We start from the raw sequence: 113,489 nt of genomic DNA on the forward strand, positions 1-113,489 counted from the left end.
AAATGTCCACTCCGATGACCGGATGCCGCTGAATGACGGCCCGCTCCTCCGGGGTCAGTTTTCCCGGCTTTTGCAGAATGGAATCGGGGATGCCGATCTTTCCAATATCGTGGAACACCGCCCCTGTCTGAAGCTGCCGGATCGCCTTGGAGGAGAGCCCCATGCGCCCGGCGATCTGCACGGCAAAGCGGGAGACTCGGGAGGAGTGACCCTCTGTATAGGTGTCCTTGGCGTCCAGAGCGGCGGTCAGCGCCTTCAGGATGCTGTACTGCTGCTGCACACTGCTCAGATAGAGCTTAAAGGAATAGCGGGCCAGCAGCAGCGGCAGCATGAAGAGGAAGGCCAGCCAGGCTCCTGCGGGCATCTGGAGCAGCATCGCCAGGAAATAGGCCATGGGAGCGGAACACAGGATACTGGGCAGCAGCCCCAGAAACATCTGAAGGATGGTAGGATAAAAGGAGACCTTGCCCTCCAGCAGGAAGAGGAAGAGCAGAATAAAGCTGTTGAGCACAATGGAACAGAACACGAAGAGCAGGGAGGGGAGCAGCACGCCGGGGAGAGACAGATCTCCCGGCACGCCATTCGCGGCGTGATAGAGGAACCCCGACAGAGTAAAGGACAAGTTGAGATTGCTGGTATTGAAGAGGGTTTTGACAGGGGCGGTATTGAAGATGTGGCAGTATCCGCCGCCGCTTTCCCGGGGATAGATCTCCAGCGGTTTGGTCAGAAAGACGATGGCAGTGGCGGTCTCAGGCCCCAGGAGCAAAACGGTGGCCAGAATGCTGATAAAGGACATATCAATGGTGCAGTCCGGACGGATATACAGCGGAAGACACCGGCAGAGCACACACAGAATCACCAGTGCCCCCAGCACATAGGGATCCTGCCAGGGGGCGTCCTGGAGACTGCGGCAGACAGAATAGATTCCGCTGCCCATTCCCAGCAGGATGACCAGGCCAATATACCAGGTAGAGGGTTGGTGTTTCTGCATGAGTGTCAAAACCTCCGAATAGACCCGTATGGACCGTCAGAATATGCGGGAACAGGCAAAAGCGGCCAGAAATTCCAGCCGCTTCTGCCTCACGAAGAATCGCTCAGCGCCAGTTAAAGTAAGCGCCGCCAGCGACCAGCAGGGAAACCAGGGAAGTCAGAGCAACCATGATTTTCGCCTTATTCATCGAATACAGCTCCTTTACCGGATACTCTGCCGTGTCGCTATAGGCAGGCTGTATTCGCTTCGCTCTATATGAAAAAGGGAAAAATTACAGGAGAGAGTCCGAAGAGGGGGGGAGGGTCAAAAGACGGCGGTTGACCGCATCCAGCGTGGCCAGGATCACGGAGAAATTGACGTCATCTCCCACATAGCAGGCGCCCAGCAGGGACTCGGTCTTTCCATCCAGTTTCAGGAAGAGACCGACCATCACCACCGGATGCTCTGCCAGAGCGGTGGTGCGCACGGCCTCCACCGAGAACCGGCAGTTGGGAGCCAAAAGACAGTTGATGGCCTCTACCGTGGCGGCAGCAATGGCGCGGGTCCGTGTGCCCGAGGAAGGGGCGCAGCGGGACTCCCCCTCATAGAGCCGGTCGCCCAGACGGAGATGGACTTTGACCGAGACGCCGTCCCGGCTGCTGGCCATATCCAGACGCTCAAAGACCAGACGGCGGGGACCCTCCTTCAGCGGGGCGGGGATCTGAGCCACGCTGATGATCCGGTGGTCCAGCTCCAGCTGAAACTTGGCCAGCAGGGCGGACTGAACGTCCCGGACCACCTGTTTGGGACTGCGGGACTGATCGGAGAGAATATGGACCTCGCGCACGGTCTCTTCCTCCACATGAAATGCGGCGCCCAGCACACCTGGGAGCTGATTGACGAGCGCCTTCCAGGCCTCGGTATCCAAAACCATCGTCTGAGGTCCTCCTTTTGGTGGGACAAAAAAGTTACAACAACTGTTGCTATTATACAGAATCCGACGAAAAGGTGCAAGTATGTAACCGTATATTTTAGACAGAAAAAAGAGAAATTTTTTCCTTTTTCCCAAAACCTTCTCAACAGGGGCGGAAAGGCGGTCTGGGTGTGACAGCGCATGGTCTGACCGGCCGTCACATAGGAATAATAGGAGGGATGAGATTGCAGGAGAAATGAGGTGGAAGCGCGTGGAGATGCAGTTCGCACTGGCCGGTGGGCGGGGTTTTTTAAGGGTACAGGAAGAGGGGGGCAAGATCCACCTGTATGGGGAACTGCCGGAGGATGGACAGGGAATCTATAAAGGGAGGATACAGGGCGCCGGGGGAGGAAACTACCTGGCAGGTACTTTTCTCCCGGAGGGGAGGAAGCTGTGTCTCCGGCGCGTGGTGTCCCGGGAGACGCTGAACGAGCTGGGGGTCTGGCCGGTGACGGGTGCGGAGGCGGTACTGGCCTTTTCCCGGGGCAAACCGGGCGGGGGAGAGCCCGTCCCGACCGGGTGGACACGCCTCTCTGATTTGCCCGCCCGTCTGGGAGACCCCCTTCTCCGCCGGGCGGCGGAGGGGGTGGCAGGGGCGCTCATCCGCCCGGTGGGAGAAGGCGTGGAAATCGCCGTGCCCTTCACGGCGGGAGGCCGATTTCACTTAACGCCGCTGTTCTGTCTGATGTGGGTGTGGGAGTGGGGTGGAGCCAGGTATGCCAGTGTCCGGCTGGACAAAAGGGGATGGCCGATTGCGCCAAAAGACCGCCCCAGGAGAGAGCCGGAGCGGTCGAAAGGGAGGACAGATTAGCGGGAGGCGAGGAGGCGCATGCGGTGCAGGTGCAGGGCCATGTCGCCGCCCAGCTCCACCGAGCGGGAGCGGATCTTCTCGGGCACCGAGGGATAGTCCCGGTTCATCCGAATGAGGGAGGCGCGGGGCCACAGGGCGGTCATGCGCTGAAACGGGTGGCGGATGAGCCCGGGGGAGTTGAAGCCCACCCCCAACTCCAGAAAGACAGTATCGTCCTGGGCGGCCTCCGCCCAGAAGCGCTCAAAGGGGGCACGGTTGGCCATGACCTTCCAGGGGACAAAGACGTCCCTTCCGCGCATGTTCCGCACGGCGGGCGCGCCGCAGTGGGGACAGCGGGGGAGATCCTCCTCCCGGCAGGCATAGGTGACCGGGTCCATATGGGCCACGATGGTGCGGTAGATGGCCTCACCATCCCACAGGGCGTCACAGCAGGGGATGGAGCACTGAAAATCCGCAATGCTGTTTTGAGGACAGAAGATCCGGTCCGGATCAAATCCGGCCTTCTGGAACTGATCGTCGATGTTGCTGCTCAGGACGAAATAATTGCGCCCCTCCACCAGAGCCAGCAGGTCCCGATAGGCCTGGATGACCGGAAAATCGTACCGCGCCCAGAGAGCCTCGGCGGCGATCATGCCCTGCTTTTGCAGATAGGTGCGCGACGGGTCCCACAGGGCCTCCCAGAGGGTGTGGTAGCCCAGGGCGTGCAGAGCGGGAAAGTCCCGGCGCAGGACCTCCTCGGACTGGTAGTCCAGTCCGCCGGCGGCCGAGAGACCGGCCGCACCGCCGATGATGATATGTCCGGCCCCTTCCAGCAGGGAGACCGCCCGCTCCAGGGCGGGTGTGGGGTCCTGGGCCGCCAGCTCGGCTGCCCGGGCGGCATAGGCTGCCATCCGCTCGGCGTATGTCATGGAGTTCTCCTCCGTTTCATTTGAAACTGGTGCCTTTCTCCCGAAGGACGGCACACCCACATTATAAAAAGGAGCAAAGAAAAAGGCAAGGTTAAGGATAAAAACAGATTTTCGGAAAATAATACTTGCATCTTGGGAAAAGCTATTATATAATACCAGAGCATGATTACACACATCTGCTGATTCTGTGTCCGGTGCCCGCAAGGGTGGGCAGGGAAGATGAGGCGGATGGCGGTAACAACAAAAAGGAGGAAATAATCATGGCAGTCGTTTCTATGAAGCAGCTTCTGGAGGCCGGTGTCCACTTCGGTCACCAGACCCGTCGGTGGAACCCCAAGATGGCCACCTACATCTACACTGAGCGCAACGGTATCTACATCATCGACCTGCAGAAGACCGTGAAGAAGCTGGAGGAGGCCTACAACTTCGTCCGTTCTCTGGGTGAGTCCGGCCAGACCCTGCTCTTCGTCGGCACCAAGAAGCAGGCCCAGGAGGCCATCAAGGAAGAGGCCACCCGTTGCGGCGGTTACTATGTGAACGCCCGCTGGCTGGGCGGCATGCTCACCAACTTCAAGACCATGCGCGGCCGCGTGGAGCGCCTGAACCAGCTGAAGAAGATGCAGGAGGACGGCACCTTCGACATGCTGCCCAAGAAGGAAGTCATGAAGCACCTGGGCGAGATCGCCAAGCTGGAGAAGTACCTGGGCGGCGTCGTTGAGATGAAGAAGCTCCCCGGCGCTCTGTTCGTCGTGGATCCCCGCAAGGAGCGCAACGCCATCAACGAGGCCCGCAAGCTGCACATCCCCATCGTGGCCATCGTCGACACCAACTGCGATCCCGACGAGATCGACTACGTGATCCCCGGCAACGATGACGCCATCCGCGCCATCAAGCTGATCTCCGGTGTGATGGCCAACGCCATCCAGGAGGGCAAGCAGGGCCAGGACGCTCCCGCTGAGGAGACCGCCGAGGCTGCCGAGTAATTTTACAGAGATACAAACACATTGGGAGCGCCCGCCCGCGCGGGCGGGCGCTCCTTTTATACAAAAAATGGAGGTATGTGATCATGGCAATCACTGCTAAGGACGTACAGAAGCTGCGCGAAATGACCGGCGTGGGCATGATGGACTGCAAGAAGGCTCTGACTGAGGCCGAGGGCAATATGGACAAGGCCATTGAGATCCTGCGCGAGAAGGGCCTGGCCGCTTCCCAGAAGAAGGCTGGCCGCATCGCTGCCGAGGGTATGGCTTACGCCGCCGTCATCGACGGCATGGGCGTTGTGGTCGAGGTCAACGCCGAGACCGACTTCGTGGCCAAGAACGAGAAGTTCGTGGACTTCGTCAAGGGTGTGGCCGCCACTGTGGCCGCCAACAAGCCCGCCGACATGGACGCTCTGATGGAGTGCAAGTATGTTGGCACCGACCTGACCGTCACCCAGCAGCAGCAGGAGATGGTCCTGGTCATCGGCGAGAACATCAAGGTCCGCCGCTTCTCCTTCTTCACCGACGGCGTGTCCGTGCCCTACATCCACGCGGGCGGCAAGATCGGCGTGCTGGTGAACCTGGAGACCAGCCTCTCCGCCGAGCAGGTGGAGACCGTGGGTAAGGACGTGGCCATGCAGATCGCCGCTCTGAACCCCCGTTTCTGGGACAAGAGCCAGGTGACCCAGGACGTCCTGGACGAGGAAAAGAAGATCATGATGGTCCAGATGTCCAACGATCCCAAGATGGCCTCCAAGCCCGAGCAGGTCCGTGAGAAGATCGTCATGGGCAAGCTGAACAAGTTCTATGCCGAGAACTGCCTGCTGCAGCAGGAGTTCGTGAAGGACGGCTCCATGACCGTGGAGCAGTATATCGCTTCCAGCGCCAAGGCTCTGGGCGGCACCATCACCTTCAAGAACGCCGTCCGCTTCGAGAAGGGCGAGGGCATCGAGAAGAAGCAGGAGAACTTCGCCGAGGAGATCGCCAAGCAGCTGGGCAAGTAATTTCCCCTGCCGGCCAGATTTGAAGCAAGTGTCCCCGCTCTTTGCGACCGGGGAGCGAGAGGGACCAGGTACGTTTTGTACTTGGTCCCTTTTTTGCGCCGGCAGAACCGTATGCCGGTTGCGAACAAATTGTAAAAACTTTGCTTCAAGGCCTATGCAAACAGGGGAAAATAAGTTAAAATAACAAAAGACTGAAACTGGCGGTTTATCGGCATCCGCCCGGTGCCGCCTTACCATAGATATAAAAGGGGTTGACAGTATGAGTGAGCCGCAATACAAACGCGTTCTTCTGAAGATCAGCGGAGAGGCTCTGGCAGGTGACGCCGGCCGCGGACTGGATTTCGGTGTGATCGGCAGCGTATGCCAGGCGGTCAAACAGGCCATTTCCATGGGTGTCCAGGTGGGCATCGTGGTGGGCGGCGGCAATTTCTGGCGGGGCGTCAAGGACGGCGGCGGCCGGATGGAGCGCACCCGGGCCGACCACATGGGGATGCTGGCCACCACCCTGAACTGTCTGGCACTGGCCGATGTGCTGGAGCAGATGGGGGTGGAGGTCCGCGTGCAGACCGCCATTGAGATGCGGGCCTTTGCCGAGCCCTATATCCGCTCCAAGGCTATCCGCCATCTGGAGAAGGGAAGAGTGGTCATCTTCGGCTGCGGTACCGGCAATCCCTTCTTCTCCACGGATACTGCCGCAGTGCTCCGCGCCGCGGAGATCGATGCGGATGTGATCCTGCTGGCCAAGAACATCGACGGCGTGTACAGCGCTGATCCCAACAAGGACCCCACCGCGGTGAAGTATGACTCCATTACCTATGACGATGTGCTGGCGCAGCACCTCCAGGTGATGGATTCCACTGCCACCAGCCTGTCCATGGACAATAAGATTCCCGTCATCCTCTTTGCCCTGAAGGACCCCCAGAACATCATCCGGGTCCTGGAAGGCGAGAAGATCGGCACCATTGTGAAGGAGGAAAAGTGAGATGAACGCAGTCCACAAGCCCTATGACGAGAAGATGCAGAAGACCATTGACGTGGTCATCAGTGATTTCGCCAGCGTCCGTGCCGGCCGCGCCAACGCCGCCGTGCTGGATAAGGTGACGGTAGACTACTACGGCAGCCCCACCCCCATCAACCAGGTGGCCGCCATTTCCTCTCCCGATCCCCGCACCCTGACCATCCAGCCCTGGGATGCTACCATCCTGAAGGCCATTGAGAAGGCCATTCAGACCTCCGACCTGGGCATCAATCCCCAGAATGACGGCCGTCTTATCCGCCTGGCCTTCCCCCAGCTGACTGAGGAGCGCCGCAAGGAGCTCTCCAAGCAGGTGAAGAAGTACGCCGAGGCCGGCAAGGTGGCCATCCGCAACATCCGCCGGGACGCGGTGGACGCCTACAAGGCCATGAAGAAGAAGGCTGAGATCACCGAGGACGACCTGAAGGAGTACGAGAAGGAGATGCAGGACCTGACGGAGAAGCGCTGCAAGCAGATCGACGAGCTCTCCGCCAAGAAGGAAGCCGAGCTCATGGCGGTGTAAGCCCCGCTTGTTTGACAGTCTGAGTGCGGGACGCGGCGCGCCCCGCACTCAAATTCTGATTTGGTAGGAAGTAACACTATGCCCATCTTTAAACCGAAGCAAGCGCCGGGAGTCCAGGTGGACTTTACCCGGCTGCCCCGCCATGTGGCGATCATCATGGATGGAAATGGCCGCTGGGCCAAGCGGAGGGGCCTGCCCCGCACCGCAGGTCACGCGGCGGGGGCGGAGACCTTCCGAACCATCGCCACCTACTGCAAGGAGATCGGCCTGGAATATCTGACGGTCTATGCCTTTTCCACCGAGAACTGGAAGCGGCCGGAGGAGGAAGTCTCGGCCATCATGGGACTGCTCAGAAAGTATCTGCAAGAGGCCATCGGCAAGATGGAGAAGGACCGGGTCAAGATGAAGTTCCTGGGCGATCTCTCACCGCTGAGCGAGGAGCTCCAGGCGTTGTGCCGCCGGACAGAGGAGATCTCCACCCACTACGATGGCTGTCAGGTCAATATCTGCCTCAACTACGGCGGCCGGGATGAGATCGTCCGGGCGGCCCGGGCCTTTGCGGCGGACTGCGCCGCCGGGCGGCAGGACCCCCAGGCGCTGGACGAGGCACAGTTTGCCTCCTATCTCTACACCGGCGGTATCCCGGACCCGGATCTGGTCATCCGCCCCAGCGGGGAGCTGCGCCTGTCCAATTTCCTGCCCTGGCAGTCGGCCTATGCGGAGTTCTATTTCACCGACGTGCTGTGGCCGGACTTTTCGAAAGAGGAGCTCCACCGGGCGCTTCACGCCTATCAGACCCGCTCCCGCCGGTTCGGAGGTGTCTGATGGGGAAGCGTATTCTGGTGGCCGTGGTCTTTATCCCGGTCATTTTTCTGGTGCTCTTTGGCCTGGCGCCTCAGTTTCCCGTGGTATTGCCGGCGGCGGTGGCCATTTTGTCCATGATCGCCGTCCATGAGGTGCTCTGGTCCACGGGTTTTTTGAAGGATGCCGCCCTTACCTGGGGCTCCATCGTGCTGGCGGGTCTCATCCCTTTCTGGGTCTATCTGGGGGGCGATGAGGCCTGGGCCATGACGGGCCTCTTTGTGTATGTGCTGCTCCTGTTCCTGCGGGCCATCCGCAGCCACAAGACGATCACCACGGAGAAAATGGGAGGGGCCTTCTTCTTTACGGTCTTTATTCCCTTTTTTCTCTCCTCCTTTGTGCGCATCCGTGGGATGGAGCACTGGCAGGTGCTGATCCTGCTGCCCTTCCTAGCGGCCTTCCTCAGCGACGCCTTTGCCCTGTTCGCCGGGATGCTCTTTGGAAAGCATAAGCTGGCCCCTGAGCTCTCCCCCAAGAAAACGGTGGAGGGGGCCGTGGGCGGCTTTGTGGGAAGCATTCTGACGCTGCTGCTCTATGGAGCGGTGCTCCAGTTTGGCTTCCAGTTCCAGGTGAGCTATCCGCTCCTGGCCCTGTACGGTGCGGTGGGCAGCGCGGTCTCCCAGATCGGGGACCTGTCCTTCTCCTACATCAAGCGGGAGTATGGCATCAAAGACTATGGCAAGATCTTCCCCGGACACGGCGGTGTGCTGGACCGGTTTGACAGCGTGATTTTCTGTGCCCCCCTGATGGAGGCGCTGGTCCGGTGTCTGCCCGCCATCCGGGTCTGACGGAGGGAGGAGAGCGCATGCAGAAGATGATCTCGATCCTGGGCTCTACCGGCTCCATCGGCCGGCAGACATTGGACGTGGCCCGGGCCTGTCAGATCGGCGTGGCCGCCCTGACGGCCAACCGGGACGTGGTGCGCCTGGAGGCCCAGTGCCGGGAGTTCCGGCCCCAGCTGGCTGTTCTGATGGACCCGGCGGCAGCTGACGACCTGCGGGTCCGGCTGGCCGACACGGGCATTCGGGTGGCCTCCGGCATGGAGGGCCTTCTGGAGGCGGCCACGCTGCCCCAGGCGGACACCGTGATCACCGCTGTGGTGGGGAGTGTGGGCCTGCGCCCCACTTTGGCCGCCATCCGGGCGGGCAAGCGGATCGGCCTTGCGAATAAGGAGACCCTGGTCTGTGCCGGAGAACTGGTGATGGACGAGGCTGACCGCTGGGGCGCTGAGATCGTCCCGGTGGATTCGGAGCACTCGGCTATTTTTCAGTGTCTCCAGGGCTGCCGGGACCGGGGAGAGGTCAAGCGCCTCATCCTCACCGCCTCGGGCGGTCCCTTCTGGGGAAAAACCCGGGAGGAGCTGGAGCATGTGACCTTGGCAGATGCCCTGCGCCATCCCAACTGGTCCATGGGTGCCAAGATCACGGTGGATTCGGCCACGCTGATGAACAAGGGCCTGGAATTTATCGAGGCCATGCGGCTTTACCGCCTTCCGCCGGAAAAAATCGCGGTGGTGGTCCACCGGGAGAGTATAGTTCACTCCCTGGTGGAATACACTGATAACGCGGTGCTCGCCCAGCTGGGGGTGCCCGATATGCGCCTGCCCATCGAATACGCCCTCACCTGGCCCAACCGGGGAAGTGCGGTGACCGAGCCGCTGGACTTGGTCAAGTGCGGGGCCCTCACTTTTGCTGAGCCGGACGAGGAGACCTTCCGGTCCCTGCCGCTGGCCAAGGAGGCCGCCCGCCGGGGCGGAACGGCGACGGCCATCCTCAACGGAGCCAATGAGGCGGCCGTGGCCCGGTTCCTGGCCGGAGAGATCGGGTTCCTGGATATCCCTCGCCTGGTGGAACGGGCGCTGGAGCGGGTCCCCGCCGGACCGGCAGACACATTGGACGATGTTTTCGCAGCGGATGAGGCCGCCCGCGCCTGCGTCCGCTGAGAGTTCCCATCGGGGCGGCGCGGTCACGCGCCGCCCCTGCTTTTTCATTTGATTGGAGGTCCCATGCTGTATATTTTGATCGCGATCCTGATGTTTGGCCTGCTCATTGCCGTCCACGAATTCGGCCACTTCTTTACCGCCAAGCTCCTTGGAGTAAAGGTGAACGAGTTCTCCATCGGCATGGGGCCGGAGCTGTTCTCCCGCAAGAAGGGAGAGACCCAGTATTCCCTCCGCCTGCTGCCCATCGGCGGATTCTGTGCCATGGAAGGGGAGGAGGGGGACTCCTCCGATCCCCGCTCCTTTGAGAACAAGGCGGCCTGGCGCAAGGTCATCATCCTGGTGGCGGGATCCTTCATGAATTTCCTGACCGGTGTGGTCATCCTCCTGTTGCTGTCCATCCCGGCCCGGGCCTATCTGCTGCCGGTGGTGTCCAGCTTCTCGGAGGGGTACGGGCTGGAGGACAGCGGCCTCCAGATCGGGGACCGGTTTTTGGAGATCGACGGTCATCCGGTCTGGATCTTCGGGGACGCCAAACTCCTGCTGGACCGGGCGGGGGACACGGTGGACGTGGTGGTGGAGCGGGACGGCGCCCGGGTGGTGCTGGACGATCTCCACATCCCCTATCAGGAGCGGCAGACCGAGCAGGGTATGACCCGACTGCGGGGGATCAACCTGGGCGCGGTGGAGCGTCCGGCCACGCTCCTGGTGAAGGTGGAGATGTCGGTCAAGCAGTCCCTGGACTATGTGCGTATGGTCTGGTTCAGCCTGGGCGATCTGATCCGGGGCGCGGTGGGCTTCCAGGATCTCTCCGGCCCCATCGGCATTGTCAATACCATCGGTGAGGTGGGGAGCCAGTCGGCCACGCCTATGCAGGCCGTGCAGAATGTGATGAGCCTGGTGGCCTTCATCGCCATCAACCTGGCGGTGATGAACCTCTTGCCCATCCCGGCGCTGGACGGCGGACGGATCTTCTTCCTGCTGATCAACACGGTGGTGACCCTCTTTACCCATAAGAAGCTGGACCCGAAGTATGAAAACGCGGTCAACGTGGCGGGCTTTTTCTGCCTGCTGGCCCTGATGGCGGTGGTAGCCGTCAACGACGTGTACAAACTCATCCAATAAGAAGGGAGCGGCAGGTATGAGCAGACAGATTCACGTGGGAAATGTCCCTGTGGGAGGCGGAGCCCCGGTAACCATCCAGTCCATGACCAATACCCGCACCGATGACGTAGCGGCCACGGTGGAGCAGATCCTCCGTCTGGAGGCCGCCGGGTGTGAGATCATCCGGTGCGCTGTCCCGGACCTGGCCGCCGCAAAAGCGGTGGGGGCCATCCGGGAGCGCATTCACATCCCGCTGGTGGTGGACATCCATTTCGACTACAAGCTGGCCCTGGAGGCCGCGGCGGCTGGGGCCGACGCGGTGCGCATCAATCCGGGCAACATTGGCGGAGAGGACCGGGTCAAGGCGGTGGCCGCCGCCTGCCGGGCGCGGAACATCCCCATCCGCATCGGGGTCAACGGCGGCTCTCTGGAAAAGGAGCTGCTGGCCAAATACGGCGGCCCCACGCCCGAGGCCCTGGTGGAGTCGGCCTTCGGGCATATCCGGCTGCTCAACCGGTATGATTTTGACGACATCTGCGTCTCCCTCAAGACCTCCAGCGTGCCCAACACCATCGCGGCTTACCGCCAGATGGCCGCCCAGAGCGACTATCCCCTCCATGTGGGCCTCACCGAGGCGGGGACGCCCCGCATGGGCGTGCTGAAATCCGCGGTGGGGATCGGGGGACTCCTGGCCCTGGGGATCGGAGATACCATCCGGGTCTCTCTCTCGGCGGACCCGGTAGAGGAGGTCTATGCGGCCCGGGATATCCTCAAGGTGGTGGGCCTGCGGCGGGAGGGGGCTGAGCTGGTCTCCTGTCCCACCTGCGGGCGGACCAAAATCGACCTCATCGGCCTGGCCGAAGAGGTGGAGGAGCGCCTCAAGACGGTGGACAAGCCCATCACCGTGGCCGTTATGGGCTGTGTGGTCAACGGTCCCGGCGAGGCCCGCTCTGCCGATGTGGGCATTGCCGGAGGGGACGGCGAGGGCCTCCTCTTCCGGCGGGGCGAGATCGTCAAGAAGGTCCCCCAGAGCCAGCTGGTGGACGAGCTGTTCCGGCTCATCGACCAGATTTGAGCCGCATACCGATACATAGCTAGGAGCGTAGGTCCATGTCTGAGCAGAAGATACCCTTTTTACAACTTTTTTCCGCCTGGCGATCCGAGCCCGAAGTGATGGATGGGCTCCGGGGCCTTCTGGTGAAGCGGGCGGTGATTGACCCGGCGGAGCGCACGCTGCAGGCGGAATTGGAGGAGCCTCCCCACCTGGAGAGGGCGCTCCTCGCCCGTCTGGAGGGGGAGCTGCGGGAGGCATACCGTCTCCAGCGGGTGGAGCTGCTCCAGAGCGCGCCCGCGGCGGCGCCTCCTGAGACGCACCCGCCCATTCCAGCTCCGGAGCCGGTACCGGCTCCCGCACCGGCCCCAGCCCCCGTGGAAGCGCCCATCCCCAGCGGCGTGGATGCCGATGCGGCCGAGGCCTTTGCCCGCACCGAGGCCATCCGGCAGGAGGCCCTGCGCAAGCTCAAGACGGCCCGGCCCAAGGCAAAGCCCAAGGCCGCCGCCAAGAGCAGCCGCCTTCTCTTCGGCAAGCGGGAGGTGAAGGGGGAGGCGGTGCCCATGAACACCCTGGAGCTGGACATGGGGACCGTCATTGTGGAGGGCGACGTGTTCGCCGTTGACCACAAGGAGCTCAAGAAGCGGGGCGCCTGGGTGGTCTCCTTCGATATGACCGACTATACCGGATCGGTGCGGATCAACAAGTTCTTCCCCGGCGAGGAGGGCAAGCCCATCGTGGACGGGGTGAAGAAGGGACAGCACCTGGTGGTGCAGGGCCGCCTGAACATTGACCGCTTCACCAACGACATGGTGCTGGAGCCCTATGCCATCATGGAGGGGAGCAAGACCGTCAAGATGGATGACGCCCCGGAGAAGCGGGTGGAGCTCCACCTGCATACCACCATGTCCTCCATGGATGCCCTGACCCAGGTGGGCCCCAAGCTGGGACCGGACAAAAACGTGGTCAAGCGGGCCGAGTCGTGGGGACATCGGGCCATCGCCATCACCGATCACGGCGTGGCCCAGTCCTTCCCGGACGCCTGGCACTCGGCCAAGAAGATCAAGATCCTCTACGGGGTGGAGGCCTATTTTGTCAACGACGTGGACGACCGGGTGGTGGTCCATGGGGAAACCGAGCAGGACTTTTCAGGGGAGATCGTCTGCTTTGATATTGAGACCACCGGCCTCAATAAAAAGCGGGACCTCATCACCGAGATCGGCGCCGTGGTGCTGCGGAACGGGGAAGTGGCCGAGACCTTCAACACCTTTGCCGACCCGGGTCGCCCTCTGGACCGGAACATCGTGGAGCTCACCGGCATCACTGACGAGATGCTCCAGGGCGCGCCCTCCCAGGAGGAGGCCATCAACGCCTTCCTGGACTTTGCCGCCGGTCGGCCTCTGGCTGCCCACAATGCGGAGTTTGATATGGGCTTTATCGCCGAGGGATGCCGCCGGATGGGCCGGCCCTTTGAGAATACCTCTCTGGACAGCCTGATCCTGGCCCAGAACCTGCTGCCCCAGCTCTCCAAGCACAAACTGGACATCGTGGCCGAGCACCTGAATCTCCCGGCTTTCAACCACCACCGGGCCAGCGACGACGCGGCCACGGTGGCCTATATGCTGGTGCCCTTCTTCCGGATGCTGGAGGACCGGGGGGTCCACACCCTCCAGGCCATCAACCCGGCCATGACCAAGCTCCGGGGCGCGGGTAAGGCCAAGCGCCAGCCCAAACACCTCATCGTCCTGGCGAAAAACCAGCTGGGTCTGCGCAATCTCTATCAGTTGGTGTCCAAGGCCCATCTGGAGCACTACAAGCGCTATCCCATCATGCCTAAGAGCCTCATCAACCAGCACCGGGAGGGCTTGATCCTGGGATCGGCCTGCGAGGCGGGCGAGCTCTATGACGCGGTGGTCAAGCACAAGGACTTCCAGGAGCTCAAGCGCATTGCCTCCTGGTATGACTATCTGGAGATCCAACCGGTGTGCAACAACGCCTTTATGCTCCGCAAGGGCATCGTGCAGAGCGCAGAGGAGATCCGGGACTTCAACCGCACCATCGTGGAGCTGGGCCGGGTGCTGGACAAGCCGGTCTGCGCTACGGGGGACGTCCACTTCCTGGACCCGGAGGACGAGGTCTACCGGCACATCCTGCTGGCCACCAAGGGCTTTGAGGACGCCGACTCTCCGCTTCCCATCTACTTCAAGACCACCACGGAGATGCTGGAGGAGTTCTCCTACCTGGGAGAGGAGGAGGCCTACAACGTGGTGGTGCGCAACACCAATCTGGTGGCCGACTGGTGCGAGGATGTGGTCCCCCTGCCCAAGGGACTCTTCGCCCCCAATCTGGAGGACTCGGAGGGCGAGCTCAAGCGCCTGGTGTGGGGCAAGGCCAAGGCACTCTATGGGGAAGAGCCGCCCCAGCTGGTGGTGGACCGCATCAACATCGAGCTGGATGCCATCCTGGGCCGCCACTACGACGTGATCTACATGTCGGCCCAGAAGCTGGTGCAGGACTCGCTGGACCACGGCTATCTGGTAGGCTCCCGAGGATCGGTGGGCTCCTCCCTGGTGGCCTTTATGTCGGGCATCACGGAGGTAAACTCCCTGCCGCCCCACTACCGCTGTCCCAACTGCAAGCACTCCGACTTTGAGACCGGCGTGCGGGAGGGATACGGCTGCGGCGCGGATATGCCCGACGCGGTGTGTCCCGTGTGCGGGACGCCCTATGTGAAGGACGGCTTCAACATCCCCTTCGAGACCTTCCTGGGCTTCGGCGGCGACAAGGTGCCCGATATCGACCTGAACTTCTCGGGAGAATATCAGGCCAAGGCCCACCGTCACACCTTTGAGCTCTTTGGAGAGAGCCACGTGTTCCGGGCGGGCACCATCGGCACCGTGGCCGAAAAGACCGCCTTCGGCTATGTGAAGAAATACCTGGACGAGCGGGCGGCCCATGTGACCCGGGCCGAGGAAAACCGCCTGGCCCTGGGCTGTACCGGGGTCAAGCGGACCACGGGCCAGCACCCCGGCGGCATGGTGGTTATTCCCCAGGACCGGGAGATCTATGATTTCTGCCCGGTCCAGCACCCGGCGGACGACACGGGGACCGACATCATCACTACCCACTTCGAATATCACTCCATGGAGTCCAACATCCTCAAGCTGGACATGCTGGGACACGATGACCCGTCCATGATCCGCATGCTGGAGGACCTGACGGGGATGGACGCCAAGACCATTCCCCTGGACGACCCGGACACCATGTCCATCTTCACCTCCTCCGAGGTGCTGGGCTATGCCAACGACAAGGTGCTGGGCCCCACCGGGGCGGTGGCCATCCCGGAGTTCGGCACCTCCTTTGTCCGGGGGATGCTGGTGGATACCCAGCCCACTCAGTTTGACATTCTGGTGCGTCTGTCCGGCTTTTCCCACGGAACCGACGTGTGGCTGGGCAACGCCAAGGATCTGATCGTCAACCAGGGCATCCCGGTCGGACAGGCCATTGGGTGCCGCGATGACATCATGATCTTCCTCATCTCCTGCGGTATGCCGGAAAAGCGCTCCTTCAAGATCATGGAGTCGGTGCGAAAGGGGAGAGGGCTGCCCGAGGGGGCGGAGGAGGAGATGCAGGCCGCGGGGGTCCCCGACTGGTACATCGGCTCCTGCAAGAAGATCAAGTATCTCTTCCCCAAGGCCCACGCGGTGGCCTATGTGATGATGGCCTACCGCATCGCCTGGTTCAAGGTGCATGAGCCGCTGGCCTTCTATGCCGCCTATTTCTCCATCCGGGCCAAGGCCTTCGACGCCACCTGTATGTGCTGGGGCATGGAGACCGCCCAGGCCAAGATGAAGGAGATCGCGGCCAAGGAGAAGGCGGCCACCGCCGTGGAGCAGGATATGATGACCACGCTGGAAGTGGTCTATGAGTTCTATCTCCGGGGCTTCACCTTCCGGCATGTGGACCTCTACGAGTCCCACGCCACCCTCTTCCGGGTGGACCGGGAGAAGCGGGCCCTCATCCCGCCCTTTACCGCCATTCCCGGTCTGGGTGAGACCGCGGCCTGGTCCATTTTGGAGCAGCGGGAGGGGAAGCACTTCATCTCCATCGAGGAGTTCTCCGCCGCCTGTCCCAAGGTGTCCAAGACCCATATCGAGCAGCTCAAGGCGGCCGGAGCCCTGGACGGGATGCCGGAGACCAGCCAGATCACCCTCTTCTAAGGGGACGCGGGCTTGCGTTTTCCGACCGAGGGTGATACCATGAAATCAGATTATTTTTATAGATAAGGAGTGTTTCACAATGCTGGATGCAAAGGTAGCCGAGCTTTTGAACAATCAGGTGAACAAGGAATTTTATTCCGCTTATCTCTATCTGGATTTCTCCGTCTATTTTGACGACATTGGTCTGGACGGGTTTGCTAACTGGTATCAGATCCAGGCTCAGGAGGAGCGGGACCATGCCATGCTCTTCCTGAAATATCTCCAGAACAACGGATGCAAGGTCACGCTGGATGCCATTGCCAAGCCGGACAAGGTGCTGAAGGACAAGCTGGAAGTGCTGGAGTTTGGCCTGGAGCACGAGCGCTATGTCACCAGCCTGATCCACGAGATCTATGAGGCGGCCCATGAAGTCAGAGATTTCCGCACCACCCAGTTCCTGGACTGGTTTGTCAAGGAGCAGGGCGAGGAGGAGAAGAACGCCGAGGACCTCATCAAAAAGATGAAGCTCTTTGGAGACGATGCCAAGAGCCTGTATATGCTCAACAGCGAAATGGCGGGACGGGTTTATTCCGCCCCTTCGCTGGTGCTGTAAGAGGAACGGCCCCTGTCCGCACTGCGGACAGGGGCCGTTTTGTCAGATCTCCCGTTCTCCCAGAGCAAAAGAACTTGACAAAGTGCTCTTGTTATAGTATATTAGCGTGGTAAAGTGATGAAGAAGGAGGGCGGCGCGTTATGGCCTATACGATTCACACCCCGGAGGGGACCCGGGACCGACTCTTTGCGGAATGCCGGGACCGGCGGGATACGCAGACCGCACTGACCGATCTGTTCCGTCGGCGGAGCTATTCTGAGGTGAGTACGCCGGAGGTGGAGTTCTACGACCTGTTTCTCCGCTCGGGGAACCCGATCCCCCAGGAGGCCATGCTCAAGATCATCGACCGCAGCGGGAAGATCATGGTCATGCGGCCCGACTGCACCGCCCCCATCGCCCGGGTAGCAGCCACCAAGCTCAAGCATCTGCCGCTTCCCCAGCGGCTCTACTATGCCGAGACGGTGTTCCGCTCCGGCGACCAGCACCGGGGAGGCAGCAGCGAGATCGCCCAGTGCGGGGTGGAACTCATCGGCGCGGCGGGCCGGAAGGCGGACCTGGAGATGATCGCCATGGCGGTGGACGCCCTGCGCGCCTGCGGGCTGGCCCGGTTCCACATTGAGCTGGGACACGCCGGATTCTTCCGCTCTCTGGCCGAGCGCATGGAGCTGGAGGAGGATCAGGTGGAGGAGCTCCGCACCCTGATCGAGGGCAAGAATTTCGCCGCGCTGGGGGATTTCCTGGCCCCCTATCAGGGGCAGAGCGCCACAGCCGCCCTGGGAAAGCTCTCCCGTCTCTTCGGCGGGGCAGAGGTGCTGGAGGAGGCCGAGGCCCTGGCCGGGGAGAACGAGGCCCTCTCCTATCTGCGGGAGCTCTATGAGGCCCTGTGCGGCGCGGGTTATGGAAAGTATCTGCGCTTTGACCTGGGACTGGTCCACCAGATCGACTACTATACCGGCGTGGTCTTTCGGGGCTATGTGGAGGGGGCGGGGGACGCCGTCCTCTCCGGCGGGCGCTATGACCGTCTGGTGGGTGATTTCGGCCGTCCCGCCCCGGCCACCGGCTTTGCGGTGGATGTGGACGCGGTGGCCGCCTGCCGGCCGGGGACAGAGCTCCCCAGGGTGGGCACGCTGGTCCACTTTGCCGCAGGGGAGCTGGACCGGGCGCTGACCGCGGTGGACGGCCGGGCGGCCGGGACCTGTGAGCTCTCCCCCTGTGAGACACTGGAGGAGACGCTGGCCCTGGCACGCTCCAAGGGCGCGCTCCATGTGCTGGTACTGGATGCCGACGGAGAGAGGATGGTAGAGGTATGAGACAGAATCTCCGCATTGCCCTGACCAAGGGGCGCTTGCAGGACAAGAGCGTGGAGCTCTTCGAGGCCATCGGGCTGGACTGTTCGCCCATCCGCAGCCCCGGGCGGCGGCTCATCCACGCTCTGCCCAACTATCCCCTGGAGGCGGTGCTGGCCAAGGCCCCTGACGTCATCACCTATGTGGAGCACGGGGTCTGCGACCTGGGGATCGTGGGCAAGGATACCATCCTGGAGCAGGGAAAGTCCTTCTACGAGGTGCTGGACCTGGGCTTTGGCCGCTGCCGCTTTGCCCTGGCCGTCCGGGAGGGAAGCGATTTCTACGGCACCTACCGCACCCGGCGGGTGGCCTCCAAATACCCCAATGTGACCAAGCAGTTCTTTGCCCGGAAGGGAATGGACGTGGACATCATCAAGATCGAGGGCTCGGTGGAGCTGGCGCCCATCCTGGACCTGGCCGACGGCATCGTGGACATCGTGGAGACCGGAGCCACCCTGCGGGAGAACGGGCTGGTCCCCATCGAGGACGTGGCCCAGGTGAGCGCGCGGCTCATTGTGAATACGGCCAGCATGAAGCTCCACAAGGCCCAGATCGAGGACCTGATCGGCCGCTGTGAGGCGGAATTGAAACGGCGGAGGGAAGAGACATGATCGAGATCATTCAGGCCGACGGCACGCGGGAGCAGGCGGTGATCGCCGCCATGCGCCAGCGGGCGGCCGAACAGAATAGCGAGATCGAGCGTGCGGTGCGCGCCGTGATGGAGGATGTGCGTGCCCGCGGGCTGGAGGCGGTGCGGGAGTGCTCCCTCCGCTTTGACGGGCGGGAGCCCTATGAGATCACCCGGGAGCAGATGGAGGCAGCCTATGCCGCCTGTCCGCCCGAGCTCATCCGGGCCATGGAGCACGCCGCGGCCAATATCCGGGATTACAATGAAAAGCTCCTCCACCGGAGCGTGGAGTGGGCATCCCCGGACGGCGGCCGGGTGGGCCGGGTGGTCCGGGGACTGACCCGGGTGGGGATCTATGTCCCCGGCGGCACGGCGGCCTATCCCAGCAGTGTGCTCATGAACGCGGTGCCCGCCCGTGTGGCGGGGGTGGAGGAGATCGTCATGGTGACGCCCCCCACGGAAAACCTGAGCAATGCCGTTCTGGCCGCCGCCAAAATCGCCGGCGTGGACCGCTGCATCGCGGTGGGCGGGGCCCAGGCGGTGGCCGCCCTGACCTGGGGCGCGGGCTTCATTCCCCGGGTGGATAAGCTGGTGGGTCCGGGCAACGCCTATGTGGCCACCGCCAAGCGCCTGGCCTACGGTACGCTGGACATCGATATGGTGGCCGGTCCCTCCGAGGTGCTGGTCATTGCCGACGGTTCGGCCGATCCCCGGTTTGTGGCCGCAGACCTCCTCAGCCAGGCGGAGCACGACAAGCTGGCCTCCGCGGTGCTCCTCACCACCAGCGGCGCGCTGGCCGAAGCTGTCCGGGCGGAGATCGTGCGGCAGACCGGCTACCTGAGCCGCTCGGAGATCATGGAGTGCTCTCTGCGGGATTTCGGCTGCGCCATCGTATGCCGGGACCTGGAGGAGGCCGCCGCCCTTGCCAATGAGATCGCGCCCGAGCATCTGGAGATCATGACGGAGGAGCCCCGGGCCCTGCTGCCCGCCATCCGAAACGCCGGGGCGGTATTCCTGGGGGCATGGTCTCCCGAGCCGCTGGGCGATTACCTGGCCGGTCCGGACCATGTGCTCCCCACCAGCGGGACGGCGCGGTTTTTCTCTCCGCTGAGCGTGGAGAGCTTTTTGAAGAGTATGAGCGTCATCGAGTACAGCCGGGAGAGCCTGTTCCCCATTCGGGAGGAGATCATCGCCCTGGCCGAGACCGAGAAGCTCACCGCCCATGCCAATTCCATCCGCGTGCGCTTTGAAGCTGCCGGAGCGAGAGGGGAGGGGAAGTGATGGAGGCTTCCATCTACAACGAGAAAGACGGACCCATCCGGGCCTATGTTCTGGAGCGGAAAACCAAGGAGACCTGCATCCGCGCAGACCTCTGCCTGAGCGGCGGAGAGATCCAGGTGTCCACCGGCATCGGCTTTTTCGACCACATGCTCACCGCCTTTGCCTTCTATGGCGGGTTGGGGCTGAAGCTGGAGGCTGAGGGAGACCTCCAGGTGGACGGCCACCACACGGTGGAGGATGTGGGTATCGTTCTGGGGCAGGCCCTGAGCCGGGCCCTGGGGGACCGAAAGGGTATCCGCCGCTTTGCCTCCGCTTACATCCCCATGGATGAGGCCTTGTGCCTCACGGTCCTGGACTTCTCTAACCGTCCCTTCCTGGTCTTTGATGCGGAGATGCCCCAGCCCATGATCGGGAGCTATGACGCCTGCCTTACCGAGGAGTTCATGCGGGCCTTTGCCATGAACAGCGGGCTCACCCTGCATATGAAATGCCTCTACGGCAAAAACGCCCACCACATCACCGAGGCCCTCTTTAAGTCTCTGGGGGTGGCCGTGCGGGAGGCCGTGGAGATCACCGGTACCGGCGTTACCTCCACCAAGGGGGTGCTGTAATGGGATATACGGCCATCGTGGATTACGGCGTGGGCAACCTGAAGAGCGTGACCAACGCCCTGCGCTATGTGGGGGTTTCAACTCAGATCACCGGGGAGGCCACCGTGCTGGAGCGGGCGGACGCCATCCTTCTGCCCGGAGTGGGGGCCTTTCCCGACGCGGCGGAGCGACTGCGGGAGAGCGGTCTGGACCGGGTGCTGCTGGAGCAGGCCGGACGCAAGCCGCTGCTTGGCATCTGCCTGGGCATGCAGCTCCTCTTTGAGCGGGGAGAAGAGGTCAGAGACTGTGAAGGATTAGGGCTTGTCAGTGGCTGTATCCGTAGGATAGAGACGGCAGAGAAGCTGCCTCACATCGGCTGGAACCAGCTCGCCTTTCCCAATGACTCCCCGCTCTTTGCCGGGGTAGAGGAGGGGAGCTGTGTCTACTTTGTCCACTCTTTCTGCGGGGTGGAGACCCGCCCTGAGCAGGTCATCGCCACCACCGACTACGGCGCCACGGTGGTGGCGGCGGTCCAGAACGGAAACGTCTACGGCTGCCAGTTCCACCCGGAAAAGAGCGGCGAGACAGGGCTTCAGATTCTAAAGAATTTCGGAGGGCTGAACCGATGATCTTATTTCCGGCCATTGACCTGAAAGACCGAAAAGTAGTTCGGCTTTACAAAGGAGATTTTACAACGGTTCACCAGGTGGCAGAGGACCCGCTGGAGACTGCCCGGGCCTTTTGGCAGGCGGGTGCGAGATATGTCCACATGGTGGACCTGGACGGAGCCCGGGACGGGGTGCGCCAGAACGGCGCGCTGGTCCGGGCGGTGGCAGAGCAGTCCGGCCTGCGGGTGGAGCTGGGCGGCGGCATCCGCAGCATGGAGGATCTGGAAGAGGTCTTTGGGCTGGGGGTGTGGCGGGCTGTCCTGGGCTCTGCCGCGGTGGAGGACCCGGCCTTTGTCCGGGAGGCGGTATCCCGGTACGGGGAGCGGATCGCCGTGGGCGTGGACACCAAGGACGGAAAGGTGCGTACGGCCGGATGGGTCCAGGACTCCGGCCTGGATTATCTGGATTTTGTCAAAGAGATGGAGTCCATTGGTGTAAAGACGATTATCTTTACAGATATTGATACCGATGGAGCTCTGAGCGGCCCGTCCTTTGCCCGGCTGGAGGCCCTCCGCCAGAATTATTCCGGCCAGATTGTGGCGTCGGGCGGCGTCTCCTCCAATGAGGATCTGCGTGCCCTCAGCCGTCAGGGCCTGTATGGGGCCATCATCGGGAAGGCATGGTACACCGGGGCGGTGGATCTGGCACAGGCCGTCCGGGAGGAGGGAGCGCAGTGTTAGCCAAGCGGATCATACCCTGTCTGGATGTCCGGGACGGAAGGGTTGTAAAGGGAGTTAACTTTATCGATATCCGAGATGCGGGCGACCCGGTGGAGCTGGCAAAGTACTACTCGGACCAAGGGGCGGATGAGATCGTCTTTCTGGACATCACCGCTACCGTGGAGGCCCGCAAGACAGTAGCCGATGTGGTGGAGCGGACGGCGCAGAAGGTCTTTGTTCCCCTCACCGTAGGGGGCGGCATCCGCACGGTGGAGGATGTGCAGACCCTCCTCCGCTCGGGCGCGGACAAGATCTCCATGAACTCGGCCGCCGTGGCCAATCCGGAATTGATCGCCCGGGCGGCGGAGCGCTTCGGCTCCCAGTGCGTGGTCCTGGCGGTGGATGCCCGGGCCAGAGGAGACGGCGGCTGGGAGGTCGTGGTGGCCGGGGGGCGAAAGCCCACTGGACTGGACCTCATCGAGTGGGTGCGCCGGGGAGAGGCCCTGGGCGCCGGAGAGATTCTGCTCACCTCCATGGACGCCGACGGAACGAAAGCCGGCTTCGACATCCCCATGACCCGGGCGGTGACCCAGGCAGTGGGGATTCCGGTCATCGCCTCGGGCGGCTGCGGCAAGCTGGAGCACTTCGAGGAGGTGTTCCGGGAGACCGGCTGTGACGCGGCGCTGGCCGCCTCACTGTTTCACTTCCGGGAGTTGAGCATCCCACAGGTCAAGGAGTATCTGCGGGGCCGGGGTATCCCGGTGCGCTGATCCGGGAGAGAAGGAAAAGGGAGCCGCAGCTCCCGGAAAGGGGAAAGGGATATGTTTGATCTGGACCGCCTGTTCACCAAGTCGGATCTGATCCCTGTGATCATTCAGGAGGCCGACACCAAGGAAGTGCTGATGCTGGGCTTTACCAACCGGGAGGCGGTGGAGCGCACCCTTCAGACCAGGACGGCCTGGTTTTGGAGCCGGAGCCGGAAGAAGCTCTGGAACAAGGGGGAGAGCTCCGGCCATTTCCTCCGGGTGCAGCGGATGATCACCGACTGTGACACCGACACGCTGCTCTACCTCTGCAAGCCGGTGGGGCCCACCTGCCACACCGGGCGGGAGAGCTGCTTTTTCAATGAGATACCAATGGAACCACAGGAGGGATAAACCATGTGCGAGAAAAACGTACTGGAGAGATTATACGAGGTAGTGCTGGAGCGCAAACGCAATCCGCAGGAGGGCTCCTATACCTGCTATCTCTTTGACAAGGGGCTGGACAAGATCCTGAAAAAGGTGGGCGAGGAGTCCGCCGAGACCATCATCGCCGCCAAGAACGGGGTGGCCCCCGAGACGGTGGGAGAGATCTCCGACCTCATCTATCATCTGATGGTGCTCCTGGCGGCCCAGGAGATCCCGCTGAGCGCCGTGATGGAGGAGCTGGACCGGCGCAGTCAGAAAATCGGCAACCTGAAGCAGTTCCACACCGTAGACCGGGAGACTTAAGACAAAGAGAAGCAAACAGCGGGGGACGGCTTGCCGTCCCCCGCTTTGGTATGTTTTAAATGGATGCTCCATAACAGCCGGAACAGCGGCGGGCGGAGCGGTGGAGTGCGGCAAGGACGGAGAGCAGGGTGTCGTCCATCACTCCGGTCTGTGCCAGCCCCAGGGAGCGCTGGAGCCACATGACATTGCGGACAGAGGCGCCGGTGTGCAGACCGGTGGCGGGGCAGCGTTCGATTCCGGAGAGAGCGGTGGAGAGCTCCAGAAAGAGCCGCTGGGCATGGGCGCACTCCGGGCAGCGTGTCCCGGGGGGAATCGCATGGTACACAAGATCACCTCCTATCGGTAAGGTCAGGGGCTGTTTGTACCGGGCTGGCCCTGCTCCCCGACAAATGAGGCCAGGGGGAAGAGGTTTCCGTCAATGATGACGGTATCGCGGATACCCTCATAGGCGCGGTAAAGGGCGGTCCAGGTGGCGGAATCCACCGCCCCGGTGGCCGGCAGACCTACGTGCCGCTGAAAGGCCATCACGGAGCGCCGGGTGCTGTCACCATAGATGCCGTCCTGTTCCACCGCGGGGACATCGGGGTAAAATTCCGAGAGCACGGTGAGCATGTATTGCAGTACCTTGACGCCGTCGCCCTGGCTGCCCAGGGTGAGGAGCCCGTCGTTGAGATTTTGCAGCTGGAAGCTGTAAAAGGTCTGTCCCTCGCTGACCAGTTCGGACAGGTCACGGATTCCCACATAGAGATAGACCAGACGATACCAGGTGGCATTCCCCACGACACCGTCCGGGGTGAGTCCGAAAATCTCCTGAAAGCGGATGACGGACTGTTCCGTGGAGGGGCCGAAGATCCCGTCCACCGGCTGGATACGGGGAATGGCGGGATAATCTCTGGCCACTTGGTTGAGCATGGTCTGGAGCTGGACCACGTCGGGGCCCTGGGCCCCCTGCCGGAGCGGAGCGCCGGGGTAGGAATACTGGATGCCCAGAATGGGCGCGTTGCTGACCAGCTCGATGTTGTCGCCGTAATAATAGCGGAGAATGTCCATGGTGTCATAGCCCTGTTTGGCCAGATCCTGGCTACCCCATTGGGAAAGGCCATCGCAGGTGGTGGTGGTGCCGTTGCAGAATTTTGCGGCCAGAGGTTCCACATAGCCGATCCGGCGGATGTAGGTATTGAAAATCTCGTCCACGATCTGGTCGATATTCTCATAGGTGTTGCGTCCATGGATGTATTTTTGGTCGTACGCGGTGGAAGAGGTGATGTTAAACGGATAGCCCTGGCTGGGGTAGTACTCAGTATAGACCCGGTTGAGGGCGTAAGAGATGATGGCCAGGATGTTGGCCCGGAGCGCTGCGGGCTCCCAGGTAGGGTAGATCTCACTAGAGGCCACATTTTTTACATAGTCCGGAAAGGAGACCGTGACATTTTCGGCGTCTGACCCGGGAGGGCCCAGATGCACGGTAATATATTGCGGGATGTACGGGAGTACGGTGGACGGCATGGCGTTCACTCCAATCGAATCAAAGCTCTTGGGGGGTAATCTGGGTGGTATCGGTATTTTGGTGGTTGGGCAGCGTGAGGGGGAGAGGGGTGAGTTCGATCTCCTGGATGGTCTCCGTACCGGGAAAGACCTGTACCCCCTGTATGACATGGTATTCGTATCCGGGGGCCTCCGCCCAGATATTGCACAGGGCATAGGGGGTTTCTCCGCCGGGACTGGTACCCTGGGACTGGCTGGGTGTCGTAAGGCGGACGGGGGCGGTCTGACCGTTTGCGTCGGAGACCCGGACGGCCAGCAGAGTCTGCCGCTCATTGGCGGCGCCCTGGGTAAAGGCCACGGTGGCACCCTGGATCGGGAGACGGGCCTGGGAGGCGTAAATACGGGTGATGATGGTTCCGATGGAAGCCAAAGCGCATTCCTCCTTTTTCTTTTTCAGTGTATGGAAAGGCCGCTTCCGATGTGTCAAAAATTTTTTGAAAAAAGGGCTTGCCAAAGGAGGAAAGATATGCTATATTATATAAGCCGTCTGGTGAGGCGGCAAAATCCGGGTGTGGCGAAGTTTGGTATCGCGCTTGAATGGGGTTCAAGAGGCCGCTGGTTCGAATCCAGTCACTCGGACCATCGGAGTATCCTTCGGGGTACTCCGATTTTTTATTTTCCAAATTGTTCTGTGATAGTTGTACGGAAACGTGCAACTTTTTGCTTATTTCCTCCTATGTATTCGGGATGTCTCCTTTCTAACTGGATGAACAGTGTATCCAAATGGACAAATATGGCTAAATACACCATATGGAGGGGAATACGATGAAATATATGGACTGTGTTGAAGTGATTGTTGAGAAGAACCGGTATGCCAGCGAGGGTGTTCATAAAGGTATGCAGGGGTGGATTTGCGATGAGGACAATATCAAGAATTGCTGGCTTGTCAATTTTCCGCAATATGGGGAAAAGGATGATATCGCAACGATAGATATTCAAGAAGAAGACCTACGCCTGCTCCCAGATGGAATGAATGCTGTTGTAAATGAGGAGATCAAGGCACAGTTTGACGCACTAGAAAAAGGGAAAAAGGCGGAGAATGTTTCCAAGCCTATGATTTGATGGGATCAAGCGCGTTGCTTGTTGTTTGAAACCGCGGATATTACTAGATTTCCACAGATCTTTTTATGACACTCCAACCATCTGGGAGTACTTTATAGGACTCGTGGATCTTTATAAAGCTTGCTTTATTATATTGCAAGTAATATAATTAAAACCAGAGGTGGTGATATTATGTCTCTTAATTCGAGCACATCAAACAAACAGATTATTGAATATCAAGTAGATGACACATATAGCGCACTTATATCAGCACTGAAAAAAGACTCTCATTTTTCTATAAAAACCTCAGACCCAACTTCACGAACTATTGCAATTAAGACGGGGATCAGTTGGAAATCATGGGGTGAAAATCTATTAATTACACTTAGTCCTACCGCGGATAATATGACAGAACTCTCTATAGCTTCGGCTTCGAAGTTTGGCACGGTAGATTGGGGAAAAAATCAAGATAATCTCAACAATATGTTGCAAATTCTTTTTGAAGAATTAAAGAATTACAAGAAAGTTGTATCGAATAATACTGACTCGACAGAAAATATTCCTGCGAAAATAAAGGAGCTATCTGAGCTTAGAGACGCAGGAATTTTGACAGATGAAGAATTTCAGCAAAAAAAAGAAGAGCTATTGGCTAGATTGTAAACACGTTTCTAAGTAAGTTCTATAATATACTAAAGCCAAAAGAGTAAGTCCCATAAGGACTTGCTCTTTTGGCTTTATAAATTCTTGCGGCGAGCATCTCGTTCATTTCTGCTTTGCTGGAAAACGATGTTCTGTCTGCGGTGTGGAGACATGCCGTTTTTTCATAGATATGTTGGATGGTTTCCCGGGAAAATCATTTGCAGAAGTGTGAGTGACATGGTATACTAATCAATTGGAATGGAGTGACCTGACCGGCACTTGTGGTGCGGTTCAGGCAGGGAAACAAACATAAGCGAGCGTGATATGGATGCGGAAGCAAAATGTGTCGGGAGCGGTGATCCGGAGATTGCCGCGGTATTACCGGCATTTGAATGAACTGAACCAGGCCGGCGTGGTGCGGATCTCCTCCAGCGCCCTGGGAAAGTCCATGGGACTGACAGCCTCCCAGATCCGGCAGGACCTCTCCTGTTTCGGGGAGTTCGGACAGCAGGGCTACGGCTATAATGTGGACAATCTGCTCAATGAGATCGTGGATATTTTGGGCATGAACCGGGGCCATACGGCGGTGATCCTCGGCGTGGGAAACCTGGGGCGTGCTCTGATCGAGAATTTCAACTTTGGCTGGAGCGGATTCCATCTCAATGCGGCATTTGACGTGCGTCCGGAGGTCGTGGGACAGATCATGGCCGGGACGCCGATTTTTCATATAGACCAGCTGGAGAACTATTTGCGGGAGCATCCCGCCAGCGTGGGCGTGCTCACCGTTCCCCGCAGCATTGCGGAGGAGATGGCGGATCGCTTGGTCAAATCCGGTGTGAAAGGAATCTGGAATTTTACGAATACAGAGCTGAATATCCGGGAAGAGGGCATCTTCATTGAGAATGTACATTTCTCTGACAGCCTTCAGACCCTGAGTTATCTGATTTCGGAGGATGCATGAAGCGAGCGTGGGCGTTTTTACTGATTGCGGTGGTCCTGATCGGCAGCGGCCTGGCCTATGCGGCGGGCGGCTCGGCGGAGGACCCGCTGGTCTCACTGAGTTTTTTGAACGGGACGTATCTGCCTGACGTACTCTCGCAGGCGGAGAAACGGATCGAAACCCGCACGCAGACCACCTATGACCAGGTCTTCCAGGAGCTGAATCAGGCCTACCAGGAGGATCTGGCCGAGGCAGGCGGAAGCAGCGGACTGCGGGATGACCGCTATAAGGAAGGAGATGTGCTCTCCGTTTCCACGGGATCGGGGCTGCTCTTCCTGGCCGGGGAGGCAGCCGTGACCTACTCCGCCGGTGCGGTAGTGGATGTGACGGCGGGGAATGTGGTGCCCTCCGGGCAGCGGCTCACCCCGATGCACCGCTATCTGGCTGCGGAAGGGACCTCTGCCGTGGTCTCCATCGTGAGTGAGACGGCTGTGGTCAGTACCGAGGGGGTAGTCACCCTCTCGCCCAGCGCGGCTACCGACTACAATGCCCTGGCGGAGGCGCTTCAGCAGATGGGGATGTTTGCGGGGACCGGGACGGGATATGGCTCCGGGTATGACCTGGAGAAGATCCCCACCCGTATTGAGGGCCTTATCATGTTCCTCCGCATGATCGGCGAGGAGAAGCAGGCCCAGGCCTATACCGGTGCGTGCCCCTTTGTGGATGTGCCCGACTGGTGCCGCAGCTATGTGGCCTACGCCTATGAAAAGGGGTATGCCGCTGGCGTGGGGCCCACCGCGGAGGGAAAGCCCGCTTTTGGACCGGAGCGGACCATCGGCGCGGGGGAGTATCTCACCTTCCTGCTCCGCGCCCTGGGATATCGGGACAGCGGGAGCAACCCGGACTTTACCTGGCAGACGGTTCTGCCCAGAGCGCGGGAGCTGGGTGTGATCACACCGGGCGAGTACACACTGCTGAGCAGCAGTACGTTTCTGCGGGCCCATGTGGCATACCTCTCCTACTTCGGGCTGGATGCCACCTGTAAGGAGGGCGGAACCCTGCTGGAGTCCCTGAGCGCCTCCGGCGCACTGGACGGGGAACAGGTCAAAGCGATCCGCAGTCAGGTCACGGTAAGCCGGATCGCCTAATACGCAAGCCACTGGCGTGGAGTGCTCACAGGAGCGCTCCACGCCTTTTTCTGTCTCTGCACCATCTGCCCCCGCCGGCATAGTATGGACTGTGGCCGACAGAGTCCCGAGGGCATCGGACCACCACAATTTTTCAGGAGGTACTCATTATGGGTTGTAACAATGACCGCTTTGGGGAACGAACTGCACCGCAGGGGAGAGAGGGAGCGGTCAGTCCGGCGGCGAAGCGGGAGCGTAACGGCTTTCCCAGGCGGTGAGCGCGTCTACCAGCTGCCGCTGTTTGTCGGGGTAGAGGTGGGCATAGGTGCCGAGCGTGGTCTCAATCTTCTCATGCCCCAGCCGCTGGGCCACCAGAATGGGAGGGAAACCCTGCTCAATGAGAAAGGAGGCGTGGGAATGCCGCAGATCGTGGATGCGGATGCGCTTCACGCCGGAGCGGGCGCAGCCTCTGGCCATCCGGCCCCGGATCAGGTGTTCCGTAAAGGGGAAGAGCCGCTCCTGGGGGAGACAGCCGGTCTGCGCGATGTACTCCTCCACCTGCCGGGAGAGGGCGGGGGTGATGTAGATGGTCCGACGGCTGTTGGGGGTCTTGGGCGGGGAGAAGAAATCTTGTCTGTGGCGGCGCTGATAGGTCCGGCGGATGGAGATACTGTGCGCGGAGAAATCAAAGTCCGCCGGGGTGAGGGCCAGAAGCTCTCCCACCCGCATCCCGGTCCAGAACAGCAGGGAGAACAGGACCCGGGAGAGGGGGTCCTCCGCCACAGCGGAGAGAAAACGGTGAAACTCCTCCACCGTCCAGAAGGACATATTTCCCCGGCTGCGCCGTCCCAGGGAGCCGGCCAGCCGGCAGGGATTTTCCGGCAGGCCGTAATAGCGCACCGCATAGCCGAACAGGGCGGAGGCCTGGCTGCTGATGGAGCGCAGGTAACCGGGGGAGAGCGCCTGCCGGAGCAGCTCACCCTGCCAGGTGCGCAGAACGGTGGGAGTGACCTCCCGCACCGGCAGAGCCCCCAGAGCAGGGAGCACGTATCGCTCCAGCAAAAATTCCTTGGTCTCTGCGGTGGATGGCCGGAGCCGAAGCCGGAAATCAGCCCGGTAGTGCTGGTAGAGAGTCTCCACCGTCATGGCGGGGCCGGTATTCTGGCGGTCCAGAAAGGCCCGCTCATAGGCTTTGGCGTCGCACTGACGGAGAAAGCCCTCTTTCTTATGCTGACGGACCGCGCCGGTCCAGTCCCGATAGCGGACCGAGACATACCAGCGCCTGCCGTCTTTCATTTTGGCCACAGACATGGCGGAAACCTCCTCTTGACGGGTATGGGGCATAGGAAGCGCATGGGCGGCATTCAATGGCTGTGAGGTGAATGAGATGAGAATGCTGGGTGCGGAGGACGTGATGGTCCTCCTGAGCGTGAAAAAGAGCAGCGCCTATGGGGTGATCCGGCAGCTCAACGAGGAGCTGCGGGAAAAGGGGTATCTGATCGTCCGGGGCAAGGTGCCGGAGAAATATCTGCGGGAGCGCTTTTACGATCTCTGACAGGGGAGCGGTTGCGCGAAACGGTCCTGATATGCTATACTGCCGGTATCAAAAAAATATGCCGCCAGGGCGGAGATGGAAGAGGGAGCGAGTGGATATGACAAGAGAGGAACAGCTCATTTCATTTTGCAGAGAGGCCATCCGGATTCCCAGCTTTTCCGGACGGGAGGAGGGCGTGGCCCACCTGATGAAGCAGCGGATGGAGGAGTACGGCTTTGACGAGGTGATCATAGACCGGTACGGAAGCGTCCTGGGCTGCATCCGAGGCAAGCGTCCGGGACGGACCATTCTGATGGACGGACACATCGACCATGTGGATGTGATCGACACGGAGGAGTGGGAGCACGACCCCTTCGGGGCGGAGATCGTGGACGGGCGGATCTACGGCCGGGGCGCCTCGGATATGAAGGGAAGCGTCACTGCCATGATCTCCGCCGCGGCCCATTTTGCCCAGGACAGCGGCCGGGATTTTGCCGGAGAGGTGTGGGTCTCCTGTACGGTGCATGAGGAGTGCTTCGAGGGAGTCTCCTCCCGGGAGATCACCCGCCTGTGCCACCCGGACTTTGTCATCATCGGAGAAGCCACTTCCACCACGGTGAAGATCGGCCAGCGGGGCCGGGCCGAGGTGGTGGTGGAGACCGAGGGCGTGAGCTGCCACTCCTCCAACCCGGAGAAGGGAGTCAACGCGGTCTATCACATGATGGCTGTCCTGGAGGAGATCCGGGCCATCGTGCCCCGGGAGCACCCCATTCTGGGGAAGGGCATCCTGGAGCTGACCGACATCGTCTCCGCCCCCTATCCGGGCGCATCGGTGGTACCTGCCCGGTGCCGGGCCACCTTTGACCGCCGGACCCTGGTGGGGGAGGACGAGAGCGTCATTCTGGGCCAGGTGGAGGAGGCCATCCGCCGGGCTGCCGCACGAGTGCCCGGCCTGCGCGCCCATGCCTACCTGGCGGAGGGGAGAGAGCAGGCCTGGACCGGGGAGACCATCGCCGCCAAGCGCTATTTCCCCGCCTGGCTGATGGATGAGAAGGACGCGGACGTCCAGAAGGTGCTGGCCGGCCTGCGCAAGGCAGGGATCGAGGCGCCCATCTCCCACTTCTCCTTCTGCACGAACGGGAGCCATTTCTGTGGAGAGGCCGGGATCCCGGGCATCGGATACGGCCCCTCGCTGGAATCTCTGGCCCACGTCCGGGACGAGTACATCGAGATCGCGCAGCTCACCAAGGCGTGCAAGGGGTTTGCCTGCATCCTGGAACAGCTGACCCGCTGAGTTGCAAAACGCCCCCGCCTGCCGGAAGCAGGCGGGGGCGTTGTCATAGTAGATCAGGCCTCAGAAAGAGAGAGCCGTACTGGACTGATATCCCATGTCCGAGAGTTTTTGACGGATCTGGGGCTGCTGAATGCCCGAGGCATCGTACTGTACCGCCACCTGCTGCCGGCGTATGCTGACCTGAACGGACAGAACGCCCGGAGTGGTGTTGAGCTGCTGCATAATCTGTGCAGCGCCCCGAGTCCCATTCAGATTGGCGATGGAAAAATAGGCGTGTTGAGAATCCATAAAAAGCACCTCCGGATACAGTTTGTCCCAAAGATTCCGGTGTCATGCCCTGAGAGTGCAGCGTAACGGCTGCGTAACAGGAGAAGGTGCAGCGGGTACAGGGAGATGGAATGGATGGAAGGAGCGGCATGATTTGGACATCACGGAAAGAGCGGCAGACGACGCCTTGGAGGGCGTCATTGGGTTGTAACAATGGTTTTGGCGGCGGCTGCCTGTGGATCGTGCTCATCATCATCGTTCTGTGCTGCTGCTGCGGCTGTGGCTCCGGCTCCGGTAATAGCTGTGGCTGCGGTAACTGCGGCTGCAACAACAATAACGGCTGCTGCTGAGCGGCAAAAAGAGACTCACTTCTGTACGATAGCCGGTAACGGCAGCCCCACGGCGGAGACCTCCGCCGTGGGGCTTTTTCAAAAAAATCAATTTTTTTGAAAAAAGGGCTTGCAATCTGTCGGAGAGTGTGCTATTATAACTAAGCTGTCAGCGACGAGTGATCGCGAAACGGTATGCGGCTGTAGCTCAGCTGGATAGAGTGTTTGGCTACGAACCAAAAGGTCGGGGGTTCGAATCCCTTCAGCCGTACCAAAAAGGCTCTGGAACGCAAGTTCCAGAGCCTTTTTGTCATATGCGGTTGAGCCACCAGACCCCCAGATTGAGGTATGCGGCAAAGATCAGCCAGAGCAGATAGGGGATCTGGAGGAGTGCGGCCGTGTGGTCCAGCGGGTAGAAGAGCGCGATCATCCAGGCCACCAGGCCGATGAGAAGCAGGATCCAGAAAAAAGCGGGCAGCAGCCATCCCCAGCGGAAGAAGAGCAGGGGCCACAGGAAGTTTACCAGCAGCTGAAGCGCATACAGGACCAGGGCCCGTTCCCGCCCCGGGAGCTTGCTTCGCCAGATGCGATAGGCCGAGTATCCCATCAGAAGGAAGAGGATGGTCCATACAATGGGAAAAACGGTACCGGGCGGGGAGAGGGGCGGGCGCTGCCAGACCTCATAATGTTCCATGCTGTTCCGGGTCAGGAGAGCGGACAGACCGCCCACCAAAAGCGGGATGGCCAGGTGTGCAAGAAGAGCTTTCCAGGATGCTTTCATGGCGATACCTCCGATCAAGATGGGGCATTCATGCAAAATTTATGTCAGTGATAAGAGAAACAGAACGTGGTATGCTGATTTAGGATAGCCCAACGGGATACGCCCTATGTATCCGGGCAGCAAATGGGCAGATGTTTACAAAATGTCCCTTGATTTCGCATGGGAGGTTCTTTATCATCGTAACAGCGCAGTGTGCGCAGACGAAAACAGAGGAGGATGGGCATGGAGCGACCGCTGGTCAGCATTATTGTGCCGGTTTATCGGGTAGAACGGGAGATTGCGCGGTGTCTGGAGAGTATCCGGACACAGAGCTGGGAAAAAATAGAGGTATTGCTGGCCAATGACGGAAGCCCGGATCACAGTCTGGAGATCTGCCGGCAGTTTGCCGAGCAGGACAGCCGTTTTCAGGTGCTGGATCTGCCCCATCGGGGCGTTTCTGCCACCCGAAATACCGCTATTTCCAGAGCGAGCGGGAAATACATTCAGTTTGTGGATGGGGACGACTATTTGCCTTCTGACGCCACGGAGTGCCTGGTGCGGGCAGCGGAATCCACCGGTGCAGATCTGACAGTGGGCCACTTTTACCGTGTCTCGGGGGAGCATATGGCCGTCAGAGGGCATATTAAGAAGCGCTGTGTTCTGACACTGGGCGAATACGCCACGGAGATGCGAAAGGCGCCGGCCAACTATTACTATGGCGTGCTCTGGAACAAGCTATACCGGCGCAGCATCATCCAGCGGGAAGAGCTGAAGTGCCCGGAAGGACTGAGTTGGTGCGAGGACTTTTTGTTTAACCTGGAGTATCTGCGACATGTGCGCCTGGTGGCGGCAGTACCCCATCCGGTCTACTATTATGTGAAGCGCCCGGAGAGCCTGGTTGTGACACAGGCCACGGTACGCAATGCCATTGAGATGAAGCGGGTCACATTTTCCTACTATAAAAAGCTCTATCAGGCGCTGGATCTGTACGAAAAACAGAAGATGCAGGTCTATGGCTACCTGATTTCTGGGGCGGTAGACGGGATCACGCTTCCGGATTTCCCGGCCCGCCTGAGAGAAGTGTTTCCCGCGAAAAAGCCGCGTGGCAAGACACGGCGGGGACGCACCCGGACCAGGACGAAAATGCGGCTATGGGAGTAGGGGAGCGGTACGGAGAACAGGATTCCTCCTGGATTCCGCGGGAGAAGCATAAAGCCGGAGCATCCATATTATAGATGCTCCGGCTTTCGTAATAGAGGAGGGGAGCCGATGATTAACCGCCCAGAGTCACATCCTGTTTTTGATACCATTGCAGCGCCTGAGCGAAGTCCTCTGCTTGAAAATCAGGCCATAGCCGATCCACAACAAAGAAATCCGCATAAACGGACTGCACTGGCAAAAAGCCGGATAATCGGCGCATTCCGCCCCAACGGATCACCAGATCAACCCGTGAAATATCATGGGAATGAAGTTCACTGCAAATGTTCCGGCGATTCCTGCCGGGATGATCTAACCCGGCGAGATCCCATTCCCACCCATAGTTCACCAGAAAATTGACACGAGTGCCGCCGCCATTTAAGTCGGTTCGCGTGGTATATGGCAAGAGTTCGTTCGGAAATGTAGAGGCATCTTTGTCGCCCACGACAAGGAGTGAAACAGGTTCCGATGCGATCAGATTTACTGCGTCAACACAGGCCTTGGAAAAAGCCTTGACTTGTTCCGGAGGTCGTCCGCAGTTATCGGTTGTAAAACCATAGTAAGTGATTTCCTGGATCCCTGCATCCTTTGCCAGTCTCAACAGATCCAAGCCAGGCTTCAAACCGTGGGTATAGCCGTCCTTCTTTTGTAGTCCTGCACATTTGGCCCAACGCCTGTTTCCATCTGGAATAATTCCGATGTGCTTTGGAATTCGCATATCATCACCTTCTTTCCTTTAGTATTTGCTTTTTCTTCCATTATGATACATGGAATAAAAAGTGGCTTTTGCAGAGTATGCAGGGGATCCAGGTTTTGAAGGAGAAAAAGACCGCCGGTACATACCGACGGTCTTTCTGTTTTGGTCCGAGTATCGTGATAGGGATTACTTGGAATTTTATCATGGTTTGATGGGCCCTTGAAGATGCGGGGGAGGAGTTAGTCTCCAAAGTACCGGTAGAGGAAGGTGACCACCTGGCTGCGGGTGCAGACCATGTTGGGGGAGAAGGTGTCCTTCCCGGTGCCGCTGGTGATTCCCTCCTTCACGGCCCAGCTCACCGGCAGAAAGTAATAGGAGGTGCTGCTGACATCCCGGAAGTCTGTTCCGTCCATGACCACCTCAGTGGGGAAGTGGCTGCGCCACAGGAAGGTGACCACCTCGGCCCGGGTGCAGGTCTTGTCAGGGGAGAAGTGGCTCTTGTCGGTACCGGAAGTGATGCCATATTCCGCCGCCCAGAGGACGGCGTCCCGGAAGTAGTCGTCGTTCTCCACATCCACAAAGGGATTGCTCTGAGCGCGGGCGCTGGACTCATCCAGGGAGAGCGCCCTCCACAGAAGGGTGACCACCTCAGCCCGGGTGCAGGGGCGGTAGGGGGAGAAGGTGTTGGCCCCGGTCCCGGTGGTAATGCCGTTCTCCACCGCCCAAACCACCGCGTCGTAGAAGTAGTCGTCAGAGGAGATGTCGTCGAAGAAGCGGACGCTGTCGGGCTTCTGGGAAACGGTACCGTTGGTGGATGACTCGTTCTTGTCGCCGGTAGATGGCTCGTTCTTGCCGCCAGTGGATGGCTCATTCTTGCCATCAGCAGTGACGCTCAGGTCCTTGCCCGGCTCCACCTGCTCTGTCCAGGTCTTGCCGTTTTCATAGGTCACGGTGACTGTGCCCTTTTCTCCACCAGAGAAGTGGACGGTGTCGCCGGTTCGGCTCACGGACATATCCTTTCCGCTATCATCAGAATCGCCGTTAAAGGAAACTTCTACTTGGTTTCCGTCCTCTGTGTAATATGTGCAGGAGAGTGTGATGCTCTGTCCCTGCGTGGACAGCTCCGTTACAGTACCCTTGGACAGCTCAGAGGACCATCCTTCCGCTCCTTTTACGCTATACGCCGCAACTCCATCTGCCAGCGTGGCTTCACCTGTGGCGTCAGAGAGGGTCAAGGTGCCCTTTCCGGTGAGCCAGGCCATCCCTCCGCGGAAGGGGGAGGCATCTGCTGTCAGATAGGAACTGGCAAGATGGGAAATCGTTGTGAGCTCCAGTCCGCCAGTAACTTCCACTTGCTTCAGCGTATTCTGATCAGAAACAGACAGCAGGATGGCGGAGCTTGACTGCTCTGCATAAATGAAGATATCACTGTCCTTTTCAGGCGTATAGTAGGTGAAGTAGTTATCGCTGTTGCCCTGTTGTGAACCCTGCCAGCCCAGGGTCTCAAAGGACCATGCGGCGCTGCCCGCATCCTTATAGTTGGAGAGCTTCAGCTCTTTGCGCCCCCCTGGCAAATTGCAGTCATAGCACAGGATGTAAGCATCCCCGCCGTCAAGACGGTAATCATAAGCCCCCAACGCATGGCTGGATTTATCCTTGGTTTTGCTATCCGTGGAAGAGATCCAGGCAATGGGCATGGGACACTCTCCTGCCTTGTACTGGTCGATCTCCCGGAGCAAGCCGGAGCAATTCCACCTATTTTCGTCCAGCGCATTCTGGATAGGCCAGAGGTACTGGGCGATATGGCACAGCTGGATAAATTCCACTGCATTAATACCGCTAAATTCCCCCTCCATGTCCACCTGAGAGAGCTTCTGGACGGTATTGCCCGTCTCGTCCAGAATGTCATACGCGCCAAAATCATAGGTACCAAGCCAGTTGACCAGCGAGACGGCCAGAGCCATCCCGAAGCAGAACCCGCCTTTGCCGATCTCGACCCCTCTGCCCACCAACTGGTCGGCCCGGGTCTCGTACGCCCATCCATCGCTGTTTTCGCCCCACAGCATCAAATAGATCAGGCGTTCGGGGACAGCCGCATCCTGAGAACTGAAGTTTGCAACCGCCCACTGCTGGAAGTAGGTCTTACAGGGTGCGCGGCCGATCACATGCCCCTCCGCATTCAATACCTGGATTTCCGCCGCGGTATTGGGCGGGAAGTGTCCTCCCTCCCCCGGGGAGAAGGTGGCATACAGGTCCATATACTCCGGTTCATAGGCTACCTCCGTCCCGTTGGCCAGCAGGCGTTCTCCGGCCATGAGGCGGATAGAACCCGTAAACTTTCCATCCTCCAGGTAGCGCTCGGGAAGGGATTCCTTCAGGGTCAGCAGCACTTCCGAGTCTCCCTGTAAGGGCAGCAAAGGATAGCCGCCCGAAATATTCACCTCGGAAATGGACAGCGGACTGCTCTCCCACGTGATGGTCTTTCCGTTCTGGTCGTAGTCCCCGGTCTGGTCTTTATAATAGGCCTGAACGGTGTAGGTGTAGGTCTGGCCCTCCTGGACCGACGTGTCCGTATACAGAGAGTTGTATTCTCCCGCCTGGGCGACGCGCTGGTAGTTGCCGCCGGTGGTCTTGCGCAGGATATAGAAGCCATCCACCGTGTGGATCTCTCCCGGCACCACCAGGGGCAGAGTCCAGGAGAGGGATACCCCTTCCTTGGTACAGGTTGGATCGTTCAGGATGGGGGTGGGGATGATGTCCGAGGAGGACGGAGGTGTGGCCGAACCCACATCCGTGCCGCACGCATTGCGCAGGACGGGATAAGGGTAGCTGCCGCTGCCCATGGTCCAGACGCTGTCAAAGTCAAAGCCGCCGAAGTTGCCGCTCTTTTTCATCTGGTCCGCAGCCAGGGAGCGGATGGTGTTGAGGGTAGGGGTACCGTTGACCTTTTCATAGGCGGGTAAGTCGCAGGCCAGATAGTAGCAGTTGGAGGAAGTGCCCACAGTGGACCCAAACAGCGCGCCGCAGCCGTAATAGCCTGGGTCAACATTGCTGGAGCCCGGATTTACCGAACAAATTGTACCAACATTGTAGCTGTTGTCCGCATGGCCGTTCTCGCCGGTAATCCCTCCCACATAGGAGGCACCGTCGGTGTTGATATCGCCGCAGTTGAAGCAGTTGCTGATGTCGGTGCCAAGGGCGGAGATACCGCCGACACGTGTGTTAGAAAAGGTGTTTGAACGTCTGACTACCTGAATATCTGCGGCATTCATACAGGACTGGATCACAGGATCACAGAGTCCACTGTCAATGCCGCCGATATTGGCATAACTGTGGTAATGGGTGATCGTGCCGTAATTCTGGCAGTTAGAGATGGAGCCCTCCAGCAGTCCGGAGATGCCGCCGGCATACATTGCATAGCCCTCGGTCTCAATGGAGCCGCTGTGGATACAGCCATTGACGGTCAGGTCGCCGCTGCTCCCGGACTCGGCCAGAATGCCGCCCACCTGGGGCGAATTGAAGCTGTCGCCCCCATTAGTGGAGCGGATGTCGCCCGCCATCCAGCAGTACTCCACCGGATCGGCACTGCGGAACAATCCCGCGATGCCGCCGATCGTATTGGCGTTGCTGTCGATATCCCCCTGAAAATAGCAGTTGGAGATGGTGGTGTCCTCTTTGGCATAGGCTACGATACCGCCGATGATACCGTTCCATTGATCATCATATTGGGCAGCAATGGAGGCGTTTTCAATGCCCACATTGCGAATCTCTGCACTGCTGCTGACGGAGGACGTATAGGCAAAGAGGCCGTTGACGCCATTCAGGCTGGAGATCACGTGGCCGTTGCCCTCAAAAACACCGGTAAAGGGCGCTTCGGAATCGTTGCATAAGGGAGTCCAGTCATAGCCGGACAGATCAATGTCGGCCATCAGAATGTAGTTGCCGTTGGGGGCGTCTGAGATGGCCAGTAGATCGGTGGCGGTGTACACGCCGGTGTACCCGGTGGGGACCTTCGTGACTTGGGAAACCGGCACCAAAAAGTCGTCCAGCACCGGTGCGGCGAGTTTGGGGGAGCTTGCCGCCTCCGCTTTCGGCACCAGCCCGCCCAATGGCGTACACAGCCCCAGAGCCAGGGCCAGTGCGGTCAGAATGCTTAGGATTCGTTTTTTTCTGTCTCTCATGTTCCTCTCTCCTTCTCTCATGTTCTGCAGGTCCTCCCCAGTGTCTCCAGCGTCTCCGCCGTTTCCTCTGCCCCCAGAGCCTGGGCGCTGGCGGGCAGATGGGTGAGCCAGCCGTGGAAGGCCCGGCACAGGTCGGGCTCCTTCACCTGGACGGAGCAGAAGCCATCCTGGAGCGGGAAGCGCTCCGTGGTAAAGAAGCCCACGCCCGAGCGCTGGGAGGTGGTCATGCTCAGGTAGTCGGGGAAGGTCCCCGGCGACAGGATGCGGCCGGTGATGTCCCCGCTGCGGATGTGTCCGGCCAGGGCGTTCAGAAGCTGTCGCCGTACCTCCGGCGGGAAGGGGGCCACAAAGGCCACCGGGAAGTCGTCCAGGGAGCCGGTTTGGCAGAACCGCTCCACGGTTCGCAGCTTTCCAAATCGCTTCCGTGCTACACCCTCCAGCCGGTCGTGGAAAGGCAGTTCGGCGCGCAGATACTGGCCAATGGTGGCCTCATCATAAAACCGTCCGAAGCAGGGTTGATCCATGATCATGTAGAAACCATCCATATCGGTGCAGCCGTCATAGGACTCCAGGATCTCTACCGGATCGGAGGTGTATTGGATCAGGGGATGGCACCGCTCCAGCAGGGTCTGAAAGTGCCGATGATAACCCTCTACCTGATCTGCGCCCCGTAGGAGCATAGCCTGTCCGCCATCCTCGGAGAGGCAGACCACGCAGCTGTGGGTGACCAGAAAATAGGGGTAGGGATCGGTGTACCGGGCGGTCAGGGTATTATCGTAGTAATAGTAGGGGTGGTAGTGCCGCTTGGACAACAGGCAGATGGGGAAGATACTGCAAAAGCACTTTAAATTATGGAGATTGATGTCCTCCAGAGAGCCGGAGGCATCAAATGCGATGATCTGACGCACATCTGCTCCCATACGGCCGTCCAGATACCGGCGCAGCAGCTCCCCGGCCAGGAAGGCGTCGGTAGGGGGGACCGTGAGTTCTACCCGGGCGTCCGGTCGGGTGAGCTCTTGAGAGAGCACCATGCGCAGTAAAGGCTGCACATTGGTGGTGCCGGTAAAGATGGACCGCTGCCCGGCATAGCCATCCAGGTCCAGCAACAGCCGGCTCTCCTCGAAGGCCGGTGGAGTGAAGTCCAGTTCGGTCAGGTCAGAAAACATCCGGCCCACCATCTCCCGAGAACGGCGGATGCCTTCTTTTTCAAACTGGGCGTCGTAATAACCGCGCAGCCGGCTCTCCTCTCTCGGGGTTAGGCGCAAGTGGTAAATGAGACTGTCCAGAGCGGCATAGGGCAGTACCCGCTGACCGGCCAGAGTTTTGGAGAGAGCCGTTCGCTCTACACCGGAAAGCCGGGACAAGGCAGAGATTGACATCTGCTTTATTTCCAGCAGTTCTCGGAGATATTGACTGAATAAGAGCATGCCTGTCCCCCCTAAAAGATTAGAATTGAGATTAAATTCAGTATAGCACAGGGCCTTTTGAAATGGTGTGCACGATGCTTGTTTTTTCTTTGCACAGTTTGAAGCTCAGTTTCTTCTTCTGAGAGATCTGGCGCTTGCTGCAGCCCTCGGTAAGGTGACTGCCGGAACCAGTACTGTGTGCTGCAAGGGGCTGACCAATATGAGAAAAGGCGTAGCATTCATGCTACGCCTTCACACAGAGTGCCATATAGATTTGAATATAAAAATGCGAAGTATCATCCAAAGAACATTTCGGATCCTTTCATGATACTCCGCATGCGTGAATGGTTTGTCCACCGGAGATATCGGGGCACATACATTCACTTGGCAACCTGTTCGATGTGGGACAGATGTTCCTGCATCAGTTTGCCGGCCCGCTCAGAGTCGTTTACCCGCAGAGACTCAATTAATGCCCTGTGGTCCTGTAAGGAAGTGTTCAGCAGGTTTTTGCCGAACTGCTCCTTTACAAACCGCTCATAGACAATGCGGATGGTATTAAAGGAGATCATCAGCAACTCATTGCCGGTAATCCGGGCCAGAGTAGAGTGAAACTGAAAATCCAGCTGGGTCAGAGTCTCCGGATCATCCCCATGTTTCTCCATCTCGGCCACAATGGACTCCAGCTCTACGATATCCTCCCGGGCAGCTTTCTGCGCAGCTAACTGGGCCACTCCTACCTCTACAATCCGCCGGTACTCTATCATATTTTGGGGCTGGGTATATTGAGCAATGGCATCAAAGTTCATAGCATTGCGCCGATCTGACTCTTTGCTGACACAAGTGCCTGTCTTAGTGCGGGTAATCAAGTGCAGCGTTTCCAAGGGCGCATAGGCTTCCCGCAAAGTGCTGCGTCCGATATTGAGCTTCTTGCACAGTTCGTTCTCGTTGGGAAAAGGGTAACCTTCGGGCAGTGCCCCGGAGAGAATAGCTTCCCGCAGTTTCTCAAACAGCTCCTCTGAAATAGCCCTCCGACTGGTGACGGTGAGATGGGAGAACACCTCGGAGGGAGAAAGGGGAGAGGTCTGCGGCTGCTGTACCTGGTTCATACAAACACTTCCTCATTTAAACACGGCCGCCCGCACCAGAAACAGGGGCGGGCACGCAGAAAAACAGTTTCATTTATTTTTTATTATACCTGTTTGTATGACATCATGCAATTTGAAAATAGCCGTCGATTTACACAATTTTCACAGATGCTATTGGCAATATGACTAAAATTATAGAGCCGTTAAATTAATGTTTGACATTTATGATAGATGTGATAATATTATTGCATGAAGTCAGACAACATATGTCAGAGGAGCTGAGGGATGTGACGTTGAGAAGCAGCACCAATTTGACCGGGACGGACAATGGGCTGTGCCGCTCCCTGTACAAGGCCATGGGGTATTCCGAGGAAGAACTTACGAACCGGCCTGTCATCGGAATTGCAAACTCTTGGAGTACCTTGGTTCCAGGCCATTACAACCTGCGGGAGCTGGCCGACTTTGTGCGCAAGGGGATCTACCGCGCAGGGGGAACGGCGGTGGAGTTCGGAGTTATCTCCTGTTGTGACGGGATTGCCAACGGCCACGAGGGGATGAAATATATTCTGCCTGCTCGTGAGGTGGTATGCAATTCGGTAGAGATCGAGGCCCAAGCGCACCGACTGGATGCCCTGGTGCTGCTGGCCTCCTGTGATAAGATCCTGCCTGGGATGCTTATGGCCGCTGCCCGATTGGATATTCCGACCATTGTGGTCACCGGAGGGGTAATGCAGGGAGGCGGGATGTTTGACGGGCGCAAATCAGATGCCACCTCCAATGATGAGGCCGCCGGCATGTACCATGCCGGACGCATTACCGCCGCTCAGCTGCGGGCCCTGGAGGATGTAAGCTGTCCAGGCTGTGGGTCCTGTTCCTTTTTGGGCACGGCCAACACCATGGCCTGTGTCAGTGAAGCTCTGGGAATGAGCCTTCCGGGCAGTGCCCTTATCCCGGCCGTCTGGGCTGACCGGCAGCGCAGCGCCTTATGAGGCGGGCATCCGGATCTGTCAGCTGGTGGAGGCGGGGATTACCCCTCGAAAAATCCTGGATGAAAGGGCCCTGCGCAATGCGGTGCGGGTCGTGTAGGCCATCAGCGGCAGCACAAACGCAGTGCTTCATCTCAGCGCGGTGGCCTATGAGGCGGGATGGAGCGGAAGTGTCATGGATCTTTTTGACCAGATGTACCACACTACGTCCCACCTGGTAAAGGTGAATCCTGCGGCGGCCTATGATATGGAGGAGTTCCACCGTGCGGGTGGGATTCCACGGCTGATGGAACGGCTGGGTGATCTTATCGACTCCACCGCCCTCACCTGTACCGGACAGACGGTGGGAGAGAACCTGAAGGGGTACCACTACCTCTTCCCGGATAACCCGGAGCTCATCCGCACACGGGAGACTGCCTATGGCCTCCACAGGGGTGTGGCGGTGCTCCGAGGGAATCTGGCCCCCCACACAGCGGTTACCAAGCCGGGGGCATATGGACCTCATTTACAGCGATTCCGCGGAAAGGCCCGTGTGTTTAACCGGGAGGAAGCAGCGAACGAGGCTATCCTGGCCGGGACTGTTCAGCCAGGCGATGTGGTGGTCATCCGCTATGAGGGGCCCAAGGGGGGACCCGGTATGCGGGAGATGTACAAGGCGATGAAATTCCTCTATGGCCGAGGGTTAGCCGAGCAGACGGCCTTAGTCACCGACGGACGGTTTTCAGGCACCAACAATGGCTGCTTTGTGGGGCATATCTCCCCCGAGGCCGCCGAAGGGGGGCCTATCGCTCTGGTAGAGGACGGGGATGAGATTGTCATCGATGTGCCCGCCGGACGGTTGGACTTGCTGGTAGAGGAAGGTGAGCTGGCCCGCCGCCGGGCCAAGTGGACACCCCCGCCGGTGCAGGCCCCCAGAGGATATTTACAGTGTTATGCCCGGTGGGCCTCCTCGGCGGCCCAGGGCGCGGTCATCCATTGTGGAGAAGAGGAGGTAGAACGATGAAACAGGCAGCAGACATCCGGCATGTCGTATTGGCGGGATCCGGAGTGATGGGGGCATCCTTTGCCCAGATTTTTGCGGCCCATGGCTATTCCGTCACTCTTTACGACATTGCCAAGGAGGCATTGGATAAGGCAGCCTCCCTCATCGCCATCAACCAGAAGGCTATGGTGGACCAGGGGGCCCTTACCCAGGAGGAGTCCAGGGACTTGGTGCAGCAGATCTGCTACACGACCGAGAAAGAGGTATTTACCCGTGCAGACTTCGTGCTGGAGGCCATTGTAGAGAAGATGGCGGTGAAGCATAGCTTCTGGTCTGAGGTATCCGAGCTGGTGGGAGAGGATGTCGTGCTGGCCACCAATACCTCCGGCCTCTCCATCTCTCAGATTGCCCAGGCCGTGAAGCATCCGGAGCGCTTTGCCGGGATGCACTGGGTCAATCCACCCCATCTCATCCCCCTGGTGGAGGTCATCGCCGGGGAGAAGAGCAGCCCGGACTGTCTGGAGACGATTCGTTCTCTGGCCCTCCGCTTGGAGCAGCACCCGGTGATGGTCCACAAGGATCCGCCCGGCTTTGTGCTCAATCGACTCCAGTATGCACTGCTGCGGGAGGCCTGCCACATTGTGGAGGAGGGGTATGCCAGCCTGGAGGACGTAGACAGCGTGATGAAATACGGCCTGGGGATGCGCTATGCCTGCTTGGGCCCCTTCGAGACCGTGGATTTTGGCGGGATCGATGTCTTTTACAATGTGGGCAGCTATCTCTTCGGCCAACTGTGTAACGACACCTGTGTGCCTCGAATCATCCAGGAAAACTTTGAAGCGGGCCGACTGGGAGTCAAGAGCGGTGCTGGTTTCCACGACTACAGCGGAGATAAGGCAGCCAAGGCCATCGCCAAACGGGATGCGGAATTTCTCAAGCTGTCTCAGTGTCTGTTCGGAAAGAGAGAGGATGTATGAACCAGTATACCTACAAGGCGGCCATGGATGGGAACACAGCCGCTGCCCACGTGTCATACTTCTTCACCGAGGTGGCGAGTATTTTTCCCATCACCCCTTCGTCCCCCATGGCCGAGCAGGTGGACGAGTGGGCAGCGTCCGGACGTAAGAACCTATTTGGACAACCTGTTCGAGTGGTGGAGATGCAGAGTGAGGGAGGCGCTGCCGGTACCGTCCACGGCAGCCTGGGGGCGGGTGCCCTGACCACCACCTACACCGCATCTCAGGGGCTGCTGCTGATGATCCCCAACATGTACAAGATTGCCGGTGAGCTGCTCCCGGGCGTGTTCCATGTATCTGCCCGGACCTTGTCCGCTCATGCCCTGTCCATCTTCGGAGATCATTCCGATGTGATGGCCTGCCGCCAGACCGGCTTTGCCCTGCTGGCTTCTGCCAGTCCCCAAGAGGCGATGGATCTGGGAGCGGTGGCCCATCTGTCAGCAATCAAGGGACGAGTACCGTTCCTCCACTTCTTTGACGGATTTCGCACCAGCCATGAGATCCAGAAGATTGATGTGATCAAAGATGAGGCATTGGCGCCTCTGGTGGATTGGGATGCCATCCGGGCCTTCCGGGCCAGGGCCCTTAACCCAGACCATCCCTGCACCCGGGGCACTACGCAGAACCCAGACATCTTCTTCCAGCAGCGGGAGGCATCCAATCCCTTCCATAATGCGGTGCCCGGTATCGTTCAGGGCTATATGGACCAGATTTCTGCACTTACCGGCCGCAGCTACCACTTATTTGACTATTACGGAGCGGAAGAGCCCCGGGACATCATCATCGCCATGGGATCGGTGTGCGGTGCCATCATGGAGACAGTGGACTACCTCAATGCACAGGGGGGCAAGGTAGGTATGGTGGCGGTACGCCTTTATCGGCCCTTCTCGGCCGAACACCTGCTGGCGGCCATTCCCCCTTCGGTCGAGCGCATTGCCGTGCTGGATCGGACCAAGGAGCCCGGGGCAACCGGGGAGCCCTTGTACTCCGATGTATGCAATGTCTTTTACAGAGCAAACCCCGATATGCTCATCGTGGGCGGCCGATATGGTCTGGCGTCCAAGGATACCACTCCCGGTCAGATCCTCTCAGTCTATGAGAACCTGGCCAGCGACCAGCCCAGAAATGGTTTTACCATTGGTATTGAGGATGATGTCACCCATCTCTCTCTTCCCATGCTTCCTGACCCGGATCTCTCTGTCCCAGGGGATTTTGCCTGCAAGATCTGGGGCCTGGGGAGCGATGGAACCGTCGGGGCCAATAAAAACAGTGCCAAGATCGTGGGAGAGGCCACCGACCTGTATACCCAGGCCTATTTTGTATACGACTCCAAGAAGTCAGGGGGCCTGACCCAGAGCCATCTGCGTTTTTCCCACAGACCGATCCGGGGTTCCTATCTGGTTACCCGGGCTGACTTGGTGGCCTGCCATACCCCTGCCTACCTCCGAGTTTATGACATGACTGCTGACCTGAAGCCTGGAGGCACCTTCCTGCTCAACTGTCCCTGGACCGACGAGGAACTGGAATGCCACCTGCCCGCTTCGTTCAAGCGGGGGCTGGCGGAGAAGAATGCCAAGCTCTGCCTCATTGATGCTGGAGGGATTGCCCAGCGCTTGGGACTGGGAGGACGAATCAACACGGTGCTCCAGGCGGCCTTCTTCCAGCTGGCCGGCTTGTTGCCCATGGACCAGGCGGCCCAGTTGATGAAGCAGGCCATCTACAAAACCTATTATAAAAAGGCGGGGCAAAAGGTAGTGGATCTCAACTGCGCCGCTGTGGATGCGGGGCTCAGCCAGCTGCGCAGCTTTTCCATTCCGGAGCACTGGGCCCAGGCTGAGGATGCACCTGTCCCTGTGCGCTCTGTCCCGACCTATGTAGAGAAAATGGCCAGTGTAATGAATCGTCAGCAGGGCGATCGCCTGCCGGTGAGTGCCTTTGTGGGGATGGAGGATGGCTCCTTCCCGCCAGGAAGCACGGCCTATGAGAAGCGGGGTACCGCCTATCAGGTTCCTTGCTGGCTGCCGGATCACTGCATCCAGTGTAACCGGTGTAGCCTGGTCTGTCCCCACGCGGCCATCCGTCCCTTCCTGCTGAATCAGGAGGAGGAAGACAAGCGTCCCGACACCTTTGTGACCCTGCCCGCCCGGGGCAAGGGATTGGAGAAATATACCTATCGGATTCAGATCTCCCCCTTGGACTGCACCGGCTGCGGCAGCTGCGTCAACTGCTGCCCGGCCCAGGAAAAGGCCTTAAAACTGGTTCCTCTGGACCAGGCCCGGGAAGAGGATGCCAACTGGACCTACGCGGTAGAGCAGGTACAGGTGAAAAAGGACGCGGTGAGTGCCGCCAACGTAAAGTCCAGCCAGTTTGCTCAGCCGCTCTTTGAGTTCCCCGGAGCGTGTGCCGGCTGTGGGGAGACCCCTTACATTAAACTGCTCACCCAGCTATTTGGGGATCGGATGTACATTGCCAACGCCTCGGGGTGTTCCACCGCCTACGGCGGCTCCACGCCATCGACCCCCTATACCACCAACCGCAAGGGCAGGGGACCGGCCTGGGCCATGTCTCTGTTTGAGGATTGTGCGGAATATGCCTACGGCATGTTTCTTGCGGCTCAGCAGGAACGGGAGGCTCTGGCCGAGCCGGTTCGGGTACTGGCTCAGGCCGGTATAGCAGAGGCGCGGGCCTATTTGGATACCGACGCCGCTTCCGTCGCCTCCGACGACCTGTTGGATGCCCTGGAGGGAGCCCAACTTACCGGGGAGGCCGCCCGTGCCGCCCAGACTGTGCTGGAGGGCCGATCCTATCTGGCGCGGAAATCGGTGTGGGCCTTTGGAGGAGACGGCTGGGCCTATGACATTGGCTTTGGCGGCCTGGACCACGTGCTGGCCAGCGGAGAAAATATCAACATGCTGGTGCTGGACACCGAAGTCTACTCCAATACTGGCGGCCAGTCCTCCAAATCTACCTCGGCAGGGGCAGTGGCCAAATTTGCCGCCGCCGGGAAGGAGACCGGCAAGAAGGATCTGGGACGGATCGCCATGAGCTATGGTTATATCTATGTGGCCCAGGTGGCTCTGGGAGCCGATCCAGAACAGTGCCTGCGAGCCATGCGGGAGGCGGAGGCCTATCCCGGTCCATCTCTCATCATTGCCTATTGTCCCTGCATCGAACATGGCCTCAAGTGCGGCATGGGATGCAGCCAGCAGGAGATGAAGCGGGCAGTGGAGGCGGGTTACTGGCATCTCTACCGCTACGATCCCACACGGGCCCAGGCGGGGAAGAATCCCTTCCAGCTGGACTCCAAGGCACCCACCGGCTCCCTGGAGGACTTTTTGCGGGGAGAGAATCGGTATGCCTCCCTGGCTCTTCGCTTCCCGGATCGAGCCCAGCGCCTGGAGGAGAAGGCCTGCCGGGATGCCCGGGCCCGCCGGACAGCCTATGAGATCCTGTCTCACCCCGAGACATAACCACGATTGGTTCCACCACGCCCTAGGGCGCGCTCCATAGAAGCTACCAACCATTCTATTTGATCAAGAAAGGAAGCTGAGTTACTATGGCAAACAACGTACCGAAGAGTGACGGACGGGGCATCATCTCTGGTGCCTATGTCAACCAGGATCACCCCATCGACCGGACCCAGTGGCTGGAAGACAGCTTCCCTGAGTGGGGGACCTTCCTCAACCAGGAGATTGAATCCTATCAGGTGCCCAAGGGACAGGTAAGCCTGTGGTGGTGCGGCGGCCCCTCCTGGGTGCTCAAGACGGATGAGGGGGGTATCTTCTTCATCGACCAGTACTGTGGACCATCCATGTACACCGAGCTCTATTACTGCGGAGTGTGCAAGCAATCGGGGGCTGATTCCATCAACTGGATCCGCCTCAATCCTCAGGTGATTGACCCCTGGCGGTTCAATCAGCTGGACGGAGTGTTCTGTACGCATGCCCATCAGGATCACTGCGACCTGTATGCAGTCAAGGCTGCCCTCCAGACCACCAATGCGCCCTTCTATGGCCCGCCTACGGCAGTGGAGAAGCTCAAGGGCTTCGGTGTGCCGGATGACCGAATCGTTCTGGCCAAGGTAGGGGAGAGCGTGAAGGTAAAGGGAGCCGAGGTGGACTTCCTCATCTGCTATGACCAGACAGCCATTAAGACTGGCGAGGGGGATGTGCTGCTGCCCTTTGAGCAGGCGGCCTGCTGCTACCTCTTCAAGACCAGCGCAGGCAACATTCTCTTCATGGGTGACACTTGGTACCATGACGGCTATGTGGCCATCCGGGACAAGTATGACATCGATGTGGCGATTTTCGACATGGGTTCCAACGCCCCCGGTGCCACCGACAAGATGACTCCCTACGACTGTGCCCGGGTGGGTCAGATCCTCCAGGCTAAAGTACTTATCCCCGATCACTACGACAACTGGGCCAATACCGCCGGGGACCCGGAACTGCTGGTCAAGCAGTTTGAGCGTATTGTCAGTGAGAACACTCCCGAGATCAAGACGATGATCATGCGCTGCGGCGGACGATTCAACTACCCCGCCGACAAGGACAAGGGACGCTACCGCTATCCCGATGGCAGCGAGAACTACGATTTCAGCAAGTCGGTCTTTGCCAAGAAATAGGAGGAAATGCCATGAGAGAATACCGGTTCTTTGCACCGGATGACTTCCAGGCCCTCTTTGAAACGGTGTCCGCCCAGCAGGGAGCTCAGATCAAGTTCCTGGCTGGCGGCACCGACCTGGTACCCCGGATCAATATGGAGCGGGATCAGATCCCCTATGAGGAGAAGCCGCCCATGGCCCTGATCTCCCTGGCCAAACTTGGGCTGGGCGGTATCCGGGAGGAGGGAGAGGCCATCTGCATTGGTGCCATGACCACCATCACTCAGATCCAGGACAGCACTCTGCTGCGGGATAAAATCCCTGTGCTGTGCCAGGCTGCCGACCTCATGGCTGGCTTTGCAGTGCGCAATACAGCCACCTTGGGAGGAAACATTATGAATGCCTCTCCGGCGGCGGATACTTTACCTGCTCTGTTGGTGCTGGGTGCCCAGCTCACCCTTCAGGGCCCGTCCGGTGAGCGGAAGGTGCCCCTGGCCGAGTTCTTTACCGGCCCGGGCAAAACGGTGGCAGCGGCGGATGAGGTTCTCACCCAGATTACGGTCTTTCCCGGCACGGGCTATGCTAATTTCCAAAAGCTGGGGCGCCGGGCGGCCGAAACGCTCTCTGTGGTCAATGCTGCGGCCTACATTGAACAGTCGGGCGGCGTGTGTACCGCTGCACGGATCGCCGTGGGCAGTGCTGCCCCTACCGTCAAACTGTGCGAGGCGGCGGCCCAGGCCTTGGTGGGGAAGCCCTTGGACGATGCAGCTGTGGAAAGGGCGGCTGGATTGGTCAACCAAGCGCTCTCGCCCATTGATGACATCCGCTCTACCGCCTGGTATCGGATGGAGACCGCGCCGGTGTTGGTTCGGCGGGCTATCCTGGCCGCCGCCGGCATGGCCGATCAGGCATAAGGGAGGAAACGGACATGAAACAGATGGTATCCTTTGTGTTGAACGGCATCCCCGTGGAGGTGGCGGTAAAGCCCGAAACCACCCTGCTGGAGATGCTCCGGGACGAGATCGGCCTGACCAGCCCCAAGTGCGGCTGTAACCATGGGGACTGCGGCGCCTGCACGGTCCATCTGGACAACCAAGCGGTAAAGAGCTGCCTGGTTCTGGCCATGACAGTCCAGGGACGTGAAGTAGTTACTTTGGACGGCATCACCCCCAGCCAGGGGCTCCACCCGATCCAGCAGGCTTTCTATGAAAAAGGCGCTCCCCAGTGCGGATACTGCACGCCCGGTATGGTGATGGCCGCTGATGCCTTCCTGCATCGCAATCCCCATCCCACGCTGGAGGAAATCAAGGAGGCACTGAGCGGCAACCTGTGTCGCTGCGGCTCCTATGAGAAATACGCCCAGGCGGTGCTGGCTGTGGCAAATGGCGAGTACGGTCCGCTGCCCGAAGGGAGGGAGCAGGATGTTTAATGCCATCGGTAAGCCTATCCCACGTTATGATGGCCTGGGCCACGTAACTGGACGCACGATCTATGTCAGCGACGTGACCATGCCCGGCACGCTGACCTGCAAGGTATTGCGCTGTCCCTATCACCGTGCCCGCATTGTCTCGCTGGATGTGACCCAGGCAAAACGGATGCCCGGGGTGTACGGGGTCATCACGCGGGAGGACGTGCCCTACAATCGTTTTGCCATGGTACCTGACAACCATGTGCTGGCCGAGGAGATCACCCGCTATCGGGGGCAGCCGGTGGCAGCAGTGGCAGCAGTGAGCAAGGAAGCTGCCTTGGATGCCCTGGCCAAGATTAAGGTAGAGTACGAGGAGCTAGAACCTGTCTTTGACCCGGAGAAGGCCATGGAGCCTGATGCCCCCCAGATCCGGCCGGAAGGCAATGTTCACCTCTTTGACGGGACCTCGCCGGTGCGGCGTGTCCGCCGGGGAGATATTGAGAAGGGCTTTGCCGAAGCCGATGTCATTGTGGAGGGGCGCTACACCACGCCCTGCGAGGAGCATGCCCCGCTGGAATGCTGCTCCACACTGGCCTATGTAGACGAAAGCGGTAAGCTGGTGCTCTACAGCAAGACACAGGGTGTTTACTTTGTCATGGGCGACCTGGCTAATGTGTTTCAGCTTCCCATGAATAAGCTGAAGTTCATTGGTAATACCATTGGTGGTAGCTTCGGATCGGGCAACAGTGTGGCCACTGACCATATCGCTGGCCTGCTGGCCCTCAAGACGGGCAAACCGGTGCGCTACACGCTCACACGGGCCGAGGAGATGATGTTCACCACGATTTCCACCCCCTGGATTTTCAAGATCAAGGACGGCGTGCGCAGGGATGGAAAGATCACTGCCCGGCATGTGGAGGTTATCCACGACTGCGGAGCCTTTACCGAACTGGGCCTTTATGCCGCCGAGAAGAATGCAAACCTGGTGGCGGGAGCGAACCTGATTGAGAACCTGGCAGTAGACACCCATATGGTGTTTACCAACAAGCTGCCCAGCGGATCCCGCCGGGGATTCGGAGTCAATGTGGGCCAGTTTGCCGAGCAGGTTCAACTGGATCGGGACGCCCGTGCAGTAGGAATATCTCCCATGGCTATCCGGTTTATCAATGCCTTCCACGAGGATGACATCAGCCATGTGGGCAACCGGCTGCGGGCAGTGTCCACCATAGAGACGCTCCAAGGGGTAGCTGACCTGGCGGGCATCTCCCTGGAAGAGCAGTACCGGACGATGAGCTCCAAGGAGGTGGAAAAATGATTCGGACAGGACGGGGGATCTCCACCATCTACTATCCCTCTGGATTCAATGGGGGCGGAGATCCGGATCTGGTCTCCCTGCGGATCAAGCCCGACGGCACCATCGATGTGTCGAATGCCTCCTGTGAGATGGGGCAGGGTCTCAAAAATGTAGTGGTCCAGATTACCGCTGAGCGGCTGGAAATTGAGCCCGGACAAATTAATTTTGATAATACGAACTCCGATACCGCCGCCTTCAGCATGGATACGGCCGGTACCCGCTCTACCGTCATCGTGGGCAATGCCATCCTGGCGGCTGCCGACGATCTGATAGGAAAGCTTAAGGCCTTCGTGGGGGAGAAGCTGGGCGTGCCTGCTGCGGAGATGTCCTATGAGAAGGGCCGGACGTTTATCACAACCCAGCCGGAAAAGGGAATGACTCTGGCGGAGATAGGGGCGGCCAGCAACTATGGCGGGGTATTTCTCATGGGGACCGGGGGATACCTTCCCGAGCCCGCCCCGCCGCGTGATCCGGAGACAGGAGCTACTCTGCCCAGTAAAATCATGGCCTACGGCTCCTGCGTGGCCGATGTGGAGGTGGATGACGAGACCGGGGTGGTACGGGTAATCAACCTGTACAACTGTTATGACATGGGCACGGTGATCAATCCTCTCCAGGCCGAGGCCCAGGCTGACGGAGGCAATATCCAGGGAATTGGTATGGCACTCTTTGAGGATTTGGCCCCCCGTTTCCCGGAGCGTATGGAGCCCTATGCTGACAGCTTTACCGACTATATTATCCCTACGTTTATGGATATGCCCCAGCATAGTGCCACCTCTTTTTATGAGAACTACGACCCCAATGGTCCTTACGGAGCAAAGGGCTGCGGCGAGATGGTGGTAGACACCCAGTCCCCGGCCATCGTCAATGCCATCTATGACGCAGTTGAGGTGGTGGTGGACAGCCTTCCTGCCACCCCGGAGAAGGTGCTGCGTTTGATTAAGGAGAAAAAGTCCAAATAATTTCCATCTTACCCGGATGATACACCCCAGGACAGAGGCCTTCTGCGGAAGACGTCGTTCTGGGGTGTATTGCTGTCGATATTAGGGATAAGGTTTTCTGTTTGGATGTACCGAATTGAGATGGTATAAAAATAATACAAGCCTCATACACCGTCCGTGATCACTGGATCACTCCAAAGATGTATGAGGCTTGTATGTTTAAGAAACAGAAAATTTAGAAGGAGCGGGAGAATGCATACATTCCCCAAATACCGCCCTGAAGATTCTGTTCAGCAGCAGTCTCTTGGCCGTTTGCAACTGCCTGGATGAGAGAGATGATCTGTTTGCCAACCTCTTCCAGCGTTTTTCCCTCCGGAATTTCACCAGCGTTAATATCCATATCCCCGGGCATCACATGGAAAACCCTGCTGTTGCTTGCCATTTTTACTACGGGACAGCATGGATGGCCAATCGGAGTTCCATGGCCGGTACGAAAGATACAGATCTGAGCGCCACCCGCTACCAGGCTGGTCATGGACTCTGTGTCAAAGCCTGGCCCATCCATAATCGATAGACTGGAACAACAGGGGATTTTTCGCCCAGATCGATCAAATCACAGATTTCACGGCAAATTTCGCTGTTTGCCGGATTGGCCGTGATGTCTGAGAGAGCATCTAACCCGCCACATTCCAGCCCAACTGTCAGCTTGGAAAAGGGGACTGCCTGGCGCTCCAGCTGTGCGGTCGTTTGAACCATGGTGCAGGCAAAGGCTGCGGTCTTTTCTGCGTTTTTTGCTGCCGCTATCTTCTTTGAATCGCCGCGGCGAATACTGTATTTCAGGCGCGTGGTATGGGGAAACGGGCACTGAGTTTTGCAATTCTGCGGAAAATTGTGTTGGAGATTCCTGCTTTGTTTGTTTGGAACCTGTTTTGGCCTCTTTTTGGTCTGGCCTATGCTCAACTTACAGCAGAGGTTATCCTGGCGGCAGTGGCGATTGTTACCTTGTACCGCCTGAGTCGGGAGCTGGAGTTAAAATTTCGTGCGGAGGAAGAGAGTTCTTCCAAACAGAAGAATGGGTTGTGCATTTGATATTTTTTCCATTCCAATTTGCTATCAATGCGGAAAGATAAGATCTGGATGACATGCACAGCAGATATGTTTTATAAACTTTGAACGGACGCTCTATTGGGAGCGTCCGTTCAAAGTTTAATTGCAATGTTTGGATAGGATAGAGATAGAATATTTTATACCAATTGGGTCTTTACAACCATCACAGAACAATCTAAAAAATAAAAAATCGGAGTGTAATTATAGGACTTGGAAAAATCCAGTCATATCAATGGTTTTAGCGTAGCAAGCAAGAGGTTTTTATCCCATTAGATACGATAATTAGAAAGATCATCCAGCTTTTCGGCAAATGTTTTTGCCTGATCGGCTTCTTTTTCAAATTGCGCCTTGATTTGCTCGTTCATGCGTGCATCAAGGATTTTCACCACTTTCATATCTTCTTCCCTGACGGGAATTGTAGCAATATCATTCTTTTCACCGTACTGAGGAAAATTAACCAACCAATATCCGTTGATGTTTTCTGGTTCAGTGATCCACCCTTGCATACCTTTATGAACGCCATCTCTTGTGTACTTTTCCTTTTCGACAATAACTTCTACATTGTCCATGTATGTCATATTATTTACCTCCGTATGGCGTATTCAGTTTTATCTGCCCGTTGGGTTTTGCCATCCAACCTGTGACAAAAGAAACATCGCCAAAGCCATTTTTCTTTGGAATAGTTACTCTGATATTGATTCTTTGTCCAAACATATTTAGCTTTCCGAGCTCATATTGCCCAGAGATATAACGTTCCCTCGTTTGCCGTTCTATCTCTGCTTGCAGCCATCCAGCATCAAGCACTCTTCACGGTGGGTTTCGCCCTCTGAATGGTGCGTCCATTTGCCCCAGCTTGGTAGTCCGGCGCCCTTTTGTATTGTACTGAAACATCGTTTATAGTACAACATTTATTCCCCCTTAAAAGTACAAGAAAATATTCTTCACAAATAAGGGGAAATAAGCAAAAAGTTGTACGTTTCCGTACAACTATCACAGAACAATTTGGAAAATAAAAATCGGAGTACCCCGAAAGATACTCCGATGGTCCGAGTGTAATTATAGGACTTGGGAAAATCCGGCCATATCAATGGTTTTAGCATAGTAAGCAAGATGTTTTATCTCATTAGATACGATAATCAGAAAGATCATCCGGCATTTCGACAAATGATTTTGTCTGATCGGCTTCTTTTTCAAATTGCGCCTTGATTTGCTCGTTCACGCACGCATCAAGGATTCGTACGACTTCCAAATCTTCTTCTTTGATGCTGATTTCGGCAATATCATCCTTCTCGCCGCATTGTGGAAAATTGACCAGCCAATAGCCTTTGACGCATTTGGGATAGCAAATCCATCCATACATACCTTTATGAACGCCATCTCGTGAATAGGTTTCTTTTTCAACGGTAACTCTTACATTATCCATTTCTTGCATATTATTTACCTCCGTAGGGTGTTGTCATCCTCAATTTTCCGCCGGGCTCCACCATCCAACCGGTAATGAAGGAAACCTCTCCAGTTCCATCTCTTCTTGGAATGATAACACGAATACTAATTCTTTGACCGTTCCAGTTTAATTTACCAAGGGTATATTTGCCTGCGATATATCGTTCCTCCGCCTGCCGCTCTATCTCTGCTTGTAGCCATCTTGCATCCTCGACAGTATATCCCCATTCTTTGAAGAGCTTTTCTTTATTGTGTATTTGCAGGCCGGTTGTGTTAAACAAATATGGATCAAATTTTCTATAGTCACTGTATGCGGATGTATTTATCAGGACTACAGCATAGTCAACTGGCTCTAAAGTACAGTGGCAGAATGGGTGATGCGGACAAGGTGGTGCTTTTTCTTTCTGAAACCAACAACCATCTAATTTCAAACATTCTTCACAGTGAGTTTTGCTTTCTGAATGATGTGTCCATTTGACCCAACTTGGTAGTCCGGCCCCCTTTTGTATTGTACCGAAACATTGCTTATAGTACAATCGTTATTCTATTCCTTTAAAAATATAGGAAAATCATTCGTCTCAAACAGGAGAAAATAAAAAAGTTGCACGTTTCCGTACAACTATCACAGAACAATTTAAAAAATAAAAAATCGGAGTACCCCGAAGGATACTCCGATTGGTCCGAGTGGCGGGATTCGAACCCACGGCCTCTTGGACCCGAACCAAGCGCGATACCAAGCTTCGCCACACCCGGATAGAATGCTTATTTATTATAATGATATTTGCAGGTATTGTCAAGAGATTTCTTCCCGCTTTTCCAGGAACATGCATTGTATATCCGAGGCGGGGGAAACGGAGAAATATAGCGGTGAGCATTGTAATAAAGAGGGGAGTGTGATATACTAACTCAATATGGAAAATGATACACAATGAGGTGTTTCAATCATGGAAAATGAGAAAAAAGTGATGCTCTCCGGCATTCAGCCCAGCGGGGATCTGCACCTGGGCAACTATCTGGGCGCCATCAAAAACTGGGGCGCCCGGGCCGATGAGTTTGACTGCTATTATTTTATGGCGGATATGCACACCATCACCGTCCGGCAGACGCCTGCTGATCTGCGTCGGCGTACGCTGGAGCAGTTGGCCCAGTATATCGCCTGCGGACTGGATCCGGAAAAGAATACCCTCTTTATCCAGTCCCATGTACATCAGCATGCTGAGCTGGGCTGGGTCCTCAACTGCTATACCATGTTTGGCGAACTCTCCCGCATGACCCAGTTCAAGGATAAATCCGCCAAGAACGCGGATAACATCAACGGCGGACTCTTTACCTATCCGTCCCTGATGGCGGCAGACATTCTGCTCTACCAGCCGGATTTTGTTCCGGTTGGCGAGGATCAGAAGCAGCATGTGGAGCTCACCCGCAATGTGGCCCAGCGCTTTAACCACATCTACGGCGAGGTGTTCAAGATTCCGGAGCCTTACATCCCCAAGGCGGGCGCCCGGGTCATGTCGCTCAATGCGCCCGAGAGCAAGATGAGCAAGTCTATGCCGGAGGGCTGCGTATTCCTGATGGAAAAGCCGGAGGATATCCAGCGCAAATTCAAGCGGGCTGTCACCGACAGCGATACGGAGCACTGCGTCCGCTACGACCGGGAGCATAAGCCTGGTGTGGCAAACCTCATGCAGATCTACTCCGCCTGCACCGGCAAGAGCTATGAGGAGATCGAGCGGGAGTTTGATGGACAAGGATACGGCGTCTTTAAGCCAGCGGTAGGGGAGGCGGTGGTCGATCTGCTGCGTCCCATCCGGGAGGAGGCCCAGCGCATTCTGGCGGACAAGGCCTATCTGGAGAGCGTCTACCATGCCGGAGCGGAGAAGGCCTCCTACGTGGCCCAGAAGACCCTGCGGAAAGTTTATAAGAAGGTGGGCTTTGTGGCCCGCTGAGGGGCCAGGCCTGTGAAAAGGAGTCAAATCCATGCCAATGTCAATTGAAACCATTGGAGTTGTGGCAGGCGCTCTGATCACCGCATTTCTGGTGGCCCTGATCACGACACCGATCGTAAAGAGTCTGGCCCAGAAATGGGGCGCCGTGGACGTACCCAAGGACGGCCGCCGGATGCATGACCATCCCATTCCGCGCATGGGAGGCCTTGCGATCTTTTTGGGCTTTCTGCTCAGTGTGATCCTGTTTATCCCCTTTGTACAGACGGATGGGCTCGGAATGCAGCTCCAGGGGATGCTGCTGGGCGCAGTCATCATCGTGGTGCTGGGAATTCTGGATGATATCTATGCGCTGCCCGCGCTACCCAAGCTCATCGTACAGATCGTGGCGGCGGTCATTGCAGTGTGCAGCGGAAATGTCATCGAGACCATCTCCAATCCCAACATTTTCTCCAACGATCTCTACTGGGAACTGGGATGGCTCTCCATTCCAGTCACTGTGATCTGGATTGTGGCAGTGACCAACGCCGTCAATCTGATCGACGGTCTGGACGGACTGGCCTGCGGCGTGTCTACCATCAGTTCCATGACCGTATTGGTCATTGCCCTGACTGTGGCCGAACCCACGGTGGCGGTCCTTATGGCTTGTCTGGCCGGAGGTTGCATTGGGTTCCTGCCCTACAATACCAACCCGGCCAAGATTTTTATGGGAGATACCGGCTCTACCTTCCTGGGCTATGTGCTGGCAGTGGTATCCATCCAGGGACTGTTCAAGTACTATACCCTGATCTCCTTTGTGGTGCCTTTCCTGATGCTGGGCTTGCCCATCTTTGACACCTGCTTTGCCTTCATCCGGCGCATCGCCCATGGGCAGAGCCCCATGCATGCTGACCGGAGCCATATCCATCACCGGCTGATCGATATGGGCCTGAATCAGAAGCAGGCCGTGGCGGTGCTCTATGTGATCTCCGCCATCCTGGGCCTGTCCGCCGTGGTGCTGACCACCATTGGCTCTCTGAGAGCCATGCTGCTGCTCTTTGCCATGTGCATCGCAGGATCCATGTCCATCATGCTTGTCCTCCGGGGCGGAGAGAAAAAGCCGGGCGGAGAGCCGCCGGCTGCCCCAAAGAAGGAGGACAAGGAGGAGCAGGAGGAGAATAAAAAATGAGCATTCGAGTGATGACAATTTTCGGCACCCGGCCGGAGGCCATCAAGATGGCCCCCCTGGTGCAGGAGCTGCAGTCCCGAGAGGGGATCGAGTCCATCTGCTGTGTGACGGCACAGCACCGGGAGATGCTGGATTCCGTCCTGCACATCTTCCACATCCAGCCGGACTATGACCTCAACATCATGGAACCCCGGCAGACCCTGTCCACCATCACCACCAAGTGCCTGCTGGGAATGGAGGAGGTCTTCCAGAAGGCCCGTCCGGATCTGGTGCTGGTCCATGGAGACACCTCCACCACCTTTGCGGGGGCACTGGCCGCCTTTTATCACCAGATCAAGGTGGGCCATGTGGAGGCCGGCCTGCGGACTTGGGACAAATACTCTCCCTTCCCGGAGGAAATGAACCGCAAGCTGGTGGGCGATATCGCCGACCTGCATTTCGCGCCCACCGTGGCCAACCGCGCCAATCTGGAGCGGGAGGATATCAAAGAGGGCGTATTTATCACCGGCAATACCGTCATTGATGCCCTGAAGACAACGGTTGTAAAGGATTTCCGCTTTAGTACGGATCTCCTGAACCACCTGGACTATGCGGGGAAAAAGGTCATTCTGGTGACCTGCCATCGCCGGGAGAATTACGGGGAGCCCATGGCCCACATCATGACTGCCCTGCGGCGCCTCGCGGAGGACTTCTCCGATGTGGAGCTGGTATACCCGGTCCATCTCTCTCCGGTGGTGCGGGAGGCGGCCGCAAAGTATCTCTCCGGCCATCCCCGGATCCATCTCATCGATCCTCTGGATGTGCAGGAGATGCACAACCTGATGGCCAGAGCCTATCTGGTAATGACCGACTCCGGCGGACTCCAGGAGGAGGCGCCCGCACTGGGCCGTCCCGTGCTGGTGCTGCGGAGGGAGACCGAGCGGCCGGAGGCCATCACCGCCGGCACGGTCAAACTGGCCGGCACAGAGGAGGAGACGGTCTATCAGATGGCCGCCGAGCTTTTGCGCGACCAGAGTGCGTATGCGGCCATGGCCCACGCGGTGAACCCCTATGGAGATGGGTTTGCCTGCCGCCGCATTGTGGACGCCATCGAATGGAAATTTGGCCTGCGCCCGGATCGTCCCGAGGAATTTCAGGCATAAAGAGATGCCCACAGGGGCGGGGACCTGCCGTCCCCGCCCCTGTGGGCGTTCTGCGATCGAGAGGAAAAGGAGTGCTCCATGGAAGGGAAAAGTCGCAATATCCTGGTGATCCTCATCATACTGGTCATTGCGGTGGCGGTGTTCTCCAGCTTCGGCATGGATCTGTTCACGCCGGCCTCACCACCCATCACCCTCCCGCCAGTGGAGGAGAGCCAGCCCAGCGGAGAAACACCGGAAGATGATCCGAATGAGAGTCAGATTTTGGTGTCCGTTACCCCGGAGACGGTACAGAATGTGATCGCTACCCTGGCCAGGCCCAGCAGCTATTACTGTCAGGTAACCGTGGAATATTCAGAAAGCGAGGGCAAGCTGACCGCAGAACAGTGGGTGGATGGCGGCTGGAGCAAGACGGATACCACGCTTCCCTCCGGAACGGTACGCCACAGCATCGTGGGGGAGGAGTGGGTCTACTACTGGTATGGAAACAGCCGCACCTGGACCAGTGCTCCGGCAGACACATACTCAGCCGATCTGGAGGGACCGCATATCCCCACCTATGAAGATGTTCTGGCAGAGGAGCCAGCCTGCATTACCGCGGCGGATTATGTCGAAAAAAACGGTATGGCCTGCATCTATGTGGCGGTGGAGGACCCGGAGCTGGGCAGCGTGTCCCACTACTGGATCTCGGTAGAGAGCGGACTGTTGGCCGCCGCGGAGCAGATCAAGGCGGACAAGGTGGTCCTCTCCATGAACGCTACGGCGGCGGAGCGCCCGGTAACACCGGGACAGGAGTTTTCGCTTCCCGACGGAACAGTGCTGCATACGGTACAGAGTGCGGCCTGAGCAGGATGACCTACTCCAATCCCAACAGAAGGAGCAGCCCCAAGGTAATCATCAGTTCGATGTCGTCTCCCTCCAAAAAGAGAAAGAGCAAGATCAGCAGCAGGAGGATATCGCCGGAATCCAGCTTATCCAGCTTGAGATACTTCAGAATGCCGGACAGCCCCTTGGAATGCTCGGAGTGGGAAGGAGCGGTACTCTCTTCCACCGGGGGATCTAGCTGGGGAGAGGGGGAGGATACCGGCTGGGGAGAAACCCGGTCATCCTCCAGAATACGGGTATATGTAGTTCCGGAGGGAATGTAGCGGTTATAGAGCGCCATCGTCCGATCCCTCCTTTTGGAAAAGCAGGAAAGCGACCCGGATCAGGCGGGAGAGCTTTGCGATCTGGACGGCCTGATCCAGCTTAGCCAGGCGCTCTTCCTTTAAGAATGGTTTGAGTGCATTGAGAAGAGCCACTTTCCGGTCGTCCGTGGAGCGGTATTCGGAAAAGAGCCGTAGGGCCTTTTGGACCAGGGCGGGGTCCAGATCCCCCAGAAGTGAGAGCGGATTGCTCTCTCCGCCGCCTCCGTTGAGGTTACCCAGGAGCCCCAGCAGAGCGGACCAGTCCGGAGCAGAATCTGTTCCACCGCTGGAAGAAGGAGCGGCGGAGAGGGGCTCTACGGGTTCAAAAACCGGCTCCTCCGATGCTGCGGAGGGAGAGGAGGGCTCCTCTTCTCCGGGGGATGCGGCGCCGTCTCCGGTCAGCGCCTTGGCGATGGAGACGATTTGTCCCATGGCCTCCGGATCGCCCAGAATGGCGTGCAGTTTGTCTTCGAATTCTGCCATGCGGCGCTCCTTTCCGGCCAGAGGAAGGCCTGCTTCTTATTTCTTGGGGGCGGCTTTTTGGATGCGCTCCACTACCGCGGCGCCCTCCTGGCTCTGCATGACAGAATTCATGAGTCCCATCAGGGCGGAGGGGTCTCCCTTGGCTGCGGAGGCGGCGGCCTGCTGCAGCCCGGAACCGGCACGCTGTTCCAGCATGGACATCAGTTTCTGGGTGTCCGGTGAGTGCAGCAGGGCGGCCAGCACTTCCTTGTGTTGGAGCAGGCCGGCAGCGGCGGGATTTTTCATCAGGTCGTCCAGATTGGACTGGGGCAGTTTGGTCATGGCGCGTCCCTCCATTATTCCAGGATATGAGATATATCCTTATAACATGTGCTGCGGCGCCCGGGCTGGGGCCGCATCCACTCTCAGTATATGTGATGGAACAGAGAAGGTGCGTATATGAAAATTTTGGTGTTTTCCGACTCCCACGGCAATGTTCAGAATATGGAACAGGCAGTGCGCAGCGACCGGCCGGACTACATCCTCCATCTGGGGGATGTCAATTCGGACGCCAGAGCCCTGGGAAAGCTCTTTCCCGCCATTCCCATGGAATGCGTGTGCGGGAACTGTGACGGAAGAAGACCAGATCTGGACGAGGAGAAGGTGCTGGAACTGGAGGGACGGCGCATTCTGATGATGCACGGCCATACCCGGGGTGTCAAGGTGGGAATGAGCCGGGCCGTCTGGGCGGCACGGGAAGCGCAGGCTCACATCTTGCTGTTTGGGCATACCCATGAGGCATTTTGCGAGTATCAGCATGGACTGTGGATTTTGAATCCAGGTACCATTCGCGGCGGATGGGGAGGAGCCACGTACGGGGTTATTTCGCTGGAGGGAACTAACACCGTGTGCTATCTGCTCAAAGCCGACCCGGTACCTGGGAGATAGAGAAAGACTGACGAATATTGGAATAGAAGAGGATATTTTCCTGCCAAAAATCAAAAAGAAAAGAAGCCGCAGGAGAAAAATAAGAATTTTGTGAAAAAGATAACATAAACTCTTGTCAATAAAATCAGAGGATGATATTATAAGTTAAACCAGTCTTTCAAAGTTAAAACCAAAGGTGTGATTGTGTTGAGTAAGAAGCAGGCATTGACTGAATTCCACCGTGGTTCCATTCTGGCTGCGGCCGAGCGGCTCTTTGTAGAAAAGGGAACCGAAAAGACCACTATGGATGACATTGCCCGTGAGTCGGAATACAGCAAGGCGACGCTGTATGTGTACTTCCAGAGCAAAGAGGAGATCGTGAATGCCATTCTTCTGAGCAGCATGGTGCTGCTCCAGAAAAAGATCCAGGAAGCGATCCGCGGGAATGCCAATTGGTTCCACGCCTACGACGCGATCTGTGACGCCATCATCCGCTTTTACGGAGAAAATCCGGCGGCCTATGAGGTGGTGGGCAGCGACGGCGTGGTGGACCTGAACAGCACCAAGCTGGATCAGGGCCTGAAGGATATTCTCCAGGTGGGGGATGCCACCAACCAGCTGCTGGCGGATTTCCTGCGCCGGGGTGCTGCCGAGGGCGTCGTGCGCATCGAGCTTCCGCCCGATGAGACGGTGCTGCTCTTCTGGGCGACTCTCTCCGGTATGGTACAGATGGCGGACAGCAAGAGCCACTATCTGGAGCGCTCCCTGAAGATCGACCGGGATGTCTTCCTGCGTCACGGTGCGCGGATGCTGCTGGACGCCATTACCAAGGGACGTACGGTGGAATAACAGAACATCAAAAAGATCAAAAAGGCCTGTTCTCCTTTTATATAGGAGAACAGGCCTTTTTCTTTTAATCCAGGGGACGGATAAAGAAGTTGCCGATCACTTCGTCGGAGTTCAGAACGTTGACAAAGGTGCCGGGCATATTCTGGCTGATGTAGCGGCTGATCTTCCGGATATCGTTGTCGGAGAGGACCGTATACACCACATACCGGTGCTTTTTGGTGTAGGCGCCGTCTCCGGGCCAGACGGTAGCGCTGTGGTTGGTGATCTCGATCAGAGCCTTGGAGAGCTGCTCAGGGTCCTCTGTGATAATGAAGAGGGTCTTTTTCTTGTAGCGCTTGTAAAATGTGTTGATGACCTGTGTGTAGCAGAACTGGTAGATAATCGAGTAAAGCGCCTTGTCCATACCAAACTGCCAGCCATAGATCAAGATGACCGTGGCGCTGAACAGGAGCATATAGGTAAAGGAGTTGCTTGTCTGGAACTTGGCAGCCAGGGACATGGCGATAAAGTCGGTTCCGCCGCTGCTGGCGCCGCTGTTCAGGATCAGGACAATGCCGATGGCACCGAAGATCGCACCGAACACGGCAATGAGAAGGGGATCATCCACGATCTCGTACTTGGGCAGCAGATCGACCAGAATGGACGAGAGGAAGATACTGAAACAGGAGAGAATGGTAAAGCGTTTGCCCACCAGTCGGAACGCAATCAGAGCGGGTACCAGATTGAATCCGATGTTGAGGACGGAGAAGGGGATCTCGATGTTCAAGTACTTCTGGAAGAGGCCTTGAATCAGGATGGAGAGTCCGGAAAAGCCACCCGGAACCAAATCCCCCGCGGCAATAAAGGTGTTCATGTTTAGTGCGAATATGATACTTCCGGCAAGCAGAAGCGCGCTGTTGAGCAGAGTCTTTCCGAATGATTTCTTATCTGGATTCACAGGAAACATCACCGATCCTTTCATTGAGCCTATCAGCATTATAGCAGATATAGAGGTGTTGTGAAATAGAATCTGCCGCGAACTTCAATCCAACAGAAAGAAGGCGGCAGGGGAATAGAAAAAGTCCTGAGAACAAAAGTTCTCAGGACTTTTGGCGGAGAGAGAGGGATTCGAACCCTCGAGACGCTATTAACGCCTACACGATTTCCAATCGTGCGCCTTCGACCAGCTCAGCCATCTCTCCAAGCCGCTCTACGCGTCGTTGCCTCAGCAACATGGACTATTATACCATGGAATTTGAAAACGTCAAGAGGAAATTTCAAAAAAATCAAAAATTTTTTCAACGCGCAAAAACGAGCTCGAAAACAGCGCCCCAAGGCCCCCAAAAAGGGGGGATCAGAAGGGCTGTTGTGGGGGGAGAGGGGAGGGGGTGAGGAAAAGCCTCTGATCTCCAGGATGGAAAAGTAACAGTTTGTAACAGAATTCTGTCGAGCGGAACGTACTCTGTGATTGCGGATGGAAAATGGGAGATGAGCAAAACCATTGCGCTGCAAGGGTTTTGAGGATGTGACAAAAATTCCCCTTGCAATCTCCGGAGAAATAAGTTACAATGTGGTTACAATCTGATGAAAAAGAGGTAACAGATTGTAAACAGAAAGTAACAGGAGGTATCCTCATCATGCAAAAGCGAGTGTCCTGCCTGGCGCTCGGTCTGGCCTTGTTCCTGACCTTGAGTGCCCATGCGGCCGCCGCCGAGCGCAGCGCCAATGTCGTGGTGGACGGCAAGACTTTGGAGCCCACCGTAGCGACCGAGGTCGTAAATCAGAATACCTATGTGTCCTATTTTCCGGTGGTCCACGCCATGTATCCGGATGCAACTGCGTCCTGGGAAAATGGGCAGTCGGTAACCCGGGCGAGTGGATTGACCCTCAGCGTGTGTCCCGGTGCCAAGTATATCGTAGCCAATGGCCGCTACCTGTACGTGCCGGACGGAGTGCGCAACAGCAATGGGAACATGATGGTTCCTGCCCGTGTCTTGGCTCAGGCGCTGGGCGGCAAGGCCTGGTGGGATGAGAACACCCAGAGTGTGAAATTCCAGTCCGGGACCGGACCGATCCAGTCGGGGGACACATTTTATAACGGCGATGATCTCTACTGGCTCTCCCGTATCATCTACGCAGAGAGCGGCAATCAGTCCCTGGAAGGGAAGATCGCGGTAGGAAATGTGATCTTGAATCGGGTGGCGGACAGCCGGTTCCCGAACACCGTAAAAGGGGTCATCTTCCAGAAGAATCAGTTCACCCCGGTGAGCAATGGCAGTATCTACCGCACGCCCAGTAATGAGAGCATTGCTGCCGCGAAGCTCTGTTTGGAGGGAACCAATACCGCAGGGAACAGCCTTTACTTTGTAAATCCCCGCGTCTCTCCCAATAGCTGGGCCAGCCGGAACCGCCCCCGTGTGGCGACCATCGGCGCCCACGCGTTCTTTGCCTAAGAGCACAAGAAGTACCGTCCCTGTCGTCTGCAAGTTGCGGACGGCAGGGAATTTTTTCTTTCTGAGAAAAATTTTATTTTATTAGTTGACAAAATACACTTGTTGTGATAATATAATTTACGCGCTGTGGTGAGTCGGACGTGGAGAGATGTCCGAGTGGTTTAAGGAGCCGGTCTTGAAAACCGGTGACTCGTAAGAGCCGTGGGTTCGAATCCCACTCTCTCCGCCACTTTTATCATGAACAGTGTACTTGACAGGTTGTCAATCGGCATGCAGAAGTACCCAAGTGGCCGAAGGGGCTCCCCTGCTAAGGGAGTAGTGTGGGAAACCGCAGCGAGGGTTCAAATCCCTCCTTCTGCGCCAAACCCCGGAACCTTGTATTGCAAGGCTTCCGGGGTTTTTTCTTACTCTCACAACGGATACAAGCGTCATATATAATGCGTTGCATTCCAAATATAGGATGAATCAATCAAGATGTGAAAAAGGAAATTGCACACGAAATTGCACATGAAAAATCACCCGTTTATGACGGGGGATTTTTTACTCTGCTCTGGTGATTGCTTTTGCTGTGCATCCAATGGGGACACGGTGAACTCGATTTTGAGGGAAGCACTGGACGCTTACCTGAAAGAGAAGGGAGAGGGTGGAAATTAAAAAATCATAACTTTTTGAGGGACTTAAAAGGGACGACAATCACATAACGCAAAAGTAAAATTGACCAAAATAAAAAAATTTTCAAGTCCGGTATCTATTGCAACACAATGGATACCGGACTTTTTTATTTTTTAAGTTTGTCACGTAACGCGGTTTTCCCTCGCACTACTACGATAGAAGCAGAAGCTCACAGGTCAAGGCGCTTCCTGTTCTGCTTCAAATCCTCCCTTATCCCATCTCTATATCTCATTCTCCATCTCCAGAAAAAGAGGAGGGGGGCGGCGGGGGCGGCAAAATAGCCGCGTACAGGTCTTTGGCAGCCTGATCGACGGCAGCCTGGGCAGCCTGGGCGGCCTCCTGGCTATCAAAGCTCTCGCTCTTGGCAACCGCCCGGGCGGCGGTCAGTGCATTCTGCAGAGCTGCCCAGCTGCTGGCGGTGTAGTCGGATTCCTTCAGTGTGGACAGGTCAGTAATCAGGGCGTTCAGACCGTCGGCAGAGGTGGTGTAGGTGTAGCCGGCTTCGGTGATGACCTGGCGGTAGAACTGGAAGGGGACGGCCTCAGTACCCACATAGTGCTGCTTGGTACCGTTCTCGTGGGCCAGGTAGAGGGTCTGATCGCCCACCATCCGACTGACCGTGTAGGAGCCGGCGGAGCCGTCCACGGGGGTGATAGTCAGAGCCTGGGACTCATCGGTGACAGGTACCTTGCTGCCGGCGCTGGTGGCGGTGTTCAGGTTGAGGTAGCGGCCATCCGCTTCACAGCTCTGGATGGTATAGCCGCTCTCCGCATCCCCGGTGACCGTCCAGGTCTGACGAGTGGCGAGGTAGCCGCTGTCCAGATTGAGGAGGCTGTTAGAGACGCTGCCGGTCACCTGATCGCTGGTGGTGCTGCCGCTGGCGTGGTACAGGATCCGGCTGCTGTTGCTGTGGAAGATGGCGTATACGCTGCCGGAATCGATACCGTCGTCGTCCAGCGCATAGGTGGTGGAGGCCTCGTGATAGTTCTCCTCCATCTGATCGGTGTACCGGTCGGGCAGGATCACACCCTCGTTCCCCTGGACGGCCACGTCGGCAGAGGCGGTGCGGGTGATGCCGCTGGAGGTGACGGAGGCGGTGATGGTGGAGGTGCCAGGGGCCACGGCGGTGACCACACCGCCTTCCACGGTGGCCACAGCGGGATTGCTGGAGGTCCAGGTCACTTCTGCGCCGGTGGGGGTATAGGTAGCGGTGAGCTTGGCGGTTTCACCGGCCTTCAGATCCACAACGGCCTGATCCAGAGAGATGGAGGGCAGATTCTCCGCACCGCTGAGCAGATACCAGCCCTGCCCCAGCAGGTCGTTTACCGTGAGGGTCTCATACTGGATGGTATTGGTCTCGTTGCCATACTCATAGAGGATACCGAAGGCGTCCCCCTCGGGCAGCTGGGTCACACAGGAGTAGCTGAAATTGCCGGCACCCTGATAGCGCGGTTCATCGTCGTTGAGCCAGTGGACTACGTTCTCGCCGTCCACATAGCCGATGCGCACCACACCCTGTTTCCGCTGTACCACCGGGTAGGAGGCCAGGATCAGATTCTCATAGATGGTGTTGTCCGGACCCACCAGAATGCCGTCCAGGTTGATGAAGGAGACCATGCAGCCGTTGCCGGGGTTCCGGCTGCCCAGGTCCATGTCCTTCTGGCAGGTGCCCCAGGTCTCACCGCCGTCGGCGGAGTCGGCGTAGCTGATGTAGTGGATGGTATTGCGGGAGTACATCCGGAGCGTGCCGTCGGGCAGAAGAACCACCTGAGACTCGCTGGTCTTGCCCACGCCGTTCAGGTCGGCGTTATGCTGGCCGCGCGTCCAGGTCTGACCGCCGTCATCGGAGTAAATGACGCTGGCCAGCTCGGTGCCGGTGGCATTGTCATACAGGGGGAACACCAGGCGCTCATGGCCCTCATACTGGAAGGAGAGGCCACGGCCGGGACACACGCCGGTAAAGGCCTCATCTTCGGACAGCTTGATGTCCAGGAACTGGGGATCGCTCCACACCAGACCGTCCGCGGTAATGTCGGCGGAGCGGTGCATGATGTAGAACACAGGGTAGGCTTTCCACTGAGAGTTGCGGTAGAAGAGGTTACTCTGCACCGCGTCGGAGCTCTGCAGCTGGAGGCACAGGTCGGGGGTGATGACACCGTCCTCCTCCGTATACACGTTCAGCCAGGCGTCCACCCAAGCGCCGGTCTGGCTGTCGTCCTCTGCCTTGCAAATGGGGTAAAGGGTAATCGCTTCACCGCCAACGACCTGTTCTGCACCGGCGGAGGGGTTGTTGATATCCGCATAATAGGTATAGTCAGCGACCTTCTTGGAGGCGTTGCCGCCGGCCGTGCCCAGGGCCACCAGCAGGCGGCCTGCATCGTCAAAGCCGGAGCTCTCCCAGCCCATCTGATTTCCGTACATCAGACCCACATAGGAGGGGCAGGCATCCACCACCATGTGGACGGTGCCGTCCTCGGCCTGAAGGATGGAGGGATCGATGAAGGAAGCGCTGGTCTGGCCGGTGGCGTCGTCAGCCATATCGTCATAGTAGTTGACCACGTTCCAATCCCAAGTGGCGCCGCCGTCCTTGGAGAGGCTGACGATGGTGTCCAGATTCTGAGGGGAGTCGCCGTCTGTGCGCCAGCGGATGTCGGAGGCCGCCGCGATCCAGCCGTTGTCCAAGGTCAGCAGGGCGGGGATGCGGAAATGCGTGCTGTTGGTGTCCTCTTTTACGAAGGGCTGACCAGCGCTGGAGCCGGAGGGGGCTCCGGGGGCCATGCTGGGCTCCACCTCGGTCTGCTTGTAGAAATACAGGGGAGTGGCGGAGCTGCTGGAATAATACTGGCCGGAGGTGCCGTGCGAGAGGGCATTCCCGGAAGTATGGGTCACCGTATAGGTGCCATCCTCCAGCAGTGAGATGGTCAGGGTCACCGCCTCCTGGGCAGTGTTGACTTTGCTGCTGGTGGGCTGGGACAGATCCAGATAGCGGCCGCTGTCCACACTCTGGAGGGTATAGCCGCCCTCTGCGGAAACGATGGTCCACAGCTGACGGGAGACGGCGAAGCCGCCATTGAGGGTCAGCGTGTCACCGGCAACCGTGCCGCCCACCTGGTCGGTGGTACCGCTGCCGGTATGATAGAGGATGCTTCCGTTGCTGGTTCCGCCGTAGTAAATGGCATACACCGCTCCGGAGTCCACTCCGTCGGTGTCCTGCACATACTCGTAAGCGACCGGAAGTGCGGCCAGCGCCGCGGGGAACAGGGAAACCAGCATACAAAGGGCGGTCAGGACCGATGCCAGCTTTCGAAACGTGTGTTTCATAATATTTTCCTTTCTTTCTGGTGTGATATCTGCCATACAGCAGGATGTTTTGCCATTCCTCCTTTCTGCCTGCCTTGGAACATCTGTGCTCCTTGTGGAAAGTGTCACACGATAGGAGACATTTTTTGTGATCTTCCGGCATATTGCTGAATCCATTGTAACATTTGTGAAATTTATTTTCATTGCATTTTTTATATGAAGATTCCTTTTTTCAACTGTGCAGATTTCTGAAAATTACTTTTCAGAAAAAGGAGTGCTTGTCGAATCTGCGCGGATACGCAGGAACTCGATGCGACCGGCGAGACTGCCAATCGCATCCTTGCGCGGTGAATGTATCCCCGGTATAATGATGGTAATATCCACCACATACAGGGGGAATTGTACCATGAAATGGATCCATCTCTCGGACCTGCATCTGGGCAAGCGGGTCAACGAGTTTTCCATGCTGGAAGACCAGCAGTATATCCTGGCGGAAATCCTCCGGATCATCGACCAGGAACAGCCGGACGGCGTCCTGATCGCCGGGGATGTCTATGATAAATCCGTGCCCTCCGCAGAGGCGGTGGGCCTGCTGGATGACTTCCTGGTGCGCCTGTCCGAGCGGGGCGTGCAGGTTTTTCTCATCAGCGGGAACCACGACTCGCCGGAGCGCATCGCTTTCGGCGGACGGCTTATGACCCGGAGCGGGGTCTATCTGGCGCCTGTGTATGACGGAGTTGTGAAGCCTTTCACCTTTACGGATGAGTACGGACCGGTGCACCTCTATCTGCTGCCCTTCGTGAAACCGGCCCATGTCCGGCGGTGCTTCCCGGAGCGGGAGATCTCCACCTATACCCAGGCCATGGCCGCCGCCATTGAGGCCATGGGGGTGGACACTGCTCAGCGGAATGTACTGGTGACCCATCAGTTTGTCACCGGGGCCGCCCGGTGCGATTCGGAGGAGATCTCGGTGGGGGGCTCCGACAATGTGGATATGTCTGTCTTTGCGCCGTTTGACTATGTGGCCCTGGGTCACATCCATGGTCCCCAGCAGGTGGGGCGGGAGACGGTGCGCTACTGCGGTACGCCCCTGAAATACTCCTTTTCGGAGGCCGGGCACCAGAAATCCGTGACCGTAGTGGAGCTGCGGGAAAAGGGGAACGTATCCATCCGAACCGTACCGCTGACCCCCATGCGGGATCTGGTGGAGCTGTGGGGCACCTACGAGGAGCTGACCTTCCGCGGCTTTTATGAGGGGACAAGCTATCCGCGGGACTATGTCCATATCACCCTCACCGATGAGGAGGACGTCCCTGATGCGGTGCGCAAGCTGCGCATCCTCTATCCCAACCTGATGAAGCTGGACTATGACAATCAGCGCACCCGGACCGCGATTTCGCTGGACGGTGCGGAGGATGTGCAAAAGAAGTCTCCTCTGGCACTGCTGGAGGAGTTTTATGAGAAGCAGAACGGGCAGCCCATGGGCGAGGAGCAGCGCGCCTTTGCCCGGAGCCTGATGGAACAGATCTGGGAGGGAGAAGCATGAGACCGCTGAAGCTGACGGTATCCGCCTTTGGGCCCTATGCGGGAAGGGTGGTCATCGACCTGGAACGGCTGGGGGAGCAGGGGCTCTATCTCATCACCGGGGACACCGGCGCCGGCAAGACCACCATCTTTGACGCCATCACCTACGCCCTCTACGGAGAGCCCAGCGGCGACAACCGGGACCCATCCATGTTTCGCTCCAAGTACGCCCAGCCGGATACCCCCACCGAGGTGGAGCTGATCTTTTCCTACGGGGGCAAGACCTACACCGTCCGCCGGAATCCGGAGTATGAGCGTCCCGCCAAGCGGGGCGGCGGCACCACCGTTCAGAAGGCCGACGCGGAGCTCACCCTACCAGATGGGCGCCTGGTCACGAAAGCCCGGGAGGTCAACCGGGAGATCATCGGGATCATTGGCCTGGACCGCAGCCAGTTTGCCCAGATCGCCATGATCGCCCAGGGGGATTTCCTCAAGCTGCTGCTGGCCGACACCAAGAGCCGCCAGGAGATCTTTCGGGAGATCTTCCAGACCCGGTACTACATGGTGTTCCAGGAGCGGATGAAGCAGGAGGCCGGAAGGCTCCAGCGGGACTGTGAAGCCGCCCGCTCCAGCGTACAGCAGTATATCGGAGGGGCAGTCTGTCCCGAGGACCACGTCCGCTGGCCCGACCTCCAGCGGGCCCAGGCGGGAGAGCTGTCCTTTGAGGAGACCGTGGAGCTGATCGAGCAGCTGATTGGTCAGGACCGTGAAGAGGAACAGCGCGTCCAAAAGATCCTGGACGGGCTGGACGAGGAGCTCAAAGAGACCGCCGCCCTGCTGGGAAAGGCGGAGGAGGCCCAGAAGACCCGTGAGAAGCTGGCGGCTGTCTGCAAAGCCCGGGAGGAATTGCTGCCCGAGGTGGAGCGGGCCCAGCGGGCGCTGGAGGCAGAGCAGCAGAAAGCACCTCAGCAGGAGGCGCTGAGCCGGGAGCTGGCCGCCCTGGAAGCGGAGCTGCCCCGGTACCGGGAGCTGTCAGAAAAAGAGCAAGCGCTCACCGTCCTGACCCAAAGGATAGTCGATCTGGAGCAGAGTCTGGCCCGTCAGGAGGAGACCTGCCAGAGTAAGGCGCGGGAACTGGAACGGTGGAAAGAGGAGCTTGGTAGCCTGGCCGGCACGGAGACCGAGCAGGAGCGCCTGCTCCGGGAGCGGGAGGAGGCGGAGCGCCGTAAGTCCAACCTGGAAGCTCTGGGAAGTCAAATCAAGGCGTGGCAGGAATGCCTCTGGCAGCTGGCAGCAGGGGAGGCGCGGCGGGTAACACTTGCCCGTCAGCAGGAGCGGGCGGCTGCCGACCTGCTGGAAAAGAAGGGAACCCTGCAAGCCGACCGGGAGACTTACCAGGCGTCGCAGGGCCTGGCGGAGGAAAAACAAGCGCTCCTCCGCCGTCAGGAGCGGGCCCGGGAGAAAGAGCGGGCCTTGCAGGAGCTGGCGGCCCTGTGGGCGGATTGCGCCAAGGCAAAAAAGGCCCGCGAGACGGCGCTTGCTGCCTATGAGCGGTCCAGAGAACGGGCCGAAGGGCTGGAGGCGGATTTTCGCAGGAAGAACCGGGCCTTTTTGGACGAGCAGGCCGGCGTGCTGGCCCAGGCACTGACAGAGGGGGAACCCTGCCCCGTGTGCGGTTCCTGCCACCATCCGTCCCCGGCCCGGCTGTCCGGCGGGGCCCCCACAGAGGTTGAGCTGGAACAGGCGAAATCTGAGTTGGAGACGGCCCAGCGGGAGGCACAGGAGAAGAGCCTGGCCGCTGGCAGAGCCCACACCGCCTTGGAAGAGCGGGAGGGTCAGCTCCTGAACCGGATGGCGGCACATATCGAGGCGCCATCCCTTGCAGAGGCGGAGGAGCAGCTGGCTGCCTGCCGGAAGGCCGTGGCAGAAGAGCTCTCCCAGCTCCACAGGGGGCTGCTGGCGCTGGAGGCACAGCTGACCCACCGGGCCGAGCTGGAGCAGGCGATCCAGCAGCAGGAGATCGCTCTGGCAGCTCTGGAACGACAGCAGGAACAGCTGCGGGAGGCCCTGGGACAGGCAGAGGTGGCCCGAGGCGTGCTGGACGGCCAGCGGGAGCAGATGGAGCAAGCACTGCACCGCGAGATCACAGCGCATCTGGAAGGGTGTCCGCTGGAGGAGGCTCCCGGGCGGATCGCTGGTGAGCTGAAGCAGGTGGGAAGCGTGCTTGCCCGGATGGGAGCACAGGAACAGCTTCTCCAGGAAAAGATCCGGCGGAAACAGGAGTTGGACCGGAAGATCCCACTGGCGGAGCAGGAACTCCGAAAGGCGGAAGACTCTGCCGCCAGACTGCGGGAGGAGCGGGCAGGCGCTCAGACCCGGAAAGAGGAGATCACTGGGCAGCTCCAGACCATGCACACCCAGCTTCACTACCCGAATATGGAGGCGGCCCAGGGGAAGATGACCGCGCTGGGAGAGGAGATCCAGCGGCTTGCCGATGTACGGAAGCGGGCCGAGGAGACCGCAAAGACCTGTGAGGAAGAGCTGACCAAGGCTGACGCGGCCATTCAGGAACTGAACCACCTGTTGGAAAACAGCCAGAAGGTGGATGTCCAGGCCCAGCAGCTGCGCGGGGAGGAGCTGACCCGGCAGCGCGGGGAGCGGCTTCAGGCCCAGAAGGCGATCCATGCCCGTTGGATGGCCAATGAGACCGCCCTGCGGAATATGCAGGAGAAAGCGGCGGATCTGGCGAAGCTGGAGAAACGGTATGCCTGGGTGCGGACCCTCTCCAACACGGTCAACGGCAATCTCCAGGGCAAAGAGAAGATCGCGCTGGAGACTTACATCCAGATGACCTTCTTTGACCGCATATTGCAGCGGGCCAATCTCCGGCTGCTGGTCATGTCCGGAGGACAGTATGAACTCAAGCGCCGCCGGGAGGCGGAGAACAACCGCAGCCAGAGCGGCCTGGAGCTGGACGTTATAGACCATTACAATGGTTCGGAGCGCAGTGTCAAGTCCCTCTCCGGCGGTGAGTCCTTCAAGGCGTCCCTCTCCCTGGCCCTGGGCCTCTCAGATGAGATCCAGTCGGCCGCCGGGGGGATCCAGTTGGATACCATGTTTGTGGACGAGGGGTTCGGGTCTCTGGATGAGGAATCCCTCCAGCAGGCCCTCCGCGCGCTCACCGCCCTCACGGAGGAAAAACGCCTGGTGGGGATCATCTCCCATGTGGCAGAGCTGAAGGAGAAAATCGACAAACAGATCGTGGTCACAAAGGACAAGTCCGGCGGCAGCCGTGTGGAGATCCTGGCGTGATCTGGAAGGAGGTACCAGCTATGTATCGCTATCAAACGTTAGAAGAGGTCTCACTGGAGGAAATCGCCGCTTGCCTCAACCTTGCTTTTTCAGATTATGATATTCCGCTCTGCCTGACCGAGGCAGAGCTGGCCCATCTCTTCCGGACAAGCGGTGTGGATGAAAGCCGGTCCTTCGGAGCCTTTTGCGGTGACCAAATGGTGGGATTTATGCTCCATTCCTGCGGCCTCTATTATGGCCAGGAAGCGGCGTTCAATGTGGGAACGGGCGTGGTTCCGGAGCATCGGGGCAATGGAATCTCTACCGATCTGTTTTCGTTGGCCGAGCAAGTGCTGAGACAAACGCAGATCAAATCTTATTATCTGGAAGTGCTGCAGCAAAATGAGGGGGCCATCCGCCTGTACAAAAAGCAGGGTTTTTCAGTCACGAGAGAGTTCGCAGTTCTTCACGCGAGTGCACCCACGGGGAGCACAGAGCAAGGCAAGGTGGAATATATGGAGTTCGACCGGTTTGATCTGGACCATGTGAGGCAGTGCCGGAAGATCGGGCCCTCTTATGAGCATTCCACCGGCCTGTTGCGACGAAATCCCGAATTGTATGAGGTCGCCTACCGAAGGGAGGATGGGGTGTCCGCCTTTTGCGTGTTCTCAAAAGGGAATGGGCAGATCCTCCAGCTGGGCTGCCGCAGCGTGGAGGAGTTAAAGCCGGTCATCCAATCCCTTCTCTCCAGGGTTCATCCGCTCACCGCAAAGAATATCGATCAGAAGGAGCGGGAGGTCCTGGAAATGCTCGCCGCGCTTGGATTTAAAACGGCAGCAAAACAATTTGAGATGGTAAAAAGAATCGATTCCTGATAGAATAGGATCATACTTGGTCAAACAATATCCCATCAAAAAGCGAGCCCTCAGGAACTCCGCATAAAAAATAAAGCAGTAAGTCTGAAAAAGGTTTGCTGCTTTTTTATGCCCACAGCACCTCAGAAAAATTTTCGAAAAAACTTGTCCAGAGATAAAACCGAAGGGAGAGGTACGGGATCTTACGGACAGAAACAGCCGAGACGGCAACATCAGAACATGAGAGAAATGGAGTATGAGGTATGAAACAACACAAATTTACAAGCATTGGGACCCTGACCATCGCACTGAGTCTGCTGCTGACGGCCTGCGGCGGAGACACCCCGGCCCCGGCGTCTGCCGCGGGAGCAGAGAATACACCAGCTGTGTCCGATGAGAAGAGTACCTCTGATGGTTTGAGTCCGGAGATGGAGGCGATCGTCAAGACGGTCAACGCCGAGACGGCGGAATCCGCGGGTGTGTGCGGAGCGGACCTGGTCTGGTACTATAAAGACTCCGTGCTGGTGATCTCCGGAGAGGGGGAGATGACCCATTACGAATTATCTGACAGACCTTGGGAGGACATCGATGATGAAATTGGCCTGATTTATATTTCAGAGGGCGTGACCTCCATTGGAAAAGGGGCGTTCAGGCGGTGTAGCAATTTGAGCCGCGTGGTGCTTCCAAATACCATAGAGGAAATTGGAAGTTCTGCATTTTCAGAGTGTGAACAGCTTGCGGAATTGACGGTGCCGGCCAGTGTAAAGCGCGTTGACCAATATGGGCTGTGGGGGGAGTCGATCCTGTTTCAGGGAGACGCACCGGAACCGATGGGGGAAGATGCTGCGTATATGGATATTATCGGTACCCATTCGGCTACGGTGACCTATTATGGAGAGGGATTTGAACCGTTTATCGAATATTATCAGGAACATTCCGAGTCGATCAAATGGGTCAAGGGATGAATCCGAAAAAGGGGAGAGATGAGAGATGAAACGGTTTGTGTGGCTGCTGGTGGCCGCGGTACTGCTGCTGAGCGGGTGCGGCAACAAGGAGGAAAAGTACACGGCCTACTGTGAGCAGGGGACCGCCAGCTTATCCCAGCAGGAATATGAGCAGGCGATGGAGGCCTTTGGAAAGGCGGCAGACCTGCTACCGGATCGTCCGGAGGCCTATCAGGGCCGGGCGGAGGTCTATCTGGCCATGGCAGAGGCGGCAGAAGAGGGAAGTGAGGAGCAGACTTCTGCCTATGCGTCGGCTCTGGCGGAGTATGAGGCGGCCATCCAGCGGGACAGCGGCAACGCGGAGCTGTATCAGAAGGCGATCGAGCTGTGTCGGCAGATGGGAGAGGAGGACAAGCTGCTCGCCCTGCTCCAGAGCGGTGCAGAGGCGACTGGGGATCGAACCCTGAAAGAGGCTCTGGAGACAGAGCGTTCCAGACAGGCGGCTGCCGAAGTGCTCTCCGCCATGCCGTATTACGGGGACATCAGCAAGTGCCGGATGACAGCGGATCAGGCGGTCCTTCTGGGTCTGCTGATCGCCCATGGACTCCAGGGTGATATAGAGCCCTTCAGCGGATACAGTCAGCCGGTGGATCAGGTGGTGTTTTGGAACGATCCCTACACGGTCCAGGGGTATGACGGCTACTACGAGACCGACCGCTCCCTGATGGTGCTGGGAGATTTCTCCGGGGAAGGTCTCCCATATCTCTACTGTTTCAGCAGCTTGGCGGACAATTCCTTTGAGATCTACGGCTGGGATGAGTATGGAAAGCCGGTGCGTATCATCGGCGAGGAGGCGTACAACGGCCGGCAGGAGGGCTATCTCTTTGAGACGGAGAACGGCAAGGTAAAGATGTGTGAGAGTGGCTCTTCCGGGGCGGATAGCCACAGCAGAAGCGTGTACACCTTCCTCCAGGGCCGGGTAGAGGAGAGCGAATCCTACCTGGAGGAGTATAGCTATGAGCTGGGGGAATGGAAGATCGTTGAGAATGGAGAAGTAAACTACTATACCGAGGAGGAGTGGGCGAACCGGGACGTGGAAGAGCCGGTGGAGGAGGAGAAGACCGAGCGGAATCTCCCGTACCGCTCCTTTGAGGAGGTCGTGGTCTGCGCCTGTTCCCCCAGCGAGATGATCCAATACCTCAACCAATACCGGGCGGCCCTCACCGACGGGGATGCCTCTCAGGGTGCATATGCCGCCGAGCACACCGAGGAGGAGTACATGGCAAAAGACATGTATAATATCATGATAGAGCTGGATCAAATGGGGACCCTCTCCGATATAACCGCCCCGGAGATGCCGTGGGGACTCACGCTGGACTATGCCCGCCTTCTGGATATGAACGGAGACGGCATGAAGGAGCTCATCCTCGTCTCCCAAAACGACACCTCATACACCAACGCCTTCCTGGTGCAGTGGGCGGACGGACAGATCCAGGCCAGTTGGCTCGGAACCGGACTGGATGCCGCAGTATCTCTGGTGCGGGAGAAAAGCAGCGGGGAATACGCCTTACAGATGGTGGAGTATCAGGGCCCACAGCAGCATACCTGTACCTTTGCCGACCGGACGGACTCCTTTTCTCTGGGGATCGGGCCGGGCGATGAATCCAGCCAGGAGGAGTATGACCGGCTGTATGCGGCCTATGAGGCCAACTGCGCCCGGTATGAGGTAATCGAGGATATCCTCAACGGAGACAGTCAGGTGGAGGAGAGCTTGGAAGAGCTGCGCGCCATGATGACAGGAGGCAACTGACGCCATGCTTCCTACCGGCCTGACCTACCCGTTTCCGTTTTGCGGATAGAGAAGATTTTATCAAAAAGAGGAGAGAAGAGAACATGAAAAATGCAAAGGGAATCTGCTTGACACTGGCACTGTGTATGGGGCTTTCGCCTGTGGCCTCGGCGGCCACCTCCATTCAGGCCGCACCCAATCAGAGCAAGATCTACGTGGATGGAAAGGAAGTGCGCTTGTCAGCCTATACCATCAAGCAGAACAACTACTTCAAGCTCAGAGATCTGGCCTATGTCCTCTCGGGCAGCCACAAGCAGTTTGATGTGACCTGGGACAATGGGATGGGGGCGGTGAAGATCGTCCCCAACCGGGCGTACAGCACGGCGGGGCATACGCTGACCTCCTCTGCCGGCGCGGGAAAGGCCACCCCCAGCTTCAATACCTTCCTCTATGGCGGAAAGGAGATCGCGCTGACCGCTTATGACATCGGCGGAAACAACTTTGTCAAGCTGAGAGATGTGGGAAAGCTCCTTAACTGCTCGGTGGAGTGGGACGCCGCGGCGAATGCCATTGTGGTGGACAGCTCTAAGGGATATACGGAGGAGAGCGGCCTCAGCCAGGAGGCGAAAAAGGCCCTGCAGCGGGTCACCTACTACGGAGACCGGAGCAAGTGCACCATGTCCCAGAAGCAGATGGAGGCCTATGGGCAAAAGCTCCTGGATGAGTGCGGAGATATGTATGAGACGCCGGAGGAGACAGATGTGTTCCTGGCCGACCTGGAGAACAACGGAAACCCCTATCTGGTGGTCAGCCGTCCCGCGCCTGGGGTTGGAGCATATGCCCCGGTGGTCTACGGCTATGTCAACGGTAAGGTCCAGATTCTCTGCGACTGCTGGGACGGCAGCGCCAGCGGCGGCCGTGTGAGCTGGCTGAAGGATGGCCGGGTGCTGTATACGGAGTGGGAGACAAACGACACCACGGGCTATGGGAACGACATCAGCAACGAGTACTATACTTTCTTCAACGGAGAACTGGTGGAGTACACTGAGCCGAAGAAGGGGGACTGGGGATCGGAGCAGGCCAGCCCGACCCTCAATGAGCTGTGCTATCCCGGCTTTGAGGAGAGCGAACGCTGCACCAACGTGATCGAGGCGGGCAATGCCCTCCTGGAGGCCGGCCGCGGCTCCGTCCAGACGGAGCGGTCCAAAATGGCGGCGGCCATGCTGGAAAAGCTCAATTCCTCCAATTATGCCAGCCTTGCGCAGGCCCAGCTGATCGATCTGAATGGAGACGGGATGGAGGAGCTGTTCGTTCTGGACTCTTTTTCGGCCAACCTCTACTATTGGCAGAACGGGAAACTCATGAGCAAGGAGACCGGGATCTGGGCCGGAGGTGCGCTGAACTGGTATCTGTGCCGGGATACTGCCACCGGAGAGCTGGGCATTGAGTATGAAAGCATCGGCGGAGGAGATTTCTCGGGCGGCAGCCATACCTTCTACTACCTCTCGCACACCACAGAGACTACCCAGGCGGAGTACGAGGCAGCGGCTGCGCGCAATGTCCGTATGGAGGCTTTGGGGGGAGATACCGTATCTGTGACCAATCACCGGGATGAAACCAGAGCTGCCCTTCAGGCCATGCTGAAGTGATGCATATGGGATCGGCCTGAAACAGAAAAAGCGCCGCCCCTGCCGGATCGTTCGGCGGGGGCGGCGCTCTGTCATAGGGGGAGAGTGTGCAGCATGGAAAGGACTCCGGCGGCGGGGACGGAAAAATCTGTTTTTTGAAGGCCGTTCCTTCAGGGGGAGGCACCTCCCATGTTTTCTGTGTCCGTCTTACCGCCGCCGGCGGGAGCATTTCTGCCCACACCAGTAAGAGGCGGAAGGGGTGGGGACGGTTTTATTTTTTTCTATTTTTAAGGCGGAGTTTTGAAGGCTAGCCCCGGATTTCCTCGCCGATTTCCTGGAAAATCTCTGCCTGAATGGCTTTACTCTGTTCAAAGGTGCCCAGTGGAAGCTCGGGCGGGATGGTCATGCCGTCATATTGATTCGGAACAAAGCACATCTCCAGGCTGGGGCACTGAAGCAGCGGCGTCAGATCCACCGGGCGACCGTCGTAGGAGAACTGGATCCCACGCAGCTGGGTCAGCTGGGTCACGGGGGTCAGATCGGTGTCTCCTGCCACTCTGAGATATAGATATTCCAGGGCGGGCATATAGGACAGAAGGTCCAAGGGAGTCAGAAAGTCGGAGCCGCCGGACACAGTCAGGCTCTTCAGATAGGGGAGTTCCGCCGGAGATTCCAGTGTGATGTCGATGTTCGAGTGCCCCCAGTAATCCAGAAAACGCAGCTGGGTCAGCTGGGAGACATCCAGGGTGGTGTCACTCTCTGAAAACAGGGACAGGCCCATCAGCGAGGTCTTGGTTTCAAGCAGAGTAAGGTCTATCCCAGGTTCTGTGTGGAGATACAGTCTACGCAGATTGGGCAGGCGCTCCAGAAAGGACAGGTCCTCTATACCGGGCGCGTCCAGCTCATCCGTGTTGACCCAAGCTGTCTGGATGGACTCCTGCTCCGGCAGAGAGTCCAGCAGGGCACCCCCGTCTGTCACTTGGTAGTCAATCCGGCTTAGTTCAGAGAGAAGGGTGATGTCCTCCAGACTGCTCACCAGCTGAGTGCCCTGGAGGGCTTCCCCCGATGTTTTTGTTGTCATGCCGTCGTCCAGGATCCAGAGCTGTTTGATCTGCTCCAGATCGCTCGCTCGAATGGCCCCGGAAGGCTTGTCCAGAATGACCCGGATGTTCTGCTCGAAGACTGGATCAGAGAAGGTCACCGCCGGCTGGCTGAGGGCGATCCCTGCGCCGCCGGCCAGGACCGCGCCCGCCGTTACACCAGCCGCGATCTTCAGCTTCACCGCTCCGACCGCACCCTTGGCCGCGGCACTTGCACCACCCGCTGCGGTCTGGCTGCCCGCTGCCGTGGAGGCTGCCCCGGCGGAGGCGGTAGCCACGCCTGCGGTACCCATGCCAGCTGCAATGTTCTGCCAGATATGGAGGAGCGAGTCCGGGTCGGGCACTTCCGATCCCACGCAGGCGAAGAGAGGACCAATGGGCACTAGAGAGTGCAGGCGGATGCCGTCCCGGGCCTCCAGGGCCAGGACTCCCTCCTTCAGCTTTTTCCGCCCGTAGTTCAGGCGGCTTTTTACCGTTCCCTGTGTGCAGGCCTGGATCTGGGCGATCTGCTCCACAGAGCATTGGGAAAAATAGTAGAGGATGACACATTCCCGCTGGGCCTCGGGCAGACTGTCCACTAGTTCGGCCATCAAGCGCCGGGTCTCCCCGCTGTCTACGACGGCTTCCGGAAGAAGCTTTTCATCCGGATCGGGGAGCGCGTCAAAATAATCTGTCTCCTCGTCCTCCGACCCGGGGGAGGCAAAGCGGCGGGCCTGGTTGTGGAGCTTGCGGCAGCGATTGGCGGCGATCTGGAAGATCCAACTGAGAAAGGCGTCGGGATTCCGGAGTCCCTCCAGATTTTGCAGGGCGGACAGATAGCTCTCCTGCACCACATCCATGGCCTCATCCGGATTGCCGGTCAGCCGCAAGGCCAGTGCATAGACTCTCTGATTGGTCGCCTGATACAGTTCTCCCATCGCTGCCGGGTCTCCCGTCTTGGCCCGTTCCACCAATGTACGAAGCTCCATCTCTCGTTTCTCCCTCACTGTTTTCTATAGATGAGATGCCTCCGGGACCCCGTGATTCCGGAGAGCAAGACTCATGACCACTTTACAACCGGATTATATCGAATCTTCCTCTGCTTGGCAAGGATAGGAACCGACCGATAGAATGACCCCCTATCTGTAAATCAGATAGGGGGTCATTTTTGGAAGAAAGACGAAAGGGAAGCTCAGTCCAGGCTGTGGTACACCTCGTCGGTGACTGCCTCCAGCCATTCGTTGGAGCAGTTCTCACCGGGGACCTCCAGGGCCAGATGGGAGAACCACTGGTCCGAGGTCGCGCCGTGCCAGTGCTTTACGCCGGTGGGGATGTTGACCACATCACCGGGACGCAGTGCTCGGGGCGCCTTGCCCCACTCCTGGTACCAGCCCTGTCCGGCCACACAGAGGAGAATCTGTCCGCCACCCTGATCGGCATGATGGATGTGCCAGTTGTTGCGGCAGCCGGGCTCAAAGGTCACATTGTACACTCCCACCTGACTGGTGGAGAGGGGGTGCAGGTAGCTCTGGCCCACAAAATACTGGGCAAAGCTGTCGTTGGGGGCGCCGATGGGGAAGACCATCTCCTGCTGATGCTGCGCCTTGCCGTCCTGGGGCGCATCCTCTGCCCAGACCTCCTTTGCCATGCGGAAGGCGGCCCAGGCCTTGGGCCAACCGGCGTAAAAGGCGGCGTGGGTGAGGATCTCCGCGATCTCTTCCCGGGTGATGCCGTTTTGCCGGGCCGTGGTCAGGTGGTACTGGAAGGAGCTGTCCACCAGCCCCTGCGCCATGAGGGCGACCACAGTGACCAGGGAGCGGTCCCGCAGGGACAGCTGATTCTCTCGGCTCCACACCTGGCCGAAGAGCACATCGTCATTCAGTTGAGCGAATTGGGGAGCAAACTCCCCCAAAGCGTCTCGGCCTGCGGTCTGTTTCACTGCCATATCAAGTGCCTCCTATGCAAGCGAAAATGTGATCTGCACAGCTCCGTTGCCCAGCTTCTCCTGTAAGCCGGCGGGATCTGTGATCCGGGCCAGCCGGGTAAAGCTCCAGGTGTTGGAGCCATAGTAAATGGTAATCTGATTGCCCTGGTAGAGGATCACGTCGCCCGGCTCCGTCGTGATCTGCTGATCGTTCCGGGACAGCGTTGTGCCCAGCGGGCCGACCTTCTCGAAGCCGCCGTAGTCCTCCATTTCGATGGTCAGCGGTCCCTGAGTCAGAAGGGCCTGGAACTCACGGGCGGAGGGGTTATCCTCAAAGGTAGCCAGCAGCTCATGACTGCCCACCGTGATGTGTAACATAGGCTCCTCCTCACTGGGCTGAACTTCTGCGGAGGGCTGGGAAATGGGGCTCTCGGTACCGGAAACCACCGCCTGTGGCGGAGGACTGCCGGAGTCTGCCGGGATCGCGCTGCTCCCGCAGGCGGAAATCCCAAGGACGGCGAGAAGTATGCAGAGAAGTCTCAAAAAAATCCCTCCTCCCGCAGGTGTTTACTTCAGATATTTCCGGAAGAACGCCTCGATCCGGTCAAAGGGAATGATGTCCTTTCGGTCGTAGAGGTCGGTATGGACCGCGCCGGGGATGAGGAGCAGTTCCTTGTTCTCGGTATCGGGATTGTCCTTTACCATGTCGGCAAAGGCGTCCTTGCTGAAATAGCACGAGTGGGCCTTTTCGCCGTGAATGACCAGCACCGCGCTGCGGATCTCATTGCTGTACCGCAGGATCGGCATGTTCAGGAAGGACAGGGTGGAGGTGGTGTTCCAGCCGGCATTGGAGTTGAGGGACCGCTCGGCATAACCCCGCTCCGTCTTGTAGTAGTCGTAATAGTCCTTCACAAAGAAGGGCGCGTCCTCGGGCAAGGGGTCCACCACACCGCCCGCGCGGGCATAGGTGCCGCTCTTGTAGTCCGCCGTCCGCTGGGCGTTGAGGGCCTGCTTCATCTCATAGCGGGCGTCGGCGCTGTCGGCAGCGTCAAAATAGCCCTTGGCATTTACCCGGGTCATGTCGTACATGGTAGAGGTGACGGTGGCCTTGATGCGGGTATCCATGGCGGCGGCGTTGAGGGCCATGCCGCCCCAGCCGCAGATCCCCAGGATGCCCACCTGTTCCGGGTCTGCAAAGTCCCGGGTGGAGAGGAAGTCCACTGCGGCGGAGAAGTCCTCGGTGTTGATGTCGGGGGAGGCCACATTGCGGACCTCGCCGCCGCTCTCTCCAATAAAGGAGGGGTCAAAGGCCAGCGCCGCAAAGCCGCGGCTGGCCAGCTCCTCGGCGTACAGCCCGGCGCACTGCTCCTTCACCGCGCCGAAAGGACCGGCCACCGCCAGGGCGGCCAGCTTGCCTTCCGCCTCTTTGGGCAGGTACAGGTCACCTGCCAGCTCGATGCCGTAGCGGTTGTGGAAGCGTACCTTTTCCCGCCGGACAGTATCCCGCAGGGGGAAGGAATAGCCGTTATATTTCGAATGCATGGTTGATCTCCTCCTCGCTTAAATGCCGTATGATTTTGGCGGGCACGCCGCCCACAATGGTGTTTTCCGGAACGTCTTTGGTCACCACGGCACCGGCCGCCACGATGGCCCCGTCTCCGATGGTCACACCGGGCAGAATGGTGGCATTGGAGCCGATCCAGACATGGTTCCCGATGTGGATGGGAGCGGGGATCATGCTGCCGCGATCCTTGGGGGACATGGCATGGTTCAATGTGGCCAAAACCACGTTGTGTCCGATCAGTGCGCCGTCCCCAATGAAAATACCGCCCTGATCCTGGAACTTACAGCCCATGTTGATAAAGACATGGGAGCCAATGTGGATGTTTTTGCCGCAGTCGGTATAAAAAGGTGGGAACAGCCCGAAGGTCTCGTCCACCGGAGCGCCGATCAGCTGGGAGAAGAGGCGGCGCAGCTCCTCCGGCGTATGGTAGCTTCCGTTGATCTCGGCGGTGAGACGCAGCGCCTCCTGGCTGACGCCGTGCATGAACTGATGGGCCTCGCTGCCGCCCGGCACCGGCTTTCCGCTGTTCAGATGCTCCAAAAATGCTTCTAAATCCATATTGCACTTCCGATCCATAGAATTTCTGGTTTTATTGTAGCACTCGTGAAGTTGGATAACAAATACCTATATAGAATATCTTAGTATGCTTGAAAACTATATCTGCTCTGTGCTATCATCAGACCATTCGGAGGTGAAGCGAATGGAATTGCGTGTGCTGCAATATTTCCTGGCTGTGGCGCGGGAGCAGAGTATCTCGGCGGCCGCCCAGTCCCTGCACCTGACCCAGCCCACCCTCTCCCGGCAGCTCAAGGAGCTGGAGGAGGAGCTGGGGAAGCAGCTGATGATCCGGGGCAGCCGGAAAATCACCCTCACCGAGGACGGCATGCTGCTGCGGAAGCGGGCGGAGGAGATCCTGGAACTGGTGAGCCGGACAGAAAAAGAGGTCATGTGGTCGGAGGAGACCATCAGCGGGGATGTCTATATCGGTACCGGCGAGACCGATGGGGTGCGTCAGCTTGCCAGAGCCGCAAAGGAGCTGCAGGAAAAGCACCCCGGCATCCGCTTTCACATCGTCAGCGGTGACGCGGTGGACGTGTGTGAGCGGCTGGACAAGGGGCTGCTGGATTTCGGAGTCCTCCTGGGGGACATGGACAAGAACAGGTATCACTATATCGAGCTGCCCATGAGGGACACCTGGGGCGTCCTGATGCGGCGGGACAGCCCCCTGGCCGGGCGGGAAACCATCGCGCCCCGGGATCTGTGGGACAAGCCGCTGCTCCTCTCCCGGCAGGTGGACAACAAGAGCGGGCTGTACCGCTGGCTCCGGAAGGAGCCGCCGGAGCTCCATACGGTCGCCACCTACAATCTGATCTACAATGCTTCCCTGATGGTGGATGAGGGGATGGGGTATGCCCTTACCCTGGACAAGCTGGTAAATACCACCGGCAGCCATCTCTGCTTCCGGCCCCTGGAGCCGAGGCTGGAGCTGCGGATGTACCTGGTTTGGAAAAAATCCAGGATTTTCTCCAAGGCGGCCGAGCTGTTCCTGGAGCATCTGCAGGAGCACTTGGACCAAATCCGGGCGGACGCCTGAGGCCGCTTTCCGCATAAAAAAACGCAGACGCCAAAGCAGGCGTCTGCGTTTTTTCGGCTGGCAGAAGTTCTCGCTGCCAGCACGGAGGGTATTTACTTCAATTTGGCGCCATCCTGGAAGGCGTTGCCCACCTTTTCGCCCATCTTGCGGTAGGCGCTGTGGATGGGGTCAAAGAGGATGGGATGGAGCTTGTCGGGATCGATGTTCCCGTCCCCATCCAGCACCGACGCATCGGCGCTGACATTGACGATCTCACCCACCAGACGGCCGCTCTCTACCTCGTAGCGGACCAGGCGGCACTCCACGGCCATGGGAAGCTCGTCAATGAGCGGAGCATCCACAAATTCCGATTTGGTGGTGTGCCAGCCCGCTTTTTCCAGCTTGTTGGTCACGCTATTGCCCGACTCAACACCCACATAGTCGCAGGCCACGGCCTGCTCCGCGGTGGCCATGCTGACGGTGAAGGCCTTGCGGGAGAGGATGTTGGCGGTGGTCTTATGGCCGGCGCTGATGCACATGGAGAGTTCCGTGCTGCCGCTGATACCGCCCCAGGCTGCGTTCATGGCGTCGGGGATGCCGTCCTCGCCGTAGGTGGCGAGGATGAACACCGGCTGAGGATAGGTCCAGGGCTTGGGTCCAAAATTCTTGCGCATAACAAAATACCTCCTGTTGGATTGGACTCCGGCAGTTACTTTGCCGGGCGTGGTTTATGACAGATTCAGGCTCCGGAAGCGGTTGAGACAGGCAAAGATCTCCTGCGTTCTGGGCCGGGCCAGGAAGGGAGGGGCGGTGCGCGTTCCGCACAGCGCGGCCAGCCCCTGAGTTTCCATCAGCCGGTCCAGCGCCTCCACGATCTGCCGCAGGGTCCGCCTGCCGTCCATCAGGTGCTTTTGGGCATAGAGCAGACAGTAGCCCAGGGCGGCCGACTGCTCCCCGTCGGCAAGCTGCTCCACATACCGCAGATCGATGGTCTCCCGCTGAATGGATACCCCGTCCCGGCCGAGGGATTTGAGCTTGATCCGGTCGCCGCTGCGGAATTCCGGCGACGGCTTGGGGCAGCGGGCAAAATCCGGCATGGAGGCCGGGGACAGCGGAAAGCGCTCATCGGGAAAGGCCTGGGCCTCCCGCTTGGCAAAGGCGGTAATATCCCGGGGGATATACCGGTCCATCTGGATGATGTGATCCGCCGCGTGGAAATAGGCCCCCGAGCTGCCCGCCACCAGAATGGTGGAGATGCCATGCTGTTGGTACAGCTCCTCAATGCGGTCCAGGAACGGGGTGATGGGCTCCATCTCCCGGCGAACCACCCGCTGCATCAGCTGGTCACGGATCATGAAGTTTGTGGCGCTGGTGTCCTCGTCCATCAGGAGCAGGGAAGCGCCCGCCTCCAGGCTCTCCACCACATTGGCCGCCTGGGAGGTGCTGCCGCTGGCGTCCTCCGTGGTGAAGTGGGAAGTGTCTTTTCCGTTGGGCAGGTCATGGATGAACATAGAGATATCGGTGCGCTGAATGCTTCTGCCGTCCTCGGCCCGGATCTTCACCGCAGTGTCGTCCGTAATCACGAACTCCCGGCCGTCTCCGGCGATATGGGAATAGACACCCAGCTCCAGGGCTTTCAGCAGGGTGGATTTTCCGTGATAGCCGCCGCCCACGATCAGGGTGATCCCGCTTGGGATGCCCATGCCGGAGATGGCGCCCCGGTGGGGCAGCTGCAAGGTAACGGAGAGCTCTTTCGGGGCCTGGAAGGGAACCGCCCCCTTCATCGGCAGAGCGGAGACCCCCGAGGCCCGGGGGAGGATGCTGCCGTCGGCCACAAAGGCGCACAGGCCCAGCTCGGGCAGCTGTTGCCGGATGTACTGCTGATCTTCCGCCAGATCGGCCACGGCCTGAAAGTGCGCGCGGTCCGCGTTGCGGTAGAACAGAGCGCCCTTTACACACCGGGGGAGGAGATCGAACAGGATCTTTTCCAGCTCTCTGGCATTGATGGTGCGGCCGTTGGCCGGGAAGCCTATCTCCAGCCGCAGGAGGATGTCGCCGCTCTCGGGAGACAGGGAGCAGGCGGTCCGCTCCAACACCTCCTGCCCGCAGCGGCTGACGGCGATCAGGCCGCTGTGGCCCGAGCCCTTCGCCTGGAAAGAGGCCTGGCTGGCCAGCCGTCCGAAGCGGCGGGTCAGCTCATCCTGGAGGGCGATGCGCTGGCAGGGAAGGCGGTAGAGCGCGGCGGGAAAGGCCGCCTGTTTTCCGCGGACGCAGACGCTCAGCTTGGAGGGGGCGGCAAAGGGATCCCCCTGCACGTGGTCGATGGAGAGGGTATAGCCGGGGAACTGATAGACCCCCAGCGTATCCTTGTAGGCTGGATAACCTCTCCGGTCGATTTTGTTCAATAAGGTTTTCAAATCACTGGAAGTCTGCATGATGTGCTCCTCTCTGTGGTCGGTTGTCAGCAGGTGCGATCCGGGGAGGGACTGGAACCTCAGCGGATTCCGGAAGGGGGCGGTATGCTGGGGATAGCGCGGAAAAAGAACTGGGCCATTTCCTCAGGTGTGGCGGAATCCCGCTCCAGCAGCCACTCCATCGCCGTGTTGCACAGTGCGCCGATGTACATATAGAGCTGGTATTTCTCAATGGAAGAGGAGGGCATGGTTCCCTCGATGCTCTCGTGAAACTGGTTGAGCTCCTCCAGGACCACCGACAGGAAGCCCGAGTGGTACAGGTCCAGGAGATAGGTGCGATAGGCATGGAAATAGCGGAAGCTCAACAGGATGTTTTCATAGGTATAAAAGCTCTCCTGTCCCGGTGAGAGCTTGCTGCGGAAATCATCCAGAACATCCCGGATCAGCATGACCAGCACGTCCTCCTTGGAGCAGTAATTGCGATAGAAGGAGGCGCGGGCCACGCCCGCGCCCTTCACGATCTCGGATACCGTGATTTCTGAGAGACTCTTTTTTTGCATCAGGGCAAAGAGAGTATCCGTGATCTGTCTCCGCACACGGAGGTTTGCCTCTTTTCGTTTGTCCATGTCCGTCATCCTCCATGGAGCATATGAGACAAAAAGGGAGAATTTGTCTCACGGGCGGGAATTGATGCTGTCGGGCGAATTGTGATACACTTGTCTCGTATTTTAGCACGAAATTCAGCGATGTCAACGGAGGAACGACCATGGGCAACTACTGTTTGAGCTGCTGTTCCGCGGTGGATCTGACCCCGGAACGTATGAAGCAGCGGGATCTTCACTATGTATGCTTCCGCTATACACTGGACGGTACGGAATATCCGGACGATATGGGGGTCACCATGTCCTCCGAGGAGCTGTTCGACCGCATGCGGAAGGGCGCGGAGACCAAGACCTCGCAGGTGAGCGTAACGGAATATATCCGGCATTTTGAGCCTCTTCTGCGGGAGGGAAAGGACATTCTCCATGTGACCCTCTCTTCCGGGCTGACCGGTACCTATAACTCCGCCTGTCTGGCGAAAGCCGAGCTGGCGGAGCAGTATCCCGAGCGGAAGATCTATATCGTGGATTCGCTGGGTGCTTCCAGCGGGTACGGCCTGCTGATGGAGACACTGGCCGACCAGCGGGACGCAGGAAAGACGATCGATGAGCTCTATGCCTGGGCAGAGGAGAACAAGCTGCGGCTCCATCACTGGTTCTTCTCCACCGATCTGTCGTTCTATATCCGGGGCGGACGAATCTCCAAAGCGGCAGGACTGGTGGGGACCATGCTGAACATCTGTCCGCTGCTGAATATGGATCAAGAGGGCCATCTGACGCCCCGGGAAAAGATACGCGGAAAGAAACGGGTCCTGAACCGGATCGTGGAGCAGATGGAACAGCATGCAGAAGGGGGGACGGCTTACCGCGGGAAGTGCTATCTCTGCCACTCCCTGTGTGAGGAGGATGCGCGTGCCGTGGCCGCTCTGGTGAAAGAGCGCTTTCCCCAGATGGATGGAGAGGTAGAGATTTTCCCCATTGGGACCACGATCGGAAGCCATACCGGTCCGGGAACCGTGGCGCTGTTTTTCTGGGGCGACCGGCGCGACAACTGAGTTTGGATGGAGAGAGGCTTTGAAGCCGCGTCTCTCTGGAAAAGGCGACCCGCCTGCTATCTGCATCAGAGATAGCAGGCGGGATTTTTCAGTCTGTGCGCACTTGTCCGGCGGACGGGGGAGTGTTACACGCGCTTTTGTCCAAAGACCACGCGGGCCTCCTTCATGTTCTCGCGCACCTTCACGCCAAAGGGACAGTTCGGCTCACACCGGCCGCACATCAGGCAGTCGTCCGCGGTGGCGGACAGGGCCCAATAGTGCTGTGCCACAGTTTCAGGCACGGTATCCTGCTGCTTGGCCAAGTCCAGGAACTTGGTCACGGCAGCAATGTCGATGTGGGCGGGACAGGGCTGGCAGTGGTTGCAGTACATGCAGCGCCCGGTCATGTGGATGGTGCTGCCGGCGCTGAAAATGTGCGCGTAGCTGCGCTCTGCAGCGGGCACCTCATAGTATTTTACCGCTTCCTTTACTTCTTCCACCGTGTGGCAGCCCACGATGACCACCTTCACGCCGTTGCGGTCCAGGCAGTACTGGATGCACTGGGGGACCGTCATGGCGGTGCCGAAGGGAGAACTCTCCGCCTTGAGCAGGGTACCGGCCCCCAGCGGCTTCATCACGGTGATGGCCACACCGGCGGCCTCGCAGGCGGAGTACAGCTTCTGCCGCGCCTCGTCCACCACCAGGCCGCTCTGCGCCATCCCCTTGAATTCCATCAGATCATAGATATCCGTGTCGGCGGCCTCCATGTCATAGGCGGGATTGATGCTGAACATCAGCACGTCGATGAGACCGCTCTCCACGGCCTTCAGGGCGATGCGAGGATTGTGAGAGCTCATGCCAAGATGGCGGACCACGCCGCTGGCCTTCAGTTCCTTGGCGTACTCCATCACCGGGCCTTCAAAGACCGTGCGGAAATCCTCCTCGCTGTCCACATAATGGATCATGCCCACGTCGATGTAGTCGGTCTGGAGGCGCTCCAGCAGGTCGGCAAAGGACCGCTTTGTCTTTTCGATGTCCCGGGTACGGGTGTACTGCCCGTCCTCGAATACCGTACACAGATGGCCCTGGATGATAAATGCTTCCCGCCGGCCCTTCAGAGCGATTCCCAGGTTGCTGCGGGTGGGTGCCTGGGGCATGAAGATGTCGATGTAGTTGATGCCGCTCTGCTGCGCGGTATCCACGATCGCGGTACTCTCCTCGGCGGTCAGGCCGTTGAACCATTCGCCGCCCAGACCGATTTCGCTTACCTTCAGGCCGGTGCGGCCCAGCGTTCTGTACTGCATAGATAAACCCCCGTTTGATGCGATCAGAGATTGTAAAATAGTAAAAATACGATATACTTAAATTATATATAGCTGAATGCAACGGTACAAGTACGCACAATATTTTTATCAAGTGAAAAAAAGTTCACTATTGGAGGAGAGTATGGAAAAGATACAGGTCACCTGTGAAATGGAGGTCACGCTGAAAATGATCGGGGGGAAATGCAAGCCCCTGATTTTGGACAGCCTGATCCGCCATGGGACGCAGCGGTTCAGCGAGCTCATGCACCGCATCACCCAGGTATCCCAGCGCACGCTCACCAACCAGCTGCGGGAATTGGAGAGCGACGGGCTGATCCAGCGCACAGTGTACGCCGAGGTGCCGCCCCGGGTGGAGTACTCCATCACACCCAAGGGGAAATCGCTGGAGACCATTCTCAATCTGATGTGTGAATGGGGCGAGAAGAACATCGACGACCGCTTTGAAATGACAAATCCCCAGTGCTCCGGCTGCGAGGAGTAGAGAGCCGGGGCGACTGGGGGAGATGGGAAAAACAATATGAATCAAACAGCTGCCGATAAATTACAGAGAAATACCCCATTCTCTGCGAGTGAGTTGAGCATAGTGCTGATATACGATCCCAAATCGATGGATATACTTGGGCTTCCAGGGCTTTTCCTTGCCGCAGAAGTGTAGAATTGCCGTGTGTTCCATCACCCACCGCAGATCATAGCCGCCCCCGCTGCGCAGCAGATAGTTGCTGTAATTGCGGGCGTCGTAATTCCACAGGGCGTCTTCCAAGGGCAAAATTCGTTCACTGTAAAGGGCGTTCAGAATATCCTGATCTGGTAGGATTAGTTCTTTGCGATGCTGTGCCACATAGTCAAACAGTACCTGAGGCTGGATCTCCCGCCGCCCAGCCTCTAGATCCATCAGAAGGACCCCGGAATTGTAATAGTCACGCTCTGTCCCCAGCCGCAGTTGATTGACGCTGCTGGCCAGTTTCGTTTTGCCTGTGTGGGCGGCGGCCGCAAAGAGATTTCCCCTCAGGTCAATCTCCCACAGGGAGTGGATGGGATTGATGACCAGCGTATCCGGATCCAGATAGAGAACCCGCTGGATGCGGTTCGGCAACAAATGAGGGGCCAGGAGCCGGTAATACATTTCTTTGGGATACTGCCGTGTGACGGGAGCTCCCTGAAACAGGCTGTCATCCACTTGGATCGGGAGAAACGAGTATCCGTAAACTGCGCATTGCCGCCGGACTGCCGAGAGCGCCTCATCGGGAATGGCGCTGTGGAGCAGGAACAGGACAAAGGTATCCCTTGGATTGTTGATGGCCAGGGAGGTGAGCAACACCTGGAGCTGGGGCAGATAGTTCTGATCCAGGGTAGTCAAGAGACATATGGGTTCCACGCCTGCTACCTCCTTTACGGACGCTTTCCCATACGGCTGACTGCCATCACGACACTGTCGATACCCAGCAAAATCAGATAGGCACTGGCGAAGTATCGGATGGTCGTGAGTGTGAACAGCGGATTAAAAATCATCAAAACTCCCAAAATCAGCCCGATAATGTTAATGATCAGCGTAAAGTAGTAGATTCCATCACCTGCCACAAAGCGGATATGCCCCAGATGGACAAGCCGGGATATTCCGTGGGCAATGAACCAGATGGGGAACAGGAATGTCAGCACCAGCACCCCAGTTCCGGGATAGACCACCAGCATCAGGCCGGTCATGACGCTCAACACCCCTGATATCAGAGAGAGAATGGGGCCGAGGCCTGTATACCGTTCCACTTCTATGAACAAGATGATATCCGCCACACCCATGACTACAGCCGCAATGCCATAGACAAAGATCAGACCTGTGAGAGCCAGATCTGGCTTTGCAAATGCGAGGATGCCCAATAGGATGAATGCAATTCCGATGACCAGCTCCAACCAGCCAAATCCAGAGCGCCTTCTCATTGCTTCTCCCCCCTTGTCAGAATCTCCATGAATTCCTCCCCGGTGATAGTCTCTTTTTCGTAGAGGAACTTGGCCAGTTCATCCAGCTTATCCCGGTTGTCCTCCAGGATTTTTCTTGCCTTTTTATGCTGGGCCCTCACTACCTCTACCACCTTCCGGTCAATTTCCTTCTGCGTCTCAGGGGAGCAGGTCAAGGAGGAGTCGCCGCCCAGATACTGATTCTGCACCATCTCCATGGCAACCATGTCAAAGTCTTCGCTCATACCATAGCGGGTAATCATGGCCCGGGCCAGTTTGGTGGCCTGCTCAATATCATTGGAGGCACCGGTGGTGATCTGTCCAAAAGCCACTTCCTCGGCGGCCCGACCGCCGGTATAGGTGGCGATTTTGTTCTCAATTTCTTCTTTTGTGAGCAGATACTTGTCCCCGGTGTCCACCTGCATGGTATAACCCAGTGCGCCGGAGGTGCGGGGGATGATGGTGATTTTCTGCACCGGGGCGGAGTGATTCTGCATCGCTGCCACCAGTGCATGTCCAATTTCGTGATAGGACACCACTTTCTTCTCCTGGTCCGAGAGAACCGCATTTTTCTTCTGATAGCCTGCGATGACGACCTCGATGCTCTCCTCCAGATCGGCCTCATTGACAATGATGCGGCCGCTGCGCACCGCACGAAGTGCAGCCTCATTGATGATATTGGCCAATTCCGCGCCGGAGGCCCCGGCTGCCATGCGGGCGATGGTGTGGAAATCCACGTCCTCTGCGGTCTTGATCTTCTTGGCATGAACCTTCAAAATGGCTTCACGTCCCGCAAGGTCGGGCAGTTCTACAGGAACGCGCCGGTCAAACCGACCCGGCCGGGTGAGGGCGGGGTCCAGGGACTCGGGACGGTTGGTGGCTGCCAAGATAATGACACCGGTATTCTCTTCAAAGCCATCCATCTCGGTGAGCAATTGATTCAGTGTCTGCTCCCGCTCGTCGTTACCACCGGAGAGGCTGCCGGAACTGCGTTTCTGTCCGATGGCATCGATCTCATCAATAAACACAATACAGGGAGCTTTCTCCTTGGCTTGCTTAAAGAGATCTCGAACCTTGGAAGCACCCATACCGACGAACATTTCCACAAATTCCGAGCCAGAGATAGAGAAGAAGGGGACATTGGCCTCGCCGGCCACTGCTTTTGCCAGCATGGTTTTGCCGGTGCCCGGAGGGCCTACCAACAAAATGCCCTTGGGCATGGCGGCACCGGCGTCGGTGTATTTTTGCGGATTGTGCAGGTAGTCCACGATTTCCGACAGACTCTCCTTGGCCTCGTCCTCGCCGGCCACATCGGAGAATCGGATGCCCTTTGTGGATTGGACGTAGACCTTGGCATTGCTCTTTCCCAGGCCGAAGGCCATAGAGCCTTTGCCGCCCCCGGCCTGTTCCATGAGCTTCTTGCTCATGTACTGGCCAAGGCCCACAAAGATAAGAATGGGCAGCACAAAGGTTAGAAGAAAGCTCCAGATGGGGGAGATGGGCTCCTCAATCACCCGGGTAAATTTTGCCCCGGAGTGATAGAGACGTTCTGTGAGAGTGGGATCCTCCATGGGCGCTGTCTCATAGACTGTGGTTTCGTCCTTGTCCGTAAACAGGATCTGGGAGTCCTCCACCTGTACCATGCCAATGTTCTTTTCGTCGATCATGTCCATGAAGGTGCCGTAGTCCACTTCCACCACCTGGCGCTGGGAGAGCATGGGAGTGACCAGTAGATTGAACAGCAGGATGATCAGCAGTACGATTCCATAATAATAAATCAGTGGCTTCTTGGGTGTTTTGACTTCTTTCATGATGATATCTTGTCTCCTTCCTGTCCAACCAATTGGGTGTCGATGGCCTCCATGGCCAATAGCAGAGCCCGGTTTGCCGCCTGTAGTGCAAAATCCAGGGCATACTCCGCCAAAAGGATCTTTTCCTCGGCTGCAGCCTCCGGATCACCGCGGTTTGCCGCCTGTTCCTGTAGTGTAATTCTGGCCTTTTGGAGGATCTGCTCCACTTCTCCATAGGAGTCCGCCAGGACAGACACCATCTCTGCCCGGGACCGCTGCAGCTTTGTCCGCAAGGTCAGCTCCGTTTCAGAGCATTCCAGACGCAGAGCCTGGATCTCTCGCTGCAGCTGCGGATGGCCGGCCGCTTCACTCAGATGGATACGGCTGCTCAACCGGGAGAGTTCATCCTCCAGTTCACAGAGTTTTACGGCAAGAATTTCATGAGCCATATCCCTGCCTCCCTTCTGTTTTTATTATAATAGAAGGGTTTTTGTTCGCAATAAACAGAATTCCTGCTGTGTATAGACACAAAAGGCCGGAGTGTAAAAATTTTTTACACTCCGGCCCTTTTGACAAACAGGATATTACGTTCGGCTGCTCCAGGGAGGAATTTCCGCTGTCATAATATGGTACACGGTATGAACAATCTGGTCCAACTGCTCGGTGTCCTCATCGGTCCATTCTTCCAGCAAGCCCATGATGGCCTGGCTGTGATAGCGCAGGATAACTTTCATCTGGGAGCGGGTACAGTCGGGATAAAAGTTTTTCCGCTCGGAAGCCAAGGTGAAATAATGCAGGAAGCACTGACGCAGCAGCCGCTTCAGCTCCTCTCCATAGTTGCTTTTCATCCCATGCTCTACGTAGGGGGCAATATTGATGGCCATGACGAAAAAACTGCGCAGTCCGACTTCACCGTCCTCCTGGTCCAGCGCCTTTCCCATCACCTGCTCAAAATACTCCTCAATCATCCAGCGAAGTAACTCTGGAATACCATCAAAGTGATAATAAAACGCTTGCCGTGTGATGTTGCACTGCTCCACAATATCCTTGACCGTCAGCTTCTTTACATGGCGCTCAAACAGCAGAGTCTGCGTGGCTTCCGCGATTATTTTCTTCATATCGGTGGGCACGGCGGCTCCGCCTCCTTTTTGCAAATCGATCCTAAGGACTTGTTTCTGATTATATCGTTTTCTATGATTGTTTTCAATTGCTCTATGGAAGAAAGCATGATGGAAACGGTCTGGTATTGCCTTATAGAATTGGAAATAAAAATGCGAAGTATCATCAAGGGCCGTTTCAGATCCTTTCATGACACTCCGCATGGTCGAGCGGCTGGATTCGAACCAGCAGGAGGGGGTGGTGTTCCGTCTGCTCTCCTGACAGCGGCCAAAGACAAAAAGAAAGTCCGTATTCCTTGCGGAATACGGACTTGTCGGGTGTTGACAGAAAAGATGCGTTCTGGCAAATTTCAAGCAAGTGTCGCTTCCTATATTGAGTCTTATAACACCCAAAGGCCTCATCGCACACTGAAAAATCTAACGCCTTGCCAGGTGGAAGAAAACTCCATTGAAAAAGCCGAATGAGACATTCGTGTTCGAACTGCCTGATTTTTTCGTTTTCTATGCCAAATTGAAGCTGTTTGAGTTTTTGTGTCTCATATTTACTTGACACAGCATTTTCAAAAAACGCTGTTATGCCAAGGCTTTCAGAGTATAAAACAGCCCCACCAAATTCGCAAGTCTCATCGACTTGTTCGAATTGAGTGGGGTCGTTCATTTTGGAGTGCGTTGACAAAAAAGATGCAGGAGCAAAACCTTGTGCCGCAAGGGTTTGCGGGCTTTTTAGGCTCGATTTTCCGTTTTGCAATTCGAACCCCCAGCATCTTGTGATGACGGATGAATGATCTGTAAATGTGCGCGTGAATCTGTAAATTAAGTATACGTGAAAATACATAAAACGTCAATTCCAATAGACCAATTTTACGAGCCTTTCATTTGAAGATCCTTTGCGCTATCAATCGTCATGTTTGTTTCCTCCTGTTTTTTGTCTTGGGCGTAGCCTGCGTCAACACAATGGCATAACGTAGTCGGGAAAGCTATTCGTGAACCCGGACAAAGATTTATGCCTGAGCTTGTGAAAAACTTACTTAAATAGAAAGTGGAGACACATTAGCCAATCGCCAGTGCGCCTCCACTCATCATTTCAGTCGGATAATCTGATTATAGAGCATTACGAACTCTTTCTCTACCACCATGTTTTCGTGGTAGTGTCCGAAAAACCAGTATTGAAATCGGCATCGCTCTCGAACCTCATCGAGAAAGTCTGTCAGCGCATCTCGCTGGTACAATCCTCTACTGAAGGTGTCCTGGACACTGCTGGGGCAGCAATGGGTAATGATGTAATCTACATCCCACCCTGCCTGATTCAGCGTTTTCCTTGCGGTTTCGTATTCATCCTCGCTGGGCAGTTCCTCTTTCCACCAAGACCTGTGGTTGACGCGGAACAGCGCGCCTGCGGCGTTGAGCTGCCGCAGCTTTCGCTCATAGTCCGGATTATCCGGTTCCAGAATGCCGTCCCGGATATCGTGGCTGCTGGCGCCGCCCATGGTAAATATCCGCTTTCCGCAGATGTTATAAAGCTGGCCCCGCATCAGATGCAGGACGCTGGGGCGTATGGCCTGTACCAAGCCGCCGTGCCATTGGCTGATTGGATAGTTGCGGAGCAGATCATAGTTTTCATGGTTTCCGCTGACGAACAGCGTGGTAAAGGACCTGGTCTCCAGCCAGTCCAGCCACTGCTGCTCCGCATCGCCGCCATCCCAGACACCGCCGAAGTCTCCACAAAGGATGAGGTAATCCTCTTTGGTCAGGTCACGTTGCTCATGGAATGCTGCAGGCAGGAGCCTGCTGAAATCACCGTGCGTATCACCGGTTATAAAAATGGCCATTTCTTTTCTCCCTTTTCTATTCATTCTACTTCCTGTTCCAGCACCACATCCGAGTCTCGGAAGTGGATGTGGATGGTTTCCGTATCCTCCACCGTGATCTTTTGGATGACCTGCCGGACGAGCTCATTGTCAAATTCCGTGTAGCCCGCGGCGCATTCCATGATACTGTCCCACATCTGCCGGCGTCTGGCAGCCTGTTCCTCCAGATCGACCTCTGCCTGCTGCGCGTCTGCGATTTGCGCCTTAAGGGATTCCTTCTCATCCGTCAGCGCTTTCATTCTGGCATTCAGCTCGGTATCGGCCATGTTGACGAGCAGCCGATCCAGCACATCGCTTTGCTCCCGGCTCACCGCATCCATACGCTTCTTCAGCTGCAGCAGCCGTGCACCGGCCTGAGATAACGCCTGCCTGGCTTCCTCCGCCATGGCCAGCACATCGGGGAAGACCTCCTGCCGGATGGCGGCGTACTCGTTCATGGCCGCGAGGATGGCGCTGTGCAGCTTGCCTTCATCCAGCGTCGGAGAGTGCTGGCAGTATTTTGTACCGAACTCCAGCCGGGAGACACAGCGCCACACGATGCGCTTTTTCCCATTTCTGGCCCATGTGACCCGCTTGTAGGGGGAGCCGCACTCGCCGCACACCAACAGTTCTGTCAGCGCGTATTTACCGGAGTATTTTCCAAGTTCCGTTTTTCCGCTCTTTTGCAGCACCTTCCGCTTGCTGGACCGGCGCGTCATCTCCTGCTGCACCTGATTGAACAGGTCCCTTGAGACAATGGCCGGATGGCTGTTCTCCACATAGTACATCGTGCGTTCACCACGGTTCTTTTTGACCTTTTTGTTGATGCAGTCCGTCACATAGGTTTTCTGCAGCAGGGCGTCTCCAATGTACTTTTCATTGGTCAGGATATTGTGGATGATGGAGGGAGACCAGCGCTCTACACCCTGTGCGGTGGGAACACCGTCCTCCTCCAGCTCCCGCTTGATCTGTCCCAGGGTGCAGCCGTCCAGATACCTGTGGTAAATGCGGCGGATGATCTCCGCTTCCTCCGGTACGATCTCCGGCTGTCCGTCCGCCCCCTTCCGGTATCCCAGCATCTTTTTGTACTGGAAGGTGACCTTTCCCGCCTCCGCGCTCTTCTGCTTTCCCCATGCGACATTCTTGCTGAGAGACTCGGATTCCGCCTGGGCGAAGCCGCTGAACAGGGTGATGAGAAATTCGCTGGATTCCGTGAGGGTGTTGATGTTTTCCTTCTCGAAGTACACCCCAATGCCGTTTGCTTTCAGGAGCCGCACCGTATCCAGACAATCCACCGTGTTTCTGGCAAAGCGGGAGAGGGACTTGGTGATGATGAGGTCGATGTGTCCCCGCTTGCAGGCGGTGATCATCTTGTTGAACTGCGTCCGTTTTTTCAGGCTGGTGCCTGAGATACCCTCATCGGCATAGATCCCTGCCATCTCCCAGTCCGGGCTGTCCTGGATCTTCTGGGTGTAGTAGGTCTTTTGCGCCTCATAGCTGTTGAGCTGCTCTTCACTGTCGGTGGAGACGCGGCAGTAGGCCGCTACGCGCATTTTCCCGTCATGGTCTCTGTGCAGTTCTTCCGGTTTTCTGGTTGCGGGGATCACCCGCACCCGCCGCTCTAAGGTGGCTGCTGTCGCTTCCATGGATCATTCATCCTTTCCTGTCGCTTTTTTATCCGTAAATATAAGAGTTACTTCGGTATCCTGTGAGATGGTGATATGGGAAACCGCTCGTTGGAAGCGTCTCCAATCCGCCTCTGTCAGACTATCTGACGGCTCAGATTCGGCAGACGGCTCTGGACAGCAGGCATACCGCGCTGCCGCGCCCTGCAGGATCAGCGCCATCACCGCTTCCGGCGAGGCCGGCTGCTCCAGCCCCCGGTTGATGGCATTGTCCAGCCGCATGACCTCCGCAGAGGGCGTGTAGGCGGTGCAGCTGGGCTGTTCATGGTTCCGGAACTGACGGACGATCCCGTTTAGCGTCGCATCCATGTCCATGACCGCGGTATTCCCGCAGCCTTCGCATCTCAGATACAGCTTGCCGCTGTTCTGCCAGCCGCCGCCCAGCCGGGTCATCTTCCCGCCGCAGGTGCAGCGGAAGTATGGAGTCAACCGCGCAATGGCAGGCTTCTCTCCGTGGGACTGCTTCCTAGCATTCTTTTCCGCCGTCTTTTCCTGCGCCGCTTGGAAAATATCCGCTTCCACCAGTATGGGGTATTCCTCCTTACCGGTGTAACGGGGATTTTCCAAAAGGCGCTTTACCTTGTGCTTGTTCCAGAGCGGCACTTCCAGGCAATACGGAACGCCCTGCCGGTTCAAGGCGTCCGAGATGGCCTGATAGGAAGCCCCGGCGTTGTAGAGCGTAAAGACCATACTGACGGTCCGCTGCTCCTCCGGCACGATCTCTAACGCGCCGTTTTGGATCTGATACCCGTATAACACCTTGCGGTTGATCATCTTGCCGCCACCTCCCATTGTTCTGTCAGCTCCAAGCCTCCGTAAAGCCGGAAGCGGATGCGGGTTTGAGACTCTGCAATGATCTTCTCCACCAGATGTTCGAACAGCTCTTCATCGAAGCCGTCCAGCCGTTCCGGTCCGTTGAGAAGCGTCTGCTCCACCTTGCGGAGCGCGTCCATCGTTTCGTCTATCGTTTCGTTCTCTGTCAGCCTGCGCCGTTCTCCGCGAAGCTGCGCCAGTCTGGCGCTGATGGCATTCATACGGGCGGCGCAGATATCCGCGTCCAGCAAGCCATTGGCTCGCAGAGTGCTGATCTTATGGCTTTCTTCTGTCGCTTCCGCGATGGCCCGGTTGATGGTCAGCAACTGCGGATGATTCTGCCGCAGGATCGTGTCCAGCGTGTTCAGCTGCCGGAGGGCCGGGGCCAGAATGATGTCCGCGTTGCTTTTGAGCCTGTGGTACATCCGCAGGAAGGCGGCATGGATCTCCGTTTCCGGGATGCGTCCTACAGGGCAATCCGCGGCGTGGCGGTCGTGGGTTCGGCAGACCCATGTCACATATCCGCTCTGGCTGCTTCGGCGCTGAAACACCGTCCCGCAGTTCCCGCAAACGATTTTTAAGGCAAGAGGACTTTTTTCTCTGCGCTTTTTCTCTTTCTGCGCTTTCTTTTGCAGCAGTGCCTGCACCCGCTCAAAGGTGTCCCGGTCGATGATAGCTGGATGGGAGTTCTCCGTGTAGTATTGCAGGCGTTCCCCGTGATTTCGTTTCTGCACGAAGGGAAAGCCGCAGCTGTAGGATTTCTGGCTCAGAGCGTCTCCGATGTACTTTTCATTGGTCAGCAGGTATCGAATCCCCGTTTCTCTCCAGCATTCCGCGCCGGACTGGGAGGGGATGCCTTTCGCCGTCAGCTGCTCCGCGATCCATCCGGAGCTGCGCCCCTTGAGGTATGCGTCGAAGATCCAGCGCACCGTGGCGGCTTCCTCTGGGACGATCTCAAGATCTTTCTTATTTACGATTCGGTATCCGTAAGGGGCGGTGCAGGTGATAAATTCCCCACGCTCCATCCGCCGCTGATAGCTCATCTTCTGATTGGCGGAGATGGAGATGGATTCTTGCTGGGCAAGAGAACCGGAAACGCTCACCATCAGTTCGGTGGTGAGCGTTTTCGTGTCGATATTTTCTTTTTCAAACCGGACGCTGACGCCCATGGTGGATAACTCCCGCAGGGCGGACAGGCAGTCTCTGGTATTCCGGGCGAAGCGGGATACGGACTTCACCAGAATTCGGTCGATCTTGCCCTTTCGACAGTCTGCCATCATCCGGTTGAAGTCCTCCCGCCTATCCATCCGGGTGCCGGTGAGCCCTTCGTCGGCATACACATCCACCAGCTCCCAGCCGTCATGCTGGGCGATCTCTTCCGTATAATTGCGGATCTGGGCGGCGTAGGAATGCAGCTGATCCTTGGAGTCCGAACTGACCCGGCAGTAGGCCGCCACCCGCAGATGTTCCGCTTCCCGCGTCTGCGGCGCGATGATTTTTACCTGTGCCATGGTTTTCACTTCCCTGTATCTTTTTTGTCAACACACAAGCTACCACACGATCCGCAGAATATCCAGCACTATTCCCAAACAGTCTGCGGGGTGTATTTTTCTCCGGCCAGCCTTTTGGCATAGACCAGCTCTTCCGCGCTCAGCAGGCCGATTTCCGCCAGATGCTCCAGCATCCTGACTGCCAGCCGATACTGCAATTCTTTCTTTGCGTCGATCATCTTCCCACCTCAAAATAGCTCTCCGGCTTTTTCTCCCGCAGAAACCTTGTCACTTCCCGCAGGCTGCCGGTCCTCCGCATTTCCGGCAATGCCTCACTCACAGCCTGGGCGTATCTGCGGCCACGGCAGGCCCGTTCATCCAGAATGGCGATGACGCAGGTATCGCTCTCCGTGCGGATGGCCCGTCCAAATCCCTGGCGCAGCTTGATCTGCATCTCTGGTACAGCTACCTCACGGATGAATGCGTGAAGGGAAGGATACTTTTCCAATTCCCGCTCCTTCCGGGCGTCCGGATAGGCGAAAGGCAGGCGTGGGATGATCAGCAGAGATACACAGTCGCCGGGGAAATCGAATCCCTCCCATGCCGCGCCGGTGGCCAGCAGCACCGCTCCCGGCGTGTGCCGGAACTGTTCAATGATGTGGGGCGCGTTGCGGCCCAGCGTCAGCAATGGGAATGGGAGAGATTCCTCCCGCAGCCGCTCCTTCACAGCCGACATGGCTGCGTAGGAGGTAAAGAGCACCAGCGCGTGACCGGAAGCTGCTTTGATGAGTCCGACGAGCTCGGCAGTCAGCTCATTAAAGTACACATCCGTATCCTCCACTCTCTGGCGGGGCGGGATTTGCGGAAGGTAGAGCAGGCAGTTGTTCCGGTAGTCAAAGGGGGATGGAGAAACGGATTCCATGACACGGTGTCCCTTCTCCAATCCTGCCTGCGTTTTGAAACGGCGGAAATCGCTGCCCACCGCCATGGTGCCGGAGGTCAGAACGAACGCCTGATCCGGCTGCCACAGGATCTTTTTTATTCGCTGCGTGATATCGCCGGCTGCGGCGCACAGCATGGCGCCGCCTGTGCTGACATCTTCGGCAGTGTAAAAAATCATATCTGTCTGGAAACTGGTGAACAGCTTGACCGCGTCCAGCACCGTATTCAGCTGGCGGCTTCCCAGCGGGGAGAGCAGGCTGCCGATCTGCCGCTGGATGATGGGCAGTGTGCGGGATGGCGCGGTCAGCAATCGCAAACAGGCTTCCACCGGCTCCGCTTCCTCTCTGGGCTGCGCCAGCTTGCGCAGCAAAGGACCTGTGCTGTCCTCCAGCATTTCTGCCGCCAGTAAGTACCGTTCCTCTTTTAGCTGAAGGATAAGGTTTCGTATCTCTTCGGCCGCCAACGTCACACCCAGCATCTGCTGTGCGGTTTCCGGGAGCTTATGGGCTTCATCCACGATAATGATACTATGCTCCGGGAAGATGGGGCGCTTTCCCTCACTGCGGTGGATGGCGTCTGCCACCAGCAAATTATGATTGCAGATTTGAAACAAAAATTGATCTTTGTCGCAGGTCTTGAGGAACCGCTGATATCGGCAGTCCCTCTTCTTGCAGTCGCAGACCTGCGGTACGCAGACACGCTCCCGGTCATAGCCGCTGAGATGAGAAACTCTGTCCATGTCCAGCGTTTCCCTAAGAGTCCGGAGCGCCGTCAGCGCTTCCGGATTTTTCTTTGCAGGATATACCTGACGCAGCCGCCTGTCCAGCCGCTCGTCGCAGACATAATGGCTTTTGCCTTTGCGGATGACCGCTTTCAGTGGCTTGGTAAGAATCCCGTCCGCCATTAGGACGCAGGACAGCAGCGGCAGATACTCCGTCAGCACCGCGTTTTGCAGCGCGATACTGGAAGTGGAAATGATGATGGGGCGGGCGATCTGCCCTGTCGGGAAAGCAGACGCTGCCGTGGCAGCCGCCAGATAAGCGTAGGTCTTGCCGATGCCCGTCCCGGCATCGCACAGGGCGATCCTCCCGTCCTGCATGGCTTCCAGCATCCGGTGGCTCAATTGGATCTGCTCCGGACGCTGCGCCATACCGTGGGCGGGAAGAAGGTCCTGAAAAATATGGTCGATCAGTTTATGGGCTTTCAGCCTGTTATCGTTGGTATTCATCCGATAATTTCCTCTTTTCCTGTCATGCTTTGTTTTCGTTTCCACCGTATTTGCAGCGCGCGCCCCGGTGGGAAGGGGAACAATACGGACAAGGTCCGGCAAGACCTTCACGGGCGTATTTCCGGGATCTCTACTGCTTTCAATCCCGGAGCAGCCCAGCCTCTTCATGCTGGCCAGTGCATTGTGTCTCATTATCTGCCCGGACAGCGTCTCTGCGGGCGGCGCTGCCAACGCCGCCCCCGCGCAGGTAAAATCGCTCGCCGCGGAAAGCTGCAAGGCTTCCCACGGGTCGTGGCGCACACTGCGCGGATCGCTCTTCTGTCCGGGTGGTTATCCGTATTGCTGGTATGCAATTTTCAAGGAACAGCGAGGGGCGATTCAGAGCCCCTCACTGTCCTCCCGAAAATTGCGTTCGGTGAATACCCTTATTTCGAGGAATTTTCAAAAAACTTTTTGAGATCCCGCAGGATGCGGTCTCTCCGCTTGATGACCGCCCGCTGGCTGACGCCCATTCTTTGGGCGTATTCCCGTGTAGACGCGCCGTCGAAGAACAGGGCGTTGATGAGTTCCCGGTCGATATCCTTTAGTGACAGCAGCGCCAACAAAAGGATCTGCTTCTGTTCTGCCAGATTCCGAAGTTCCTCACGCTCCAGTGCCTCCGTTTCGGCGCTGGGGGCCGTTTCTGCTCCGACATAGTCCGGCAAAAGCGCATCTTCCTCCATCTGCTCCAGAGAGAGCAGTTTTCCGGAGGACTGTTCCTCTGTGATGTATCGCTCCCTGCGGTCTGCCTGCGCATAGGCGAGGTAGACATCCTCCGGCACCTCTACGTCCATGCCGTCTACAGTGATGATATTGGCGATGACTTCGCCACCTTCGCTTCGAACGCGCCGATAGTTGCGTTCTTCCTGCCATTTTTTCATGATTCACGACTCCAATCTCAGATTTTTTTGAAATGTCTGAGATTGGGTCACGGATATTTAGCGATATAGGGCTGCCAGCGTCTGCGCATTGTGTGCCTTTCCGCTTTTCAGCCGAAGAAAGGCGCAAAAAAAGAGCCTTACGCATAGCTGAAAAGCTACTTGTAAGGCTCCTAACTCAATGTTCCCATATTCGACGATGGGTGGCTGGTGCGCTTGACGAAGTCATATCAATTGATTTTTAATTTATGCCTGAACATATCCCATAAAGGGGATGGGCGTGTGGATCAGGGGGTGAGCATCCGGTGTCAGCACCGTGATGCCGATCTGTTCGCCGCACTTGGGGCATTTGGCGATCAGGTCAGGGTGTTCCGCTCTGTGCAGAGCAAACAGCCTGTACTGAGACTGCTCCGCACCACTGGGGATATCCGCGATGCGGCCCTTGCCGCACAGCGGACAGCGCAGGGAATTGGTTTTTGACATAGCGCCTCTCTTTCTCTGTTCTCTTTTTTGAGAACAGTACATGAAAATTTTTTACAGCAGGTTGTGGTTCTCCAACCGAATGCGCATGGCCTGTTTGGATACCTGAAAGATACCTGCCATATCCGTCACCAGCTGTTGGTTCGTCCGTCCGGAGCGCAGCTGATAGAAACAGCGCTTGACCTGCGGCAGCGGCAGCAGAAGGATAGAGCCCAGCAGGTTCGCCTGCACTTCCAATGTGTTGTCGCTCTCATCGCCGGAACGGAGCGCCGCGTTTTCGCCGGTCCCGCTGAACTGTTTCTTATGGAGCAGCCAGTGCCCCAGCTCATGGGCGCAGGTAAAGCGCAGCCGCCCGGTAGATGCTTCCTCTTCGCAGAGAGAGCAGTCGATGAGGATGGTGCCGCCCTTGACGGGAAGAAGGTCATAGCGGTGGTTTTCCCGGTCATAGATCGCTGTGAGACCGTCGTCAAAGATTGTCTCGCCCAAAACCCGCCCATTATTCCGCAGATATTGATACTCCAGCACCAGCCCCTGTGCCTCGATGATGTCCTCAATGGGAATGGCTACGGGGGAACCGTAATAAAGTCTGGGGTCATAGGCGGTGATCACATCGCGGGCGATCCGCTCCAGCGCCTGTTCGCGGTAATATGCTTTTTTCATGCGTCTATTTCACCGCCCTCTTTGGATTTCTTTGCGCGCTGGGTGATCCGGTCGATAAATTCCTGCCACTCCTGGTCTGTGGCGTCTGCCTCCTTCGCCGTGCGGAGCGCGGCCCGGACGATCTCCCGATTCATGATGTAGTCCGGCAGGTCTGCGGATACCCGGTTATTCTGGGACTTGGCGGCAAGATCCAGCATCTGCTCGGTTTCCACCTTGCTCAGATGCAGTTCCTGCTCCAACCGTTCCAAATATGCGCGCGTCGGCGCCGGTCTGCGGTCGTTCTCAATGTTGCTCAGATAGACTGGCGACAAGTCCAGCTTTGCCGCCAGTGTGCGCAGGGACAATCCGATAGATTGCCGTTTCTCTCGAACGAAGCTGCCGAATGTCTGTTCCAAGTAACTCACCTCCTATCCGTGTTCTCTTCTCTGGAAACACTGTAGCCCCAGTATAGCAAACATTCGTTCGATTGGCAAGCCGTGAAAAAGATGGTGTTCCCCGCAGGGAACACCATCCTGAAATTATTTCAGCCACGCTGCCATATCCCGCATTTCCTCCAGCACTGCTGCTGGGCTGACGATGCGAATCTTACCGCTAAAGGTAAAGACCCAACTGAAGAACGGAGGGCTTGGCGCGACCTCGACTGTGGCACGGAAATGCTGTTCATCTACAGTTTCCGTCTGCACATTTTCACCGAAGCGGTCGATCACGCTGCGCATGACCTCATTATCGCACAGCAGCTCTACGGTACAGAGGTTGTCCGGGTACATCCCAAACACCTTGCGGACATACTCCGCCGGATCAAAGTCCGGTGTCTGGACTGCCGTATGTTCCAGCGGTTCGACTGCCGTCATGCGATCCACCCGAAATTGTGCAATCTTTCCGTGCTTTTCCGACCAGCCTACGGCATAATAGCAATCTCGGCTCCAGATAAGGGCATACGGGCTGAACTGATAGCGGTAACCGTTATGCTTGAGTATCTTTTCTTTCTGCGGGGTGTATTCGTAATACTGAAAGGTGATCTGCCGTTTTTCCTGAATGGCGTTATGGATCTCATCCACGCTGTAATAGATGCACTCATTCTCCGGTTTGGCGGTACCTTCCATATAAATATGCCGATCCAACTGGCGGGCATGAGATTCACTGGTGAGCTTACCCAACTTTTCAATAAGCCGCTCGCTCTTTTTGGCCGTAATAAAGCGGGAGGATTCCACCGCGTCCACCAGCAGCTTCAGCTCCGGCAGTTCAAACAGCCTCTCCCCCACGAAATATCGATTCTGGGTGCTTTTGACGCATACGATGTCCATACCGCTGCTTTGCAAGACTTCAATAGCGGAATATACGCTCTTGCGCCCCGCCTGAATGCCACACTCCTGCCAGAAGGCAAGAATATCCGCCACAGAGGCCGGATGCTGGTCATCCGTATGCTCATACAGATACCGCTGTAATAGCAGCAGGCCGTATTGGGATTCATTTTTCATGTAGCAGCACTCCATTCAAATGAGAAAAGGCGCGGCGGCAATGTGTAACCGTCAAACGCAGCAGCGGATGAAAGATTTTCCGCGAAAAAGAGAGAATACCCCTTATAGAGCGTAGAGTTCACGCACTATGCGTGTACTCTACGCGAAAAATGGAGGAGCGCTGGCGGTAGAGGCTGAGAAAGAGGCTTCATTTGATCTCCTGTTCCAGCATATCGAATTCAGGTGTGGAGAAGAACTCACCGAGGGTGATCTCAAGACCATCACAAAGCTTCTTAATCGTCACGACGCCCGGATTTTTGCTTTCATCATTAAGGATACTCTTGATGGTTGCCTGAGGAACAGCAGATAGATTTGCTAACCCGTTCGGCGTAATTTTTCGTTCTGCGCAAAGTTGGCGGATGCGAAGTGCAACAGTTTCCCGAGTATCCATAGTGTAAACCTCCATGACGATTTATCACTATGGTAAATTATTTGAGAAAAGGTTATTAGTGATACTTCACTAATCGAAAAATATGTGTTAATATAGTGATATAACACTATATTGCCCATGTGGCCGGCACCTGGCTTACAATTTATCCACCGATAAATTGGGAGGTCAGTACATGGAATACGGTTATGCAAGAGTTTCGACCAAGGAACAGAATGAACTGCGTCAACTCATCGCTCTGCGGGAATTCGGTTTAACGGACCGGGCGATTTTTGTGGACAAGCAGTCCGGCAAGGACTTTGACCGTCGCAGCTACCAGCGACTGCTGCGCAAATTGAAAGACGGCGATACGCTTGTGATCAAGAGCATCGACCGTCTCGGAAGAAACTATGAGGAAATTTTGGAGCAATGGCGCATCATCACAAAGGAAAAGTGTGCGGCAATCGTTGTGCTGGATATGCCTCTGCTTGACACGCGGCGGAACCGAGATCTCACCGGAACGCTGATCGCGGACATCGTGTTGCAGCTGCTATCCTATGTGGCGCAGACAGAGCGCGAGTTCATTCACCAGCGGCAGGCGGAAGGGATCGCCGCAGCGAAGGCGCGCGGCGTGAAATTCGGCAGACCCCGCAAGGCGCTGCCGGAAGGATTCGGCGAAGTCAAAGCGCGTTGGGAGCGCGGCGAGCTGTCCGCACGGGCGGCAGGAAAACTGCTGGGCGTCACCCACCGGAGCTTTTTGCTCTGGGCTCAGGATGACGGGTGTAAGGAAATCGTTAAGAAAACGCAGAAAGTAAAAAGGGCTGGATAAAAAAGTACGCTTTTTTAGTCGGCTTTAAGCTGTTATCCTATTGAAATTCTATTAGAGGAGTGCTATGGTTAAGGTGTAGATTTTATGTATATCGCTGTGGTCGGCAACCTGTACATTTTTATCCACTGTGCCAGATACACAATGCGCGATAAAAGACCCTTCCGCCTGTATTGCAGGCGGACAACTATTCTGCGGGAGGTGAGCAGCGATCCATCCGTCTCTGTACGATTTCTGCGCCGGGCATGAACAAACTCACCTGCTGGCACAATGGGACGATGAACGCAATGCGCCGCTCACGCCGAAGGATGTGACCTACGGAAGCCATCAAAAGGTATGGTGGCGATGCCCCCAAGGCCATTCCTACCGTTCCGAAGTCAGAATCCGCGCGCGGGGAACGGGCTGTCCCTTCTGCGCGGGCCACACTGTTCTGCCGGAGGAAAACTCTCTGGCGGCAAAATTCCCTGATCTGCTTTCGGAGTGGGACACGGAAAAGAATTCTCCGCTGCTGCCGACGCAGGTCATGCCGGGAGCACACCAGAAGGTCTGGTGGAGGTGTCCGAAAGGACATAGCTGGCAGGCGAGCGTTGCCAGCCACGTCACATCAAACGCAGGCTGTCCGTTCTGCGCGGGACAAAAGGTCCTGTCCGGATTCAATGATCTCGCTTCGCTGCATCCGCAGCTTGCTGAACAGTGGGATCGGAAAAAGAACGGTGCGCTGACGCCGGAGGCGGTGAGCGCATATTCCAATCGCCGCGTGTGGTGGCTCTGTGACAAGGGGCATTCCTTCTGTGCGGTCATCGCCCACCGTGTGAACAGGGAAAGCGATTGCCCGTACTGCACCAACCGCAAGGTCCTACCGGGATTTAATGATCTGGAGACCAAGGAGCCGGTGATCGCATCGCAGTGGCATCCGACCCTTAACGGCAGCCTCACGCCGCAACAGGTGACGCCCGGCAGCAGCCGGAGGGTCTGGTGGCTGTGTGAAAACGGCCATGCGTGGCGGGCGGTCGTCAGCAGCCGCACGGGAAAGCAGCGCTGCGGCTGTCCAATCTGCGCGGGCCGGCCATTGGACCGATGCACAGCGATTTTAAGTGAACCTCCGGCGGAGCCGGTAAAAATAAGTGCCCAAACTGCGGGGAGCCGCAGAAAACATATACTGTAGGAGGATCATTATGAAACATAAGCTGCTATCCATTTTACTATGCCTCGCGATGGCGCTGTCGCTCTTACCGACGGCAGCCCTGGCGGAGGGGGCGACAGGCGCTGGACCGATCAAGGTAGGGGGGGAGACCTATAGTTCGTTTAGCGACGCCGTCAATGCGGCGGCGCCTGACGAAAACGGCGTCATCACCTATGAGATCAGTGGTAAGGTTGATGTGACTGATACCGGCTGGGTGCAGGTCGCAAAAGCTGGTCTGGCCGACCTCTCCAAGGTCGCGTTCGTTGGCATAAACGACGATGCGGAAATCTGCATCACCGGCGGTCTTGCAATCTTGGCTGATCAGAAGTACGACATCGATGTCAGTTTTACAAACCTGAAGCTGAGCAAACCTAATCCAACTTATGGTGGTGACTACGGTCACAGCACCAATTACTTCACCTGCTGGCTCCGCAACACCGGCGCGGCGGAAAACACCGTGACCTACACGAACTGTGTTTTCCCGAACGGCGTGTGCAACAACCAGTACGGCAAGACGGTGTTTGACAGATGCCAGTTCACCAATGATACTTCTGGTAAGTTCAATCTGTGGAACTACGGCGGCAATACCGAAGTGAAGGGCAGCACCTTCACCGGCACGCGCGGCATCAAGACCTACAACGAGGGGGATTTGGATGTTGCGCCCACGGTGACGGTCACGGACACGAGCTTTGACGGTCTGACTGAAAAGGCGGCTATCGTTGCTTCCAAGCCTACGAATATCACGCTGACGACTGTGACCGCTACGGACTGCACTAAGGGCCTGCTTCAGAAGGACATTGAAGGCTCTAAGGGCGAGCAGAAAGTCACCATCGAGGCCAACGGCACCGGCATCAGCGGTGACTTTAATATTACAGCCCAAAAGGATGCCGAAGCCGCCAAGAACGAGTTCAACATCACAGCCGGTACGTTCCCCGGAGGAATCAACAATGACTACCTTGCGCCTGGTGCAAATTTTGACGCGACCACAGGCGAGGTTAAAATGTCGTATGTTGCCAAAATCGGCGATACCGAGTATCCCACCCTCGCCGACGCCTTTGCGGCCACAGACAAAACCGGCGACACCGTGATCGAGCTGCTGGACGACATCAATATGACCGGTAAGAGCTGGACGCCGGTGAGTGTGGATGGATACCATGGTCAGGGCGTCATCACCCTGAACGGCAACGGCAAGACCATCACCGGCTTGAGCGCCCCCTTGTTTGCGGGCGGCTTTGCGGGCAAATCCGGCATTGTGATCAAGGATCTGACCATTGCTGATGCGGATATCAACGACACAACGAATGATCAGGGAATCGGCGCATTTATCAACTGCGTGGATTCCATGACTCGAATCGAACTGGATAACTGCCATCTGAAGAACAGCAAAATTGTCAGCACCGGCGGCGCGCGCGTCGGCGGTCTGATCGGCTGGACATCCGGCTATAACAAACCGAACGACGGCCCGGTCGATACCAAGGTCACGCTTACAAACTGCTCCGTCGAGAATGTGACGATTGAGGCGAAGGGCTCTGTCGGCGGCCTGATCGGTCACGCCGGTGCGAATCCCGCCACCTATCACACCATCACGGGCTGCACTGTAAAGGACAGCACTCTGAAGTGCACTGAGACGGGAAAGAGCTGGCGCGTCGGCGATCTGGTCGGCACGGCGAATGTCGGTCAGGTCACCGTTGACGCTGCTACTTCCGCAAGCCAGAATACCTTGACGCAGGAAAATGCAAGCACCCAAAAGCCCGAAGGCAACATCTTCGGCCGTAAAGAGGTCGGCAAAGCCGGTCTTGTGATCATTGACAACAAGGTCGTTGCCGCCGGTACTGATTACGGCGATGGCGATATTGTTAACAAGAACGCCAACGAAGTGCTTGTGGAGGTTTCGAAGGGTCATTGGGTGAAGCCGAACGAGGATGCGGTCGCTATGATCGGGGCAAGGGAGTACTCCACCCTCCCCGACGCTATCACCGCCGCCAAGGGCGGCGACACCATCAAGCTGCTGAAGGACGTGACCGTTACCAAGCCGATTGAAGTCACGAAGAGCATGACGCTTGATCTGAACGGTCATGTACTGACTGCTGCGACGGCATCAACAGCTACCGTAAAAAACAGCGCGATTTGGGTCACTGCTGAAAAGGTAAATTTGACCATCGACGGCACGACCGCAGGGAGCGGCATGACGATGGAAGATACGCATGATACCAACTGGGAGGCAAAAGTGTGGGGCTTTGTTGACCTTCGCGAGGGTTCTGCTGGTTCTACGGTAACTGTTAACGGTGGATCTTATACCGGCAGCACCTGCGCAAGCGACAGCTATCACTACACTGCATTGTTTACGGTGGGCAGTGAGAGCAAGTTGGTCCTGAACAATGTCAGCGCCGAGACGGACGAGCGCGTTGTGAAGGCTTCCAGCTGCGGTGAGGTCGTTGTCTCTGGTGGTACCTATAATATCACTGGTATTAATGCGTTCTTAGGCGCTGCCTTTGAAACCAAGACCGCATCGTTCACCGACATGAAGCTGACCGCAAAATACGGCGGCTGCGTGCAGGTTGGACGCAATGCAACATTGGAAAATTGCGAGATCAAAGTTACGGATATCAGAACTGGAGATGGCACGTACTTGAATTGTGCGGTGGCTGTTCAGTATGGCGGCACCGCCACTGTAAAGAGCGGCACCTATACCGCTCCGTATGCTGCCTATGTTTACAACTCCGGCGGTACGATCAACATTGAGAACGGTACATTTACCGGTGTTGTTCGCGCTGATGCTACAACTGACACAACAGCTGTTATCAATATCAAAAATGGCTCTTTCAATGGCGAAATTCAGAAGGGCGGCGGCCCGGGCAGCGAGACCATCTCCATCACCGGCGGCACGTTCAGCTTTGATCCGAGCACGAAGGTCAAGAACAACGGGACAGACTACATCGTCAAGCGCGCTGGCAGCGAGGGCGCTTATACCTACACGGTTCTTGCAAAATCCGATTTGACCTCCGGCGTGTATCTGACCGACCCCTCCGGCGCTCTGGCAAGCAATTACTATGTGAGCAGCACCGCGAACGGTGTCTGGACGGTCAGCTACTCTGCGCCCAGCTCCGGCGGCGGTTCCAGCTCTTCCTCCAGACGCTATGACGTCTCCGCGCCCTCTGTCAAGCACGGCGATGTGACCGTCAGCCCCAAGAGCGCCTCCAAGGGCGATACCGTGACCATCACCGTCAAGCCCGACAGCGGCTATGAGCTGGACACCCTGACCGTGAAGGACGCCAGCGGCAGCAAGATCAAGGTGAAGGATAAGGGCGACGGCAAGTTTACCTTTACCATGCCCGCCTCCAAGGTGACGGTTTCCGCGGAATTCGCTGAGATCGAGACGCTGGACTTCGCGGACGTTCCCACCGACGCCTACTACTATGAGGCTGTGAAGTGGGCCGCCAAGAAGGGCATCACCGGCGGTATTGGCAACGGCCTCTTTGGGCCGAACCAGCCTTGCACCCGCGCACAGATCGTCACCTTCCTGTGGCGTGCTGCCGGTTCCCCCGAACCCAAGACCA

Annotated in this window: 107 protein-coding genes and 6 tRNA genes (2 of these 113 running past the window's edge); 62 read left to right on the forward strand and 51 right to left on the reverse strand. The window is 57.7% G+C overall.

Annotated elements, in window-relative coordinates; genetic code table 11:
- Both GPK94_RS08730 and GPK94_RS08735 read right to left on the reverse strand, forming a co-directional pair.
- On the reverse strand, positions 1-991 hold the 5' portion of the coding sequence (locus GPK94_RS08730; RefSeq protein WP_193537499.1) for an HD-GYP domain-containing protein. It extends 323 nt beyond the left edge of the window; only the first 991 of its 1,314 coding nucleotides appear in the window; the start codon lies at positions 989-991; its stop codon lies beyond the left edge, outside the window.
- 271 nt (positions 992-1,262) lie between these two features.
- Entirely contained in the window at positions 1,263-1,904 is a 642-nt protein-coding gene (locus tag GPK94_RS08735) for a hypothetical protein (protein WP_215655558.1), read from the reverse strand.
- Positions 1,905-2,160: 256 nt separating this feature from the next.
- On the opposite strand from GPK94_RS08735, the gene GPK94_RS08740 reads away from it, so the two are divergent.
- Positions 2,161-2,754, forward strand: coding sequence for a hypothetical protein (locus GPK94_RS08740; protein WP_215655559.1), 594 nt, complete (start codon positions 2,161-2,163; stop codon positions 2,752-2,754).
- On the opposite strand, the gene GPK94_RS08745 is transcribed toward GPK94_RS08740, so the two are convergent.
- Positions 2,751-3,662 carry a hypothetical protein gene (locus tag GPK94_RS08745; RefSeq protein WP_215655560.1) on the reverse strand — a complete coding sequence of 304 codons (912 nt, stop codon included), beginning with the start codon at positions 3,660-3,662 and terminating at the stop codon, positions 2,751-2,753. The genes GPK94_RS08740 and GPK94_RS08745 overlap by 4 nt on opposite strands.
- 260 nt (positions 3,663-3,922) lie before the next feature.
- On the opposite strand from GPK94_RS08745, the gene rpsB reads away from it, so the two are divergent.
- The 20 genes from rpsB to hisE all read left to right on the forward strand — a co-directional run bounded on the left by rpsB (position 3,923) and on the right by hisE (position 23,616).
- Entirely contained in the window at positions 3,923-4,645 is a 723-nt protein-coding gene (gene rpsB, locus GPK94_RS08750) for a 30S ribosomal protein S2 (protein ID WP_101693372.1), read from the forward strand.
- 83 nt (positions 4,646-4,728) lie between these two features.
- Positions 4,729-5,646, forward strand: coding sequence for a translation elongation factor Ts (tsf, locus tag GPK94_RS08755; RefSeq protein WP_101693371.1), 918 nt, complete (start codon positions 4,729-4,731; stop codon positions 5,644-5,646).
- Between the two features lie 259 nt (positions 5,647-5,905).
- Positions 5,906-6,628 (forward strand): UMP kinase, encoded by a 723-nt coding sequence (gene pyrH / locus GPK94_RS08760; protein ID WP_101693370.1) that lies wholly within the window; start codon positions 5,906-5,908, stop codon positions 6,626-6,628.
- A 1-nt stretch (position 6,629) separates the two neighbouring features.
- Positions 6,630-7,184, forward strand: a complete 555-nt coding sequence (gene frr / locus GPK94_RS08765; RefSeq protein ID WP_101693369.1) for a ribosome recycling factor — start codon at positions 6,630-6,632, stop codon at positions 7,182-7,184.
- Between the two features lie 78 nt (positions 7,185-7,262).
- Positions 7,263-8,009, forward strand: coding sequence for an isoprenyl transferase (locus GPK94_RS08770; RefSeq protein ID WP_101693368.1), 747 nt, complete (start codon positions 7,263-7,265; stop codon positions 8,007-8,009).
- Positions 8,009-8,833, forward strand: coding sequence for a phosphatidate cytidylyltransferase (locus GPK94_RS08775; protein ID WP_101693367.1), 825 nt, complete (start codon positions 8,009-8,011; stop codon positions 8,831-8,833). The genes GPK94_RS08770 and GPK94_RS08775 overlap by 1 nt, the downstream gene beginning before the upstream one ends.
- Positions 8,834-8,850: 17 nt before the next feature.
- Positions 8,851-9,987: a 1-deoxy-D-xylulose-5-phosphate reductoisomerase gene (locus GPK94_RS08780; RefSeq protein WP_215655561.1), complete on the forward strand. Its 1,137-nt coding sequence runs from the start codon at positions 8,851-8,853 to the stop codon at positions 9,985-9,987.
- 63 nt (positions 9,988-10,050) lie between these two features.
- Positions 10,051-11,109 carry a site-2 protease family protein gene (locus GPK94_RS08785; RefSeq protein WP_101693365.1) on the forward strand — a complete coding sequence of 353 codons (1,059 nt, stop codon included), beginning with the start codon at positions 10,051-10,053 and terminating at the stop codon, positions 11,107-11,109.
- 16 nt (positions 11,110-11,125) lie between these two features.
- A complete protein-coding gene (gene ispG / locus GPK94_RS08790; RefSeq protein ID WP_186962733.1) occupies positions 11,126-12,163 on the forward strand; it encodes a flavodoxin-dependent (E)-4-hydroxy-3-methylbut-2-enyl-diphosphate synthase in 1,038 nt (345 codons plus the stop codon).
- Positions 12,164-12,198: 35 nt separating this feature from the next.
- Complete coding sequence (locus tag GPK94_RS08795) at positions 12,199-16,359, forward strand: PolC-type DNA polymerase III (protein WP_215655562.1); 4,161 nt, start codon at positions 12,199-12,201, stop codon at positions 16,357-16,359.
- 79 nt (positions 16,360-16,438) lie between these two features.
- A complete protein-coding gene (locus tag GPK94_RS08800; RefSeq protein ID WP_101693362.1) occupies positions 16,439-16,951 on the forward strand; it encodes a ferritin in 513 nt (170 codons plus the stop codon).
- 140 nt (positions 16,952-17,091) lie between these two features.
- Positions 17,092-18,261: an ATP phosphoribosyltransferase regulatory subunit gene (gene hisZ / locus GPK94_RS08805; protein ID WP_101693361.1), complete on the forward strand. Its 1,170-nt coding sequence runs from the start codon at positions 17,092-17,094 to the stop codon at positions 18,259-18,261.
- Positions 18,258-18,908, forward strand: a complete 651-nt coding sequence (hisG, locus tag GPK94_RS08810; RefSeq protein WP_101693360.1) for an ATP phosphoribosyltransferase — start codon at positions 18,258-18,260, stop codon at positions 18,906-18,908. The genes hisZ and hisG overlap by 4 nt, the downstream gene beginning before the upstream one ends.
- Complete coding sequence (hisD, locus tag GPK94_RS08815; protein ID WP_215655563.1) at positions 18,905-20,206, forward strand: histidinol dehydrogenase; 1,302 nt, start codon at positions 18,905-18,907, stop codon at positions 20,204-20,206. The genes hisG and hisD overlap by 4 nt, the downstream gene beginning before the upstream one ends.
- Complete coding sequence (gene hisB, locus GPK94_RS08820; protein WP_193537479.1) at positions 20,206-20,817, forward strand: imidazoleglycerol-phosphate dehydratase HisB; 612 nt, start codon at positions 20,206-20,208, stop codon at positions 20,815-20,817. Before hisD ends, hisB begins: the two co-directional genes overlap by 1 nt.
- The gene (gene hisH, locus GPK94_RS08825) at positions 20,817-21,425 is read left to right on the forward strand and encodes an imidazole glycerol phosphate synthase subunit HisH (protein WP_215655564.1); all 609 of its coding nucleotides are present in this window, start codon (positions 20,817-20,819) and stop codon (positions 21,423-21,425) included. Before hisB ends, hisH begins: the two co-directional genes overlap by 1 nt.
- Positions 21,422-22,144 carry a 1-(5-phosphoribosyl)-5-[(5-phosphoribosylamino)methylideneamino]imidazole-4-carboxamide isomerase gene (gene hisA, locus GPK94_RS08830; RefSeq protein ID WP_215655565.1) on the forward strand — a complete coding sequence of 241 codons (723 nt, stop codon included), beginning with the start codon at positions 21,422-21,424 and terminating at the stop codon, positions 22,142-22,144. The genes hisH and hisA overlap by 4 nt, the downstream gene beginning before the upstream one ends.
- Positions 22,138-22,893, forward strand: a complete 756-nt coding sequence (gene hisF / locus GPK94_RS08835; protein ID WP_215655566.1) for an imidazole glycerol phosphate synthase subunit HisF — start codon at positions 22,138-22,140, stop codon at positions 22,891-22,893. Before hisA ends, hisF begins: the two co-directional genes overlap by 7 nt.
- A 51-nt stretch (positions 22,894-22,944) precedes the next feature.
- Positions 22,945-23,280 carry a phosphoribosyl-AMP cyclohydrolase gene (hisI, locus tag GPK94_RS08840; protein WP_101693354.1) on the forward strand — a complete coding sequence of 112 codons (336 nt, stop codon included), beginning with the start codon at positions 22,945-22,947 and terminating at the stop codon, positions 23,278-23,280.
- 3 nt (positions 23,281-23,283) lie between these two features.
- Positions 23,284-23,616 carry a phosphoribosyl-ATP diphosphatase gene (hisE, locus tag GPK94_RS08845; RefSeq protein ID WP_215655567.1) on the forward strand — a complete coding sequence of 111 codons (333 nt, stop codon included), beginning with the start codon at positions 23,284-23,286 and terminating at the stop codon, positions 23,614-23,616.
- 55 nt (positions 23,617-23,671) lie between these two features.
- Here hisE and GPK94_RS08850 read toward each other — a convergent pair whose 3' ends face one another.
- From GPK94_RS08850 to GPK94_RS08860, 3 genes are read right to left on the reverse strand one after another with little or no spacing between them, the layout of a single operon-like run.
- The gene (locus GPK94_RS08850; RefSeq protein WP_101693352.1) at positions 23,672-23,941 is read right to left on the reverse strand and encodes a hypothetical protein; all 270 of its coding nucleotides are present in this window, start codon (positions 23,939-23,941) and stop codon (positions 23,672-23,674) included.
- Positions 23,942-23,964: 23 nt separating this feature from the next.
- Positions 23,965-25,122, reverse strand: a complete 1,158-nt coding sequence (locus tag GPK94_RS08855) for a peptidoglycan-binding protein (RefSeq protein WP_101693351.1) — start codon at positions 25,120-25,122, stop codon at positions 23,965-23,967.
- Between the two features lie 19 nt (positions 25,123-25,141).
- Positions 25,142-25,531, reverse strand: a complete 390-nt coding sequence (locus tag GPK94_RS08860; RefSeq protein WP_215655568.1) for a spore cortex-lytic protein — start codon at positions 25,529-25,531, stop codon at positions 25,142-25,144.
- A 135-nt stretch (positions 25,532-25,666) separates the two neighbouring features.
- On the opposite strand from GPK94_RS08860, the gene GPK94_RS08865 reads away from it, so the two are divergent.
- From GPK94_RS08865 to GPK94_RS08885, 5 genes are all read left to right on the forward strand, one after another.
- Positions 25,667-25,743 (forward strand) — tRNA-Pro (locus tag GPK94_RS08865).
- 183 nt (positions 25,744-25,926) lie between these two features.
- Positions 25,927-26,223 (forward strand): hypothetical protein, encoded by a 297-nt coding sequence (locus GPK94_RS08870; RefSeq protein WP_215655569.1) that lies wholly within the window; start codon positions 25,927-25,929, stop codon positions 26,221-26,223.
- A gap of 171 nt (positions 26,224-26,394) precedes the next feature.
- The gene (locus GPK94_RS08875; protein ID WP_215655570.1) at positions 26,395-26,862 is read left to right on the forward strand and encodes an SHOCT domain-containing protein; all 468 of its coding nucleotides are present in this window, start codon (positions 26,395-26,397) and stop codon (positions 26,860-26,862) included.
- Between the two features lie 307 nt (positions 26,863-27,169).
- Positions 27,170-27,802: a redox-sensing transcriptional repressor Rex gene (locus tag GPK94_RS08880; RefSeq protein WP_101693349.1), complete on the forward strand. Its 633-nt coding sequence runs from the start codon at positions 27,170-27,172 to the stop codon at positions 27,800-27,802.
- On the forward strand, positions 27,799-28,929 hold the full coding sequence (locus GPK94_RS08885) for a hypothetical protein (protein ID WP_215655571.1): 1,131 nt from the start codon (positions 27,799-27,801) through the stop codon (positions 28,927-28,929). The genes GPK94_RS08880 and GPK94_RS08885 overlap by 4 nt, the downstream gene beginning before the upstream one ends.
- Before the next feature lie 210 nt (positions 28,930-29,139).
- Here GPK94_RS08885 and GPK94_RS08890 read toward each other — a convergent pair whose 3' ends face one another.
- A complete protein-coding gene (locus tag GPK94_RS08890) occupies positions 29,140-30,219 on the reverse strand; it encodes a site-specific integrase (protein ID WP_215655572.1) in 1,080 nt (359 codons plus the stop codon).
- 76 nt (positions 30,220-30,295) lie between these two features.
- Here GPK94_RS08890 and GPK94_RS08895 point away from each other — a divergent pair, with 76 nt between their 5' ends.
- Entirely contained in the window at positions 30,296-30,463 is a 168-nt protein-coding gene (locus tag GPK94_RS08895; RefSeq protein ID WP_215655573.1) for a transcriptional regulator, read from the forward strand.
- A gap of 97 nt (positions 30,464-30,560) precedes the next feature.
- On the forward strand, positions 30,561-31,736 hold the full coding sequence (locus GPK94_RS08900) for a YgeY family selenium metabolism-linked hydrolase (protein WP_215655574.1): 1,176 nt from the start codon (positions 30,561-30,563) through the stop codon (positions 31,734-31,736).
- Between the two features lie 60 nt (positions 31,737-31,796).
- On the opposite strand, the gene GPK94_RS08905 is transcribed toward GPK94_RS08900, so the two are convergent.
- Entirely contained in the window at positions 31,797-32,024 is a 228-nt protein-coding gene (locus GPK94_RS08905) for a heavy metal-associated domain-containing protein (protein ID WP_186962725.1), read from the reverse strand.
- A 179-nt stretch (positions 32,025-32,203) separates the two neighbouring features.
- Here GPK94_RS08905 and GPK94_RS08910 point away from each other — a divergent pair, with 179 nt between their 5' ends.
- Both GPK94_RS08910 and GPK94_RS08915 read left to right on the forward strand, forming a co-directional pair.
- Positions 32,204-32,353, forward strand: a complete 150-nt coding sequence (locus GPK94_RS08910; protein ID WP_180956877.1) for a hypothetical protein — start codon at positions 32,204-32,206, stop codon at positions 32,351-32,353.
- A gap of 176 nt (positions 32,354-32,529) precedes the next feature.
- Positions 32,530-32,606: transfer RNA gene (locus tag GPK94_RS08915), tRNA-Arg, on the forward strand.
- Positions 32,607-32,642: 36 nt separating this feature from the next.
- Here the strand turns inward: GPK94_RS08915 and GPK94_RS08920 are convergent.
- On the reverse strand, positions 32,643-33,113 hold the full coding sequence (locus tag GPK94_RS08920) for a TspO/MBR family protein (protein ID WP_101693347.1): 471 nt from the start codon (positions 33,111-33,113) through the stop codon (positions 32,643-32,645).
- Positions 33,114-33,335: 222 nt separating this feature from the next.
- Between GPK94_RS08920 and GPK94_RS08925 the strand changes: the two genes are divergently transcribed.
- Positions 33,336-34,253 carry a glycosyltransferase family 2 protein gene (locus GPK94_RS08925; protein WP_215655575.1) on the forward strand — a complete coding sequence of 306 codons (918 nt, stop codon included), beginning with the start codon at positions 33,336-33,338 and terminating at the stop codon, positions 34,251-34,253.
- Between the two features lie 112 nt (positions 34,254-34,365).
- Here GPK94_RS08925 and uppS read toward each other — a convergent pair whose 3' ends face one another.
- The 4 genes from uppS to GPK94_RS08945 form a co-directional block, all read right to left on the reverse strand.
- On the reverse strand, positions 34,366-35,007 hold the full coding sequence (gene uppS / locus GPK94_RS08930) for a polyprenyl diphosphate synthase (RefSeq protein ID WP_215655576.1): 642 nt from the start codon (positions 35,005-35,007) through the stop codon (positions 34,366-34,368).
- A 218-nt stretch (positions 35,008-35,225) separates the two neighbouring features.
- Entirely contained in the window at positions 35,226-39,167 is a 3,942-nt protein-coding gene (locus GPK94_RS08935; protein WP_215655577.1) for an S-layer homology domain-containing protein, read from the reverse strand.
- Between the two features lie 17 nt (positions 39,168-39,184).
- Positions 39,185-40,546 carry a hypothetical protein gene (locus tag GPK94_RS08940; protein ID WP_215655578.1) on the reverse strand — a complete coding sequence of 454 codons (1,362 nt, stop codon included), beginning with the start codon at positions 40,544-40,546 and terminating at the stop codon, positions 39,185-39,187.
- A gap of 407 nt (positions 40,547-40,953) precedes the next feature.
- Positions 40,954-41,679: a FadR/GntR family transcriptional regulator gene (locus tag GPK94_RS08945; RefSeq protein ID WP_101693341.1), complete on the reverse strand. Its 726-nt coding sequence runs from the start codon at positions 41,677-41,679 to the stop codon at positions 40,954-40,956.
- Positions 41,680-41,945: 266 nt separating this feature from the next.
- Between GPK94_RS08945 and GPK94_RS16025 the strand changes: the two genes are divergently transcribed.
- From GPK94_RS16025 to GPK94_RS08985, 9 genes are all read left to right on the forward strand, one after another.
- The gene (locus tag GPK94_RS16025; RefSeq protein WP_346728006.1) at positions 41,946-42,647 is read left to right on the forward strand and encodes a dihydroxy-acid dehydratase; all 702 of its coding nucleotides are present in this window, start codon (positions 41,946-41,948) and stop codon (positions 42,645-42,647) included.
- Positions 42,648-42,786: 139 nt separating this feature from the next.
- Entirely contained in the window at positions 42,787-43,647 is an 861-nt protein-coding gene (locus GPK94_RS16030; protein ID WP_346728018.1) for a dihydroxy-acid dehydratase, read from the forward strand.
- Positions 43,644-44,603, forward strand: coding sequence for a 3-hydroxyacyl-CoA dehydrogenase family protein (locus tag GPK94_RS08955; RefSeq protein WP_195278238.1), 960 nt, complete (start codon positions 43,644-43,646; stop codon positions 44,601-44,603). Before GPK94_RS16030 ends, GPK94_RS08955 begins: the two co-directional genes overlap by 4 nt.
- On the forward strand, positions 44,600-48,112 hold the full coding sequence (gene nifJ / locus GPK94_RS08960; protein WP_215655579.1) for a pyruvate:ferredoxin (flavodoxin) oxidoreductase: 3,513 nt from the start codon (positions 44,600-44,602) through the stop codon (positions 48,110-48,112). The genes GPK94_RS08955 and nifJ overlap by 4 nt, the downstream gene beginning before the upstream one ends.
- 86 nt (positions 48,113-48,198) lie before the next feature.
- Positions 48,199-49,266: an MBL fold metallo-hydrolase gene (locus GPK94_RS08965; RefSeq protein ID WP_186962717.1), complete on the forward strand. Its 1,068-nt coding sequence runs from the start codon at positions 48,199-48,201 to the stop codon at positions 49,264-49,266.
- Positions 49,267-49,277: 11 nt separating this feature from the next.
- Positions 49,278-50,159, forward strand: a complete 882-nt coding sequence (locus GPK94_RS08970; RefSeq protein ID WP_215655580.1) for a xanthine dehydrogenase family protein subunit M — start codon at positions 49,278-49,280, stop codon at positions 50,157-50,159.
- A gap of 14 nt (positions 50,160-50,173) precedes the next feature.
- The gene (locus GPK94_RS08975) at positions 50,174-50,674 is read left to right on the forward strand and encodes a (2Fe-2S)-binding protein (protein WP_215655581.1); all 501 of its coding nucleotides are present in this window, start codon (positions 50,174-50,176) and stop codon (positions 50,672-50,674) included.
- A complete protein-coding gene (locus GPK94_RS08980; RefSeq protein ID WP_180956876.1) occupies positions 50,667-51,968 on the forward strand; it encodes a molybdopterin cofactor-binding domain-containing protein in 1,302 nt (433 codons plus the stop codon). Before GPK94_RS08975 ends, GPK94_RS08980 begins: the two co-directional genes overlap by 8 nt.
- On the forward strand, positions 51,965-52,969 hold the full coding sequence (locus tag GPK94_RS08985) for a molybdopterin cofactor-binding domain-containing protein (RefSeq protein WP_215655582.1): 1,005 nt from the start codon (positions 51,965-51,967) through the stop codon (positions 52,967-52,969). Before GPK94_RS08980 ends, GPK94_RS08985 begins: the two co-directional genes overlap by 4 nt.
- A 214-nt stretch (positions 52,970-53,183) precedes the next feature.
- Here GPK94_RS08985 and GPK94_RS08990 read toward each other — a convergent pair whose 3' ends face one another.
- The 6 genes from GPK94_RS08990 to GPK94_RS09015 all read right to left on the reverse strand — a co-directional run bounded on the left by GPK94_RS08990 (position 53,184) and on the right by GPK94_RS09015 (position 56,251).
- A complete protein-coding gene (locus GPK94_RS08990) occupies positions 53,184-53,483 on the reverse strand; it encodes a UxaA family hydrolase (RefSeq protein WP_252192553.1) in 300 nt (99 codons plus the stop codon).
- Complete coding sequence (locus GPK94_RS16035; RefSeq protein ID WP_215655584.1) at positions 53,480-53,908, reverse strand: UxaA family hydrolase; 429 nt, start codon at positions 53,906-53,908, stop codon at positions 53,480-53,482. Before GPK94_RS16035 ends, GPK94_RS08990 begins: the two co-directional genes overlap by 4 nt.
- A 416-nt stretch (positions 53,909-54,324) precedes the next feature.
- A complete protein-coding gene (locus GPK94_RS09000) occupies positions 54,325-54,633 on the reverse strand; it encodes a hypothetical protein (RefSeq protein WP_215655585.1) in 309 nt (102 codons plus the stop codon).
- 545 nt (positions 54,634-55,178) lie between these two features.
- A complete protein-coding gene (locus GPK94_RS09005) occupies positions 55,179-55,487 on the reverse strand; it encodes a hypothetical protein (protein ID WP_215655586.1) in 309 nt (102 codons plus the stop codon).
- Position 55,488: 1 nt separating this feature from the next.
- On the reverse strand, positions 55,489-56,034 hold the full coding sequence (locus GPK94_RS09010; protein ID WP_215655587.1) for a DUF1187 family protein: 546 nt from the start codon (positions 56,032-56,034) through the stop codon (positions 55,489-55,491).
- Between the two features lie 140 nt (positions 56,035-56,174).
- A tRNA-Pro gene (locus GPK94_RS09015) sits at positions 56,175-56,251 on the reverse strand.
- 191 nt (positions 56,252-56,442) lie between these two features.
- On the opposite strand from GPK94_RS09015, the gene trpS reads away from it, so the two are divergent.
- From trpS to GPK94_RS09035, 4 genes are all read left to right on the forward strand, one after another.
- On the forward strand, positions 56,443-57,444 hold the full coding sequence (gene trpS, locus GPK94_RS09020; protein ID WP_215655588.1) for a tryptophan--tRNA ligase: 1,002 nt from the start codon (positions 56,443-56,445) through the stop codon (positions 57,442-57,444).
- A gap of 31 nt (positions 57,445-57,475) precedes the next feature.
- A complete protein-coding gene (locus GPK94_RS09025; RefSeq protein ID WP_101693306.1) occupies positions 57,476-58,609 on the forward strand; it encodes an MraY family glycosyltransferase in 1,134 nt (377 codons plus the stop codon).
- The gene (gene wecB, locus GPK94_RS09030) at positions 58,606-59,751 is read left to right on the forward strand and encodes a UDP-N-acetylglucosamine 2-epimerase (non-hydrolyzing) (RefSeq protein WP_215655589.1); all 1,146 of its coding nucleotides are present in this window, start codon (positions 58,606-58,608) and stop codon (positions 59,749-59,751) included. The genes GPK94_RS09025 and wecB overlap by 4 nt, the downstream gene beginning before the upstream one ends.
- 78 nt (positions 59,752-59,829) lie before the next feature.
- Entirely contained in the window at positions 59,830-60,594 is a 765-nt protein-coding gene (locus GPK94_RS09035) for a hypothetical protein (protein ID WP_215655590.1), read from the forward strand.
- 10 nt (positions 60,595-60,604) lie between these two features.
- Here the strand turns inward: GPK94_RS09035 and GPK94_RS09040 are convergent, their stop codons facing one another.
- Genes GPK94_RS09040 through GPK94_RS09050 form a run of 3 tightly spaced genes read right to left on the reverse strand, consistent with a single transcriptional unit; the run spans position 60,605 to position 61,739 of the window.
- Complete coding sequence (locus tag GPK94_RS09040; protein WP_215655591.1) at positions 60,605-60,913, reverse strand: hypothetical protein; 309 nt, start codon at positions 60,911-60,913, stop codon at positions 60,605-60,607.
- The gene (locus GPK94_RS09045) at positions 60,900-61,418 is read right to left on the reverse strand and encodes a hypothetical protein (RefSeq protein ID WP_215655592.1); all 519 of its coding nucleotides are present in this window, start codon (positions 61,416-61,418) and stop codon (positions 60,900-60,902) included. The genes GPK94_RS09040 and GPK94_RS09045 overlap by 14 nt, the downstream gene beginning before the upstream one ends.
- A 36-nt stretch (positions 61,419-61,454) precedes the next feature.
- Positions 61,455-61,739 carry a hypothetical protein gene (locus GPK94_RS09050; protein WP_195279738.1) on the reverse strand — a complete coding sequence of 95 codons (285 nt, stop codon included), beginning with the start codon at positions 61,737-61,739 and terminating at the stop codon, positions 61,455-61,457.
- Between the two features lie 117 nt (positions 61,740-61,856).
- Between GPK94_RS09050 and GPK94_RS09055 the strand changes: the two genes are divergently transcribed.
- A complete protein-coding gene (locus GPK94_RS09055) occupies positions 61,857-62,345 on the forward strand; it encodes a metallophosphoesterase (protein WP_215655593.1) in 489 nt (162 codons plus the stop codon).
- A 186-nt stretch (positions 62,346-62,531) separates the two neighbouring features.
- A complete protein-coding gene (locus tag GPK94_RS09060; RefSeq protein WP_215655594.1) occupies positions 62,532-63,173 on the forward strand; it encodes a TetR/AcrR family transcriptional regulator in 642 nt (213 codons plus the stop codon).
- A gap of 64 nt (positions 63,174-63,237) precedes the next feature.
- Here the strand turns inward: GPK94_RS09060 and GPK94_RS09065 are convergent, their stop codons facing one another.
- Both GPK94_RS09065 and GPK94_RS09070 read right to left on the reverse strand, forming a co-directional pair.
- Entirely contained in the window at positions 63,238-64,110 is an 873-nt protein-coding gene (locus tag GPK94_RS09065) for a YitT family protein (protein WP_346728007.1), read from the reverse strand.
- 152 nt (positions 64,111-64,262) lie between these two features.
- Positions 64,263-64,354, reverse strand: a tRNA-Ser gene (locus tag GPK94_RS09070).
- Positions 64,355-64,789: 435 nt separating this feature from the next.
- Between GPK94_RS09070 and GPK94_RS09075 the strand changes: the two genes are divergently transcribed.
- From GPK94_RS09075 to GPK94_RS09085, 3 genes are all read left to right on the forward strand, one after another.
- Positions 64,790-65,605: a cell wall hydrolase gene (locus GPK94_RS09075; RefSeq protein WP_101693297.1), complete on the forward strand. Its 816-nt coding sequence runs from the start codon at positions 64,790-64,792 to the stop codon at positions 65,603-65,605.
- 142 nt (positions 65,606-65,747) lie between these two features.
- Positions 65,748-65,834, forward strand: a tRNA-Ser gene (locus GPK94_RS09080).
- A gap of 43 nt (positions 65,835-65,877) precedes the next feature.
- Positions 65,878-65,968, forward strand: a tRNA-Ser gene (locus GPK94_RS09085).
- 537 nt (positions 65,969-66,505) lie between these two features.
- On the opposite strand, the gene GPK94_RS09090 is transcribed toward GPK94_RS09085, so the two are convergent.
- Positions 66,506-69,598 (reverse strand): exo-alpha-sialidase, encoded by a 3,093-nt coding sequence (locus tag GPK94_RS09090; protein WP_215655595.1) that lies wholly within the window; start codon positions 69,596-69,598, stop codon positions 66,506-66,508.
- A 385-nt stretch (positions 69,599-69,983) separates the two neighbouring features.
- On the opposite strand from GPK94_RS09090, the gene GPK94_RS09095 reads away from it, so the two are divergent.
- The 6 genes from GPK94_RS09095 to GPK94_RS09120 all read left to right on the forward strand — a co-directional run bounded on the left by GPK94_RS09095 (position 69,984) and on the right by GPK94_RS09120 (position 79,628).
- On the forward strand, positions 69,984-71,123 hold the full coding sequence (locus GPK94_RS09095; RefSeq protein WP_215655596.1) for an exonuclease SbcCD subunit D: 1,140 nt from the start codon (positions 69,984-69,986) through the stop codon (positions 71,121-71,123).
- Complete coding sequence (locus GPK94_RS16355; protein WP_215655597.1) at positions 71,120-74,413, forward strand: SMC family ATPase; 3,294 nt, start codon at positions 71,120-71,122, stop codon at positions 74,411-74,413. Before GPK94_RS09095 ends, GPK94_RS16355 begins: the two co-directional genes overlap by 4 nt.
- 20 nt (positions 74,414-74,433) lie before the next feature.
- Positions 74,434-75,267: a GNAT family N-acetyltransferase gene (locus GPK94_RS09105; protein WP_215655598.1), complete on the forward strand. Its 834-nt coding sequence runs from the start codon at positions 74,434-74,436 to the stop codon at positions 75,265-75,267.
- A gap of 242 nt (positions 75,268-75,509) precedes the next feature.
- Positions 75,510-76,211, forward strand: coding sequence for a leucine-rich repeat domain-containing protein (locus GPK94_RS09110; protein WP_215655599.1), 702 nt, complete (start codon positions 75,510-75,512; stop codon positions 76,209-76,211).
- Positions 76,212-76,236: 25 nt separating this feature from the next.
- Positions 76,237-78,000: a hypothetical protein gene (locus tag GPK94_RS09115; RefSeq protein ID WP_215655600.1), complete on the forward strand. Its 1,764-nt coding sequence runs from the start codon at positions 76,237-76,239 to the stop codon at positions 77,998-78,000.
- Between the two features lie 83 nt (positions 78,001-78,083).
- Complete coding sequence (locus tag GPK94_RS09120) at positions 78,084-79,628, forward strand: hypothetical protein (protein ID WP_215655601.1); 1,545 nt, start codon at positions 78,084-78,086, stop codon at positions 79,626-79,628.
- A gap of 286 nt (positions 79,629-79,914) precedes the next feature.
- Here GPK94_RS09120 and GPK94_RS09125 read toward each other — a convergent pair whose 3' ends face one another.
- The 5 genes from GPK94_RS09125 to GPK94_RS09145 all read right to left on the reverse strand — a co-directional run bounded on the left by GPK94_RS09125 (position 79,915) and on the right by GPK94_RS09145 (position 84,732).
- Entirely contained in the window at positions 79,915-81,675 is a 1,761-nt protein-coding gene (locus GPK94_RS09125; protein WP_215655602.1) for an RNA polymerase sigma factor, read from the reverse strand.
- A 203-nt stretch (positions 81,676-81,878) separates the two neighbouring features.
- Entirely contained in the window at positions 81,879-82,631 is a 753-nt protein-coding gene (locus GPK94_RS09130) for a carboxymuconolactone decarboxylase family protein (RefSeq protein WP_215655603.1), read from the reverse strand.
- Between the two features lie 12 nt (positions 82,632-82,643).
- Positions 82,644-82,988: a cyclophilin-like fold protein gene (locus tag GPK94_RS09135; protein ID WP_252192554.1), complete on the reverse strand. Its 345-nt coding sequence runs from the start codon at positions 82,986-82,988 to the stop codon at positions 82,644-82,646.
- Positions 82,989-83,177: 189 nt separating this feature from the next.
- Positions 83,178-84,152, reverse strand: a complete 975-nt coding sequence (locus GPK94_RS09140) for an alpha/beta hydrolase (RefSeq protein ID WP_215655605.1) — start codon at positions 84,150-84,152, stop codon at positions 83,178-83,180.
- The gene (locus GPK94_RS09145; RefSeq protein ID WP_101693198.1) at positions 84,136-84,732 is read right to left on the reverse strand and encodes a sugar O-acetyltransferase; all 597 of its coding nucleotides are present in this window, start codon (positions 84,730-84,732) and stop codon (positions 84,136-84,138) included. The genes GPK94_RS09140 and GPK94_RS09145 overlap by 17 nt, the downstream gene beginning before the upstream one ends.
- A gap of 142 nt (positions 84,733-84,874) precedes the next feature.
- Between GPK94_RS09145 and GPK94_RS09150 the strand changes: the two genes are divergently transcribed.
- A complete protein-coding gene (locus tag GPK94_RS09150; protein ID WP_101693197.1) occupies positions 84,875-85,768 on the forward strand; it encodes a LysR family transcriptional regulator in 894 nt (297 codons plus the stop codon).
- Positions 85,769-85,860: 92 nt separating this feature from the next.
- Here GPK94_RS09150 and GPK94_RS09155 read toward each other — a convergent pair whose 3' ends face one another.
- The 3 genes from GPK94_RS09155 to GPK94_RS09165 are packed head-to-tail and all read right to left on the reverse strand — an operon-like array spanning position 85,861 to position 88,787.
- Positions 85,861-86,421: a flavin reductase family protein gene (locus tag GPK94_RS09155; protein ID WP_215655606.1), complete on the reverse strand. Its 561-nt coding sequence runs from the start codon at positions 86,419-86,421 to the stop codon at positions 85,861-85,863.
- 54 nt (positions 86,422-86,475) lie between these two features.
- Positions 86,476-88,182: an ABC-ATPase domain-containing protein gene (locus tag GPK94_RS09160; RefSeq protein ID WP_215655607.1), complete on the reverse strand. Its 1,707-nt coding sequence runs from the start codon at positions 88,180-88,182 to the stop codon at positions 86,476-86,478.
- A gap of 59 nt (positions 88,183-88,241) precedes the next feature.
- Positions 88,242-88,787: a TetR/AcrR family transcriptional regulator gene (locus GPK94_RS09165; RefSeq protein WP_215655608.1), complete on the reverse strand. Its 546-nt coding sequence runs from the start codon at positions 88,785-88,787 to the stop codon at positions 88,242-88,244.
- A gap of 140 nt (positions 88,788-88,927) precedes the next feature.
- Between GPK94_RS09165 and GPK94_RS09170 the strand changes: the two genes are divergently transcribed.
- A complete protein-coding gene (locus tag GPK94_RS09170; protein ID WP_101693193.1) occupies positions 88,928-89,815 on the forward strand; it encodes a DegV family protein in 888 nt (295 codons plus the stop codon).
- Between the two features lie 125 nt (positions 89,816-89,940).
- Here GPK94_RS09170 and GPK94_RS09175 read toward each other — a convergent pair whose 3' ends face one another.
- Positions 89,941-91,098 (reverse strand): aldo/keto reductase, encoded by a 1,158-nt coding sequence (locus tag GPK94_RS09175; RefSeq protein WP_215655609.1) that lies wholly within the window; start codon positions 91,096-91,098, stop codon positions 89,941-89,943.
- Positions 91,099-91,240: 142 nt separating this feature from the next.
- Between GPK94_RS09175 and GPK94_RS09180 the strand changes: the two genes are divergently transcribed.
- Positions 91,241-91,600, forward strand: coding sequence for a helix-turn-helix domain-containing protein (locus GPK94_RS09180; RefSeq protein WP_195278579.1), 360 nt, complete (start codon positions 91,241-91,243; stop codon positions 91,598-91,600).
- A 60-nt stretch (positions 91,601-91,660) separates the two neighbouring features.
- Here GPK94_RS09180 and GPK94_RS09185 read toward each other — a convergent pair whose 3' ends face one another.
- The 5 genes from GPK94_RS09185 to GPK94_RS09205 form a co-directional block, all read right to left on the reverse strand.
- Positions 91,661-92,494, reverse strand: a complete 834-nt coding sequence (locus GPK94_RS09185; protein ID WP_215655610.1) for a glycosyltransferase family 8 protein — start codon at positions 92,492-92,494, stop codon at positions 91,661-91,663.
- 14 nt (positions 92,495-92,508) lie between these two features.
- Complete coding sequence (locus tag GPK94_RS09190) at positions 92,509-93,024, reverse strand: DUF308 domain-containing protein (RefSeq protein ID WP_252192555.1); 516 nt, start codon at positions 93,022-93,024, stop codon at positions 92,509-92,511.
- A gap of 23 nt (positions 93,025-93,047) precedes the next feature.
- The gene (ftsH, locus tag GPK94_RS09195; RefSeq protein WP_215655612.1) at positions 93,048-94,880 is read right to left on the reverse strand and encodes an ATP-dependent zinc metalloprotease FtsH; all 1,833 of its coding nucleotides are present in this window, start codon (positions 94,878-94,880) and stop codon (positions 93,048-93,050) included.
- Positions 94,877-95,308, reverse strand: a complete 432-nt coding sequence (locus tag GPK94_RS09200) for a hypothetical protein (RefSeq protein WP_195278582.1) — start codon at positions 95,306-95,308, stop codon at positions 94,877-94,879. The genes ftsH and GPK94_RS09200 overlap by 4 nt, the downstream gene beginning before the upstream one ends.
- A 135-nt stretch (positions 95,309-95,443) precedes the next feature.
- Positions 95,444-96,169, reverse strand: coding sequence for a TetR/AcrR family transcriptional regulator (locus tag GPK94_RS09205; protein ID WP_252192556.1), 726 nt, complete (start codon positions 96,167-96,169; stop codon positions 95,444-95,446).
- A 141-nt stretch (positions 96,170-96,310) separates the two neighbouring features.
- Here GPK94_RS09205 and GPK94_RS16055 point away from each other — a divergent pair, with 141 nt between their 5' ends.
- On the forward strand, positions 96,311-96,442 hold the full coding sequence (locus GPK94_RS16055) for an IS3 family transposase (protein ID WP_082635994.1): 132 nt from the start codon (positions 96,311-96,313) through the stop codon (positions 96,440-96,442).
- A 614-nt stretch (positions 96,443-97,056) separates the two neighbouring features.
- Here GPK94_RS16055 and GPK94_RS09215 read toward each other — a convergent pair.
- The 12 genes from GPK94_RS09215 to GPK94_RS09270 all read right to left on the reverse strand — a co-directional run bounded on the left by GPK94_RS09215 (position 97,057) and on the right by GPK94_RS09270 (position 107,947).
- Entirely contained in the window at positions 97,057-97,806 is a 750-nt protein-coding gene (locus GPK94_RS09215) for a metallophosphoesterase (protein ID WP_215655615.1), read from the reverse strand.
- 20 nt (positions 97,807-97,826) lie between these two features.
- The gene (locus tag GPK94_RS09220) at positions 97,827-99,470 is read right to left on the reverse strand and encodes a recombinase family protein (protein WP_215655616.1); all 1,644 of its coding nucleotides are present in this window, start codon (positions 99,468-99,470) and stop codon (positions 97,827-97,829) included.
- Between the two features lie 3 nt (positions 99,471-99,473).
- Complete coding sequence (locus GPK94_RS09225) at positions 99,474-100,283, reverse strand: recombinase family protein (RefSeq protein WP_215655617.1); 810 nt, start codon at positions 100,281-100,283, stop codon at positions 99,474-99,476.
- Positions 100,280-101,833: a recombinase family protein gene (locus tag GPK94_RS09230; RefSeq protein WP_215655618.1), complete on the reverse strand. Its 1,554-nt coding sequence runs from the start codon at positions 101,831-101,833 to the stop codon at positions 100,280-100,282. Before GPK94_RS09230 ends, GPK94_RS09225 begins: the two co-directional genes overlap by 4 nt.
- Positions 101,834-101,901: 68 nt before the next feature.
- Positions 101,902-102,051: a hypothetical protein gene (locus GPK94_RS09235; protein WP_165366594.1), complete on the reverse strand. Its 150-nt coding sequence runs from the start codon at positions 102,049-102,051 to the stop codon at positions 101,902-101,904.
- Complete coding sequence (locus GPK94_RS09240) at positions 102,048-103,982, reverse strand: ATP-dependent DNA helicase (protein WP_215655619.1); 1,935 nt, start codon at positions 103,980-103,982, stop codon at positions 102,048-102,050. Before GPK94_RS09240 ends, GPK94_RS09235 begins: the two co-directional genes overlap by 4 nt.
- A 425-nt stretch (positions 103,983-104,407) precedes the next feature.
- Positions 104,408-104,902, reverse strand: a complete 495-nt coding sequence (locus GPK94_RS09245) for an ECF-type sigma factor (RefSeq protein ID WP_215655620.1) — start codon at positions 104,900-104,902, stop codon at positions 104,408-104,410.
- A 243-nt stretch (positions 104,903-105,145) separates the two neighbouring features.
- On the reverse strand, positions 105,146-105,382 hold the full coding sequence (locus GPK94_RS09250) for a hypothetical protein (RefSeq protein ID WP_118623837.1): 237 nt from the start codon (positions 105,380-105,382) through the stop codon (positions 105,146-105,148).
- Positions 105,383-105,433: 51 nt separating this feature from the next.
- Positions 105,434-106,039: an ImmA/IrrE family metallo-endopeptidase gene (locus GPK94_RS09255; RefSeq protein ID WP_215655621.1), complete on the reverse strand. Its 606-nt coding sequence runs from the start codon at positions 106,037-106,039 to the stop codon at positions 105,434-105,436.
- Positions 106,036-106,434 carry a helix-turn-helix transcriptional regulator gene (locus tag GPK94_RS09260; protein ID WP_130849852.1) on the reverse strand — a complete coding sequence of 133 codons (399 nt, stop codon included), beginning with the start codon at positions 106,432-106,434 and terminating at the stop codon, positions 106,036-106,038. Before GPK94_RS09260 ends, GPK94_RS09255 begins: the two co-directional genes overlap by 4 nt.
- Positions 106,435-106,557: 123 nt before the next feature.
- The gene (locus tag GPK94_RS09265) at positions 106,558-107,517 is read right to left on the reverse strand and encodes a WYL domain-containing protein (protein WP_215655622.1); all 960 of its coding nucleotides are present in this window, start codon (positions 107,515-107,517) and stop codon (positions 106,558-106,560) included.
- Between the two features lie 187 nt (positions 107,518-107,704).
- The gene (locus tag GPK94_RS09270; RefSeq protein WP_215655623.1) at positions 107,705-107,947 is read right to left on the reverse strand and encodes a helix-turn-helix transcriptional regulator; all 243 of its coding nucleotides are present in this window, start codon (positions 107,945-107,947) and stop codon (positions 107,705-107,707) included.
- 172 nt (positions 107,948-108,119) lie between these two features.
- On the opposite strand from GPK94_RS09270, the gene GPK94_RS09275 reads away from it, so the two are divergent.
- From GPK94_RS09275 to GPK94_RS09285, 3 genes are all read left to right on the forward strand, one after another.
- The gene (locus GPK94_RS09275; protein ID WP_215655624.1) at positions 108,120-108,752 is read left to right on the forward strand and encodes a recombinase family protein; all 633 of its coding nucleotides are present in this window, start codon (positions 108,120-108,122) and stop codon (positions 108,750-108,752) included.
- 259 nt (positions 108,753-109,011) lie between these two features.
- Complete coding sequence (locus GPK94_RS09280; RefSeq protein WP_252192583.1) at positions 109,012-109,914, forward strand: zinc-ribbon domain-containing protein; 903 nt, start codon at positions 109,012-109,014, stop codon at positions 109,912-109,914.
- Positions 109,915-109,924: 10 nt separating this feature from the next.
- Positions 109,925-113,489: the 5' portion of an S-layer homology domain-containing protein gene (locus GPK94_RS09285; protein WP_215655626.1), read on the forward strand. Its footprint extends 347 nt past the window's final position; 3,565 of the gene's 3,912 nt are visible here — the first part of the coding sequence; its start codon is at positions 109,925-109,927; its stop codon lies beyond the right edge, outside the window.

Source organism: Pseudoflavonifractor sp. MCC625 (genome assembly GCF_018784545.1).
Lineage (GTDB): Bacteria > Bacillota > Clostridia > Oscillospirales > Oscillospiraceae > Pseudoflavonifractor_A > Pseudoflavonifractor_A gallinarum.

Excerpts from the sequence above, each read along its gene's own strand:
- GPK94_RS08735 (WP_215655558.1), bottom strand. The coding sequence starts at position 1,904 with ATGGTTTTGGATACCGAGGCCTGGAAGGCGCTCGTCAATCAGCTCCCA.
- GPK94_RS08740 (WP_215655559.1), top strand. The coding sequence starts at position 2,161 with ATGCAGTTCGCACTGGCCGGTGGGCGGGGTTTTTTAAGGGTACAGGAA.
- GPK94_RS08745 (WP_215655560.1), bottom strand. The coding sequence starts at position 3,662 with ATGACATACGCCGAGCGGATGGCAGCCTATGCCGCCCGGGCAGCCGAG.
- rpsB (WP_101693372.1), top strand. The coding sequence starts at position 3,923 with ATGGCAGTCGTTTCTATGAAGCAGCTTCTGGAGGCCGGTGTCCACTTC.
- tsf (WP_101693371.1), top strand. The coding sequence starts at position 4,729 with ATGGCAATCACTGCTAAGGACGTACAGAAGCTGCGCGAAATGACCGGC.
- pyrH (WP_101693370.1), top strand. The coding sequence starts at position 5,906 with ATGAGTGAGCCGCAATACAAACGCGTTCTTCTGAAGATCAGCGGAGAG.
- frr (WP_101693369.1), top strand. The coding sequence starts at position 6,630 with ATGAACGCAGTCCACAAGCCCTATGACGAGAAGATGCAGAAGACCATT.
- GPK94_RS08770 (WP_101693368.1), top strand. The coding sequence starts at position 7,263 with ATGCCCATCTTTAAACCGAAGCAAGCGCCGGGAGTCCAGGTGGACTTT.
- GPK94_RS08775 (WP_101693367.1), top strand. The coding sequence starts at position 8,009 with ATGGGGAAGCGTATTCTGGTGGCCGTGGTCTTTATCCCGGTCATTTTT.
- GPK94_RS08780 (WP_215655561.1), top strand. The coding sequence starts at position 8,851 with ATGCAGAAGATGATCTCGATCCTGGGCTCTACCGGCTCCATCGGCCGG.
- GPK94_RS08785 (WP_101693365.1), top strand. The coding sequence starts at position 10,051 with ATGCTGTATATTTTGATCGCGATCCTGATGTTTGGCCTGCTCATTGCC.
- ispG (WP_186962733.1), top strand. The coding sequence starts at position 11,126 with ATGAGCAGACAGATTCACGTGGGAAATGTCCCTGTGGGAGGCGGAGCC.
- GPK94_RS08795 (WP_215655562.1), top strand. The coding sequence starts at position 12,199 with ATGTCTGAGCAGAAGATACCCTTTTTACAACTTTTTTCCGCCTGGCGA.
- GPK94_RS08800 (WP_101693362.1), top strand. The coding sequence starts at position 16,439 with ATGCTGGATGCAAAGGTAGCCGAGCTTTTGAACAATCAGGTGAACAAG.
- hisZ (WP_101693361.1), top strand. The coding sequence starts at position 17,092 with ATGGCCTATACGATTCACACCCCGGAGGGGACCCGGGACCGACTCTTT.
- hisG (WP_101693360.1), top strand. The coding sequence starts at position 18,258 with ATGAGACAGAATCTCCGCATTGCCCTGACCAAGGGGCGCTTGCAGGAC.
- hisD (WP_215655563.1), top strand. The coding sequence starts at position 18,905 with ATGATCGAGATCATTCAGGCCGACGGCACGCGGGAGCAGGCGGTGATC.
- hisB (WP_193537479.1), top strand. The coding sequence starts at position 20,206 with ATGGAGGCTTCCATCTACAACGAGAAAGACGGACCCATCCGGGCCTAT.
- hisH (WP_215655564.1), top strand. The coding sequence starts at position 20,817 with ATGGGATATACGGCCATCGTGGATTACGGCGTGGGCAACCTGAAGAGC.
- hisA (WP_215655565.1), top strand. The coding sequence starts at position 21,422 with ATGATCTTATTTCCGGCCATTGACCTGAAAGACCGAAAAGTAGTTCGG.
- hisI (WP_101693354.1), top strand. The coding sequence starts at position 22,945 with ATGTTTGATCTGGACCGCCTGTTCACCAAGTCGGATCTGATCCCTGTG.
- hisE (WP_215655567.1), top strand. The coding sequence starts at position 23,284 with ATGTGCGAGAAAAACGTACTGGAGAGATTATACGAGGTAGTGCTGGAG.
- GPK94_RS08855 (WP_101693351.1), bottom strand. The coding sequence starts at position 25,122 with ATGCCGTCCACCGTACTCCCGTACATCCCGCAATATATTACCGTGCAT.
- GPK94_RS08870 (WP_215655569.1), top strand. The coding sequence starts at position 25,927 with ATGAAATATATGGACTGTGTTGAAGTGATTGTTGAGAAGAACCGGTAT.
- GPK94_RS08875 (WP_215655570.1), top strand. The coding sequence starts at position 26,395 with ATGTCTCTTAATTCGAGCACATCAAACAAACAGATTATTGAATATCAA.
- GPK94_RS08880 (WP_101693349.1), top strand. The coding sequence starts at position 27,170 with ATGCGGAAGCAAAATGTGTCGGGAGCGGTGATCCGGAGATTGCCGCGG.
- GPK94_RS08885 (WP_215655571.1), top strand. The coding sequence starts at position 27,799 with ATGAAGCGAGCGTGGGCGTTTTTACTGATTGCGGTGGTCCTGATCGGC.
- GPK94_RS08890 (WP_215655572.1), bottom strand. The coding sequence starts at position 30,219 with ATGTCTGTGGCCAAAATGAAAGACGGCAGGCGCTGGTATGTCTCGGTC.
- GPK94_RS08895 (WP_215655573.1), top strand. The coding sequence starts at position 30,296 with ATGAGAATGCTGGGTGCGGAGGACGTGATGGTCCTCCTGAGCGTGAAA.
- GPK94_RS08900 (WP_215655574.1), top strand. The coding sequence starts at position 30,561 with ATGACAAGAGAGGAACAGCTCATTTCATTTTGCAGAGAGGCCATCCGG.
- GPK94_RS08905 (WP_186962725.1), bottom strand. The coding sequence starts at position 32,024 with ATGGATTCTCAACACGCCTATTTTTCCATCGCCAATCTGAATGGGACT.
- GPK94_RS08920 (WP_101693347.1), bottom strand. The coding sequence starts at position 33,113 with ATGAAAGCATCCTGGAAAGCTCTTCTTGCACACCTGGCCATCCCGCTT.
- GPK94_RS08925 (WP_215655575.1), top strand. The coding sequence starts at position 33,336 with ATGGAGCGACCGCTGGTCAGCATTATTGTGCCGGTTTATCGGGTAGAA.
- uppS (WP_215655576.1), bottom strand. The coding sequence starts at position 35,007 with ATGCGAATTCCAAAGCACATCGGAATTATTCCAGATGGAAACAGGCGT.
- GPK94_RS08935 (WP_215655577.1), bottom strand. The coding sequence starts at position 39,167 with ATGAGAGACAGAAAAAAACGAATCCTAAGCATTCTGACCGCACTGGCC.
- GPK94_RS08940 (WP_215655578.1), bottom strand. The coding sequence starts at position 40,546 with ATGTCAATCTCTGCCTTGTCCCGGCTTTCCGGTGTAGAGCGAACGGCT.
- GPK94_RS08945 (WP_101693341.1), bottom strand. The coding sequence starts at position 41,679 with ATGAACCAGGTACAGCAGCCGCAGACCTCTCCCCTTTCTCCCTCCGAG.
- GPK94_RS08955 (WP_195278238.1), top strand. The coding sequence starts at position 43,644 with ATGAAACAGGCAGCAGACATCCGGCATGTCGTATTGGCGGGATCCGGA.
- nifJ (WP_215655579.1), top strand. The coding sequence starts at position 44,600 with ATGAACCAGTATACCTACAAGGCGGCCATGGATGGGAACACAGCCGCT.
- GPK94_RS08965 (WP_186962717.1), top strand. The coding sequence starts at position 48,199 with ATGGCAAACAACGTACCGAAGAGTGACGGACGGGGCATCATCTCTGGT.
- GPK94_RS08970 (WP_215655580.1), top strand. The coding sequence starts at position 49,278 with ATGAGAGAATACCGGTTCTTTGCACCGGATGACTTCCAGGCCCTCTTT.
- GPK94_RS08975 (WP_215655581.1), top strand. The coding sequence starts at position 50,174 with ATGAAACAGATGGTATCCTTTGTGTTGAACGGCATCCCCGTGGAGGTG.
- GPK94_RS08980 (WP_180956876.1), top strand. The coding sequence starts at position 50,667 with ATGTTTAATGCCATCGGTAAGCCTATCCCACGTTATGATGGCCTGGGC.
- GPK94_RS08985 (WP_215655582.1), top strand. The coding sequence starts at position 51,965 with ATGATTCGGACAGGACGGGGGATCTCCACCATCTACTATCCCTCTGGA.
- GPK94_RS08990 (WP_252192553.1), bottom strand. The coding sequence starts at position 53,483 with ATGACCAGCCTGGTAGCGGGTGGCGCTCAGATCTGTATCTTTCGTACC.
- GPK94_RS09000 (WP_215655585.1), bottom strand. The coding sequence starts at position 54,633 with ATGACATACATGGACAATGTAGAAGTTATTGTCGAAAAGGAAAAGTAC.
- GPK94_RS09005 (WP_215655586.1), bottom strand. The coding sequence starts at position 55,487 with ATGCAAGAAATGGATAATGTAAGAGTTACCGTTGAAAAAGAAACCTAT.
- trpS (WP_215655588.1), top strand. The coding sequence starts at position 56,443 with ATGGAAAATGAGAAAAAAGTGATGCTCTCCGGCATTCAGCCCAGCGGG.
- GPK94_RS09025 (WP_101693306.1), top strand. The coding sequence starts at position 57,476 with ATGCCAATGTCAATTGAAACCATTGGAGTTGTGGCAGGCGCTCTGATC.
- wecB (WP_215655589.1), top strand. The coding sequence starts at position 58,606 with ATGAGCATTCGAGTGATGACAATTTTCGGCACCCGGCCGGAGGCCATC.
- GPK94_RS09035 (WP_215655590.1), top strand. The coding sequence starts at position 59,830 with ATGGAAGGGAAAAGTCGCAATATCCTGGTGATCCTCATCATACTGGTC.
- GPK94_RS09040 (WP_215655591.1), bottom strand. The coding sequence starts at position 60,913 with ATGGCGCTCTATAACCGCTACATTCCCTCCGGAACTACATATACCCGT.
- GPK94_RS09045 (WP_215655592.1), bottom strand. The coding sequence starts at position 61,418 with ATGGCAGAATTCGAAGACAAACTGCACGCCATTCTGGGCGATCCGGAG.
- GPK94_RS09050 (WP_195279738.1), bottom strand. The coding sequence starts at position 61,739 with ATGACCAAACTGCCCCAGTCCAATCTGGACGACCTGATGAAAAATCCC.
- GPK94_RS09055 (WP_215655593.1), top strand. The coding sequence starts at position 61,857 with ATGAAAATTTTGGTGTTTTCCGACTCCCACGGCAATGTTCAGAATATG.
- GPK94_RS09075 (WP_101693297.1), top strand. The coding sequence starts at position 64,790 with ATGCAAAAGCGAGTGTCCTGCCTGGCGCTCGGTCTGGCCTTGTTCCTG.
- GPK94_RS09090 (WP_215655595.1), bottom strand. The coding sequence starts at position 69,598 with ATGAAACACACGTTTCGAAAGCTGGCATCGGTCCTGACCGCCCTTTGT.
- GPK94_RS09095 (WP_215655596.1), top strand. The coding sequence starts at position 69,984 with ATGAAATGGATCCATCTCTCGGACCTGCATCTGGGCAAGCGGGTCAAC.
- GPK94_RS16355 (WP_215655597.1), top strand. The coding sequence starts at position 71,120 with ATGAGACCGCTGAAGCTGACGGTATCCGCCTTTGGGCCCTATGCGGGA.
- GPK94_RS09105 (WP_215655598.1), top strand. The coding sequence starts at position 74,434 with ATGTATCGCTATCAAACGTTAGAAGAGGTCTCACTGGAGGAAATCGCC.
- GPK94_RS09110 (WP_215655599.1), top strand. The coding sequence starts at position 75,510 with ATGAAACAACACAAATTTACAAGCATTGGGACCCTGACCATCGCACTG.
- GPK94_RS09115 (WP_215655600.1), top strand. The coding sequence starts at position 76,237 with ATGAAACGGTTTGTGTGGCTGCTGGTGGCCGCGGTACTGCTGCTGAGC.
- GPK94_RS09120 (WP_215655601.1), top strand. The coding sequence starts at position 78,084 with ATGAAAAATGCAAAGGGAATCTGCTTGACACTGGCACTGTGTATGGGG.
- GPK94_RS09125 (WP_215655602.1), bottom strand. The coding sequence starts at position 81,675 with ATGGAGCTTCGTACATTGGTGGAACGGGCCAAGACGGGAGACCCGGCA.
- GPK94_RS09130 (WP_215655603.1), bottom strand. The coding sequence starts at position 82,631 with ATGGCAGTGAAACAGACCGCAGGCCGAGACGCTTTGGGGGAGTTTGCT.
- GPK94_RS09135 (WP_252192554.1), bottom strand. The coding sequence starts at position 82,988 with ATGTTACACATCACGGTGGGCAGTCATGAGCTGCTGGCTACCTTTGAG.
- GPK94_RS09140 (WP_215655605.1), bottom strand. The coding sequence starts at position 84,152 with ATGCATTCGAAATATAACGGCTATTCCTTCCCCCTGCGGGATACTGTC.
- GPK94_RS09145 (WP_101693198.1), bottom strand. The coding sequence starts at position 84,732 with ATGGATTTAGAAGCATTTTTGGAGCATCTGAACAGCGGAAAGCCGGTG.
- GPK94_RS09150 (WP_101693197.1), top strand. The coding sequence starts at position 84,875 with ATGGAATTGCGTGTGCTGCAATATTTCCTGGCTGTGGCGCGGGAGCAG.
- GPK94_RS09155 (WP_215655606.1), bottom strand. The coding sequence starts at position 86,421 with ATGCGCAAGAATTTTGGACCCAAGCCCTGGACCTATCCTCAGCCGGTG.
- GPK94_RS09160 (WP_215655607.1), bottom strand. The coding sequence starts at position 88,182 with ATGCAGACTTCCAGTGATTTGAAAACCTTATTGAACAAAATCGACCGG.
- GPK94_RS09165 (WP_215655608.1), bottom strand. The coding sequence starts at position 88,787 with ATGGACAAACGAAAAGAGGCAAACCTCCGTGTGCGGAGACAGATCACG.
- GPK94_RS09170 (WP_101693193.1), top strand. The coding sequence starts at position 88,928 with ATGGGCAACTACTGTTTGAGCTGCTGTTCCGCGGTGGATCTGACCCCG.
- GPK94_RS09175 (WP_215655609.1), bottom strand. The coding sequence starts at position 91,098 with ATGCAGTACAGAACGCTGGGCCGCACCGGCCTGAAGGTAAGCGAAATC.
- GPK94_RS09180 (WP_195278579.1), top strand. The coding sequence starts at position 91,241 with ATGGAAAAGATACAGGTCACCTGTGAAATGGAGGTCACGCTGAAAATG.
- ftsH (WP_215655612.1), bottom strand. The coding sequence starts at position 94,880 with ATGAAAGAAGTCAAAACACCCAAGAAGCCACTGATTTATTATTATGGA.
- GPK94_RS09200 (WP_195278582.1), bottom strand. The coding sequence starts at position 95,308 with ATGGCTCATGAAATTCTTGCCGTAAAACTCTGTGAACTGGAGGATGAA.
- GPK94_RS09205 (WP_252192556.1), bottom strand. The coding sequence starts at position 96,169 with ATGAAAGGATCTGAAACGGCCCTTGATGATACTTCGCATTTTTATTTC.
- GPK94_RS16055 (WP_082635994.1), top strand. The coding sequence starts at position 96,311 with ATGCGTTCTGGCAAATTTCAAGCAAGTGTCGCTTCCTATATTGAGTCT.
- GPK94_RS09215 (WP_215655615.1), bottom strand. The coding sequence starts at position 97,806 with ATGGCCATTTTTATAACCGGTGATACGCACGGTGATTTCAGCAGGCTC.
- GPK94_RS09220 (WP_215655616.1), bottom strand. The coding sequence starts at position 99,470 with ATGGAAGCGACAGCAGCCACCTTAGAGCGGCGGGTGCGGGTGATCCCC.
- GPK94_RS09225 (WP_215655617.1), bottom strand. The coding sequence starts at position 100,283 with ATGATCAACCGCAAGGTGTTATACGGGTATCAGATCCAAAACGGCGCG.
- GPK94_RS09230 (WP_215655618.1), bottom strand. The coding sequence starts at position 101,833 with ATGGCACAGGTAAAAATCATCGCGCCGCAGACGCGGGAAGCGGAACAT.
- GPK94_RS09235 (WP_165366594.1), bottom strand. The coding sequence starts at position 102,051 with ATGATCGACGCAAAGAAAGAATTGCAGTATCGGCTGGCAGTCAGGATG.
- GPK94_RS09240 (WP_215655619.1), bottom strand. The coding sequence starts at position 103,982 with ATGAATACCAACGATAACAGGCTGAAAGCCCATAAACTGATCGACCAT.
- GPK94_RS09245 (WP_215655620.1), bottom strand. The coding sequence starts at position 104,902 with ATGAAAAAATGGCAGGAAGAACGCAACTATCGGCGCGTTCGAAGCGAA.
- GPK94_RS09250 (WP_118623837.1), bottom strand. The coding sequence starts at position 105,382 with ATGTCAAAAACCAATTCCCTGCGCTGTCCGCTGTGCGGCAAGGGCCGC.
- GPK94_RS09255 (WP_215655621.1), bottom strand. The coding sequence starts at position 106,039 with ATGAAAAAAGCATATTACCGCGAACAGGCGCTGGAGCGGATCGCCCGC.
- GPK94_RS09265 (WP_215655622.1), bottom strand. The coding sequence starts at position 107,517 with ATGAAAAATGAATCCCAATACGGCCTGCTGCTATTACAGCGGTATCTG.
- GPK94_RS09270 (WP_215655623.1), bottom strand. The coding sequence starts at position 107,947 with ATGGATACTCGGGAAACTGTTGCACTTCGCATCCGCCAACTTTGCGCA.
- GPK94_RS09275 (WP_215655624.1), top strand. The coding sequence starts at position 108,120 with ATGGAATACGGTTATGCAAGAGTTTCGACCAAGGAACAGAATGAACTG.